A 115,343-nucleotide genomic window follows, 5' to 3' on the forward strand; every position below is an offset into this window, starting at 1 on the left:
CTTGGAAGCAGAAGAAACCGTAAATTCAGATGAAATCGTCCACTGCATTTCAGCAAACTTTTTATCCTCGATCTGATCAGCCAAGATTTTTGAGATATTAGCAGAAAGTTCGCTTGGCGTTCCGATCTCTAACTCATCCTCATTCTGCAGCGCTTTTCCGTTAAAACCACCGATTCCTGCCCGTATGTAAGTCGACTTGCTGTTCATCACCTCTGGCACTTCAAATCCGCCAGCAACCGCTAGATAAGCTCTGCAGCCGGTTTTACAGCCGCCGAACCTCAGCCTGCTGCCTGCTTTCACCCATACAGAACGCCACAATTTAACGGACTTTCCGTCAATAGTAGGAGACAGGTTGCCGCCGCATATAGAGATCAATGTATCTTCAGAAAACTCCATGTCCGGTCCTAAAAGCGTAAGCTCTAACGTGGCTTCCTTTTCATCGTTGCCAACCAAAAGATTTGCTACCCGGTGCGCTACAGGGTCCATAACGCCACTGGTGATGACACCAAATTTCTGATAGCCGTAACGGCCCAGATCTTGAACACTCGTTAGGAGGCCGGGCTTAGCAATCGTAATCATTTCTCGTCCTCCTTCATTTTTAAAAACTCTTCCTGTGAGATCGGTACAAATTTAATCTGATCTCCTGCTTGTAAAAGGCTTGGTGTGTCACCATCAGGCAGAAAAAGCTTTCGTGGTGTTCTGCCGATCAGCTGCCAGCCGCCTGGTGTTTCAATCGGATACACGCCCGTCTGTTTTCCTGCAATGCCAACAGACCCTGCAGGTATCTTTAAGCGTGGATTCTTTCGGCGTGGAGCTGCTATTTTTTCACTCATCCCGCCGATATAGGGAAACCCTGGAGCAAACCCGATCATATACACGATGTACTCACCATTCGAGTGGATATCGATCACTTCTTCAGGGATAATTCCGTTATGTTCAGCAACTTCCTCTAGATCTGGTCCAAACTCTCCGCCATAGCAAACTGGAATCTCCACAATACGTGGTTCTCCATCTTGGTCAACGCTTAATCCTTCTAAAAGCCTTGTCAATTCTTCGCATACTGTTTCGTATGGAAGAGTTGTAGTCTCGATTTTCAAAGGGTCGTAGAATACAGCGACTGTCGTGAAACCCGGTACAGTCTCAATAATCCAGTCAAGTGAACACTCTTCAAAGAAGGAGGAGACTTTTTTGACTTTTTGCTGGATCTCACGGCTGATATCGTCGCCGAGTTCAATGATTATACTGTTGTCGCCTAAAGGCTCAAGTGTAAATTTCATTGTCTGTCTAATCTCCTTTTTTTATGTAAAATTAATCAGAATATTTGTACATTTATAAAGTTCTAGTATAAAGGAAAACACCTTAAAATCAAATCTAATCAAATCTACATACATAGATTCCCGATAGTAATCATTTCTAGTCTCCAAAATTAGCGCAGGGTGGCTAAACTTTAAACAAACGTTTAAAATAGTTGAGAGAATACACATCTAGGGAGTTGTTGAAAAGTGTATAAAGAGCCGATTTTTTTAAAACCTGTGTTTAAAGACCGAATCTGGGGTGGAACAAAGCTTCGTGAAGAGTTCGGCTACGATATCCCGACTGAAACAACCGGTGAGTGCTGGGGAATCTCCGCTCATTCTCATGGGCCGAGCGAAGTCATAAATGGTCCTTTAAAAGGGAAGACGCTTGATCAAGTGTGGGACAAGCATCGCGAATTGTTCGCTGATCAAGAGGGTGAAGACTTTCCGCTTTTAGTAAAAATTTTAGATGCCAAGACAGACCTGTCAGTGCAAGTGCATCCTGATGATTCATATGCACGTGAAGTAGAAGGAGAAGCTTTCGGGAAAACGGAATGCTGGTACGTGATCAACTGTGAGCCAGGGGCAGAACTTGTTTATGGCCATCATGCAAATTCCAAGCTTCAGTTTGAACAGATGGTTGCCGAAAACCGCTGGGATGAACTTCTTCGTAAAGTATCGATCAAGCCAGGAGATTTCGTTTATGTGCCAAACGGAACGATACATGCGATTGGTGCGGGCACGATGATCCTTGAGACGCAGCAAAGCTCTGATGTTACGTATCGTGTGTATGATTACGATCGCCGTGATGATGCTGGGAACCCAAGGGAGCTTCATATCGAAAAGTCTATTGAAGTTGCCATGATTCCACATGTAGATGCTGACTTCGAGCCTGTCTTGTCAGGGAATGAGGATCTAAGAATGAAAAAGCTGGTGAGAGAGAATTATTTTACCGTTTACCACTGGAATCTAGCAGGATCTGTATCCAAAATAGAGAACCCTGCTTATCTATTAGTGAGTGTGCTGGATGGTGAAGGAGAGTTGAAGGTGGAAGGGGAAACGTCGTCTTCGTTTAAAAAAGGCGACCATTTTATCTTACCTTCTACGATTAAAAACTTTGCTATGAACGGTAATGCACGATTTATAGTGTCACATCCGACTATATAATGTATAAAAACACCTGATCATGAATCTGATCGGTGTTTTTTTGTTCCACTATAATTTCGTGTTAATTCTTCACAATTTCTAAAAATTTCATATGAGAACCTATGGTAATTTATACATAAGGGGTGTTGTTATGAAAAATAAACCAATTTATGTAGAAATACCTATTAAGTCCAGTGTAGATGATGTTTGGGAAAAATCCCAAAACCCTAAACTTCATGAGCAATGGGATCTTCGTTTTACATCTATTACATATTTGCCAAAAAAATCGGAGGACGAACCTCAATCTTTCTCATATGAAACAAAGATCGGACTTGGGCTAAAGGTAGCTGGCTGGGGAAAAAGCATTGGTACGCATAATAAAGAGGATGGCTCTAAAACCTCTTCTCTTCACTTCGGCACTCCTCAAAAGATCTCACCGATATCAGAAGGAAAGGGATATTGGCGATACATACCGACAGAAAAAGGAACAACTTTTCTTACGCAATATGATTACGATGTTCGTTATGGCATTCTTGGAAGAATAGTAGATTTCTTTTTCCGCCCGTTGATGGGATGGGCAACTGCCCTTAGTTTTGATGTTCTGAAACGCTGGATTGAAGAAGGGGAGCTGCCAAGAACGCAGTTCATCCGCTTTTTTAGCCATGCACTGATTACCTTTCTCTTCTTCTTTATTTGGTTTTATCAAGGGCTTGTACCCAAGCTCATTGCGAAACACCCTGAAGAGGTTGCTATGTTATCCTCTCTCAGTTCCTTACAGGGAGATACGGCTGTAAAGGCTGTGGGAATTGTGGGGATACTTGAGGTCCTATTCGGACTCGTTTGGCTTCTATATCGCAGCAAAAGACATCTCCATGCTTTGCAAATTATTGTTTTTCCGGGCTTAACGCTAAGTGCTCTACTTGCTGATCCTACGATCTCAGCACATCCCTTTAATCCTGTGACCTTTAATATCAGTCTTTGGATACTATCCGTTCTAGGGTTTGTTTTAGCTAAGGATGTGCCAACAGCCACAAGCTGCAAACGTTCAAGAAAAGAGTGATTCATAGTGACAATCTACCAAACTCTCTTAGGTGATGATTTCCGAAGACTTCATCCTAAACTGCAAAAAAGGTATAGACTTCCGAAAGGTGAACCATTCTATGCGGCAGGCACGATGTTAAACATTCAGACAGGTGCAAGGTGGCTGAAGCCGTTCATGAAACTTGCTGCACGCTGGCAGTTTCTTTTCCCTGAAAGTGGAAGGAATGTCCCGTTTACCATTAAAAATACGTGTCGGTCTTTGCCTTCAGGAGAAGAGGAAGTTTATTGGGAACGCACTTTTTATTTTGAGAAAGTGACCAGGCATTTTAATGCGTTCATGTCGATTGATGTTAAGAATAGAGTAGTAAAGGACTATTTAGGAGAACCTAGTTTGTTCTATTCTGATTTGCATTTTGCAGTTACCCCTGAAGGGCGTCTTGTTATTCGGTCAGGCTCTCAACGTCTAGTGATAGGTAAGCTTGAGATTCCAATTCCAAACGTTTTAAGGGGAATAGTTGAGGTAGAGGAAGGATATGATGAAGCCCGAGAAGTATTTACAATTCGTGTTCATATCCGAAATCGGATTGTGGGGAGGCTGATGACCTATGAAGGCGAATTTAAAGAACAGTCTGCTTAATCCAATAACTGCAGCAGGAATCTTTCTCTTTATTATAACCAGCATATTTACAACAAAAGAACCTTTTTATTTAATGCTGACTGCCGCCCAGCTGATTTTTGTACCGCTAATGCTTCAGCTCATCATTCAAATAAATAGGAAGCATGTCGTTTTTACTTGGTTTGCAATGACTTCAGTCTTTTTATTACATATTTTATCCTCGACCGCCGCCATGCAGATCGGATTGGCACTTATATATTTGATTTTCACATTTTTTATAGCATTCTATGGAGCTTTGCGATTTTTCAAACGCGGCTTCACGAACTGGCCAGAAATTTCAATAGATGTTGGAATGGTGTATCTATTTATAGGAGGACTTTGGTTCTTTGCTTTTATCGCTGGAATTGACACAGGATTCAGTCCGCTTATTACTTGGTTGACGGCGATCCACTTTCATTATTCGGCTTTTTTACTTCCAATTTCACTTGGTTTTTTCGGACGTCTGCATCAATCTAAAATGTATAATATTAGTATTCCTATCATTCTATCAGGACCGATGCTTGTGGCCATAGGCATTACATTTTGGCCGTTGTTAGAAGTCATATCCGTGCTCTTGTACATCTTTGCCATCTATACGTTGATCGTATTATCTTTTCAAACTCGTTTTGCATCAAGGGCACAAGCAGTATGTGTTCGTCTCTCCTACAGTGCGCTTGGTGTTTCAATCCTTTTTTCACTGCTTTATGCAGCCAACCGTGCGTTTGGAAAATGGGGTGTAAGTATAGATTTTATGCTCACTTTTCATGGTTTTCTTAACTGTGTTCTTTTTGGATTCGCAGGGGTAATGGGCTGGGTACTGGCTCCACCAGAATCAAAGCACGCTGCATGGAGTTTTCCTGTGAGCCGTATTCGAGGGAAACTAAAAGGGGAGGGAGAACCTGTACCTGGTCTGGTTGTTGATCTCAGTGGTTATGTGGAGATAAAAGGATTATCACCTTCGATTGTTCATTTTTACGAGCATACCAATCAATATCAACTAGTTGCTTCTGTAAAATGGGCGGCGTGGTTTAAACCATTTGCTTTGTGCTATAAATTATTGAGTAACCGAATGCAGCAATTGAACTTGCCCTTTTCACCCAAGTCTGTTGAGATGACCGGAGAAATCCTTGCAGTAGACCCTTTGCTCGATGGAAGGCAAAATCCACGCGTATGGATTCGAAAGACAGGAAAGAATTACGTATTTAAAGCCATTTATTCTCAGCATGAAACAGCAGGAAGAACATATATGAATATTGCACTCCCGCTTCCTTTCTCGACGATGATCGGAATTCTGCAACTGGACGAAAGCGATGGGACTCTTATTCTATCAAGTGAGGGAACAGGAGATCCGGGAGTGTATCTAGCAGCAGGAAAATATCTTTTTAAGCTGCCCTTAACCGAGTATTTTACGATTAAAGCAGCAAGGGATGAATCTTTAACAGCTCTTCACAACATGCGAATCTTTGGAGTGACTTTTTTGCGAATAGATTACAAGATTGATCGGAAATAGAAAGCTTCATCTGCTTCTTAATGTTATGTAAGACAATTTAATTTAGAAAAGGAAGTGAACTGAGTGAGATTAGGTGCGATCGAAGCAGGGGGCACAAAATTTATTTGCGGGATAGGCAACGAACACGGAGAAGTCATTGAAAGAATCTCCATTCAAACAACAACCCCCGATGAGACGATGGGACAAGTTATTGATTTTTTTAAGAATAAAGAGGTTGATGCAATAGGTGTTGGATCGTTCGGCCCTGTTGATCTTGACGTCTCGAGTTCAACTTATGGATTTATTACAAGTACGCCTAAAAAGTATTGGAACCAATTTGATTTATTGGGTGAACTGAAGAAGCATTTTGATGTTCCGATTGGCTTTGATACGGATGTGAACGCAGCGGCTCTAGGTGAATCAGTTTGGGGTGCGGCAAAAGGACTAGACAGCTGCCTGTACATGACTGTTGGTACAGGTATTGGAGTAGGAGCGGTTGCTGAAGGCAAGCTGATTCACGGGATGCTTCATCCAGAGATGGGTCACATCTTAGTGCGCCGGCATGAAAAAGATGCTTATCAAGGAAGCTGTCCATTTCATGGGGATTGTCTAGAAGGTATGGCAGCAGGCCCTGCAATTGAAGCTCGTTGGGGTAGGAAGGGTGTGGATCTTGCGGCCAATTCTGGCGTTTGGGAGCTGGAGGCTTATTATCTCGCACAAGCCCTGGTGAACTACATTCTTGTGCTTTCTCCCCAGAAGATCATTATCGGTGGTGGCGTGATGAAGCAAGAACAGCTTTTCCCGCTTGTTCGGAAACATACGGTTAAGCTGTTGAACGGCTACATTCAGCACGAAAATATATTGAAAAATATCGATCATTATATCGTTCCACCCGGTTTAGGTGACAATGCTGGATTATGCGGTGCGTTGGCGCTGGCAAAAGGGTGCTAATTTCATATAAAAGGTGAGCTGACTCCGGATAAGAGTCAGCTTTTTTTGTTTGTGGGTGGAAACTGAATGTGAGTGGGCGAAAATAAGCGTAGGGTGGGTGAAACTTTGTCGAATGCTGGCAAAAGTATGCCTCAGCTGGACGAATACACCTCAACCCTGGGCGAACGCGTAATAGATATAAGAACACGTACCGTAGTATAATTACCGCAATTCATTCAGGTGATAAATGTTTTGAAGTCCTTGTTTAGAGATTGGAAGATTACTAGTATTCAACAGGTGTTTTGCTACATATCGTGATGGAATCTGAAGAAAATCACAACATTCGCGGTTGGTAATGACGGGGTTGAAGAGGGTGGCGTACTCTTTTAACGCTTCCAGATGTGCATTTTTACAAGCATGTCCACATTGCAGGCAGAACCATGCTTTTGCCAAACCATTGGTAGCACCAAGCACTTTGGACAAGCTACACCTTTTAGTAGGTCGTTTTCAGTCATAGAAAATTGTTTAAACAAATCTGGTGTTTTTGTACTATGCTGTTTCAATAAATGCCTGCTTAACTTTTTGATCTCTTTTTTAGAAATCTTCTCCTCTTTATAAGTGTTTTGATATTTATGGAATCTGGGTAACAAGTTTGAACTGTGTGTCACTAACTTAGAAATATCGTTTATTTCAGAGATTGTATCAATGCGGGTATGAGGATTACTGATGATGACGAGCGATTCTATGGGGATGGAGGGAAGCTGGAGTTGTTTCAACCATTCTTTTAAAAGGAAGGTTTGCCGATAGAGCTGAGATATAGGATCTGAAAAAGTCTCTTCCATGCCTTTGTAAATGCGGATTAACTGGTGAAATTCTTGATCGAATAGTAATCTTCCAGACATGTTTTTCACTTCAATAATGAGAAAAAAGAAAGTTGTTAAGATGAGGATGTCGATTTGAAAGTGGCTAGATCCGTAGGGGATGCGCAGGTCGTGGAAGATAAATGTATCATCTTTAGGGAGTAGGTCTAGATGGAAGTCCATGGATTTCTCACCCTGATACCCTGCTAAACTTCGCGCCATTTCACTCTCCATTTCTTTTCTGAAAAGAAAATCAGGTGAAGAACGCTTCAACATGATTCGTAATTGCTTGATTTTAATAGATTCGGTTGCTTCTTTTACTATCATTGCATCACTCCTTCATATGTTTATCAATATTTTCTACAAATTTTGAGGTTTTCCTGCTTGTTTTAGTAGGAGGATAGGGAATTATGAGGTTTGCTGATTGCGTTTGGGCGTAAATGAATGAAAAGTGGGCGAAAGTAAGCGTAAGGGTGGGCGAAACTTTGTCGAATACGGGCAAAAGTATACCACAGCTGGGCGAAAACACCTCAATCCTGGGCGAACGCGTAACAAATATAAGAACACGTACCGTAAAATCCAAAAAGACCCTCCAACATTAACCACTCCCTAAATTGGAGGTTAACTCCACTTTTTATAATTTTTTTGAAGAATTTATTCATATTCCCAATAAATTATGGTACTATTCAAAATAGATAGAAAATTTATGTTGTATGTGAGAGGAGGAAGGAGTTGATCTCTTATAAAAATATAAACGCTTTAGAAAGTGCTAAGTTAAAACGCAGGATGAAGGTAAAGCTGTATTTTTATGAAGTCCAACAGAGCACTCAGGTAGATGTATTGTTTGTCCAAGATGGTGAAGATTACGAAGAACTGGGCAAAATTCGAGAAAGTATGAAGCACCATGTAAATAATCAAACAATATCTGAAAACTTGCTACTTGTCCTTGTCCATCCTGGTGATTCTTATCAGCGGTGGAACTTCTATCATCCGAATGGAAAAGAACATATTCAGTATAAGGAATTCTTTTCACAAGAACTTTTCACATACGTAGAAAACTGGCTCTCCAATAAAAAGCTTCACATCAGAAAGCTCGGGACCATTGGTGATTCACTAGGTGCAGTGATCAGCACGTACCTTGTTGCTGAAGTTCAAAAGCCATGGACTCACTTGCTGCTACAATCAGCAGCTTACGAAAAGCACATGGAAACATTGCTGGAAATATCAATCTTTCCTTCTAACCTTCAAATCTATCAAGTAGTCGGTAAAAAAGAAGTTGCGTTTAACTCTCCGATCACAGGTAACACACTATACATACTTAATGAGAATCGCACGTTTCATCAGCGGTTTAAACAGCTCGGAATCCGTGTTGCCTACCATGAAGAAGAGGAAGACCATCTTTGGGATTTTTGGAGAAGAGACCTGCCGAGGGCTTTATCATTTTTTTTAAACAATTAAAAAAGGGGTGTATGGAAGTTGAAAAAGGTTTTATCGTGGATCATGATTGCGGCTCTTATGTTGATGGCTGCGTGTAACAGCTCCAGTGAAACGGCTGGAGACGGAAAAGACGAGAAAGTAACAATTGAATTCTGGACCATGCAGTTATCACCAACTTTTGATGATTATATTAACAGTACGATCAAAGATTTCGAAAAAGAAAATCCTAACATTAAAGTGAAATGGGTAGACGTGCCTTGGGCAGATATGGAGAAGAAGATCCTTGCAGCTGTTTCATCCAAAACCGCACCAGATGTAGCAAACTTGAATCCACAGTTTGCTTCTAAGCTGGCTGAACTCGATGCACTCGTAGATATGGATGAGATGGTAGATGAAAAGACACGCAGTGAGTACTTTGAAGGTGTTTGGAAGTCCAACACGTTTGATGGAAAGACGTTCGGTATTCCGTGGTACCTATCATCACAAGTAACGATGTACAACACAAAAATCTTTGAAGAAGCAGGACTTGATCCGAATAAAGCGCCACAAACATTTGATGAGTTAGCTGAAGTGGCTAAGCAAGTGAAGGAGAAGACAGGAAAGTATGCGTTCTTCCCGCCATTGGACGGAAGCCATTTGCTGGAGTCTATGGTAATGATGGGTGTTGACCTAACGAACGAAGACATGACAAAAGCAGCTTTTAACAATGAGAAAGGCCTTGAAGCGTTCAATTTCTATGTAGATCTTTATAAAAATGGCTACATCCCGCGTGAAGTTTTAACAGAAGGTCACGGAAAAGCAATTGACATGTATCAAGCAGGTCAGCTTGCAATCTTAGCATCTGGTCCACAATTCTTGAATCAGGTAAAAGAAAATGCCCCTGACATTTTAAAAGTAACAAAATCATCCGCTCAAATTACGGGCAGCACTGGAAAGTTGAACACAGCTGCTATGAACTTAGTTGTTCCGAAACAAAGCAAGCATCAAGAGGCAGCAGTGGAGTTCTCGTTATTTATTACGAATGCTGAGAATCAAGTTAAGTTCGATAAGATTGTTCCAATTTTACCTTCAATAGAATCTGCATTAGAAGACCCTTACTTTAAGGAGCTTCCTGCAAACCCAACACCGATTGATGAAGCGAGAATGGTTTCTGCCAGTCAATTAAAAGATAGTGAAGTACTTATTCCGCCGATGAAGGGTTATGAAGATTTAAAGAACGCGATGAACGAAGCTGTACAATCTGCGATGCTTGAGAAACAATCTTCGAAAGACGCACTAGCTGAAGCGGAAAAACGCTGGAACGAAACGTTATCCAAATAAACAGATGAATAGAAAGTGAGGGGAACCTTCCCCTTCTTTCTTTTTACAAATCCAAAGATGGTGATAAAGTTGGCGATAAAAAACATATTTAACTCGATACATAAAGGGTTAGTTGTTTCGTGTCAGGCGTTAGAAGGCGAGCCGCTGAATGGCAGTGCCGTTATGGGGAAGATGGCGAGAGCTGCAGAAATGGGGGGTGCAGCTGCCATTCGTGCAAATGGTGTCCAAGATATTCTTTGCATAAAAAGTACAGTCCATTTACCGATAATCGGTCTTATTAAACAAGAGTACGATGGTTCCGATGTATACATCACACCAACAAAAAGAGAAGTAGATCTCCTGCTGGAGGCAGACGCAGATATGATTGCACTTGATGCAACAAGGCGCCAACGGCCCAACAATGAACAGCTGAAAGACCTTATTAACCAAATAAAAAAAGGTGGAGCTTTAGTCATGGCAGACATTTCCACTCTTCAAGAAGGATTGCTCGCTCAAAATCTAGGAGCAGATTGCGTTTCTACCACTCTTTCAGGTTATACTTCCTATTCCAGGCAGCTGAAAGAGCCGGATTTTACACTCATCCGAGAACTGAAAGAAGTTCTTTCCATACCTGTTATAGCAGAGGGAAGGATCTCGACTCCTAAAGAAGCGAAGCAGGCATTAGAAGCTGGGGCTTATTCTGTTGTAGTAGGTTCTGCGATTACTAGACCTCAAGATATTACGAAGCGTTTTGTTCAATTTATTGAGAAGGATGTTGAAAAACATGCAAGTTATACAGAATCAAAAACAAGCTAACAAACCAATTAAAACCTATATTAATAGCTGCTATCCGTCATTAACGAAGTCTGAACAAAAAGTCGCAGACCTTGTCTTAGAAAAGATGGAGAATGTAATGTATTATTCCGTGACAGATCTAGCAGATATGGTAGGTGTAGGAGAGACTACTGTTCTTCGTTTCTGCAGAAAGATTGGATACAAAGCGTATCAGGAATTTAAGCTAGCTATTGCAAAAGATCAATCTAATGCACAAGGAGAACAACAGGAAAATGACGATGAAAACGGAAAACATGAAACCTTTATTTCAGCTATAGCAGCAAACAGTATTTCAGCTATACAAGAAACAGCAAGCATGCTGGATGAAGCAGCTCTCGAAAAAGCGATTGAATGGATTGAAAAAGCAAGGTCTGTTCACTTTTTTGGGGTAGGAACTTCTGGATTAACAGCTTTGGACGCTAAAAACCGCTTTCTGCGGATTGGAAGACGAACGGATGCTGTAATAGATTCACATATTCAAGCGATGACTGCCTCAACTTTAACAAATGAGGATGTTGTCATTGGGCTCACGGTATCGGGAAGCACAAAGGATACGATCGATTCGCTTAAGATTGCTCGTGAAAACGGGGCACATATTATTTCGATTACGTATTATGCACGTTCACCGATCACGAAGATTAGCGATATTGTTCTATTAAGTGGGGGAAAGGAATCTCCTATGGAAGGCGGCTCGCTTGCAGCAAAGATCGGTCAGTTGTTCGTGATCGACCTTCTGTGTACAGGCCTTGCGCTCAGGACGAAAGATTTCTCTTTATCAATGAAAGAACGTACTGCGCGTTCCGTTTTGGATAAAATCTATTAAAATGTGGTGACTGAGAATGTACGTTATGGGGATTGATATTGGAGGAACGTCTATAAAAGGTGCTGTTTATAACGAGCATAAACGTGTTTCTTCAATAAAGAATAGAACCACAGAAGTAGCTCATGGAAAAGAAGGAATCTTAAAGGGACTTTTAGAGGTCATAGAAGAGCTCATGCATGATTTTCCGGAAACAGCTTCCATTGGCATCGGAACCGCCGGGCGCGTGAACACCGATTCCGGAGAGATCGTTTATAGTACACCCAATCTGCCCGGGTGGCAAGGAACGAATGTCCCAAAGGAAATTCAACAAATAGTTCCGCTGCCTGTCATGGTTGACAACGACGCTAATACTGCGCTGATAGGAGAAATATGGGCACAGCAAAAATCCTATCATTCTGCTGTTTTGTTAACGCTTGGAACAGGTGTAGGTGGAGCAGCTTTTCTGAACGGGAAGTTGGTTCGTGGCCACCAGTGGAATGGTGGAGAATTTGGGCATAGTATCTTCATTCCGGATGGCCGCCCCTGTAATTGCGGGATGAATGGATGCTTAGAACAGTATATCTCAGGGAGTGCTTTAACACGTGAAGCTCAAGAGAGTGGGTTCACCATCACACATGGAAGAGAAATTTTTCAAATTGCAGAAACGAACTCAAGTGCATCTAAAATCGTTCAGCAATATGTAAAACATGTAGCCCTTGCTCTCTATAACATCCAAACGACCCTTGACCCTGAAGTCATTATTATTGGCGGCGGTGTTATTGATTCTAAAACTCATTGGTGGCAGCTATTGCTGGAGCGAATAGAGGGATTTCCTATATCCATTTATGTTCAGCCTGCCGTATTAGGAAACGAAGCAGGAATGGCGGGTGCGGCTAAGCTTTGTTTAGAAGAAAAGCACCAGAAAGGAGTGACAACATGAAACGAAAACCACTAACCCCTTATCTGTTTCTCGTACCCGCTTGTATCATTCTTGGAGCATTTATCTTTTATCCTCTGCTCCAAGCGGTTTGGATGAGTTTTACTGACTATAATATGATTTCAGATCCAGCTTTTGTTGGATTTGAAAACTATAAAGAAATCGTGGAGGATGATCTGTTTTGGAAGACATTGGGTCAAACCTTCCTATACTTGATCGTTGTGGTGCCGACACTTGTTATATTACCTATCTTCTTAGCTATTCTAGTTAATCAAAAAATTAAAGGCATCGGCTTTTTCCGGTCAGCTTATTATGTTCCTGTTGTCACATCCATGGTTGTTGTCGGGATCACTTGGAAATGGGTGTATGCAGATCAAGGAATATTAAACTACTTGTTAGAGTCTGTTGGCATCATTGACGGACCTGTTCATTGGCTCACCTCACCAACCAGTTCCATCTTTGCTGTAATGGCTGTCACAGTATGGAAAGGCCTGGGTTATTATATGGTGATCTATTTGGCTGGGCTTCAAGCCATTCCTTCTGACCTGTTTGAGGCGGCAGACATTGACGGAGCAAACAAGTGGAAACAGATCTTTCATATTACGATTCCTATGCTGATGCCGTCTATTATAATCGTGACCATTATGTCCTCTATATCTGCTATGAAAGTATTTGAAGAGATCTATGTAATGACAGGCGGGGGACCACTTAACAGTTCAAAGACCCTTGTGTTTTATATCTATCAAGAAGCATTTGAGAAATTAAGAATGGGATACGCGAGTGCAGTTGGGGTCATTCTCCTCTTGATCACACTTGTTCTGTCCATCATAAATCTGAAAGTTATGAGCAAAAAGGAAACTGCGCTTTAAAGGGGGGAACGACGTGGAACTAACACCTACAACAACCACCGCACCAACGGCTGTACAGAAGACGAAAACGAAACCTCGATCAAATCGAAAACACCGGTCACCCGTTCAACTGTTTTTTATGTACCTGCTGCTCTTCATCGTGATGTGTTTGATGGTCGGTCCGTTTTTATGGTTATTATCAACGGCTTTAAAATCAGGACATGAAAATATATTTGCTTATCCGCCTAGCTTTATCCCGCAAGATATAACGTTGAGCAACTTTGCAAAAGTAATGGAAACTTTTCCGTTCTGGCGGTATTTATTCAACTCTACATTAGTAGCAGTCATTACGGTTCTATTAAACATTATTCTATGCTCATTGGCTGCCTATCCTCTGGCACGGATGAAGTTTCGTGGAAAGAACCTTATCTTTTTACTGATTATCTCTACGATGATGATTCCTTTTCAGCTTGTCATGATCCCGATCTATATTTTGTCTCTTGAACTAGGTTTGCAAAATACGTATGCTGGCGTTATTTTGCCACATGCTACAACAGCTTTTGGAATCTTTCTGATGCGTCAAGCCTTTTTAACCGTACCGTATGAATTAGAAGAATCAGCAAGGATGGATGGGTGTAATTCATTTCAAATATGGTGGAAGATCATCATGCCCCTCGTACGCCCATCCGTTGTCACACTAGCTATCTTTACGTTTGTAATGAGCTGGAGTGATTTCTTATGGCCTTTAATTATTTTGAACGATGAAAGCATGTACACACTGCCATTAGGTGTAAATGCACTAGCAGGTAACTTCTCAGCAAACTGGCGACTGATTGCAGCTGGGTCCGTTTTATCTGTTTTGCCTATTATCATTTTCTTCATCCTCATGCAGCGTCATTTTATTGATGGAGCAATGAAAGGAGCAGTAAAAGGATGACCAATCAGATGCAATATCAAAAAAACATTCCAGTTTCAGGTCATTACGATGTGATTGTGGCAGGCGGTGGCTGGGCTGGAATAACAGCCGCTTGTTCAGCATCTCGTGCAGGTGCATCGGTTCTTTTGATCGAGCGTTCAGGTTTTCTTGGCGGTAATGGAACGGCTGCGCTTGTTGGTCCTTTCATGCCGTTTCATGTAAAAGAGCAACCTCTTGTAAGCGGAATTTTTCAGGAAGTCCGTGATGTTACGGTAGCCCGTGAAGGAGCATCTGGTGGATCCCGTGGGTTTGATGTTGAGATTCTTAAAGACGTACTTAATGAAACGATCATTAAATACGGTGTTACTCCGCTTTACCAGACGTCTGTTATTGATGTTTTGAAGAAAGATGACAGAAACGTTAAGGGTCTTGTGGTGCATAATAAATCTGGATTAAATTTCTACACAGCTGACTATGTGATTGACGCAACAGGCGATGCAGATATCATTCATTACGCAGAAGGGCAGTATGTCGTCGGTAGAAAAGAAGACGGACTAACACAAGCGATGACAAAAATGTTTAAGATTGCAAATGTGAATATTGATGAAGTTCTCACTTTTTGCCGCGCGAACAAAGAGCATTTTATGTTTATAGAAGAAGATATACTCGTGTCGATTGCTGGCTTTAAAGATATTGTTGCGGATTATAAATCGAGAGGGCTTTATCCACTGCCGCAAGATCATGTGTTTTTTGTAACGACAAACCGACGTGACGAAGTATTGGTAAATACAACACGAGTTATTTTAAAGAGCGGCATTAATGGCAATGACATTACCGATGCAGAGATCGAGAGTCTTTCACAAGCGCATGCCATTATGAATCTATTAAAACAAGAAGTGCCTGGTTTCCAAAATGCTTACATATCAACAACCGCTCCACAAATCGGAATCCGGGAAACAAGAAGAATCATTGGAGATTATGTTCTAACCCGTGAAGATGTTATGTATGCAAGAAAATTTTCGGATGCGATTACCCATTGTATGTATCCGATCGACATTCACAACCCGAAAGGAGAAGGATTTGAACTGACCAACATACCTAAAGGTGAGTATTATGACATACCCTATCGATCGCTACTGCCAGCGGATTTAGATAATGTGCTAGTAGCTGGCCGATGCTTATCTGCTACCCATTCCGCTCATTCATCAGCTCGCATTCAAGCCACTTGTGCAGGTATGGGAGAAGCCGCTGGAGCTGCTGCGGCACTTGCAAAAAAGTACGGAGTGAACACACGTGGTATTGATATCGCTGAGCTTCAGCGGCATCTTAAGGAACATGGACAGATCATCAAACCGGACTATGTACAAAGGGCAGAAGTGTTATAAGAATTGCCAATTACCGTTTTGATTTGAATTAGTGAGGGGGGGTTATATGTTAAAAAGAAGGATCGCACTGCTGCCTGTAGATGCCAGACCTGTAACGTCAACGTTGCCTCAACAGCTTGCAAATATCGGGGGGTGGGAAGTAGTGCTTCCACCAAAAGATATTCTCGGGTTTCTAAAAAAGCCTGGGGATTTAGATCAGGTTAGGCAATGGCTCGAGGATCAAGGGGAAGAGGTAGATGGCTTTGTTCTATCTACTGATATGCTCTGTTACGGCGGACTCGTTCCTTCCAGAGTGAATGAAGACCTTCTTCCAACACTTTTAAACAGGCTGAATCTATTAAAGACACTTAAGACAAAGTACCCAGAAAAACTTCTGTTCACATTTAGTGCAACAATGCGCATTTCTAATAATTATGTAAATGAGGAAGAGAAGGAATATTGGTCAACTTATGGCGTAGAACTCTATCAATATTCTTTTCATAGTCACAAGTTTGCCAAAACTTCTGATCCAGAGTCCGGTCTGCTAGTAACAGAGCTTGCTCAAAAAATACCTCCTGCTATTTTACAAGACTATCTTTCAACAAGAGAAAAAAACTTCCTAATCAACCGGTTCTTATTGCAATTTGTTGATGAAGGTGTTGTGGACCGCCTTGTTTTTCCGCAAGACGATACATCTGAATATGGACTAAACATTCAAGAGCAGGAAAGTTTGGTTCAAGAAGTAATAGAAAAGCGGCTCTTTCAAAAAGTATCGATCTATCCAGGGGCTGATGAAGTTGCGTGTTCTCTTCTAACACGTATGATACTTGAACTTGAAAATGTAAAAATGCCTCTCTTCTATCCTTTTTATTCTGGAGAAACAGGCGCACTCATACCAGCCATGTATGAAGACAGGCCGATTGCGGAAAGTGTGAAGGGACAAATATTTGCTTTGGGATGCCATACAGTTGAAACATCAAGTGAAGCAGATATTATTTTAGCGGTAAATGTCCCTGGTAAAAAGCAAGGTGATCTTGCACTGCAATTGTTTATGAATGAAGTAGATACGCCTCATCGCAATGTTGGAGAATGGATCTCGCGTCTTCGTTATTATGTGCAGCAAGGTGCTATGGTTGGGATTGCAGACGTCGCTTATGCTAACGGAAGTGATAGCAGCATGGTTCCACAGATGCTCGATACCGTAGAAGTATTATCTCTCAGTGGCTATGCAGGATGGAATACAGCCGGAAACACAATTGGCACCGTAGTCTCTCAGACCGCTATGCATTATCTTCAAAAAGTTAAAAAGCTAGAAAATCATACGTTGCTAACTAACCAAGTTATACACCGTCTAGTAGAAGACTACGTTTATCAAGCTGTTGTCAGACAGAAAGTACGTGATGAAATCGTAGATGAATCCAGGCTTTCAGCTGATGAACTCCTTGTAAAAGTGAATGAATGTTTCCTGGAAGAGGGTCAACGTTTTTTAGATCGCATACATGTATCAGAATTAACCATTTCAAATGTTCATTTGCCTTGGAATCGAACATTTGAAATCGGATTTGAGCTAATACCGCACAACCAAAAGAGAGTGATTCATAACACGACTCTCAAAAAAGAAACAACTTAACAGTTACGCAACTTTTCGTATGAAAAACGGGCATGTTAAGAATCTGCATGTTTTTCCGTAGCCATAAACATCAGGAGAATTTTACACCAAGAGGGCAGCCCGTTACGGCTGTCCTCTTTAACTTTGAATCTAGGTATATAGGCAGATAGCCATTCGTCCCGCTTTTAAGGAGGTGAAACGCAAGCGGAGCGGTCAATTTTTATTATGATAGGGAGGAAGAATAGAATGAAAAAAGTTAGTTTACTTTTGTTGGCTCTTCTTTTAGTTGTAACCGCTTTTAGTCCTGGTGCTTCTGCTGCAAATGATAAGGCAAGGCATCAAGTACTTAAGGGTCTATTAAAAGAAAACGACAAGAAAGCTCGTATCCTTTGGTATGATCTTGCTGCCAACATGGAGCGTCTTAACTCTCAAGAAGCTGTAGAAGCAATGGTCGAGAAAACGCATAAAGCACATATTGATACGATAATTTTAGATGTTAAAAACTACACAGGATTCGTAGGGTACGACAGCCAATATGCACCACATGTCAGTGAATCGAAAATGCCTAAATATAAAGACTTCCCAGCTGGTTTTGATATGCTGGAGGCAATCATTTCAGAAGCAAAAAAACGCGACATGAAAGTACATGCGGCAGTAAACGTTTTTTCTGAAGGAAACAATGACTATAAAGATGGACCTGCTTTCAATAATCCTGATTGGCAAACGGTATTCTATCAAGCAACACGAACAGCTGAAACCGATACAGGGAGCACGTTTCCGATCTTTGCTATGAACACCACAAGGGGTTCTAACCAACTGATCCTCTATACACCAGATAAATATAAGGTTTCTCCTTCAAACATTTATGGAGCAGAAGTGCAGGTAACTGATGGTGTCGTAACAAAAGTGGTAGATCGCATTTATGGAGCACCTGCTGTATCTGTTCCCGAAAATGGTTATGTATTATCAGGCCATGGTGAAGCGCGTAAATGGATCGTAGACAATGTCAAAGTCGGCCAAAAAATGAATGTAGATGGTCAAAAAACGGAGCTTATTCCAGCTAGTCAATATCCGACATTCTCAACATTCGTAAATGCGATCAACCCAGATGTACAGGAATACGAATTAAGTATCATTAGAGAATTGATCAATAACTATGACATTGATGGAATGGTTCTGGATCGCGCTCGTTATTCCAGCATCTATGCAGATTTTAGTGATCTTAGCCGTCAAAAGTTTGAAGAGTTTATCGGTAAAAAGGTCGAGAACTGGCCAACTGATATTTACACAGTATCGTTCAGCACAGGAACAAAAGAAGTCGTTCCTGGACCACTCTACAAGCAATGGATCGAGTTCCGCGCAGGCAACATTCAATCGTTCTTTAAGCGTGCGGAGAACCTAGTTCATACGCTAAAACCAGACATGCTCTTCTCAACATACGTTGGCGGTTGGTACCCGCTCTATTACAGTGAAGGTGTGAACTGGGCAAGCAGGACGCATCAGCCGGATTATGATTGGGCATCTGAAAATTACGGCAGCACAGGCTACGCGGAAACACTTGACTTCTTGATGACCGGAAACTATTACACAGAAATCACGCCAGAAGAAGCTTTAGCCAAAGGAAATCCTGAATGGTACTCCGTAGAAGGTTCTGCAGATCTTGCGTTTGATGTGGTAAACGAAGCTACGTTTGTTTACGGTAGTCTATATCTCCTTCAATATGCACATGACCGTGAAGAATTCAGACGTGCTCTTCGTTCAACACTTGCTCACAGTCACGGGATCATGCTGTTTGACCTGGTGTACTTAGAGATGTACAACTGGTGGGACATCTTAGAAGAAGAATTTGCTGAAGAATCAACAGCACCGCACGATATTCCAGGATTACTTAAGATGGTAAGGGATGATAAATAGGAATAGATGATAAGGAAGCCCCTTTTTAGCAAGGGGCTTTTATTTTTATGATGAGTAGTAGCAATGGGTTTAGTGTACGTGGGCATAAATGTGTCGAAATGGGGCGTAATTTTATGCATATTGGGCGAAACTTTGTCGAAAGCGGGCATAAATATGATGCAGCTGGGCGAAAATACCTTAAAACTGGGCGAACGCGTAATAGATAAAAGAACACGTACCGTAAATACACCATCAAAATCATAATACCGGGGAAAAATGATGGTTGCGATCGCTCTTCTCATACTTGTGACCCTGCTGGAACTCGCTCCACCCTATCTAACGAAAATCATCGGGATCGTGTTCTAGAACCGCTGACAATTAAAATTATAAGCGCTTACATCAATGAGAAAGATTCTGAAAAAAACTATAAAAGAAAAACCCGGAGTTTTAATCCGAGTTTTACCTATTTTATAAGTTCTTTTAACTTTTGGTCTCGTTCTTTTCTTTCCTTATCATCAGCTAAGTCATATTTTTTTAACAAGTGAAACACTTCATTCAAAAACTCCTGATCTCCGCCTTCAACCAATGAGTCGCCAACCTCAATCACCAGCTCTCGCGACATAAAGGCTGACTGCTCAGATAACTTTTGCTGTACATCTTCTAACGTATGGTCAATCGTACATCTACCCATTAATAATGCGCCTCCATTTTTAACTGCTATTCTCCTGCAGCTTTTTGATAGTGTTTATTTTCACTCGGAGTCTTAAATCTAAACGCCATAACAAGTGCTACTAAAAGCATGATTCCTGTAAGCAAGAAGACCATTTCGACCGGGAAGAAGCCTCCGATCACTCCTCCTGCAAGTGGTCCGAGCATCGCGCCTATTTGAATAGCTGTCTGGTGTAGGCCAAATGCGCGTCCTCTAAAATCATCCGGCGTAAGCTCAACCACTAATCCATTTAGAGCTGGAAAAACCGAACAAAAGAAGATGCCGTAAATGAAGCGAATGCCCGAGAATCCCCAAATACCGTCGAACATCGCCTGAGCAATCATCCCGATTCCACCACCCAACAAGCCGATCATCAACACAGTCCGAAAGCCGATGTTATCAGACAGCCTTCCCCAGTATGCGGCAAAAATGATGCTTGCAATACCGGGCAGTGAAAACACGATTCCTGCAAGCAGTGCCGTATTATCGGAAGAACCGCTTAAGTTTAAAATATGAAGAGGTAGCACCGGTTCAATCGTCATGATCGAGCACCCTGTTACAATCGTTAGCAGCAATACAGCCATAAATGGTTTGTTAGCAGCTGCAACTCGAATGTCTTTTAAAACAGAACCTTTTTCCTTACTTGGAGTGAATTTCTCTTCTTTAACCCAAAAAACGACTAAAAGGGTAGAGAGGAGAGAAAGGAGTCCACCACTCGCAAACGCCCACCGGTTACCCAGGAGTTCAGCCAGTCCGCCGCCAAGCAGTGGTCCCATGATGCTGCCTGAAGCTCCGGCTGTAGACATTAACGCAAGGGCGTAACCCACTTTTTTCTTTGGTGTGTTTGTACCGACAAGTGCTATCGCACCCGGGATGTATCCGGTTAATAGTCCCTGGCCTATCCGAAGCGCCAACAACTGATAAGGATTCGTAACAAAAGCGGTTAACGTGTAGATGATGAAAAGAAAAGCACCAGCCCGTATGATCATGGGCTTTCGTCCGTATCGGTCGGCCATCATGCCCCAGTAGGGAGAAGCAATGGCACCTGCAAAAAACGCTGAACTAAATATGAGTCCTGACCAGATCTCGGTATGGTCATGAACACCGATCTGAAGAAGAAAAAGGGGTAGAAAGGGAACGACCATGGAGTAACTGGCAGAGGTGAAAAAGACGCCCACCCATAGCACCCATAAGTTTCGCTTCCATATCGCCATAATGCTGACACTTCCTTATGCTGTACTTTAGGAAACTAGATTTAGTAAACAAAGTTAAATTTTGAATGTAAAAATCGTATCATAATTCTCATGAGGGTGGAAGAATAGTGTCTTAACCAATGTTCATGTTACGCTAATAAGGATATATAAAATGATGGAGGTGTTAAACATGCGTTTAAAAGGTAAAAAAGTGATCAGTCTCGTGCACCATGACTTTGAGGATCTAGAATTGTGGTATCCAATTCTTCGTTTGCGTGAAGAAGGAGCAATCGTTGAACTTGCAGGTGAAAAGGCAGGGGAAACGTATATCGGAAAATACGGTGTTCCGGCAGATGCCGATTTTGCATTTGGTGATGTGGATGCTAGTCAGTATGATGCGATTTTGGTTCCAGGCGGATGGGCGCCGGACAAGCTGCGCCGTTTTCCTGAGGTGCTTGAAATGGTCCAGCACATGGAACAGGAGAAAAAGCCGATCGGTCAGATCTGCCATGCCGGCTGGGTATTGGTATCAGCTAAAGTGTTAAACGGTAAAAAAGTAACGACTACACCTGGAATCAAGGATGACATGGAGAATGCAGGTGCAGAGTGGATCGATGAACCGGTCGTGGTTGACGGCCATCTCGTTTCAAGTCGCCGTCCACCAGATCTTCCGGACTATATGAGAGAGTTTATCGCGGTTTTGGAAGGAAAATAAGATAATAGGTGAATTGTGCACCCTTGGGAGTTATTAAACTTCCTTTTGGGTGTTTTTTTGTGCAGAAAATCAGTTGTTGATAGACTGGTGGTCGAAAACTACTGATATGTGGATAAAATTAGTTGTATGTGGGCGTGAATTTGCGATTGAGGGTAGAATCACGGCAAACTGGGTGAAAACCCTCATGTTTCTGGCGAATGTGTAACAAATATAAGAACACGTACAATAAAACACTAGACCCGATTCCTTTTAATTTTCCAAAAAATAGTTGACTACATTTAAATTATTTCAATAAAATGGAAAAGTAAACCAAATTAGCGCTCGAAGGTAGTATTTTAAGATACTATGGAGGATTAACCCATGAAGATCACTAGATTAACGACCAATTTCTTGCTATTAGTTGCGGGCATTCTATTGATGGGTTCCATTCCCTTTCTAATGTTTGATATGGAAAGGCAGATTACCATTTTAAAAATGGTAGAAAAGAAAGAGTTAAGTAATACACTCTTCTTATATGACAGCCTTCAGTTTAATGTGGATGCTTATTTTAACCATATTAAAGAATTGATAATTACTCTGCTAACGGATCAGAGGTTTGAATACTACAAAAGTGCTGAGTTCCACCCGATTTTTCCTGAACTGCTGGATTATTACCTGCTTTCTATGAAGTATTTGATCATGTCTTTATTAATAGGAATCATTAGTGCTCTATTTTTAACGTTTATTATTATGCTATTTCAAAACAGAAATAGGGAAAAAGTGAAACAACTATTATTCGTGATTGAATCTTTACCGGATATATTCCTCATTTTTCTATTGCAGTTTACGATTATCTGGATCTATAAAAAAACTGATATCGTATTGTTTCAAGTCGTAAACTCATTCGGAAAACCAGCCTATGTGCTGCCTGTAATCTGCCTTAGTATCCTTCCTGCTGTTTATATAACAAAGTATTTGCTTTTATCCTTTGAAGAAGAAGAGGGTAAACCATACGTGGAGATGGCGAAAGGAAAAGGGCTGACAAGACTTCAAGTGTTAGTTGTACATATTTTCCGCAATGCCATTATCACACTGATGTTTCATTTTAAAACAATCTTTTGGTTTTCGTTATCCAACCTGTTTGTTCTGGAAATTATTTTTAACATTTACGGCATCATGACACACATCAAAACACACGCAAGTATAAACCCTGATGTGGTTACATTAAGTATTCTATTAATCTTTATTCCATACTACTTTTTATTCCAGGCGACATCAGTCATGATTTCACGAAAGGTAAAAGGGGGCATCAATCTATGAGGGGGCTATTCAAAGAAAAGTCCTTCTTGTTCGGGTTCCTGTTTATCGTTTTGCTCGTAACCATAAGCTTTTTGTACACGGGTTTTATTAAAGATCCTAATTATGAACCTAAAGCGGTTCTTTATAACGAGAATCAAGAAATAATTGCAAAAGCACCTTATGCACCATCAAAGGATTTTTTATTAGGCTCAGATAAAGAAGGGAAGAGTGTACTTACCAACTTAATAGAAGGAGCAAAGTATACCGTCGGACTGGCTGTTCTTTTAAGCTTAGTCCGTGTGCTTTTTTCTTTTATATTGGGTTACCTTATCTTCATTCTGCCTAGGAAGATCAGAGAAAAGATCGAAACCCTATTCGATGCTTATCATTATGCACCAACCGCTATATTTGCTTATCTGCTTCTCTCTCCGGCCGTTATCGCGTTTTCTTGGTCGTATGATGAGAAATCAAAATTGATATTGACCATTGGTGTGATCATTGCACTCGCTCTGCCGATCTTATCGATATACATCATGCGTGAGATAGAGAGCATCTTTAAGATGGAATTCATTGAGAGTTCAAGGCTCATGGGTGGGAGCTCACTTCATATTTTTTTAAAACATGTTTCTCCTTTCCTGCTTCCAAAGATCGTAATCATGTTTGTTCAGCAAGTTGGCCAGATCCTTACCTTATTCGCCCACCTCGCACTGCTCGATATCTTTATAGGCGGCGGCAAGCAAATGGTTATGGATATTGATTTAGAAGGAAACTTAGTCATAGAATCCTTTTCCTTATCATCTGAATGGGGTGGACTGATCGGTAAGAGCTGGGGAAGTTTTATGACGTATCCGTGGATGCTGTTTGGTCCGATCCTCGCCTTTACATTAACCATTTTGGCAATAAACTTTATGGCAGCAGGGGTGATCAAGTGGAATCAGAACGAAAATGGAAAAGTTCCACCTAAGAAAGTAACTTCAGAGACACTAAAGATGAACCAACCTATTAGTTTTAATAGAATCAATGCCAAAGAGATGAGCCAATAGTTTGATGTAGCTTCTAACAAAAAAGGTAGAGCTGATCGGATGACAGTTGATAAACTGCAATTTGTTCAGCTTTTTTGCTTTTTCACTCTACTCTCCATCTGAACTATTTTTGTCCTCTTTTTATGAAGGACTATATTCTGTGCAGTAACAGAAAACCAAAACGAAAATATCCTTATTAAAAAGGGGATAGCTATCGTAATGGAAACAACAAATGGTTTTATGGAAAGTGAGGGCACTAGCTTTCCAGGAAAAACATATGTAGAACACCTGCTTCGTCCTGTTTTCAATGATCAAAGGGATTTCCTTTTTAAACATATGTTTAACATTAATCGTGCGCATGTCGTGATGCTGACTGAGCAAAACATCATAAATAAAAAGGAAGCGGGAAAAATCCTTCAAGGGGTAGAAACCGTTTCGAAGATTAACCTAGAAACGCTTCAATATGATCCTCAGTTTGAAGATTTATTTTTCATGATCGAACATAAAATAAGTGAAAAGGTGGGTCCGGATCTAGCAGGTAAGATGCATATCGCGAGAAGCCGGAATGACATGGGGGTTGCTATGTACCGCCTGGCATTGAGAGAACACATCTTAACAGTTATTGAAAGTTCGCTCCTGTTGGCGGATGCGATCTTAGAAAAAATCAATGATCACGCCAAAACTATAATGACCGCATATACCCACACACAGCCAGCACAGCCGACAACTCTTGGCCACTATCTAACAGCCATACACGATGTTTTACTTCGTGACATACAAAGACTGGAGTACGCCTATAAAACCGTAAATCGTTCTCCGATGGGGGCAGCAGCACTATCAACCACAGGCTTTCCCATCAACCGAGGCCGAGTCTCTGAACTGCTTGGGTTCCATGGGTTAGTTGAAAATTCATACGACGCCATCGCAGGTGCAGATTACCTGATCGAATCCGCGACAGTTGTCTTAACGATGATGGTAAACAGCGGGCGGTGGATTCAAGATTTCCTGCAACTCGTGACCAGAGAACACAAAATCATAAAAGTAGCCGATCCTTACATCCAGATCAGCAGCATCATGCCGCAAAAACGAAATCCGGTTTCCATCGAGCATTCCCGTTCACTTGCCAGTTCTTCAGCAGGTGAGGCGCTCACTGCCATTCAGATGATTCACAACACACCTTTCGGGGACATCGTCGATACAGAGGATGACCTTCAGCCTCACCTTTACAGATGTTACGAAAAAGCAAATCGGGTGCTCCGTCTCATGCATGCGGTTATCCGAACGATGGAAGTCAGCAAAGAAACGGCATTGCAACGGGCAAAAACTTCATGTATTACGATAACAGAATTAGCTGACGTTCTGGCAAAAGATAAGGGAGTTCCATTTCGAACGGCTCACCAAATCGCGAGCATCATCGCTAAGATGTGCTCACATGAAAAAGTTGAGCTGAGCGATCTGTCTCTTCAAACGGTGAACCAGGAAATCAACAAAATATACCGTGTATCACTAAGTCAAAAAGAGTGGGATGATATCATCAGTCCAAGTGAATTTGTCCGGCGCCGGAACATTCAAGGGGGGCCGAATCCTAATGAGGTGAGGCGGATGGCAACTCATCGGCAAGTTCAATTAGAAAAACTAAAAAGAAGATTGGATAGTGAACGATATTGTCTCCAACTCGCTCACAACAACCTGATTAACTTAGTACAAAAAATTGTTATCAGCGAAAACAAAAAGAGATAAAATCAAAGAACCTGCCACTCTTTATAGCAGGTTCTTTTTACTTATTTTATTCTATTGACTGTTGCAGAAACCAAACCAACACTTTCTTAGTCTTAATATTTATACTTCAAAAGTAGCTGCTCACAAGGTGTTTATTTTATCATGGAGATATCATACATTTTGTGGAATGCGATTTGTTATAATGAAACAAATGTTTAAGACCGTGAAAGGAGAACTGTTTTGAAGAATTTATACAGAGTTTTATTGCTGGCCATTCTATGTTTGACAGTGTTAACTTCCTGTTCGGAACCGCCAAAACCAAAAGACGCAATCAAGAAGTATATGATCCTCTGGGAAAAACAAGACTTCGAGAGTATGTATGACATGCTGGATTCAAAGTCTCAGAAACAGATAGCAAAGAAAGATTTTATTAAACGGTATAAAGATATTTATGGTGGCATCGAAGCTGCAAATCTTTCGCTGAAATCAGCAGAAAAGGCAAAACAAGAAGAAGATGAGAAGGCAAAATTCGCCTACTCCGTTAAGATGGATACCCTCGCTGGGCCGATCCAATATAAACATGAAGTAAACATGAAGCTTGAGGAAGAGGGAGATTCAGAGGCGTGGAAGATTGAATGGAACCCGTCACACATCTTCCCTCAAATGGAAGAAGGGGACAAGATCTCTGCTTCAACGATCTCACCAAAAAGAGGAGCGATATTAGATCAGAAAGGAGATCCGTTGGCATTTAATGGAACAGCTTATGAGGTATCGATCGTGCCGAAAGAACTGCCGGAAGATCAAAGTAAAACCATTGTTCCGTTAGCTAAAATGTTAGGAATGACACCTGAAGAAATCCAAGCAAAGCTCGATCAGCCTTGGGTAAAACCTGAATATAGTGTGCCTATTAAAAAGATGGAGACGAATAATCCGAAAATCCACGATGCTGTAGCGCTAGAGGGAGTGAAGTCGCCTAAAGTTGAAACACGCATCTATCCGCTGAGAGAGGCTGCCGCCCATCTGACAGGTTATATCGGACCAGTCAATGCGGAAGAACTAGAAAAGCTGAAGGGGAAAGGATATACAGCACAAGACTGGGTCGGAAAAGCTGGACTTGAACAAGTATATGAAGAACAACTGCGTGGCTCGGCTGGCGGTGTCATTAAAATCCTGACAGCTGAAAAAGAAGAGAAAGCGGTATTGGCTGAAAATGAGGTCGTGAACGGTAAAGACGTAAAAACGACGATAAACAACGAGGTTCAGAATTCGATCTATGCGCAATTAAAAGGAGATGTTGGGACTGCATCTGCCATCCATCCAAAGACGGGGGAAGTGCTGGCACTCGTAAATAGCCCTTCATACAATCCGAACGATTACACGCTTGGACTGTCAGATGCGTTGCAAAAAAAGTGGGCGGATGACCCTGAAAATCCAAAGATGAACCGCTTCAAATACACATATGCACCAGGTTCTACCCTAAAGCCTTTAACCGCTGCTATCGGCCTTGAGAACGGAACTCTTAATCCGAGTGACGTTATGAACGTGAAAGGGAAAACGTGGCAACAAGACAAGTCGTGGGGGAATTATACGGTTACCCGTGTAAGTGCCGTTCCAAATGTGGATCTGGAAAAAGCGCTGATCTACTCAGATAATATTTACTTTGCTCAAGCTGCCCTGGAGATCGGGCAAGAAAAGTTCGTCTCTGGTCTTAAGGCATTTGGGTTTGGAGAAGAGCTGCCTGTTTCATTCCCGTTCAGCCAGTCCTCTATTGGAGAAGATGGCATGAGTGAGGTTCAGCTAGCAGACAGCGGATATGGGCAAGGGAAAATCCAGATGAGTGCACTCCACTTAGGGATCGCCTACACACCTTTTTTAAACGATGGAAACCTAATTACGCCAAAACTTGACCAGGATAAGCCGGGTTCTGCCATCTGGAAAGCAAATGTGATTTCAGCAGAAACGGTAAAAATCATTCGCGATGATCTAACGAAAGTGGTATCCAGTCCGAACGGTACAGCTCATGAAGCATATATGGCAAAATTACCACTTGCCGGGAAAACGGGAACAGCAGAACTGAAGGCCAGTAAAGAAGATAAGAACGGAAAAGAACTCGGCTGGTTCGTCGCCTATAATAACGAAGATCCGTCCCTTCTAGTAACGATGATGATTGAGGATGTTAAAGGCAGAGGCGGAAGTCATTATCTAGTTCCAAAAGTGAAGAAAGTGTTTGAAGAGAACCTCCAATAATAGGAGGTTCTTTTGTCATTGGGAGATTGTATGGTGGTTATCAGGTAAATGTAGAAACATATCGGAAAAATGTTGAAACATATCAGGAATTGTAAGGTGGATATCATGAAAAATAAAAATATATAAGGAATTTTTATAATATGTCAGGAAAACACAACATTTCTATTTACTGATCATCGAAAATCAAATAATACTTTCTTCCCTTTTTTGCTCCGGTTGTTGGAAAAGAGTGTGAACCAAGAATATATTGTGCAACATTTCTAGAAGTAATCTGTAAAAAATCTCGGCATTGCTTATTTGTCATAGACTGTCCGAACAAAAGAGTATAGTCTTTAAGTGCTTGAATATGGGCGTCTTTACTGTATAAATTACAACTATCACAGTGCCATTTGCTTTTCTTCCTCACCATCGGAAGTTTACTGCAATTTGGACAGATCACACCCTTTACTATGTCTTTTTCTGATAGATTAAACTGTTTAAATAAATTTGTATCGGTAAAAGTGTGATGCTTAAGCAGTAGTTTCGAAAGTTTCTTTAATTCTTTTGAAGTAAATTTCTGTTCCTGGTGGGTCTTGTTTAATGAATGGAATTTAGAGAGAAAGTTATTACTGTGGATCACAAGATGTGAGAGTGCATGGTTTTCAGGGGTTGCCTGAATACGGGTGAGGGGATTACTTATAACAACTAAAGACTCTATGAGGGAGTCGGAGTATTTCTGAAGTTTTAGCCATTCAGAAAATAAAAACTGTTGTCGATAAATTTGAGAAAGTGGGCTGGGAAATATTTCTTCAATTATATTATTAATCCGGATTAACTGGTTAAATTGGTGATCAAAAATTAATGTACCTGCCATATTTTTTACTTCAAGTAATAGAAAAAAGTTTGGACGAAGGATAAGTACATCTATTTGAAAAAATTGTTTGCCGAATGGAAGACGTAAATCATGAAGGATGAAGGTGTCTTCTGAGGGGAGTAATTCTAAATGATATTGGAGAGATTTTTCAACGCGATATCCAGCCCTGCTTCGCGCCAATTCTTCCTCAATACCTTTACAGTTTGGATGGAGGGGAGATATCCGTTGGAGGATTACCTCTAACTTCTTCATTTTATTTGACTCCATTAATGGTTTTACAATCATTGCATCACACCTTTTATACGTTTATAGCTTATTTTCTCTATCATACTGCACATTCCTGCTTACCCTCAAAAATAATTGATAAGCTCTTCCTGATTTCATGAATAACTTAATAGATATCAAGATTTTAAGTAGGAATATCATGAAAATAGCAATACATATCAGTGAAAAATAACATTTATCATGAAAAACTGAAACGTGCCTGTTAGAATAATGTCTAAAGGTGGTCTCATAATGAAAAAACTTTTACTCTACTGGCTGCCAGTCCTTTTATGGATGGGCATTATCTTTTATGCCAGTTCACAGCCATACGAAAAACAAGATCTGCGTCCTACGCTCTCGACACATCTTGACTTAGAAATCGTTGAGAATCTATTTTCATCCATAACGTTTTATTACGCAGGTGACGAGATTAGCATACAGGCTCTCGGTGCAGCTCACTTTTTGGAATTTTTTATTCGAAAAGGCGCTCACTTCTTAACTTATCTGGTGTTAGGTTTTTTGATTCACCGTGCGTTGAGCTACCATTTTTTAAACAACCGTTTAACGTTTATCATATCGTGGTTACTTACAATCTGTTATGCAATATCTGATGAAATCCATCAAAGCTTTACACCTAACCGTTCACCGCATTTAGAAGATGTCCTCATTGATGCTGCTGGAGGCATAATAGGAATCTCACTAGCATGGCTGATCTACAAAAAGATACGTACAAAAAGAATTTAATGCTACAATAAGGGAAAAAGAATGCAGGTGATAACATGCAAATGCCGATTACGATGCAATCTAACCTGGTGACATCCGGGAAAGAAAAACGCTTGGAAGGCAATCGTTTCGAAATCTCATTAGACGGTTATAAGCTGTTCATTTTGGATCATCCTGTACCGGTGTTGAAAAAAGAAAACAGCTCTCCAGTGGGGAAAGCTGTCATTAAAGAAGTAACATGGAGAGAAGAATCCACACATCTGGTCTATGAACTTATCGATCTTCACAGTGTTAACTAAGAAGGAGCTCAACCACGAGTTCCTTCTTTTTATTTATAGGTAATGGCCTGTGAACCCATCTGTTCCCAAGCAGCTTTAAAGTTCTCGAGGGGCATCTTCCTATTTTGCTCTTTGCTTAATGGATCATTAAAATACACATGTTCCTGGCTAAAACCCGTAATGACTACAGAATGTTCCTTCCATGTGATCTTAACTTGTCCAGAAGGAGTATTCCATGTACGGAATTCACTCTCAGGCAGTTCTCTAAAGTCAGCGTTAATGATAATCCATACCGGTTTTCCGGTTTCCACATTCGAAAGGACTTCATCAAAGCTTCCTCCGCTTATATCTTGAATCCGGCCTGGCAAGTATTTCTCAGCTAGTTCTGCCACAGGACCGTGGTACACACCGTATCCCATCTTATCAAACGTGTAAATATCTCCGACAAAGCCATCGTTCGGATTGCCGTAATAGTAGCTTCCGTTCTCTTTTCTGTAAGGTGTATCTACTTTCTTAATCTTTTCGGCAAGTTCTATCTTACCCACATCTACACCAGCGTATTGAAGAAGCATGGCTAACGATGTAACTTCACAGCCTCGATCCAGTTCAGGCATCTGCTGGAGTAATGGTACATCCTTGATCAATGTAACTCCATTTTCTTTGGTGACACCTGTTGTTGAACTCTTCAAAGCCATGTTTTCTTCCATTGATTGTACTTTATTACTTTCCACTTGCAGCTTGCTATTTTGTTGATAGCCGAAGAAACCACCGATTACGAACGCTAGAAACAAGATAATGATAAACTTCTTCACGGAATGCTCCTTAGAAACTCTTTTTCTTTATATATTACCAAACCCTTTAAAAATTAAGCACGTAATTGTATCGACCTGGACAGTTTCTGACACTAGCCAGCACATTAAAATGCATATTTATTCTATAAGTTAGAAGGATTTTGTCGATATAAAAAAGAAAAGGTTAGCAAATATAGTAAAAGGAGGAAGAAATGGAAAATAAAAAGTTGGTAAAACGCTTTATCATGACTTCAACTTTTGCTGGGGCATTTCTGGCCGCACCCGTAATCGGTGAGGCAGCCCTTGGGGATCAAACGTTAAAACAAGGAATTACCCATCAAGATGTTAAGGAACTGCAATCGATTCTTAAGACTAAAGGATATTTTAACTACCATGAAACGACTACATATTTCGGGCCGGTAACGAAAAAAGCCGTCATGGACTTTCAGCGAGCGAATGGACTTGTGGTAGATGGGATTGTTGGTAAGAACACGTATAGCAAGCTTTTGGAGAAATCAGTACAAGACGAAAGGCCGGCTGCTGTAGAAGAAGTTGTAAAATCAGCTTCATCCACAAAAGTATTAAAACTGAATACGACAGGGAAGGAAGTAAAGAAGCTGCAGGAAGACTTAAAATTCCTCGGATTCTTCACCTTCTATAAAACGACTGACTTTTATGGAACGATCACAACGGAAGCAGTAAGGAAATTTCAAATGAGTCAAAAGCTAAAAGCAACGGGGGTTGCAGACGCGGTTACGCTTCAGCGCATTCAGCAGCAAGTAAATGCAAAAAAGAAGCCAGCACCTGCTAAACCGGTTTCTAAACCAGCACCAAAACCTACTCCGAAACCGACACCTGCTCCAAAACCAACATTACCACCAAAAGAAACAGCATTACTGAAGTTCGGCAGCAAGGGTGCTGAAGTCATTAAGCTGCAGACGCGACTTAAAGATCTTGGTTTCTTTACATATCCTATGATTACGGATTATTATGGCACCGTAACGGAGGAGAGTGTTGAAAAGTTTCAGAAAGCATATGGCCTTCCTGTTACAGGAATCGTGACTAACACGGTATTAACAAAACTGACAGAAGCCGAAAAAGCCCAAAATCAAAAACCGCCTACATCATCAGAGGTGACGATAAATGTCGTAGCCAACGCAGCTGAGTTGATGGGTGTCCCTTATGTATGGGGTGGTACGACAACCAAAGGCTTTGACTGCAGCGGATTTATTCAATACATCTTTGCACAGGAAGGAATTCAGCTCCCTCGGACGGTCGCTCAAATGTGGAACTCTACCACATCTGTCCCGACGCCAGCTGTAGGAGATCTCGTATTCTTTGAAACGTACCAAAAAGGTCCTTCACATCTAGGTGTTTATATTGGCAACAACCAGTTTGTCCACAGCGGTTCTTCAACAGGGGTCACCATAAGCAATCTAACGTATGACTACTGGAAACAGCGATACCTAGGGACAAAACGAGTTATTAAATAGAGACAAACAAGGGCATTTCCTATCGAAAAGGAGGTGCCTTTTTCATGCAATTCTCCTATTCTATTACAAATATTTCAAATGTTTTGTCGGATATGTAATAACAATGTAATAAATTGTCACTATTTTTCGTGGTACCATAGGCATGGGGATATAGGGGCAAGGAATAGGTAGAATTGAACAATACATACATTATTTATCGAACAATAGAATCATAATCTACTAGACTACTTGGCCCAATTGATGAAATTACATCAAAGTAATCAATTGGAGGGTACATACATTGAAAAAGAAAGTGATGTCTTTAATTATAGCAGCAGGAGTTTTAGTTCCATCTGGAGATCTGGTACACGCATCTTTAGGAGATGACATTATCAACACAGGGGATAACTACCTTGGAAAGCCTTATCGTTATGGTTCGGCAGTTGGCAATACGAGTTCATTCGATTGTACTTCGTTTACAACTTATGTGTTTTCAAGACACGGCATTACGCTGCCAAGAACAAGCATTGGACAAGCCTCAGTTGGAACACCTGTATCAAAAGCGAATCTTCAAAAGGGAGATCTTGTTTTTTACGATACGAATTTTGACGGTGTGATTAACCACGCTGGCATTTACGCAGGAAATGGTAAGATGCTTAATGCACAATCAACTGGAGGGGTAAAATTCACGGATGCGTTCTCTCCATACTATTGGGGTGCTCGTTATGTAACAGCGAGACGAGTCATTAAAGAAGCGCCAAAGACGGCCGTAGTTTCTTCATCATCTGCAACGTCAGCAAAAGGCCAAACACATAAAGTGCAAAAAGGTGAAACGCTTTACGGGATTAGCAAAAAATACAAAACAACCGTTGCTAATCTTCAAAAGTTAAATGGTCTTAAATCAACATCATTACGTGTTGGACAAGCACTAAAAGTAAGTGCAACTGCGCCTGTATTAAAGCCAGCACCAAAGAAAGCGGCACCAGCCAAAACGGCAGCTGTAAAAACTTACACAGTAAAACGCGGCGATTCACTTTGGTCGATCAGCAAACGCTACAAAGTATCAGTGGATCATCTTATGAAGGTAAACAAACTTAAGTCTTCATCTATCTATGCAGGACAAAAAATTAAACTATAAATCTATAACGATTGAAACTTTAAGATGTTCAAAATCTTAAAGTTTTTTTAATGGAAAAATTATGTACCCATGAACCATCAAGCCGATATATAATTAATCAACAGAATAGAGATGATGGGGGATTAAGATGAAAAAAATCATGATCTTTGCATTGAGTGTGGTGGCACTTTTGTTCACGGAAGACCCAGCACAAGCCTCAAAGAAAACTAATATACAGACGGAAGAATTTAAAAAGCTGCTCAAAAAAGAAGAGCACATATCTAACGAACTTCTACTTACATTTAAAGAAGTTCCATCCCATGATGAACTTGCAAAGTTAAAAAAAGAATTTCAAATCACGAAAGTAGAGAACCTTGGACTTCCGAAACTGTACAACGTAACGTTTGAAACTGGTACAAGTCTCGTTACAAAGGCAGGTGAGCTTTTGCAGCGGACAAACATTGTAAAAGCAGAACCGAACTTTGAGTTCAAAACCACTTATACATCAAGTGAACCATTTTTCCAAAACCAATGGTATTTAACGGTGCTGAACGCCGAACAGGCTTGGGATCAGACAAGAGGAGAGAACCACGTTGTTGTAGCTGTTTTGGATGGAGGCGTTCAAGTCAGCCACCCCGACTTAAAAGGTAAGATGGTAAAGCCTTATGATGCCGTAACTAAAAAAACAACCTTTCCGGCAGATAATCATGCTACACATGTAGCAGGTGTTATCGCTGCTTCTTTTAACAAGATTGGTATTGCAGGCATCGCACCAAGTGTTAAGATCATGCCGGTCAATGTATTCACAGGTGATACAGCAAATACCGCAGATGTTATACGAGGAATTGTTTATGCTGCCGATTCAGGGGCAGATGTGATCAACTTCAGCATGGGAGGCTATGGAGATAATTATCCTTTAAAAAGCGCAGTGAACTATGCCCGATCTAAAGGTGTGATCATCATTGCAGCATCTGGTAACGATGACACAGATGAAAGAAGTTTCCCAGCTTCATATCCGGGTGTTCTAAGTATTAGTGCTACAGACAAAGAAGACGAGGTCACCTGGTTCACGAATTTTGGAGAGTATATAGATTTTGCAGCACCTGGAGAAGACATCTTCTCAACTGCGGCAAACAGTGGGTATATGTATATGGATGGAACTTCGATGGCAACTCCCGTTGTTTCAGGAACGGCAGCATTGATGCTTTCGAAAAATCCGCTGTTAACCGAAAATGAGCTGAGAGATCTTTTGATCAAGTCATCGGTTGACCTTGGCGATCCTGGCTGGGATATTTATTATGGCTATGGAAGGATTGATATGAATAAAGCAGTTTCCTTAACGCCACGAGCCATTGATAAACTGTCGGTGCCAGCAAACTTCTATATGAAAGGCAACAACACGCTTCCGATCTCGTTCGTTCCTTATAGCAAAGCCCTCGTATCCGCTTATATCGTAGATGCGAAGGGGAATATGGTGAAAAGCTTCGTCTCAAACAAACAAGGGACAGGAACCGCCATGTCGTTTAACTGGAACGGCATGGATTCAAAAGGACATTATGTGTCTTCTGGTGATTATCGACTAGTGGTGAAGACGGCAGCAGGCATAAAATCCTTTGCAAAAGTTTCTTCTATAAAAGTAGCCGACCAAATTCCGTTTACGTTAACACCGGCTTCAACGTCTGTTGCTTTTTCACCGAAACTTAAAGCCTTACCGGTCAAGTTTCAGTTAAGCAAACAAGCAAAGATTACGGCAGGTGTATATAACAGCAAAGGTCAATTGCTCCACACGTTCTTTACGAACCGCGTCTGGGCACCGGGAGACAACTACTTCTACTGGTCAGGAAAAAAAGCAGACAACACACCTTTTGGTGATGGAACGTATGTAATTCGATTTAAAGCCATTGATTTCTATAACAATGTCTTGCAGAAAAACGTGAATGTTAAAATTGATACAAAAGCTCCGGTTGTTTCCGTTCAAGCACCTGCTGTGTACAACGGAACGGGGTTCGCGACTTCAACATTCAGCAATAACGAATACGGAACGGTTACAGCAAAAGTTGTGGATACAACAGGTCAGACGGTGAAACAGCTAACTCACAACAAGCCTTATAATGCCGGGCCACATGCGATCAATTGGGACGGAACGAATCAGCAGAACACTCCTGCCGGAACGGGACAATACCAGGTCGTTCTTGATTTTTCCGACCTAGCTGGTAACCGGGTAACGGCTAAAAGTAACACAATACAACTGGAAAGAACTGAATAACGGAGAGGAAAACGGGACTGTTTACCCAAACAGTCTCTTTTTTATGTCTAATTTTCAATTTTGAAATATAACTGTAATATAAAATGCCTAATTCTGAAACATTCTTTCGATAAAATACAAGAAGAATGTAAAAACGTGTAAAAATATAGGAAATTGAGGGGAATCATACATAATGAAGAAATCTTTTGTTACAAAAGCCTTAGGTACAATTGCATTAGCTGCCGTAGTATTTGTCTCAAATCCTTTATCTGCAGATGCTGCTTTAGGAGATCGTCAATTAAAACAAGGCATGACACATAAAGAAGTTAAAGAATTGCAAGTGGCTCTTAAGAAAACTGGCCACTTTACATATAAGAATGGTTACACAACCTATTATGGTACATATACGAAAAGTGCGGTAACAAACTTTCAGAAGCAATACCGTTTAAAAGCTACAGGTGTAGCAGATAAAAACACGATTAAAATCATAAAACAGAAAGCAGCAGCCAAAACAGCAGCTGTTAAGAAGGTTCCAGCGAAAAAAGCACCTGCGAAAACATTTAACGTAAACGCAGCAAAGAAATTAGTAGGGATTCGTTATACATATGGAGGGACAAGCCCACAAACAGGATTCGACTGCAGCGGTTTTGTATCGTATGTAATGAAGCAACAGGGAGTGAGCCTGCCTCGCAGATCACAAGATATGTACAACGTTGGTCAAAAGGTAACATCTTTAAAGCCGGGAGATCTTGTGTTTTATAACACGAGCGGCAAAGGAGTTTCCCACGTTGCCATCTATATCGGGAACGGGCAGATGATCCACAGTGCATCAAAGAATGTAAAAGTAGACAGCATGAGCTCTTCTTATTGGAAACAACGCTATATTGGCGCAAAACGCGTATTATAAAAAGTTCACCCCGCTGCCATATCGGTGCAGCGGGGTGTTTGTTTTCTATCATAACTTTTATTAAGATAAAGAAATAGCATGTGAATTGTGCTACAATAGTTGAGCATATCCTGAAAAATGTAGCATGTTTGAAATGTATAGTAATAAGGCTACATTATATAATGATTATATATAAGAAGACTCGGAGGATGTTATGATTAGTATCATCATTCCAACACTAGGACAAAGAGAGCACGAACTCTTCCGACTGTTAGATAGTTTAAATAAACAAACCAATACTGACTTTGAGATTATTATGGTTTCTCAAAGTAACCATGAACTTGTAAAAGGGATTTTAGACAAGTTCTCTTTTACATACAAACACTTGAAACTCGATCAAAAAGGCTTATCCATGGCTAGAAATAAAGCATTACCGTATATTAGAGGCGAGTACGTTACGTTCTCTGATGATGATTGCTGGTATCCTGAGGATGGTCTGGAAAAAGTAATGGATGCTTTTCAAGAAAATCAAGATCTCGATGTTATGTGTTTTAAAATACACGATCCAATCCTTAAACAGGATTATAAAAAATATCCTGCCTTACCTAAAAAAGAGATCAGTCGAATTGATTTTTTAAGAAAGTCTTCTATTGAAATTTTTGCGAAAACGGAATGCTTTGCTAATAAGGATATAACATTTGATGAACGTTTCGGCCTTGGAAGCCATTATAAATCTGGTGAAGAAAACATCATCCTGCGCGATCTGAAGACAGCAGGTTTTAAAATAGCTTATGAACCAACTGTAGTGGTCTATCATAAGAAAAGAGAAAGAGAAATTGTAAATAATTTGGATATAACAAAGAAAGGTCCATTGTTTATCCGGATATATGGCAAGCCAGTTGGTATTTTTCTTTTTCATCTTTTTTATATGAAAAAGTGGAGAACGATACAGGATCCCGTTTCATCTTATAAGAAATCAATGAACGAAATAAAAGAATATACCAAGAGTAGTAAATAAGAACCTATTACAAAAGTCCTTCTTTGAATAAAAGAAGGCTTTTTTTTGTCTATTAAACTCAAAAATTTATAACTTTTTTTATATTTTTTGAAAATACTACTAAAACAATAGGAAGTTTTTCCGATAAAGTAATTAGCTCGAGTGAAAAATTTGTCGTAAAACACATCCAAAGTTTTATAAGTAAGGAAATTTTTATCAAAAATTTTCAAAAAAATGCTAGTAATTTATCAAAATTTGTTATATCATATGAAATGTATTCCAAATCTTCCAATTACTACTGTTATTTCCAAATAGTTTCATAACTTTAGTAATATGGTCGTGGGTCTACATAACTTATGGGTTTGAAATTAGATAGTACTTACTTTTCGGTGTTTTTATATAAAAACTACGATGCTACATATCTAGTACTGTTTAATTTTTTAAAAAAATATTTACTATATGGAAGGGGTCATTTTTAACATGGCTAACAAAAGAGTATTCAAGTTTGCGACGGCTTCAGCTGTTGCAGCAAGCGCATTAGTAGCAGCTGTACCAGCAAGTGCTGCTTCAGTTACTTACGAACAAGCATCTGCTCAAGTAGAAAAAGCTCGTGCAGCAGCTAACGGACTTCATGCAGAGTATACAAGAAACGCAGACTACAAAACTGTAGTTGACAGCAAAGAAGCTCGTGATGAGCTTGCTCGTGCAAAAGCGAAAATCGCTGCACTTAAATCTGCTAAAGAAAAAGCATACTTGAACACACGTATCCAAGGTACGATCGATACTGTAGAACGTGCTAACAAGTACAACAACGCAGTACGCGTAGCTGTAACTTATCTTCCAGAAGCTAAAGCTGCTCTAGAAGCTGCTCTAGTAAACGTAGATACTAACGTTGCTGCTGCTGAAACTGCAAAAGAAAAGTATGATGCTTACGTGAAACAAGCTGAAATCAACTTCGGTAAAGTTTACGGAGCTGCAATCCAAGCTAAATTCAAATCTGATTATCTTACAGAAGCAGTTTACAACCTACAAAAAGACGCAGCTGCTAAAATTGCTGATGCTAAATTAGGTCCTGCAGTTAAATCTGTAAGTGCGATTAACGCTACTAAAATCGAAGTTAAGTTCACTTCTGCAGTAGATAAATCTTCAGTTTTAACAGCTGCTGGTGCAATTCAAGGTACTGCAATATTTACACTTGCTGAACTTGATGGTCAAGCTAATGCTTCTGTAACAGGTGCTTCTTTAAGTGCTGATGGTAAAACATTAACTCTAACTACAGATGTTCCTGTGTCTAAGCGTTATGATGTTGTTGTTGACGGTTTAAAAACTACAACTGGAAAAGATGTAGCTAAATATAACCAAGTTGTTAATTTCGTTGCTGATGCTACAGCTCCTACAATTCTTGGAACTGAAAGAATCTCTGCATCACAAGTAAAAGTTAAATTCTCTGAGCCGATGAAAGCTTTCGCTCCAACATTCCAATATGCTGACGGTTCAACTGTAACAGGTGTAACTGGAAGTGTAGCAGCTGGAGCTGACGAAGTAATCTTCTCAATGGATTCTAACGTTACAGTTAATAAAGGTCTAATCGCTACATTTATTGGTGCACAAGACCAAGCTGGTAATCTTTTAACTCCAAACCCAGCAACAGTATCTTTTGTTAAAGGTTCTGCTGATGGAGTTGCTCCAACAGTATCTTCTATCACACAAACTGGAGCAAAAACTTTTGCTGTGAAATTCTCTGAAGAATTATTAGCTAAGCCAGTTGTTGAAATTGGTGGAGTAGCTGTAGTTGCAACTGATGTTGTTCAAGATTCTACAGACAAAACAACATACAATGTTACAGCACCAGCAGTTCTTGATGGAGCTACTACTGTAGCTGTTAAAACATTCTCTGACTTAAGTGGTCAATCTGGAACTGACATGAGCAAGGTAGTTACTTTTGTTAAAGAAACTGCTGCTCCTAAAGTTCTTTCTGGAACTGTAGTTGTAGATGATACTAATAAAAAAGAATACCTTGAAATCACATTGGATAAGGATGTAGTTCTTTCTACTCCAACAGTTGATGCTACAAGTGGTTCTTTTGTAAAAGATTATGTAACTACATCTTTAGCTGATACTGATATTACTGCTAAAACAGTTGCTTATAAATCTGCTACAAACAAAAAAGTTCTTCGTGTTGAATTAGCATCTTTCTTAACTGGTCATGATGTTAAAGGTGCAACTTATAAATTGAATCTTGCTTTTGCTGGTGTAGCTAGTGCATCTGGAGTAGCTGCTGATACTGCACAAGTAACATTCACTCGTGGTGAAGATGGATTACCTGCAAGCACTGCTGTTGCAAGTGTAACTCAAGTATTACCAGGTGTTGATAACAATAAAGTAGAAGTTACATTTGACATGGCTGTTGATGGTGCATCTGCTATTAATCCAGCAAACTACAAAATTGATGGAGCTATCGTTGAATCAGTAACACTTAAACCTGCTTCTGGAACACCAACTACACAAGTTGCTGTCTTAAACTTGAAAGCTGGTTCAAATGGATTCACTGGGACTCGTAACATCAATATCTCAGGAGTAAAAGCATTAGGTTCATCAAAAGTAATGAACCCATTCTTTACTAACTCAGTAATTCTTAAGGAAAACATTGCTCCAACTGTTACTTCTGCTAAGTTAACTGCAACAAATGAGTTAACATTAACTTTCTCAGAAGCTGTAACTGATACTACTGGAGTAGATTTTGAAGTGTTAATCGGTGGATTATCACAAGGTACAGTTGAAACTGTTGATGCTGGAGTAGGTGCTGTTGGTAAAACTTCAGTAAAAGTTACAATTGCTACAATTGACGCTACTGAATTATCTAAAGGTATTTCACTAAAAGGCTTGTCAACACTTGATATTGCTGATGCTGCTGGAAACGCTCTTTCATTACCAGCTAACATTTCAGTATCTCAATAATTGGTCATTCCTTTCAGAAAAGCTCTGCGGAGAATATATTTTGCAGATCGTTTCTTTCAAGTAAACAATTGGGAAGAAGGAATATGTGCTATTTTAAGGATTACTCATGTATCTTAATTTAGCACCCCTTTCCATAGGAGAAGAACCACATGATGATTTCAATATCGTCTGGTGGTTCTTTTTTTGTTGTAGTTTAATAGATTATTAGAAAAATAGAAAATATTGGGTATTTTTGTTCATAAAATTAGGTGTTATATTTTAATTGGAATTATATTGAATATAAGGGTGGTATAGTATGAAAAAGCCTTTTAAATTATTCTCACTGATAGCATTTGGTGTATCCTCGTTAATCTATCCTATTAATTCATCTGATGCTGCTACAAAACCTAAGCCAATGACTGTTCATTTTATTAACGTTGATCAAGGTGACGCAACCTACATAAAAACTCCTAATGGAGATGATATCCTGATTGACGCTGGTAATAAGGGTAAGGGCGATGAGGTGGTGGCATACCTCAAAAAGCAAAAAGTAGATGATATTGAATTGATGATATCGTCTCATCCAGATGCTGATCACGTAGGTGGATTAGATGAGGTGCTTGCTGCTTTTAAGGTAGAAGCGGTTTACGCACCAAAGGTTAGCCACACAACCCAAGCTTACAAAGACTTCTTATCAGCTGTTAAAAGAGAGAAATTAACGATAAAAACGGCTAAAGCTGATGTCCAAGTAGCACTAAAGGATAAATCAATTAAAGCAAAGTTCATCGCACCAGTTAAAGAGTATGCGAAAACCGATTTAAACAACTGGAGCGCAGTGCTTCATATCAACTACAACAAGAATAACTTCTTATTTACCGGTGATGCTGAAGCTCAATCAGAAAAAGATATGATCGCTAAAAAATTCATATCTAAAGTAGATGTTCTAAAAGTGGGGCATCATGGTTCAAAAGATTCTTCAACACAAGCATTTCTCAATCTTGCTAAGCCAACGTATTCGATCATTAGTGTGGGAGCAAAGAATTCCTACAAACATCCTACAACAGAAACACTAAGTAGACTTACAAAGATAAAATCAAAGATTTACCGTACAGATCAAAAAGGGACTATCAAAGTAGTAAGTGATGGCCAGAAAATCACGATTACAACTGAAAAGAAGTAATTACCATGATTAAGGGAATCATTGATCGTTTTGAGGATGACTATGTAGTTGTTGAAATTGAAGGCACTACAAAAGACTTTTTAAAGGTTAACTTCCCAAAGGAAGCAAAGCCTGGTGATGTTGTCTATTTTGAAGGAGCCAAGATCAGGATAGATAAGCATGAAACGAAAAAGCTTGAAGATGAGATCCAAAAACTTATGGATGAAGTATGGGAGGATTAATATTTATCTTAATATTTGTTCCAAGAATCTTATTCCAAGCAACGGGTTTTAATATGATTAATTGACGAGCTGCCATTCCTGGCAGCTTTTATTTTTTATTCAACAAACGGGCCAGATTGTGGAGTAACACTCAATAAGAAAATTGGATATTTATTTTAAACTTTACATAGAAGATTGAGAAGTTTGTATTTAAACTAACGGTGCCGGTTATTTGAAGATAATGCCTCTTTACGGTGTTATAATTTTAATAAGAAATTATCAAATAAAAGGGGAATATGAAAGACAATGAACACAACTTGTAAATTAGGAAATATAGAAATCCTTCTACCAGATGCATCAACCTCATATTTCTTTATTGATGAAGATTTAGCAGAATTATTTAATTTGGAAACAAATAATGAGGCAATAAAAATTCTACGCAAAAAAGCTAGAGAAAAGATTGAACCTAATTCATACAAGCGTATTGGCTATGATTACGATTCGAGTGCAGTTATTATACGTACTTCAAATGCTGAATTGATATTGGAGATAGCGATAATCATAAACGAACTTTCTAATGTAAACGTATCTGAAGACGAAATAAGTATTGTTAAAAATCAATTATTCTCACATAAAAGACCCAAGAAACAAAAATGGAAAGTGGGAGATATTTTCCAAATACCTTTAGAGAATGGTACATACGCTTTTGGACAGGTAGTGTGGAAAAGTTCTACTCACCCTGTTTGCGGTTTATTTGATATCAATAAAACCGAGGTTTCAACTTTAGAAAAAATTATAAATAATCCCTTTATTTCAATATTAGCATTAACCCCAAATTTATTAGATAATCACCGTTGGAAGGTACTAGGTAATATGAATGTAAGGATTCAAATGGAGGACGTTCCTGGAGAATTTAACGGTACCTATTGTATTGGTGCCAAGAGCTTCACAAGTGGTATCCTTGAAGATTTAGCAAACGCCTTTTACGGAGTTACACCGTGGAACGCATTTGCTGACGAGGATTTTTTTGACGAAATTTTGTTACCAACTGTGAAACGTCCTTCGACTGCTAAGGTTTTATCATCATCCGAAAGAAATCTTTATCGCAAACAGAAAAAATGGGATTGAAAATGTTTACTCTAAGTAGATTGTGAAGAAATGTACTTAAACAAACGGGTGCATTTCTTCGGAACTATTTTAGGTATGTTACTTAAAACCATTGTAAAGTTAAATTAAATGGTTAGGAGAAAATTTTATGATTTGGAAATTAAATGATACTTCTATCGATTTAGCCTATACTTTTGATAATTTGAAAAAATTATTAAATGATATCTTAAATCAGGAAAATACCTTTTCACATTACGAGTTTTCTAAATGGTGTGATAATCTGACAATGGTTTTTGATGAAGACGATAGTACTGATGATGAAAATGATAAGGATTTAGATCAGTGGCTTAAAGATTTAGAAGAGTGGAATGAGAATGATTTAGCAGTCAAAATTGCAGGTGACATAGAACGGGAATGGGACTTAAACTTATTTGAAAACTACTCGGAGCAGCAATTGAAAACACTGGATATATCGCAAGTTGTTTTTCCAGAGAAATGGATACAAGATTGGGTTAAGGAAATAAACAGTTTGTAGCGCGGTGAGATCTCTTGTTCAACAAACGGGTGCTTTTCTTGAAGAAGGAGAAGTGCTCTTTTTATTGAACCTTATTAAACAAACGGGCAGGATTGTGGAATAAGAAAAAGTGTTACTTAGGTACAAACCTTTAGGTTCTTCAAGAAGGAGAGGTGCTCTTTTTTATTGAAGTAATATGTAGTTTGTACATTGAAAATATAGAGGCTGATGTAAATGGTAAAATATAAATATACTGCAGAAAATTGTTTTGAAAGTATCATCCCGCAGTCAGCTTATATAGAAAATACTAAAGTTGAAAATAACATTTTATCCTTAACATTCGAGAGTTTGGAAATTGGAAAGGAACATCCACTAAATCCATTTGATACTGAATGTGAAACGAAAGAAGTTGTATTAGTATTTTATGACTTCGAGGTTTTAGAATCTGGTTATTATGATTGTTCCCATGTCCAAAAGCAATTTAAAGACTTTGATAAAGATTGTACTTATAATCTGATTCCCTTATTAGAGTTATTAAATGATTTTACGATTGTTACCGAAGATATAAAAGAAAAGAATGATACTTTTTTTGAACAGACATTCGAGGGTTTTCCATGGAGTCATGGAGAAGACACTTGGGGCTATTTCAAGCTTCGTTATAAACGTATGGAAATGTTGTGGAATTCTTTTCATAATGAGTAGATTAAAACAAAGTTTCTTCAACATCGGGTGCATTTCTTCAGGAAGGAGAAATGCTCTTTTTTGTTGAACTTATGAGCAGGATTTTGGAATAAGGAATTAGTGCTTACTAAATAGAACTTATCCGTTAAATAAATGTGAAATAACGGAATGGTGGTATTAGAATTGTAAAGGGGAGTGCACAAATGAAAAATATTTATGATCATTTGCATTCAGAGGAAATTTTAAACCGTATTGACAAATTAAGCGCAAATTCAAAACCCCAATGGGGTAAAATGGATGTTGCCCAAATGTTAGCGCATTGCTCATCTTTTCAAGCCATTGCAATGGGACATTCTTTTCCAGCGAGAGGCTGGTTAGGGATATTAATAGGAAACTTTGTGAAACCAATTTTTTATAACGACAAGCCATTACCCAAAAATATGTCCACTATTCCTACCATTTTGATTGTAGATAATAAAGAATTTGAAACAGAAAAGGAAAAACTGAAACAAAAAATTGTAACTTTCCAAAATGATGGTCCAGAGAAATGTACGACTAATCCACATCCTTTTTTCGGTAAACTTACTTCAGAGCAATGGGGAAAAGGACTTTACAAGCACCTTGATCATCATTTAAAACAGTTTGGAGTTTAGAATTTAAAAACGGAAGTTAACCTTTTGGTGTCTTTTTGTTTTCAACTAACAGGTGCATTTCTTCAAGAAGGAATGCGCTCTTTTTTATTGAATTAATGACAGGATTAAATGAAGCGAATCGAGTAGCCATTAATCCTGGGAGGAGAAACAATGTACCCACGAGCTAATACTTTAGGGATAATACTCAAGAATGATTATATTCTTCTGGAAGAACAAAAAGGAAAACATTCAAAAGGTTATGGTCTTTTTTACCGTCCAATTGGCGGTACAATCGAATACGGAGAAAGATCAAATGAAACATTATTGAGAGAATATATGGAGGAATTAGGTGTAGAAATTATAATTAAACGTTATCTTACATGTATTGAAAATATTTATAAGATCGATGAAAAGGTAGGACACGAAATAACACAACTATATTTAGCAGATTTTAAGGATGAAAAATTATACCAAAGAGAGATTTTTACCGTTAGAGAAGCACAGAGGATCACTTATGCAAAGTGGATTCAAAAAAAAGATGTTATTAAAGGAAAAAAGGTACTATACCCAGATGGATTAAGCGAACTTTTAAAAAAGGAACTGTAATTCCTTCTTCAACAAACGGGTGCATTACTTAAAAAAGTAAATTGTCTATTTTCAAATTAAAAAGCTAATAGTTAATCGAAAGGGTTTGGTGTCTAACCAATGTTATTCAAAAGTTACATGCATAAAAAATTCCCCAACTTAGAACTTAGGCAGCCTTTGTACTACAGTTGGAAGAATGCCATTAGGTTTAAGTTAGGAATTCAAGAGTTACGAGATTATGAAGCCGATAGTCTATATCTTACAGAAGTTTATAAACGCGCAATAACCCTTTTTGATTCTGTACACCAAAGTAATGATGAGATTTTCGTGGTAGCTAATATAAGTGATTATGGATATGGTATTACATCTAGGCATAAATTAAATGTATTTCTTAAGTATATCAAGCAAAAAGATGTTCTAAATAAATTAAATCACACAATAATTCCTTATGTTTATCCCGAAGATGATGATGAGGGAGATTGTAAAACACATAGATTTATACTTAAATGTAAAGTCTCTGATATAAAATACCTTTCAATGATAAAAGCGATATGTAATCAAGATATGGGAGTTAAGCCAAGTATTCATCATGAAATATTCTTTATAAACATAAAAAAAGAAACGATTTTCTTGATTTATGATGATAGAGGTTGTGACATTTTAGCTAGTTCACGAGAATCACTATACCACATTTACAAAGAATACAATGACTGGATCTTAGATTATGATCGAAAGGAAATTGATAGCATTTTCAGTTGATACACTTTTCAACAAACGGGTGCATTTCTTCAAGAGGAGAAGTGCTCTTTTTATTGAATTTAAAGGCATAAATGGTATTGCTAACCTGATTTAAAAGCAGTGCTTTGGGGGGATAAAGTATTAATAATTGGATTGAACTTAAAAAATTAGAAGAAAAAGTAATGTGGAAAAAGGTTTATAAAGAATTTAAATTCAAACCTAGCATTACTAAATTTCCATCATTTAAAGTACCAAGCCCATTCATTACATACGATATTTCAGTTTATAGTAATTGGTCAGGAGATATTAAAGAATTTGATGATATTTATAACAACCTTGAAGAGAAATCACTGCTTGTATTTAAAGAATTAACGAATAATGATGAATATTTTTATGCTTTAGATTGGCAACACCCTTCTTACTGGGTAAATCCCTTTTTAGAGTTTCCAAGAGACGAAGAATTTGATGAATGGACTATCCCTATTTTTCCTGATGGGGATTATTACTTCTTTATACAAAAGGAATTCAACTGGGGATTGTTAGGTCATCCCTGGGAACAGACCATAACTATCTTTGGTGAGGAACTTATCCAGTCGTTTAAAAAACATAATCCTAGAATGTTTAATACTATTTTACGAATAGGTTAGTCTTAACATCTGAGTTAGCTAGTCACGGGTAGCATTCCTATAATGTGTTATTCCACAAACGGGTGCATTTCTTCAAGAAGGAGAAGTGCTCTTTTTATGGAATTTAAGTGGAGATAGTAGACGATTTATCTTAAGAGAGGAATAGAAACTATGGATTACATAAAATATTTGAGATCAATGGTAGGTAACGAGAAAGTACTTATGGTAGTTGCAGGTGCATTTGTTTTTGATAAAGAAAATCGGGTGCTTATACAAAACCGTTCTGATAATGGGCAATGGGGCTTTCCTGGAGGGTTTATGGAATTAGGGGAAAGTATTCAGGATACAGCCAGGAGAGAAGTATTCGAAGAGACAGGACTCCTATTAGATAAGCTTGAGTTATTTGGAATATATTCTGGACCAGAGTATGATAAAACATTTTCAAATGGAGACCAAGTGTCATTGGTTCATATCTCCTTCATTTGTAGGCAATATAAAGGGGAGTTAGTCGAGAGTAACGAAGAATCCATTCTAAATAAGTTTTTTGGCCTTGACGAGTTACCTGAAAATATTTTTACAGAACACAAAATGCTTGTTGATGATTTATTATCTAAAAAACAAGTGCCGATTATTAGATGATAATTTAAGTTCTTCAACAATCGGGTGCATTTCTTAATTTAAGGAAGATAATATTTTTGCTACATATTTGAGGTGTGTTATGAAAAAGTATGAAAAAATGTTAATTGCAATTAATGAAGCTGATTTTAATTGTTATTCAAACAAAGGAGATTTGCTTTATATTGCAAATAACAAAGATACAAAAAAAGGTCTTTTCAGATTACCTAATTATATACATTTTTTTGTATCAATAAATGAGCAGCGAATGCCTTCTGAGATCGGAGTAGTAAAGAATATAAATGGTCAAATCACAGCAAAAGAACTAGCCGAACTCGACTTTAAAAGCAGAAAAAAAGACTTAAAGCTACTAACTGATGAAATTATAAAAGAATATGAATGGTTTTTAGAAAAAGTTAATGCCCAACCTGAACATACTCCAATAGCAGTCACCTGGTTAGAAAAGTTATTTCCTAAAAAAGAGAAAGAACTAAAGGTACGGTACATAAAAAGTTTTTTACGGGACTTTCAAAAGAAGAAAAAAAGGAATTGTTTGAAACCTAAAACAAATTATTCAACAAACGGGTGCATTTCTTCAATAAGGAGAAGTGCAATTTTTCTTTAATTAAAGGTTCACTTTGGATAATTTAAGATATTTTCCTCTAAATAGAATGATTAATTAATTTTATTAGGTTTCTAATATTTTTACTGATATATGCAAAGTTAACAGTACACTAATAAAGTAATAAGGATTACTTCAGTAAAATAAGTAGACGTACTAAAAGTGGGACATCATGGCTCAAAAGATTCTTCTACTCAAGCGTTTCTGAACCTTGCTAAACCAACCTATTCCATCATTAGCGTGGGAGCAAAGAATTCCTATAAACACCCTACAACAGAGACATTAAATAGGCTTACAAAGATCAAGTCTAAGATTTATCGTACAGATCAAAAGGGGACTATTAAGGTAGTAAGTGACGGCCAGAAAATCACGATAACAACTGAAAAGAAGTGATTACCATGATTAAAGGAATCATTGACCGTTTTGAAGGTGAATATGTAGTGGTCGAGATAGATGGGAAAACAAAAGACTTTTTAAAGGTTTACTTCCCAAAGGAAGCGAAGCCAGGTGATGTTGTCTATATCAAGGGAACAAACATAAGAATTGAAAAGCACGAGACAAAGAAGCTCGAAGATGAGATCCAGAAACTTATGGATGAAGTTTGGGAGGATTAGAAAGGGCTGCAGGGAATGAAAAAAATAAATATGGTCTATTGGGCTTTAATTATTATTGCTGTTATTTTAATGATTATCCTTTTTCTTCCAAGAGGCTTATTCCAAAACAACGGGTTTTAATAAAGTTAAATTCCTCTAGCTGCCATTCCCAGGCAGCTTTTTCTTATTCCACAAACGGGCCAGATTGTTGAATAAAGAAGTTGATGGGATATGATCTAACGGTGCAGATTAGTTCAATAAGAAAAAATTGGATTGTAAAGTTTTTCATAAAAGATTATGTTAAATGTTAGTAGCATTATGGAAAATTTTAAGGGAGTATTACTAATGAAAAAAATATTACTTCGGTGGATTATAGTTCTGTCCGCATTATATTGCATATGTGATATATTATTTGATTTTGATGAAACTCGAATTATAAGAGGTATTACCAGTCTGATTAGGGCAATCTTTTTTTTGTGTCTGTTTATTTACTTGGATGATAAGGAGATAAACACTAAAAGGGTGGTAAGATTTTTATTTTCAGCTTTGATTTTTCTAATATTAGGTAGTTTAATCTTTAATATTCTACCTCATAAATATATTTTATGGTTTTTAGTTATTTGCCCTACACTTTATTTTGTAATTTTTGAAATTATTTTTAAATCCCCCAAAAATTCTACTCAAATGTGATTTTAATGATTAAAAATTTTCAAAAGAAAAATTAATAAATAACAAGTAATGGTTTATATACTTATGTTACTAACGGGTGCTATCGTTGCACAAGACGATCTGTCATTCCACAGGTTAGTTGAACAAGGAACTTATTTCTTGAAAGTATAAAATATAAAAAAAAATCAACAAGAGTGGGTACGATATAAAAATGGAAAAGCTTAAAGAAACTTTATTCGCTACGGGAACTTATACTTTTCTTTTTTTGTTCTTTTATAGCTTTATTAATAGTAATTGGACTAATAAACAGTTAGTTAGTTTGCAAGATTATATTGGTGTTTTTGGATTGATTTTAGTCATTGGGTTTATTGAAAGGTCTCAATCCGTTTTATCTAAAAGATATTATTATTTGATTAGAGTTTTGGCGTTAGTGATAAGCATACTGTTGCAGGTGTTTCTAATATAAAAAAAGGATCCACTTTTTAAACAATCGGGTGCGTTGAACTAAGAAGGATTAACGCCTTTTTTATGGAACTTATTGAACAAACGTAGCAGGATTGTTGAAGAAGGAGATAATTAATAACTATCTAATTTTTAATCTATCTTTTATGAAAAGAAGTGATTTTTATATGAAATATCAACAAAGAGACTTTTCAGAGGATTTATTGGAGAAGATCAGAAATACCGAAGATGCTTTAAAAGACCATATTGATCGTTTGTTATTGAAGTATAAACCTGTTTTTGCTAAGAAGAATTTAGATTTTCATGCAGGGTTTTATGTGGAGTAAGAGGAGGAATTATGCATACAATTACTGCAAACCATATTTTGGATGTTAAAGAAAAACTTAAAGATTATGATGATTTCACTTTTAGCATTGACTTCAATGGGAATCCAATATTACTGATTGAAAAGAAAATAGATAATTACTATAGACATGAGGTATTGCATTATTTAAGAGGTGGCCCTATATATTTTCAAGTACCAGAAGTGAGTGATTGGTATAGTTTTGCTCAGCCTATAGATGATAATTGGTTATTAGTTAATGCTAGAAATGATTTTTATACAAATAATGCAACTATCTATGATCGAAGTGGTAACGTTATAAGATCATTTGCATTAGGAGATGCCGTTCAAGATATTCAAACAACCAGTAATTCTAAAATATGGGTAAGTTATTTCGATCAAAGTGATGGAGGGGAGTTAAATTGCTTTGACCGTAATGGAAGTTTAAATTTTGATTTTGTAGACTTCGTAATTGATAACAATAGAGAATTACCGTTTATCACTGATTGTTATGCCATGAATGTAACTTCACATTATACTTCCGTTTATTATTATTATGAATTTCCATTAGTAAGGTTAAAGGAAAATGGGGAGTATGAAATCTATCACGATATACCTATAAAGGGGAGTCATGCCTTTGCTATAAATGATAGCGAAGTTCTTTTTGCTAATGATTATGATAGAAAACCAGAAGTATATTTATTTTCTTTGTTAGATAGAAAACTAAAGAAATATACTATTCAAGATAAAATGGGAAATATCATCAATTATGAATACGCAATCGGTAGAGGGAATAAATTATTTTTAGTTAAAAATACAAATATGTATGTAGTAGATATAACTGAATTTAGTTGTAAATAAAAGTATGAGTGTGTGATTTTTAATAGAAAAATAACAAGCAGAATTCCTGTTATTTATTATTCCACAATCGGGTGCGTTAGTGGAAGATCCAACTGCTATTAAAGCCAGTTTTTTTACTGAGCTTAAGGGCAGTTAGTTGAAAAAGGCATTGCTTTAAATAGGTAGAATTAAATACACAAATTATATTAGGGAGAGTGTGATTTATATGATTAACACTTCAGTGAAACTGAGAGATGTCACAGAGGAAGACATCCCTATCTTCTTCGAGCAACAACTCGATTCTACCGCAAACTATATTGCTGCCTTCACGGCTAAGGACCCATCGGATAAGGATACATTTATGGACCACTGGACAAAAATTATAGCCGACGAGACTATTACCATTAAGACTATCATTTTCAATGGGCAAGTCTCGGGTCACATCTCGAACTTTGAACAGTTCGGTGAACCTGAAGTCAGTTATTGGATTGGAAAAGAATATTGGGGTCAGGGGATTGCAACTAAGGCGTTATCTGAGTTTCTGAATTATATTAAGATACGCCCGCTTTTTGCTCGTGCCGCCAAAGACAACATTGCCTCCATTCGGGTTTTGGAAAAATGCGGGTTTAGAATTATCTCTGAAGATAAGGGTTTTTCCAACGCTCGAGGCAAGGATGTTGAAGAATTTATTCTGAAGCTTGAACAATTTGATGTTAATCAATAACGGAGAACCATTTAAGCTTAAAAAAACCAGCTTTTTTATAAGCCGTTCCGTTTTGAGGTGCAAAACTGAAATTAGTATAAGAAATAAAACACTAAAATAGCACTTCAATCAGTCAATAAATAACTAAAAGCTTAGTTATAATTAGCCACGCTTTTAACATTAAAATTAGATAAAACTTTTCTTTTAAAATTTTCCAACAACTTATCAATGTTTGCTATAAATTTTAATGTGAGTTTTTAAAATTAGCACCCTTAAAAAACTTATAAGGAACTTTAAGACAGAATAGACTTTTGTTACAAAAGTACGAGGATGTGGATGTGTATGGTCTGCTAAAAGTGGACCATCCAAGACCAAATAATAGGGAGGAATACATATGAACAAGAAAATATCGTTAATACGCTCTAGTAATCTTGCACAGGTGGATTATGCTTATGCTAGTCGAGTACCTGCTGGGATGGAGTTGCTATTTTTAGCAGGGGCGTGCCCTCTTAATAAAGAGGGAATCGTACCAGATATAAATGATTATGTAGCCCAGGCGAAACTTTGCGTTGAGAATTTGAAGGAGGCTTTAAAGGAAAGCGAAGCTACATTGGAAGATGTCGTCTATACGAGAGTCCTAGTTGCATCCAACCAGCAAGCTGATTTGGTAGCCGCCTGGGAAGCGATTCGTCCTGAGTTTGGCGACCACGATGTCCCAAGCACTTTATCCGGAGTTACGGTGTTAGGTTATAGAAACCAATTAGTGGAGCTGGAGGCCGTAGCAGCCGTCAATCCAATAAAGGAGTAATATTTAACAATAAAAAGAATACGAACATATACACATTAAAATTTATATAAGACCTGAATGAAATCAGGTCTTATTTTATATGTTAATTTTTATCTCAAATAGATTATATCTTTTAAAGTGGAAATCTTTGCGATTTCGCTTGAAAATTATATTGCTAATTGTACTGTTTGCACCTTAAAACGGAACGGCTTAGCTTTTTTAGGTTGTTTTTTTCTTTCGGCTTATTCAACAAACGGGTGCATTTCTTCAAGAAGGATTTTGTTATAATAAGTTACAACAACTATACGTTGCTTGCAGTACAAAAAGTGTAACGTTCCTTCAGGTTCTGTTGCACTTATTGTTGTTTAGGGGAGAGATAGCATGAGTAAAAATCGAATACTTCGGAAGTTTTTAGCAACGATATTTTCCAGTCTATTGTTTTCTGGTTTTATGGCGATAGGTTCATCGACTATGGGAAACCCTGGTCTCAACTATCTTTTCTTTTCTGCTATCTTTTTTGTATATGCAGGAGCTATCATCTTCGTCTACGGAAACATTGTTTCACATCTCTTAGAATGGGTGTTCGACCGTTTTTTCCGACCATCTAAAATGGCTTCAGTCTGCTATATCCTTCTTCACGGAGTCTTCGGTTCACTAATCGGTCTACTTGATTCAGATTTCTCTATTGCAATAATGGGATTCATCGCTGCCCTTCTTTATGGGTTGATCGACTTTTGGATCAACGTTCGTCAAACCCAAGGGCGAACGTTGAAACCGATAACTTTGCTCTTAGTTATGTTTCTTATCCCTTCAATAGCCTTGGGGTTTTTTAGCGATACAATCGATCCCTTTACAAAAGAAGAAGCTCTGGACTTTGTCGTGACCTTACCTGAATATGCCAGCTTCCCGAATAAGGAAGGAAGATTCGAGTTAACGATCCATGGGTTCCATGTTGTGCGGGAAACGATCGTTAAAAAAAAGGATGACGGGACGTATCACATTACATTAAAAGAAACAGGGACGAGAGGCGAGGAAAAAACCAACTGGGAGGTCACTTACCGTGTGGAGCGTGGAGCAAGTTGGTTAGAGAAGGGTGACCCGAGTATACGCCCTCATTATTCGAAAGAAGGAGCAGGGTTTTATCAAGTCCCTTGAGATTGTTAACCAGACTAGAAAAGTGTACTACACTTAAAAAAACACGAAGCTTTAAAATTTTCTCTGTGGACGCCTAAATTTAAATCGTATGCGTTTCTTGATTTGGAGAATTTGACCTACTTCATCAAACAGCAATGAACCGATATGTTTTCCTCTTTCTTCTACGAACAACGACAAAAGATACGCAAAACGTTTATTGCACTCCAATCAACCTGCCAATGGAGGCAAATACAAAAATTCACCCAGGGGCAACAATTTATTAGAAAAGAGCCTTAATAAAAAACGTTTATTCGATCTTCAACAATCAGGTGCATTTCTTGAAGAAGGAGAAGTGCTCTTTTTTATTGAACTTATTGAACGAATGTAGCAGGATTGTTGAATAGCTATTGTGTTATTTGTTTATATTTTTCAAGACGTTAAAGGTGGAGATAATACTTGTCACAAGATTACAAACTAATGGAAATACAGGCAAATGTATTATTTAAGTACGATAGTTTAGGAAGAATGACAGAACTAAATGAGCCACAGAGTATTGATGCACCTTTATTTTTCCTTGGTCGTACCAGAGAAGGAAACGTCGTTCGCTTTCACAAAAACTTCCCAAATTCAAATGTGAATAAAGTGATTGAAGTAATTAATAACAACGAGGATAATGTTGACCTTAAAAAATTAATTGAAGTTATAAATGAGATAAATTTAATAAGTAGGATTTGGATGGGTCCAGCATACGTCTTTCCAGAAAGTTTTAATATGAAATCAAACGCAGTTAAAATAACAAATAATAATAAGGAATTACTAAGAAAAGATTTCCCAAATTTATTTAAGGAATTTGAATGGAGACAACCCTGTTTTGCTATTATTGAAGACGGTTGTGCTGTTTCTGTATGTTGTAGTGCGAGAAAAAGTGCAAAAGCAGCGGAGGCAAGTGTGGAAACTTTGGAAGGCTATAAAGGGAAAGGATATGGGACAGAAAGTGTTATAGCTTGGGCGAATGAAATCAAGAAAGAAAAGTTAAAACCCCTTTATAGTACAGCCTGGGATAATTTCTCATCACAATCAATAGCCGAAAAATTGGGGCTTCATAAATATGGTTTGGATTTCCATTTGAGTTAAGTTCTTGGGGTATTATATTGTTCGACAAACGCGTGCGATTGCGTAGGATAGTGTCATCACCTTGTTAAGAAAAAGGATTAGAAATTGATTTAATATGAGGAGATTAGTTATGAGAGCAGCAATTAAAGCTGAATTAAATAAAATAAATGGTTTGAAATTACAGTATACAGGTAGATCATCAGACCTCTTTTGGCTAGGGTTTGGAGAAATCTTTCAAATTATTAGAAGAGGCAGAACCGAAGAAACAGCAGAATACACATTACATATACAATGTTCGTGGAGGATTACCTTATGCAACAAAATTGTTGTAGCTTCTCGTGATATTTATGCTCCCAACTCTGAATGGGATGACCTCAAAAATGATTTCGATTGGGATATTCAAGGTAACAATAAATTTGATGAACGTATTAAATCTTTTTTGAAGGACACTGGACGATTAATGGTAGAACGAATTGAAGCAGATGATGTCGGGGGAATAGAAGTCTTTTTATCAAATGGTTATAAATTAGAAACATTTCCAGATAGTTCAGGAGACGATGATGATAGTGAGCACTGGAGGTTCTTTAACAGAAAAGAAAATAGCCCACATTTTGTAGTTTCTGGAGAGGGAATTGAAAGAGTTTAATCTTCCACAATCGGGTGCATTTCTTCAAGAAGGGGAATTGCACTTTTTTATTGAATAATGCTTTATTAGCGTTGTATAAATTACATGAAAGATAAGTAGATAGGTGACTAAATGTATAAGTATCGAATTACAAGAGGAACCAGAAAAGTTTAATAGGACAGTACAAATGTTTTTAGAACAAAAGGTTGTCTCTTTATTATAAGCATTAGTTATTCCACAATAGGGTTCAAGAAGGAGAAATGCACCTTTTTATTGAACTATAAGTTACAATTTTCTTATGTTAAGTGATGAAACTTCTATACAAAACAAAGCGTATTAATACAAAAGACTTAGGGTAGTAAGTGCAATATAATAAATGATTTAATAATGTTTGCTATCTTTATAATCTTTCCTTTATTAGGGGGGGTATCATTTTTATAATTGGTCTAAACCTTCCAGTTAAAAAAATTTAAAAATTGATGAAAACTGATCTATTATTGGATGCTATTACTAGAACAATAATTGATTTACGTTTAGATCCAACAGGTTTAATATCAATATGTTTATTTATTGGTTCGTCGCTTTCTTTGGCGGGGTTATTTTTTTTACTTTAGTTATTACTATCTAAGATATGAAATACAGGGATATAATATTGAGAATTATTCCACAATCGGGTGCATTTCTTCAAGAAGGAGATGTGCTCTTTTTATTGAAATAAAACAGTTTAGTTGAAGAAATAAATTGATAGGTAAAGGCGGAGGAATAGTTGGAGAAAATAAAAAAATGTCACAGGGCCTTTGGTGTATATGGTGTTTGTATACAAGATGGAAAGCTTTTAGTAATAAATAAAAACGGTGGACCTTATAAAAATCGTTTATGATCTTCCAGGGGGAAGTTTAGAAGAAGCAGAAAGTTTGTCAGTAGCCATGAAGAGGGAGTTCCTTGAAGAAACAGGATTCAAAATTGAAATTATAAAAAACATTGGAATAATAGATTTTATGCTTCCTTGGGATTGGAAAGAGTTTACTGATGTTCATCACATATGTGTATATTATTCAGTTAAGATTATAGGTGGTGAATTAATTGAACCTGTTCAATTTGAAGGGCAGGATTCCCTTGGAGCATTATGGGTATCAGAGCAAGATGTGTCTGAAGATAATGCTTCTCCACTAGTTCTTAAAGCATTTAAATGGATAAAAAACCAACACCTCGGGATAGATGTTGAATTGTATGAAACTTAGGAGGTAAAAAAGTAATAAAACCTTACTCCACAAACGGGTGCATTTCTTCAAGAAGGAGAAGTGCTCTTTTTTATTGAACTTATTGAACAAACGTAGCAGGATTATTTAATAAAGATCTCAAAAGTTAACTAAAGAAAGTAGCGAAGTTATGAATATAAAAAAACAACTATTAGAGTTACTTAAAAAGACAGTTGTAGAACTAGTAAAAAGTGACTTTGAAAGTATTAAAGCGAAATTAGGAAATGACATACAACTAGAGGACATTAAAGAGGAATTAAGCTACTGGGATTCTTTAACGATTCCTCCTGAATATGCCTATGAAAAAGTAGAATTTTATGAGTATGAAGATGGTTCTGGTTTGGGTTTGGAGTTTGATCTTTGGATTGATAATGAAGTAAGCGACTTAACATTATCTTGTGAAGCAATTCTAGATAAAAACAATAACGTGTTATCTTTTAAAATTGAAAATTTACATACTTTATAAAGTTCACTTATTCCACAAACGGGTGCATTTCTTCAAGAAGAAGATCTGCACCTTTACTTCAGCAAACGATACAGTTTAGTTGAAAAAGAAAAACAGTCAGCAGAAAATAATTATCTGACTACAAAAATAGTTTACAGGAGAACTCTGCGAATAATAAATCTTACCATCTTAATTAGGACGTAAAATGATGTTTGGAAGAAGATAGGGGATATAATCGTGTTAGTATTTTTACTACATATTCTGATAAGTTTCATGGTGTTAGGAATAACATTGGTTCTAGGTCGAATAGTTGAATTTAAAAGAAGTTCTCTTAATAATATGGTTGCGATAACTGGATTATCAGGGATTTTTTTAGTAGGTACAGGTATTTACATTGGAATAGGAGAGTCTTTACATGCATATTTCTATATAACCTTTATATTACAGTTAATTATTATTTGTCTTTTCTTTTTTAACTATCGTCATTTTAAAAAGGTGGGCAATTCAAAATTCATAAACATCTCTTCCATGATCCTAGTTATTATTAGTTATCTAACTTATGTTTACTATATTCTAGGGAGCTTTTTGTATAACTAATGGGTGCATTTCTTCAAGAAGGAGATCTGCATCTTTTTATTGAACAATAGTTGCAGGTTTGTTGAACAAAATATTAATCATTAAGGGAGCAATTATGGTTAAACCGGAAGTTAAATTAATTAAAATAAATGATATTAAAGAAATAAAAGATGAAACATATAGAGAGTACTTATATTCCATAGAAGAGAAGTATTATTTATTTTCTGTACATATTGGAGAAAACGTTGTGGCAGTATGTAATATTAAAAAAGAAGATGAAAAAAGTTATGAAATAGTTGATTACATTGGTTCTGAAAGTTGTATTAAACTGATTGAAGAAAAATTAATGAATTTCAATCCACAATAATCAGTTATTCCACAAACGGGTGCATTTCTTCAAGAAGGAGAAATGCTTTTTTAATAAATTGATTACTAAGCTACTATATTAAACTTTATAAGTGTAAAATTATCTTTGTATCAAATCATAAGGAGCACGAAATTGAAGGAACTTTTAGCTCGAAAATTAATGGTTTCCATCTTAACAACACTTACTTTTACAGTTGGACTATTCTTCATACCTATTATTAGAGGTATGGAATTCTTTTTTTTATGGTTAGTACCAATCGTTATTATTTTTGCTGGTGTCATCATCCTTGTATTTGGAAGTTTAACATCCATTATATTGGAGATGTTACTGAAAAAAATGGTGAAAAAAAGAAAATTTTATTTAGTGTTCTATATTTTATGTCATGGTTTATTTGGTTTTATAGGTGGATTGTTTCTTGCTTTAGCTGACCAAAATAATTGGTCGTTAGTACCGGGTGGAATATGTGGTTTTATGTATGCGATAATTGAAAGCTATATTTTTACGAAATTAACTTACAAGAGTAAAGAAAATAAAGTTTTATAAAGGTAGTCATCACTATCCTAAAATGAGTTATTCAACAAACGGGTGCTTTAATGAAATAAGCAACCCTATAAAACAGCAGAATCAGAAAGAAGCGTACCCTTCACAAGGGTACGCTTTTGGTAAATAGCAATATCTTTTAGAAAACTATTTGTAAATACAAAAAATCTCTACTTATACGCTGCTGTTCTATTAGAAGATAAACTGTTCAGATGGTATTTGCAGGATTTATGTTTAAATTCTTAATTAAGTTTTTGGTATAATATGGGTAGTTAATTTTCATTAAAGTATTTTTAATTTACTATGTTTTATCGATTGACTGAGAAAGGGGTGGTATTTTTGATTAAACCAAATTGGAACATTTTTAAAGCAAAGTTTAGCGAGAACCCACAGAATAACTTTGAATGGTTATGTTATCTTTTATTTTGCGAAGAGTTTGGAAAAGAGTTTGGTATTTTTAGGTATAAGAATCAATCTGGGATTGAGACCAATCCAGTTTATGTAGATAAAGAAGTTATTGGATGGCAAGCGAAGTTTTATGAAACTACTTTGTCGGATCACAAAAGCGATTTAATTAATACCTTAATAAAAACTAAAAGAGATTATTCAGATTTAACAAAAATAATTTTTTATACAAATCAAGAATGGGGACAAAGTCATAAGTCTGAACAAAACGATCCCCAAGCAAAAGTTGATATTGAAAGTAAAGCAAAAGAGTTGGATCTACAAATTGAATGGCGCACAGCAAGTTACTTTGAGTCACCTTTTGTTACCATAAAAAATGAGTTGATTCTTCAACATTTTTTTAGTTTTGAAAAGAGTATTGTTCAACTCTTATCTGAAAAACAAACCCATGCCTCGTCTATTTTAGAGGATATTCAAACATCCATAAACTTTCATGGGGAGAAAATAGAAATAAATAGAAACGATCTTCTTAATAAGATATTAAATAAAATTGAAAAAGAACAAGTATTGATGGTAACGGGTGATGGTGGAGTTGGAAAAACGGCGGTAATCAAAAAGCTATATGAGAATCAAAAAACAAGTACTCCTATTTACATTTTTAAGGCGAGTGAATTTGAAATTACTAGTGTAAATAATTTGTTTGGTGATTACAGTTTGCAAGATTTTATTGAAGTTCATAAAAAAGATAAGAAAAAGTTAGTAGTAATTGATTCAGCTGAAAAGTTATTAGATTTAGAAAACACAGACCCATTCAAAGAATTTCTTTCTGTTTTAATTAAAAATGAATGGAAAATTATCTATACAGCTAGAAGTAATTACTTGTCCGATTTAGACATGCAGTTTATTGATCTATATCAAGTTAAACCTGTTAAGTTCTATATTGAAACTTTGAGCGAGAAAGAACTAATTGCCTGCTCTCAAGCTTATAACTTCGATTTACCAACCGACACAAAGTTGTTGGAGTTACTCAAAAACCCATTTTATTTAAACGAATATTTAAAGTTTTATAGTAATGACGAAGTAATTGATTATCAAAGTTTCAAAGATAAATTATGGAATAAAATAATAAAAAAATCCAAGCCGAATAGAGAGCAATGTTTTATGAAGATTGCTTTTCAAAGAGTAAGTGAAGGTCAATTTTTTATTTCTCCTAATTGTAATGAATTGACCATTAATTCCTTGGTTGAGGACGGTATCCTGCGATATGAAACAGCAGGATACTTTATTACTCATGATATATATGAAGAGCGGGCTTTGGAAAAAATAATAGAATCTGAATTTATTAAACAAGAAAATTACTATGATTTCTTCGTGAAAATAGGAGAATCTCTGCCTATTCGGCGAAGTTTTAGGAAATGGGTGTCTGATAAGCTCTTGATTGAAGATGATTTAATCGAAAGTTTTATTGAAGAAGTCATTGAAGATGAAAACATTCGTTATTTTTGGAAAGATGAAGTTTTGGTATCAGTGTTACTGTCATCATACTCGGATCACTTTATTAATTTATTTGAGGAAAAGTTACTTGAGAATAACCAAAAACTATTAAAAAGAGTAACATTTCTTTTAAGGATAGCGTGTAAAGAAGTTGATGAAGACTTTTTAAAAACAGTGGGATTGGAAGAATATCGCCTGTCGTATATGAAGTATATATTTACAAAGCCAAAAGGAAAAGGCTGGGAAAGTATAATTAAACTAATTTACAAATATAAAGATGATTTTGATGTAGAAAAACTAAATTTTATATTACCGATAATAAATGAATGGAATAATAAATTTAAAAGCGGTAAAACAACAAAGTTATCAGCATTAATTGCCTTGAAATATTACCAAGTAATTGCTGAAGAAGACATTTACCTTTCAAAAGGAGAAGAAATTGAAGAGAACCTTATCAAAACAATTTTACATGGAGCTTCTGAAATAAAGGAGGAACTTTCTCGGGTTTTTGATGAAGTACTGAAAAATAAGTGGAGGGGTTATAGAGATCCTTATTATGACTTAATAAATGCTATTTTAACTAAAGTCGGCGAAAATAAGGAGGTTCTTATATCACTTCCAAAGTATGTATTAAGTCTAGCAGATTTGTACTGGTTTAATCCTAAGGAAAATAGACACCCATTTCATTATAGTGTTGGAGTCGAAGATGATTTCTGTATAGAAAATAATCATAGGGATTATTATCCTTCCAGTGCCTTTCAAACACCTATTTATTGGTTGCTCCAACATTCACTTAAAGAAACCATTGATTTCTTGCTGAGATTTATAAATAGAACAGTTGAATGCTATGTAAAGTCAGATTTAGATAAATCAGAAATAAAAGTAGTAGAAGTTGTTACAGATACCAAAGTGGTAAAACAATATATAAGTAATAGACTTTGGAACACTTATAGAGGCACCCATGTTTTACCTAATGTTTTTGAATCGATTCATATGGCATTAGAAAAGTTTCTTCTTGAAACAGCAAAGAATACCGACTCTAAAATCCTGGAAAGTAATCTTCTATACTTAATCAAGAATTCAAACTCAACTTCTGTTACAGCAATAGTGGTAAGTGTTGTTTTAGCCTACCCTGAGAAAACTTTTAATGTATCTAAGGTTCTATTCCAAACAAAAGAATTTTTTCTTTATGACGCTAGCAGAATGACAGAAGATTACTCTGCAAAAAATCTTTTTTCAATTGGAGCTGGAATGCTACCTAAAAATAAAATTCACGAAGAAGAAAGAATTAATTCTTGTAAGGATAGCCATAGAAAAAAATCACTTGAGCATCTAGCTCTAATTTATCAATTTTTTAAGGGTGAGGGTGTAACTGATGAGGAAGTAGAAGAAAGACAAAAGGTAATATGGGCAATTTTTGATAAGTATTATAAGGAAATTACAGACGATTCCAGGGAAGACGATAAAACTTGGAGACTTTTTCTTGCTAGAATGGACAGCAGAAAAATGAAACCTACTGTGGAAGAAGTGGATGAAGGATTGCAGATAAAATTCAATCCAGAGATTGATACTAGCTTAAAAGAGTATAGTGAAGCTGCTCTCCAAGAAGGTTCTGAAGCAGTAAAATACACTTCCTTAAAAATGTGGGCTGACCATAAAGTTAAGAATGATGAAAAGTACAAAGAATATACACAATATGAAGAGAATCCAAAACAGGCATTGAAAGAAGTTAAGGAGATTCTTGAAAACTTAAAAAAGAATGATTATAGATTTCACCTTTTTAATAAGACGATTCCTGCTGATGTTTGTAGTGTTTTAGTAAGGGATTATTTTGAGGAACTTTCGAAACCTGAAAAGGATTTTTGTAAAGAAGTAATTTTAGAATTTGCAACTTCCTCTTTCAGACCGAATTATTCGTATCAGATATGGGATGGTGTTGAATCAACAATTTCTGTATTGCCACTTATATTAGAGAAGTTTCCTGACGAAAAAGAAAATATAAAAGTCATTCTGTTATTAACTTTGTTCGATTCTCATCCAATAGGAAATTATGCAAAGTTTTCAGATTACTCATTGAATACCATATTTAATAATTTATGGAGTATTAGTTTTTCTGATGCACAATCTCTACTCCTTGGATATCTATACTTAAAACCGAAATATGAAGCGATGCGAGAGAGTATGAGACTAGAAAATTACAAAAAAAATAAATATAAACTATATGAGAATGAGTTAATCGAAACATTTGTAAGTGAATATGAAAAAGACATAGAAAAGGTTATAGCAAATGCGATTTGTTTAGATGACATAAAAAATATAAAAAACCTGAATTTAAGCATCTTAAGAACAGCATTTCAATTAATTCCCTTAAAGATTTTAGATGAGTCACATAAAATAATTACTCAATTCATCATATCTTCTTTTGCAGAGAAATTGTTATCAGATACAGAGGAAAAAGTTGATTACCAAGTGAGACATGATTTTTTGAGGAAGCTTTCTAGGGTTGTTTTATCTTCTCCAAATGAAGATGTTCCTATGTATTTACACCCGTTTATTGAGGGATTTAATAACACTGAATCTATGGCAGAATTATTTAAAGAATTCATCATAGCCGAAGATATGCTGAAAACTTATGATAACTTTTGGTTGGTATGGGACTTGTTTTATGACAAAGTCTCCGAGTTGTGTAATGGTGAAAGTTACGGTTATTACAATCAAATAATCATCAAAAGTTATCTCTTTGCTCAGACACCATGGAATGAAAATGTTACTGAATGGCATGCGTTTAAAGATAATACTAAAAGGTTTTTAAGTAAAGTTGCAAAAAGTATAGGGAGATCTCCATCTGTTTTTTATGCAATTTCAAAATTATTAAATGGAATTGGGCATAAATATCTTAATAATGGAATCTCTTGGATTTCTAGAATCTTAAGTGAACATCCGAATATATGGACAGAGCAATTAGAGGGTAATACAATTTACCAATTAGAAAACCTGTTAAAAATCTATATATATAAGAATCGGGAAAGAGTAAAAAGAGAAACAAAATTAAAACAAGAAGTTCTTGTCATATTGGACTTTTTAGTAGAAAAAGGTTCAGTTGCAGGTTATATGCTAAGAGAAAACGTTTTATAATATCATTTGTGATTTTTACAATATTCTTTTGAAAGATCAACATTAATTTGTGGTGTAAAAATAACTTCAGCTGCCAATATAGGCAGCTTTTTCTTATTCCACAATCGGACCAGATAGTGAAATAAGTTATATGTATTATAATTGGAATATAGGGAGGATTTAAGAAGGTAAATACAATAAAGATTGCAAAAAAACGATAGAATAAGAACTTTTGTTCATTTATTCGGAAAGTAGTGAAAATAGCTGATGAATATTTCTGAAATAATATCGCAAATGAAGCCTGCAGATTATATAGCACTTGGAGTTGGACTTGGGACTATACTTTCAACCTTTTTTGGAGTTTGGCTAGGTGCTTATTTATCAGGGCGTTATGCTGCAAAACAAGCACATAAAGTAAATCATCTATCATCTCAAATCCTAGGTATAAGGTCTTCTGCGAAACCTTTATCACGTAAAATGGAGGAGAGTAGAAATCTTTTTAACGCCGTTGGAGAAGTAGTGGATCTTTTTAAAGATAAAAGTGAGGAAGAAATTGAACAAATTGACAAATTTACCCTGGAAGCTTTAAATAGAAAGATAGATTATTGCACCGAGTTAGTTTGTAATTTTTATGAAACAGAACTTCCGACTCACGCACAGAGACTTCTTGTAAGATTACAGGTTGAATCGAAAAATATTCCAAACTTATATAATTTAATTGCATTTGAAAAGGATATTTCAATTAGGGGACATGCATGGGATGCCTTGAATACTTGCACTCAAAATATATCAAGTATATTAAAAAAAATGGATAACGAACTTGAAAAAGTAGAAAAGCAACTGGAAGATAAAGAGAAAATTTTGAATCAGATACTCTAAAATCCTATAAACCTGGAGGTCTTTCAACAAACGGGTGCATTTCTTCAAGAAGGAGAAGTGCTCTTTTTAATTGAACTTATTGAACAAAAGCAGCAGTTAAATGGAGTAAAACATTAGGAGGAACAATGGAGATGGAAAGAAAAAATCTTTAATATTGCCATTAATGATATAAAATGTTGTTTTCATAGGATGTTCAAAATATTTAAGATGACCAATTAGTTAAAATTAAATTTACTTCTAAAACATCACCCATAGTAGTTTATTGAAGATCATATAAATAATCTGAAAGAATAATTGAAAAATTACTAAAGGATTCCTATTCCTCATTCCTACATAACTGTCAGTGTTACAATTATTTACAAAAGTAAACTTGTTTTTTGAAGTGATTAATACATTAGAGTAAACAACTTTTGATTCTATTTTTAAAAAAAACTACTAAAAAACAATGTAAAAATTACCAGAACATTGTATAATATTGGTATAAGTTAAGGGGGATAAATATGAAAGAACATTTTACAGAGGGTTCCTTTTGGGAAAAGTTAAAAAAGGGAGCTAAAAAAGCTGGCGGTGAGGTAGTATATGCATGTTTATTACTTTACTTTGTATTACAAAAGCCAGATGTACCACTTTGGGCCAAAGGTATTATTATTAGTGCATTAGGTTACTTCATATTACCATTAGATGCAATACCAGATATTACGCCAGGTGTTGGATATACTGATGATTTAGGTGCTGTAATTGTAGCGTTAGGTCAGGTAGCCATTTATATTGATGAAGATGTTAGAAAAAAAGCTTTAGATAAAACAAGAGATTGGTTTGGTGAAGATTTCGATTCTTCATTAGTGGATAATAAAATTTGAATTAATAAAAAACCACACACAAAAATTGTGTGTGGTTTAATTAATTAAACTAATAACCCTAGTTTACCTAATCTTATTAAAAGTACTTTCTGACTAACATTAAACATTCTTGCTACTAATGAGTTGGGAAAGAGAAGCATTAATACACGTTCTTAAGCTAATTGTTAAGGATTATCAGACTTTGATGATTTAAATTAGAAGAATTGGAAATTACATTGAATACAGATGGAGCTGCATTAGAAATTCTTAAAGAGATTACAGAATTTGAACACTTAAGTAGAACCTTGGAGAATACAAGGAACATAGAATGAATGAAGAATAGGTAATTGATCTTTTGCTCTACCATATAGAGGAAAAATATAAAGTTACTAAATAAGTACAGATAATGTATTTTATCTGTCTTTTTTTATTTCTCCATAAGTGAAACATCCTGGTAAATATTAAAAAACGACAGATAACATTGGGGATTATCAGTGCTTTTACAGACAGTGATCAAAGTGGGACTGCTTGAAAGTTATTAGTAACTATTTCCCTAAATGAGTATTACAATTAAGTATTCATTGTGAAAAGGAGCAGATCAAATGTTAAAGCAGAAAAAGAACCTAAAGAATTTTTGGCTAACTGTTGGAGCAGTTCTTATTGCTCCTGTCGTTTTAAATATGACTATTTTTCAGTTTGGAACTCCATTTACTTATGGAGATGGTGATGAGTGGCTTTCCTTCTGGGGGAACTACACTGGCGGTCTCGTAAGTGCTTATGTAGCCTACTTTATTGCTAATTCACAAATAAAGAAACAGCTTGAAATTGATATGCTTAAACAAAGACAAACCAACTTACTTAATCAGCTCCCTGCCTTGATTCGCTTAAAGAATGAACTTGGAAGGAAGCGTGGTCAGTTATTTCGGGCTAACGGGGAAATGCAACAGTACATATCAGAGAATGGTAGGTTAAGGTCTGAAAGAAACCCCCAGGGAATTCCAAGTGGAGCTGCATATCAGAAAACCATTCAAGTTGAGCCAATGAGAGAAGATATTTGGATTTACATTGAAAAGATAGATGATGTTGACTTACAGGTTGAATTAATGAATGCTTTACAATTTTACAAAGACTTCTCAGAAGCAGTAAGTAAGGAATTTAAAAATTTTCCAGCTCAAGGACCAACTCAGAGAGACCGAGAAGAGTGGGAAAAACTATATAATAAAAAAAACTCTGTTTGGTATCAGTTTTACCATGAAAATGTTCCAAATAAATTTGGTATCCTCTATAAGCGTATTGATGACGAGCTTGAGAAGGTTAAAGCTCTCAAGGAAAAAGGTAACTAATTTTTATATAAAAAGGTGGGGTATAAATGACGTTACATGACCAACAGAAAATTACTTTGGTAAGTGCAATGATGTTAGGCTTTTTCTTTTTAGGCAAATTATACTTCAAAAACTTATCTCGGTTTAGACAATAACTTACGGAGGAGAGTATGAATATACCAAACACATTTTTAGAATATGTTGAAGCCACGCCTAATAAAGAGGATTTTCCAGATTGGAAGATTCAAGAGGTAGAGGGATCATTTATTGCACATAAGGATCTATATTATTTTGATGAATCTATCTTTGTTAAAGTTGCCATTAAATGTTGCCATAATACTACTACAAGAGAGTCGTAAACAGTCTACAGAATGGGTAAAATATCAGCTAATTGAATTGATAATATAAAAGAATAAGGACTTCGTAAATAAATATATAATATTAAATTTATAGGATGTGAAAAAAATGTTTATCAAACAAATTCAAGTAGAGAAATTTAAAAAACTGAGGGACTTTAAATTGGTGTTTCCAGAATCAAAAATTATGGGTTTAGAAAAGGATAAAGAGATGAAACTCTCTGTAATTATTGGTGAAAATGGAACTGCTAAAACAACTATTTTTGAACTAATAATTAATGGTTTCCTGCCAATTGATAGGAACATTGAGATGGAAAATTTTGAAGTGACTTATTTACTAAAAGGCAATGAATATAATAAAAAGGAAAATAACGGTATTAATTTAGAGTATCCAGAAAATATAGTTATTTCGTCTTATACTCCTATTGATAAATTAGATAATTCAAAAGAACTTGGTTTTTCTAATAGTGTTTTTTTACAAAAAACGAATATAAATGCACAAAGTATTAAAAAACTAGCAACACGTTTATTAATGAAATATGCATCTAATAAATTTGAAGAAGTCTACTCTATATTGAAATATATTGGATATGAGAAAAGAGAAATGCATTTTGAATTTTCAGATTACCAACTAAAAAATCATTATGCATTAGATAAAGTACTGAAAAAACTACATATAATGAATGATGAAGAGTACAATTTTGAAAATGTGAATTTGGATTTAAATGTAAAAGATAAAATACATAATTATGTTAGAACAATAGATGAATTTGCAAGTCGAATGAGAGTACGTAGAAGAACTATATCGTTTGAAAAGAGATTAAATAAAACTTTAACTGATATTTCAAGTAACATAAGAGGAATTCAGAATATAAGTTTTAAAGGGGAACATTATGCAATAAATGCATTGTTTATTTTAGAAAAGTTTTCAATATTAATAAATGCTACAAAAAATATTGAATCAAATTATAAAAATGGTAAGAGAAAATTATTATCTATTGTAGATATAAATCATTACCCCGGTGGCAATAACCAATTATTGAAGGATTTGAAGTTTTTAAATCTCTTTTCAATAAATATATTATCTGATGTATGGTTTGAAAATAATTATAATGATGAACTGTTTCCGCTTTCGATGTTAAGTTCTGGTGAGTTAAGTATGTTCATAAGATTTTTTGATCTCCACGAATATGTAAAAGATAATTCTATTGTTTTAATCGATGAGCCTGAAACACATTTGCATCCTAAGTGGATAAGGGGTTATATAAAGACACTTATTGATTTATTAGGAGATAGAAAGTGTCATGTAATAATTGCTACACATTCACCATTAATAATTTCAGATGTTACAAAAAATTGTATTATAGGTTTGAAAAAAGAGGATTATTATATTAAGCAAGTTAAAATTGATGATAAAACATTAGGTTTAAATTATGAAGAGGTTCTTTCTGAAATATTTAATCTTGAAGATCAAAAAGGTAAAATGATTGATGAATATGTAGACTTAATTGAGAAGCTTTTGGAATATGAAGATTTTGAAAAGGCGCTAAAAATTTACTCGCAAATTGGCAATAGTGAGGTTAAGTATCAATTATTTTTAAAGTTAAAAGCATATAAAGAATCTAAAGGTGACGGAAATGTATAAAGTAGAGTGGTCAGTTAAAATAGAAAAATTAATTAGACCATATCATGAATTTGTTGTTGAGATACTAGAGTTTGTCAACCAAGAACCGATATTCCAGGTTAAGAAAGAGTCTGATATAGATATTTTAGTTGGAAAAATAAAAGAATTGAAAAAAGATGAAAATTGCATTTATAACTTTTTAGATGTAGCTACTGGAACAAATCTAAAGAAATATATTTGTGATTTAAAATATGAAGGTATAGATTTGTTAGATAAATACACTGCATTTATTGATAACTATAAAAAATTTCTTTCTCAAGAGTGGGAAGATAATACTCAATACTCAGATGAACTAACTAAGGCTTTTGAATATTTTTATACTAATTTAATTCATGGGAAAATTTTTAACAACACAATGGGTGAAAATAATGCAATAAGAGAGTTTAGGGAAGAACTTACTCTTGAAAGCACTTGTCCATATTGTGATTACCATGAAATGGAATTTAATTCTGCATCAGTTGATCATTTTATTCCTAAATCTAAGTACCCGTTACTGGCTATTTTTCCAAAAAACTTAGTTGTAGCATGTACTGCATGTAATGATAGAATAAAAAAAGAAAAATTGTACATACCTATTATGCATCCATATTTTGATAATTTAGATGACTATTTTTATTTTACTTATAAAAATGAAGTAATTAAAATAGAATTTTATGACCATATTTCGTGTAAGGATAAAGAAAAGGTTAAAAATTTTTTCAAACTCTTTAATTTGGAAGAAAGATATAATAAGTATTGTAAAAAGAAATTAATTAGATTAAAAGAAGATATTCAGCGTAATGTAATTAAACAGATTAAAGGTTATAAAAATGTGTCTTTCAATGAAATTCAATGTAAAATCAGAGAAGAAATCTCTGATGAATTCGTAAATATTTCTAAATATAAAAAGAATGATGTTTTAACGAAGTTAAGGTTAGACTATCTTAAACAAATAAAAGAAGAAGACTTGTCAGATCTTAGTATTTATATAGCTAATGAAAATGGAAATAGTAGTCTAACAATTAAAGATCCTTTTTGGGTATAGTTTAATTCAGGTCAAATATAAAGGTTATTTGTTCAATAACGGGTGTTTCTTCAAGAAGAGATAATGCAATATCCCTTTTTCCTATAAGATTGTTGAACAAATCTGGTTTACCGTTTTACCTTCATGCCCATACTAGAATCAAGTTTAATTGATTCAGGTTCAGCTACAGTTTTAGAGAAAGTAGGTATGTCTAAAGAAGGAAGAATACGTGAAAACCTATTAATCAAAGATGGCTGGAGAGATTCTTTACTTTACAGTATCTTGGAGCAAGAATGGGATAAAGTGAATAAGTAATCAGCTTTAACATCTTCAGCAAACGGGTGCATTTCTCAAAGAAGGAGAAGTGCACTTTTTTATTGAAGTCTAAGGGAAAGTTATTTGAGGAGATAAAAATCGTGAAAAGATATTTTATTAATAATCGAAACAAGAATATACATATTACGGAGTGGGGAGATAAGAAAAACCCTGTTATCTTTTGTTTACATGGTTTAGGTGGTTCTAGCCTTACTTTTATAGAAGTAGCCGACCAACTAAAAGGTGAGTATAGATTGATCTCGGTTGATGCACCAGGTCATGGTAAAACGGATCAACTAGAGTCAACTAAAGATTACGAGATGCCAAATTTAACAGATTGGTTGAATGAAATTCTGGATATTCTTGAGGTTGAGCAATTTTATTTTCTATCTCATTCCTGGGGGAGTTTTGTATCTTTGTTTTATTTAATGAAATACCCCCAAAGGGTCAAAGGTACAATACTTATTGATGGAGGTTATCAAACAAAAAGGCTGATGGATCAAACTATGGAAGAAGAAGTAGCCTATTATGAGAAAGACTTTGAAGAGTATGTATTCGATAATTGGAATGACTATTTCAATACTGAAAAAGCAGCGTATACAAGATGGTCTCCAATGATTGAAATAGCAGTAAAAGATCTAGCCGTTGAAAAGGAAGGAAAAATATATTGGCATGCAAGAGGTACTACAGCAGCAAATATTATTAGAGCCATGCATAAGCACGAAACAGTCGATATTTATGAAAAACTACCATCTTCAATCCTGCTGTTAAGAGCAACGTTACCGAACAGCTGGAATGAGTATAGGAATAAGACTGCTAAAATTTTCGGAGAAAAAACAAAGGGAACAGTTAAATTAATCCCAGACTCAACCCACATGTTGCATTGGGATTACCCAGAAATAGTTGTAGAAGAAATAAGAAAAAATTGGTCTGTGTCTCAATCGTCCTAGCTAATGTTATTCAACAAACGGGTGCATTTCTATAAGAAGGAATTACGTCAAATTAGTAAATATGTAAATTCAATTTTACACTATGCTATAAAACAAAAAAGCATCAAATGGGATGCTTTTGTAATGGTTATTCATCTTCATCTGGTTCATGAAAAATTGTAATAATTTTGTTTTTAGCATTAACTTTGTGTTTAAGACCATACATGTTTGGTTCTAAATATATGCTAAAATCATCCGTGAAAACTTGTAGAATAGCGTCACCATCCCAATCTAATAATACGTATTGGTTAGGATTAGAACCATCAATTTTTGAATAAATTGAGATGTTTTCATGAGCAATAATAGTCCATCCATGAGATATTTTAAATTCTTTTGTATTCAATAGCAGTTCTCCTCGTAAACTTTTTTATTTTATTTTGGAGTAAAAATTAAAAGAAATCAATGAACATTTATTATGTATTACGAAGATTAATCACAATATAAATTAACTTTATATTCCACAATCGGGTGCGATTCTTGAATAAAGAGAGCATCCTTTTCGATTTCTCTCAATGATTCGGAGAACCCCTTTAAAAAATGGAGTGTGTTCTGTAATTATTTTATCCTCCTTTTACCTGATCGGTAAAAGGAAAAAAATCCTCTTTATTCCTGATAAAGAGGAAACCACTCAGCTACAAAGATTAAATAAAACCACAGAACTGCCCCACCTAATAAACTGCAGCTAACCAAGAAATCATATAACTTTTTCGGTAGCTTACTAAAAAACAAATGAAGAATCAGACCTATGAATATAAATTCTGCAAACATAAAATAAAAAGGAGCTGCTGAAATAGAAAGCTCGATTCCCGCGAATAGTTCATTTCCCATGTTATTCACCTCATACCGTTTATCGGAATAAGACATTCCATATTAAATGAAAAATTGTAACTAAGGTACAAATGAATCCCACAGTCTGAAAGAATTATAATATGTAACGAATGTTCAAAAACTTATAATATGTTAGTTAAGAGTTTAGCGAGGTGAGTAGGATGAAGAAGGAAACGGAATATGAATCGTGTACTATCAGTTGAAGAATACCTTAGAGTTTATAATAGAGCATCGAAAGACGGTTATAGAAGAACTAAGAATAATAATAAAGACATTCAGAAGATAGAGTTATTAGAATCCCTTTAATGGAACGTTATTCAATAAACGGGTGCATTTCTTCAAAAAGGAGAGCTGCACCTTTTAATTTAATACAGGGCAGGTTAATGGATTAAATTCTAAAGATTCTTTATTATTAAAACTAGGAAAAAATTGGGGGGCTTAGAAATGATAATTAAAAATTAATAGGGATATGGATTAATAGTATTAATGATGTTCAAGCATATTCCTATTTCTTAAACCAAAAGAAAATTTTTAATATGGATAAATCGGAGGAATAGCTATGAACAAAAAACTACAAGAGATAGTAAAAGATATTTCAAATAAGGATAATTTTTCAGGTTCAGTTTTTGTGGAAGATAAGGATAATAGTTTATTATTCAATGAAAACTTTGGCTATGCTAATCGCTCAGAACAGATAGAAAATATTTCATCGACTCGTTATGGTATTGCATCCGGCTGTAAGCTCTTCACTGCCATAGCAATATGCCAACTGGTGGAAAAAGGTAAAGTTTCTTTTGATTCTAAATTGAGTGATTGCATTAAACATCATTTTAAGCACTCTGATGAGAGGGTAACAATCCATCATCTGCTGACTCATACCTCGGGAATATCAGATTACTTCGATGAGGAAGTTATGGAGGACTATGAGGAGTTATGGGTAAATCATCCAATGTATCATATTAGAAAATTAAGTGATTTCTTACCGTTGTTTCAAAATCAACCTATGAAATCCCAAGTAGGTGAGAGGTTTCACTACAACAATGCTGGTTATATTCTGTTAGGGTTAATTGTTGAACAGTTAACTGGAATGGCTTTCTCTGATTATGTTCAAGAACATATTTTTGATAAAGCGAATATGACAGAATCCGGATATTTTTCATTTGATGCACTCCCTTCTAATACTGCATTAGGCTATATAGACAACCCAGATGGTACATGGAAAACAAATATCTATTCTTTGCCTGTAAAAGGTGGTTCTGACGGTGGGGCATTTGTGACAGTAAAAGATATGACTAAGTTATGGGATTCACTTTTAAATAATCGACTTATAAAAGAAACCTACACAAATGAACTTTTATCGCCTCATACACAGGTCAATGTAAGTGGATTCTATGGGTATGGTATATGGATTAAGAAAAACGAAGATAGGAGTGTCTTAAAATATCATATAATGGGCTATGATCCTGGAGTTAGCTTTCACTCAGCTTATTATCCTGATCTATCCATCAAAGTTGTTGTTTGTTCTAATATGTCCACTGGAGCATTTGATATAATGAGTGGAATAGAAGAAGAATTGACAAAAACAAGACTTTATAAATAAAAAGCTAGAAGAACCTTGCTTTCTACCGCAAGGTTCTTTTTTCTATTGAGCAAAATTGAAATTGTAAGAGAATAAGTATAGATTCGTCAACTAACAGGCATTTCATTAAGAAGGAGAAATGCCTTTTATATTGAAGTAAAAGGCAGTATTCCTAGATTGAAGTTAATCCACAAACGGGTGCATTTCTGTAATAAGAATGTACCCTTCATTATATTGAGCAAGATAGTAGAAATAAAGAAAAGAATAAAGAACTAACATTTATAAAATTTGCAACCTTTTTTATATTCATTGAATTAAATTAAGCATTTAGCCCCCTCTTTATGAAGGGGGCTTTTTTTGCATAAAGCTAGTTATCTGTAAGTATTTATTGTGGATACGTTTTTTTGCAGTTTAGTTTACAACGTGAAGCATCTAATGACAAAAGGTCCATTTGTCATTTTTTAATTAAAGTTTTCGGTAAAATCTTCCTATTCTTCTTTTGTTTTCGACAAATTATAATCTTCTTAGTTTGAAATATTAGGAAGAAAGAGGAAGAATGATGAAAAAAACGGTATTTTTTGTATTTTTATCAGCTTTATTGTGTTTTACGAGTTTACTAGACAACACAACACAGAAGCAGGTGGTAAAAGCCAGCTCAACCTTAACTTGGACAAGCACTTCAGCTGATTTAGAGGATACCTATATCAGCAGTCAATATCCTACGACTAATTACGCTAACAGTCAGTACTTAGTTGTTGGGAAACACCAAACCTTTTCAACCACTCGATCTTATATGAAATTTAATCTGCCAAGTCTTCCTCAGGGAGCAGTTGTTCAATCCGCTAAGATCAGTCTTTATCAGTACTACAATACCTCTAATTCCACAACAGTAGATGTAAGGCCAGTGACAAGCACTTGGATTGCAACAGATGTGAACTGGAACACAAAACCTGTTGTTGGTGGAAGTATTTCAAATCAAACCGTTAGCCAACCCGGCTGGTATGACTTCTATATCACAAACCTGGCATCGAGTTGGTACACAGGAACAGCAAATAACGGAATCTCTATTCAATTCCGTGATGAGACTCATGCGAACAAGATCTTCTATTCTAACAACCATTCGACTTATACAACACAAAAACCTAAACTAACGATTTCTTATACAATCCCTGAAGCACCACAAACGGAATATCGAGCGTTTTGGGTTGATATGTTTCACGATGGAGCAAAGACACCTCAGCAAGTAGATCAGTTAATCAAAGATGTAGAGGCAAGTAACGCGAACACCATCTTTTTACAAGTGAGAAGAAGGGGAGATGCATTCTATCTTAATTCACTTGAACCAAAAACCGAAGATCCTTACCTAGCGAGCGGATATGACCCGTTAGCTGATCTAATCCAAAAAGCTCATGCCGCTAACATACAAGTTCATGCTTGGTTTGCGATGATGCCGATCTGGAACAAGACGACACCTCCCAAGGATCCTAACCACATTTTTAATGCTCATGGTATGACACAGCCCAGTGAGAACAACTGGCTCAGTAAAACATACACGGGTAGTTATCAATACGGTTCTGAGTATGTGATTGATCCTGGACACCCCGATGCTGTTGATTTCATAAGAGATGTCATCATGCATGTAGTAAAAAACTATGACATCGACGGTGTTCAGATGGACCTTGTTCGCTATATGGGCGAAGAGTGGGGATACAACGATATCAGCGTACAAAGATATAATGCTGTTTACAACAAAACGGGCCTTCCCAGTCCGACAGACTCCATATGGAAACAATGGAGACGCGATCAGGTCACGAACATGGTCAGAAAGATCTATACGTCTGTTCAGAGCATGAAACCAAATGTGACGGTTTCAGCTGCTACGATCGCTTGGGGTGATGGACCGAAGACACTTGATGATTGGAACCAATCTTCTACGATGAACAGTGCACTTCAAGATTGGCGCAGCTGGTTAGCAGAAGGAAGTATCGATCTAGCTGTACCGATGAACTACTTTAGAGAGTATGATCTCAATCAAAAACTTTATTACGAAAACTGGGTGGAATGGCAGAAGAACAATCAAGGTAAAAGGATGACATTATCCGGTGTGGGGAACTATCTGAATTCTATCTCGGAGAGTCTGACACAAATTAAGAAGGCACAGAGTCCTTCATCTTTAGGAAAAACACTTAGAGGTGTCAGCCTCTACAGTTACGCGGTAACCAATAAAGATAACGTGGGAAACAGTGAGTTCTATTCAGCACTTAGCAACACCTCAGTGTATAGTTTGGATGCTGTGTTTCCTTCAAAGGTAAACACACCTGAACTTCCTTGGAAAGTGACACCTACAAAAGGTCATCTCTCCGGAAAAACAAACGGTGCCGATCACGAGCTCATTACGATTACAGGGCCTGAAACGAAAGAACTCTATACCGATGGAAGTGGAGATTTCTTTGGAATCGACCTCACACCAGGGACTTATGTAGTCCAGTTAAACGGGGTTTCTTACAACGTGACCATACAAGCAGGAAAAGTTAGCAGTATCACATTAAACTAGAGTGGGAGAATTGACTATGAATTTAGGTATTACCAAAATAAAGTCTTATCGAATGACCGTATGGATGATTGTACTCACACTGATCATCACCATGTTTCCACCTTTAGAAAAAGCAGTTGTTTATGCAGAGAAAAACGAAGAAAGTGCTAAAAACGTAGAAAAGCTAAAAGAGCTCTCGGGACTTCGTACTGAAAAATCCAAAACATACTTAGATAGTGAGACTAGAGAGTATGTGTTAGAAGAATATACAGAACCAATTCATTATAAGAAAGGAAAGAAATGGGAGAATATCAACAACAACATTGTTGAAGTAGATGCCGGGAGTGATGATGACCTTTCTTATGGAAACCAAGCAAACAAATATCAAGTAAAATTTGCTAAGAAGAATAAGGATAACCGAACGATCCGAATTCATTATAAGGATAAGCAGATCGATTATGGCCTTGTTGGTGCTGAGAGTGTAAAGGGTGAATTCAAAAGCAACAAAGCAACTTACAAGGGCGTATTTGATCAAACGGATCTAGTATTCTATGCGGATAACACATCTGTAAAAGAAGACCTTGTCCTACACGAAAAGCCAAAACAAGAACGTTATACGTATGAATTTAAACTAAAAGAGGTCCATGCAAAACAAGAAAAAAGCGGTAATATTACGTTTGTAGATAAAGAAGGAAAGAACTTCTTTACATTAACTAAACCTTTTATGTATGACTCCAAAGAAGACGTGTCTCATGATGTAGGAATGACACTACGTGAAGAGAATGGTAAAACCTATGTAGATATCACACCTAATCAAGAATGGTTAAATGATGCTTCTCGCAGTTATCCTGTTTTTATTGATCCGAGCGTTATTATACAAGAGGGAACAACAGAAGACGCGTTTATCTCTTCTACATATCCAACAAGTAATTATGCTCAAGATCCTTCACTGATTACTGGTAATCAGGTTTATTACGGAACGACACGTTCGCTCTTAAAATTTAATCTAAAGAATCTGCTCAGTGGTGCAAATATCACTTCTGCTAACTTTAAGATAAACTCTCACTCTAACGTGAACGGCTTTGATCATTCTGCGGGTGTGGGTCTATATCCTATCAATAAAGCTTGGGACTCTGAGACGGTAACATGGAACAACCAGCCGACAATTGACGCACAAACTTCTAGCTTAAATGTTACGACTGATAATGAATATACGTTCTTTATCACAAATTTAATAAAAGAGTGGTACGGCGGAACGAAACCGAACTATGGGTTCATGCTGAAGAATACGACAGAAACTGTGAATCGTAAAATGTTCCGATCAAGTAACTACGCGACGGATCCACTAAAGAAGCCTAAACTTACAGTCGTCTATACGATCGAACCGATCGGTGTAGAGAGTTTCTGGACAACAGCAGAGTCCAACGTTAACTCTTATAATGGAAACTTTTTAAACCAAGAGACAGATATAACCCTTGATGGACGAGGAATGGCTCTATTAGTGAACCGCACATATAACAGCAGGTCTGATGTTACGGGCTTATTCGGTTACGGATGGAGTTCAAACCTTGATCAACATCTAAAGTTCGCAACAGACGAACTTGTGCAGTACCAAGATGAAGATGGAACCGTTCATTACTTCTCTAAGAACAGTTCAGGTGGTTATGACTCTCCTGGTGGTGTATTTTTAGAGCTAAAGAAAAACACGGATGGTACTTTTATACTCACAGACACAGACCAATCGTATGTAACGTTTAACGCAAGCGGAAAAATGATCGGGGAAACGGATGCGAATAATAATAAAACAGTTTACGCGTACACAGGAAGTCAGCTTACTTCTATAACAGATGCTGGCGGAAGAAAACTAACAATCACCTATAATGCAAGCGGCAAAATCAGTCAAATTACAGATCCGGCAAGTAGAACTTATCATTACGTGTATGATACAAGTTCAAATCTAACAAGTGTAACGAAGAAAGATAGCGGAGGAACCTCTTTATTTTCTGTAACATATGGATATGACACGCAGCATCAGATGACGTCTTTTGTGGATGAACGCGGAAAGCGTATGAATCTTACTTATAATACAGATCAAAGGCTCTCAAAGTTTGAACAGCCAGTAACAGTAAACGGGACCGTTCAAAGTGATTTCTTTACGATGGTCTATGATGCGGTAACGAGTGTAACCACATTAACAGACGCTAGGGGAATCAAAACAGAGTATACTCATAACGCATACGGAAATGTTATCAAGTCTGTAGAAGATGCAGGCGGGCTTAACTATACAAGAACATACAACTATGATGACCGAAACAACATCATCCAAGAAAAGGATGAGAACGCGAACAAAAGCGGAAGTACAGCTGCTTATAATTATGTGTACGATGAAGAAGGAAACGTTACAAGCTTTACTAATACGCTGAACGAACAAGAGAAAGTTTCTTATGATGAGAACAATAATCCTATTCAGTACACAGATGCCAAAGGAAACATAACAACAGAAGAATATGATAGTAACAGCAATAACATCGCATCGACTGATGCACAGACAAAAACGTCTGCAGCTAAATTTGATGCGAAAGGGAACACGATCGAAGATACGAGCTCTATCAGTATCGGAGATAACCTTTTATTAAACGGAAACTTTGAAGAAGATGCGAACAGTGATAACTGGCCAGACAACTGGAAGAAGATAGGGACGGGTACATTTACTTATGCAACAGGCGGAGCAGCTGTTCAAAGTGCAAAGCTTGGCAATAAACAGCTCAAGATCTCAAACCCATCCACTGCTGTAGCTGTTGAAAGTGAACGCATTTCTTATGATCCGAAAAAGAAATATGTGGTCAGTGGCTATATTAAAACAGTCAACGCTAATTCTAACGCGAAGCTCGTAATTACCGGTGGAGACCCTACAGGTCAGATGACAAAAACCATCAGCAGTGGAATGCTTAAAGGAACGACAGCTGTTGAACGCGTACACTTCGTGATCAACCCTGGAGATATGCCTAGCGATACGACAGGTATGACGTTAAAGGCTTATGTGAACGGTGGGGCTGGTGACTTCTATTTTGACGGTCTACAGATCGAAGAAGAGTATTTTGGTGCGTTTAACCTGATTGCTAACAGCAACTTTGAAAAAGATACGGATAATAACAACGTTCCAGATAATTGGTACCTTCCTGGCACCCTTACAACATCAGACGGACTAGATGCTACTACAACCTATGTAGGCAGTCAGTCTATCAAACTAACAGGGCAACGTGGTGTTGATAAGTTCGCTCGCCAAGAAGTAGAAGTAAACGGTTTAGCAGGTCAAGAAATCACAGTTTCTGGCTTTTCTAAAGTAACTTCACCGACTGCGACCGCGGGTCCATACCAAATGAATGTAGCGATCAACTACACAGATGGTACGACTCAGTGGGTGAACGGAGACTTTGATAAGAGTAAGAGTCACGATTGGCAGCTTGTCTCTCTGCGGTTTAAAGCAGGAAAAGATTTTAAATCCCTAACGGTTTATTATCAGTACAAAGACCAGACCGGTACAGCATGGTTTGATGCAGCGAAAGCACAGATCGGCTCTATACGTACTACTTACGCATACGATGCAAACGGAAACTACATCCTAAACGAAACCGATCCAAACGGGAATACGGTTTGGAAATCATATGATGCAATCGGTAACGTGACGGGTGAAACGATCGAGAGTGAAACAAGTCGTTTTGAGTATGATGCGAACGATGAACTTACCAAAGTGATCGATGAGAACAATCGCATAACCGTTTATGAGTATGACAAATCAGGTAACCATACAGGAACTGTTTATGCGAACGGACAACGAACGTCATCTACATTTGATGAAAGAAATAACAAGACATCTTTAACCGATCAGCTGGGCAGAACCATCCAATATTCCTATGATATTGCTGGAAATGAAGTGAAAATCGCTTCCCCTAATGGTAAGACAGTAGAGAGTGGTTATAATAACGTAGATCGTAAAGTCTCTACTTCGCATAACGGAGTAAAACGATATGAGTTCACTTATGATGCGAATGGAAACATCTTGAGTGAGAAAGATCTATTAACGGGTCTAACCACTCAGTTCGTTTATGATGCTGACGATAAGATTAAAGAAAAGACCGATTCTACGGGCAAGAAGAACAGTTATACGTATGACAAGAGTGGTAATCTATTAACAGCCATTTATTCAGCAGGCACTAATTCTTATACAGTTAGCCGTACTCTGGATAAAAATAATCAGATTACTAGTATCCTAAGCGGTAATACCGCAGCTTTATTCACGTTTAATGAGAACGATCAAATTGCAGGTCTTAAACATAAGAACGGTAACTTTACTTCATTTGAATATGACGGTGCTAAACAGCTTACGAAACTCCTAACAACAAACGCTTCAGGTACCTCTTTAGAATCGTTTGAGTATACGTATGATGCAAAGGGGAACCGACTTACAGAGAAAACAAAGTCTGGAACAGCTCATTTTGCTTACGATAAGAGCGGTCAACTCGTAAAAGAAATTCACACTAACGGTGATATTTTAGAATATACGTATGATGAAGTAGGGAACCGACTTACTAAGAAAACTACAAAGGGATCAACGGTTACGACGGAAACTTATACGTATGATATTGCAAATCAGCTTAGCTCGATCAATGGAGTAGCTACCGCTCATGATCAGAACGGAAACTTAACGAGTGATGGAGAAAAGAATTACGTTTATGATGCAGAAGACAGAATCATAGAAGTGAAAAATGCATCTACTTCTATTGCTAAATATCAGTATAACTCGGATGGACTTCGGGTAAGTAAAACGGTTGGTTCTTCGACCATCTTCTACACCTATGACGAAAACGATAATGTAGTGTTTGAAACGGATCAGTCTGGAGCTATCCTAGCATCTTATGTATATGACGGTGGGAACCACCCAATTTCTATGACAAAAAGCGGTAAGACATATGCTTTCCATGGTAATGCTCGTGGGGATATTACAACTGTAACCGATGAACTTGGAACTGTTGTTGCAGAATTTGGGTATGATTCATTCGGTAACATCATAAAAGAGACGGGAACCTTTGCTTCTGAAGTACCGTTCCGATACGCAGGATACCGATACGATCAGGAGACGAACCTATATTATCTTCAACAGCGTTACTATAACCCAGAAACAGGGCGCTTCTTTAACCTAGATCCTGAGTTAGGTGACAAAACGAACCCGGTTTCACAAAATGGATATGTCTACGCAGATAATAATCCAGTAATGTTTGTGGATCCGGATGGACGCCTTGCTTGGTTTATTCCGGTAGTTATCGGGGGCTATCGTGTTTATAAGGTCTACAAGACCTACAAAAAAATCAACAAGTATAATAGAATGATGAGTAAGGCGAACAAAAAGTATAAACGCCACTCCAACAGTAAACGAAACCCACAGAACCACCATGGTTATGAAATCTACGATAAATATACAGGTGAAGTTAAGAAAGTAGGTATCAGTGGTGGAAGAGTCCGTCGTGACGGTAAATCTTCACGTGCGGAAAAACAGGTACGAAAGTTCAACAAGAAGTATGGTAACCGGTACAAATCAAGGATTGTACGAGTTAACTTAAGAGGTCGTTACAACGCCGAAAGATGGGAAAGCCGGCACGTGAAATATATTCAATTGAAACAAGGTAAGAAATTGGATCGGCGTTTCCATAAGAGGCCATAAGGAGCTTAATCTATGCCTATCATTAAAGATATTCAGCTTTACGTTCCAAAGAACAGGGATCTGAACTGGACCTTCTTTCACGAGACTAGATGTATAACCTTTTTATATAGTCGTCTTTTACCCAAACTACAGGCAAAAGAAGATAAGGGTATACAGATTTATTGTGTAGAACATCTAGGACAGGTAAAGCAGATTGATACGTTTGCACACATCATCTTTGATTATTTTCCTGTCTTTGTGGAGACTGATGTTGAAGCTATCTTAGCTTTGAAATCCCATAAGGAGAAGAAGGAGCACACCCTTGAGATCGTCCATGAGGGTATGAAAAAAGCTGCTCAAGAATTTAACTGGGATTTATCTGTTTTAGAAGAAATCTATAATACTATAAAACAATCAGGTTATGAGAACATCTATCCTCTACTTAAGAAGAGCAGTCCGAATAAGAAATACGTTTGTAACATCGTGTGTCATCATGAGGTAAGTAGCATTGATGTATACATGGAGATTAAGAAAAGAAACGGGGAAATCATCAATAAAGAGAAAATTTTCTCTGTTGAGAATACAGACGAACAGGACCTATTCAGTGATTATGTGAGTCTAGAATGGAAACTTAACCATAAGGTAGAATTTGCTGATAAGGATTACAAACAGGTCTATCGTTTAATGTTCCTTGAAAAGGACAAGCCCGAAAATTTAGTATGGAAGATTGAGAAGAACTGACTATTTCAAAAGGGATTTCCAAAAGCGGTTCTTTGGATCGAAGCAGAAAAAGGTTGTAAAAATAGCCATCTAATTCGCCTTGAATTAGATGGTTTCTTTTTATTGGAATATCAACCTATCTATATATAACATGGACCTTCAATATTATGGGAATTTTCATTATTTATCCGATAAAGTATTTGAGGTGTATTCTTTATCATATAGGGGAGATTCAATGAAACAAACGGTTGTCATTAAATGGTCCGGTCCATATACATTAGAAAATCTACATAAAAAGGTATGGAAACAAAGAAACACTTCTATATATAGGTAAAACTCAAAGAAGTATCTTACAGAGAATAAAAGAAAACGAAAAGGACTGGCTATTTAATGTTAGAGGTCAGATCTTGATTAGAGTGGGTACTCTTGTGTATTTCACTGAAAATCGTTTCTCTTCTAAACGATTAAGGGACGTGGAAGCTTTACTAATTACATGGAATTATCCACCAGAAAACACATCATGTGTAGTTTATTATAGAGGGAGATTTAATCTTAAAATCATTAACATTGGAAGAAGGGGCTTAATTGATAGGCATGTAAATGCTGAAGATTTAATATGGGCATAAAATCTAATAAAGGCTACCAAATATGTTTTTTCAGAAGAACTCACTATTTTTGAGTTCTTTTTAATTTCCTTATTCCACAAACGGGCCATATTCTTGAGAAGAGAAGGAATTATTAGAAAGTGATTCAAAGCTCTAAGGTTTTCCATGGGAGTGGAAAAAATATTAAAAAAATGGGGTGAAGTTATATAATTAAAACGACAAAATATTTAATACTTAAGGAGTATTGCAAATGAGCATATCCGAAAGAACTATAACTAATTTAGTAACACTTGAAGAACGAGATATTCCAGGATTAATTGCGCTTTCAGCATCAATTGGATGGGATTATGATAAAGAAGAAATTCATACAGTAATGTCATCTGGAAAAGTTTACGGGCATAAGAATGAAGAGGGTAAAATTGTATCTAGTGCAGCAATTATTCCGTATGGATTAAGTGTAGCATCTATTGGTATGGTCATTGTTCATCAAGATTACAGAGGTATAGGACTTGGAAGAAAAGTAACACAAAAGTGTTTAGACTCTGTTTCTTGCGCTAAAATGGTTATGCTAATTGCAACAGATGAAGGAAAACCAATGTATGAGAGTATGGGGTTTAGAACTGCAGATAGTGTTCATAAATATCTTTGTGATAACTATCTTTCTATGAGATCAACCGATGCATTGAATATTGAAATCATTCCGATGCGTAAGGAAGATTTATCTCAAGTTACAAAGTTAGATAAGGATGCATTTGGAGAAGAAAGAAGAACCTTTTTGATCAACCGGATTAGCCAAGCAAAAGAGTCTCTAGTTGTCAAAAGTCTAGATGGAACTATCATAGGTTTTGGTTTGTCTATTTTAGGACCTATGAATCTTATACTTGGCCCCATTGTAGCACCTGATCATCATACAGCGTCTTTATTAATTGATAAATTAGCTAACAATCATCAAGGTAAATTAAGAATCGATATTCCTTCAGGGAATGAAGATTTTATGTTCCATTTAGAAAAATGTGGATTTGGAAAAGTAAGTCGACCGCCTATAATGATTAAAAATTCAAAGCAATTACCACCACGTAATAAAACATTATATGGAATAGCTGCACAGATTTTTGGATGATTTTGTTCTTCAGTAAAACCAAAGACAATAAAAGCTCATGTGTTATTCAAGAAAAGGGTGCATTTCTTCAAGAAGGAGAAGTGCTCTTTTTTATGGAATTAAATAAGATAATTCAGCCGTAGCAAAAAAAATAAATAAGGACATAAACTAGAAGACGTAAAAACTATTTCATATCTTCAATTTGTTATTGATAGCTTCACAAATTAAGTAGAAATTATAAAAAAGAGAAGTTTTGAGCCGGAGGGGAAAATGCCACATAAAAAAGTAGTTTGGCTAGAGTTGTTTAATGATTTAATATTTGTAGCGGCTATTGCAAAGGTCACGCATATTTTACTGCATGTAGAAAAAGGAATTATTCCCTCTGGTTATTTGATTAAATTTATTTTAATCTTTGTGCCAATTTGGTGGGCTTGGGTTGGGCAGACATTGTATATTAACCGATATGGTGACGATAGTCTTTTACAACGGGTATTCCTGATCATACAGATGATCTTTATTATCTTGATGACTGCCAGTTTATCCGTTGATTTTGATCCTTATTATTTACCTTTTCTTGCTGGATATTTAGGCATTCGTTTTGTAACGGCATTTCAATATTTAATATCTGTTCGAAGAGAAAAAGGGGATAGGAAAAGGGTAGCCCAATTTTTAGGAAAAGGGTTCTTAGTAGGAGCGCTTATATCATTATGCTCTATTATTTTTGATGAATGGGTGAGATACCTGGTGTTGTATTTGGGGATAGCAATCGATACAATCATTCCACTTATGGGACATAAATATCTGAAGAGAGTACCCATAAATACTCCCCATCTTCTAGAAAGGTTCGGTTTATTAACTCTAATTTTATTTGGTGAGTTCATTGTAAGTATTATAGCGATCGTAAATGTGAAGGAGAGTATCCTTCCAGGTATAACGGCGTTACTGGCCTCATTTATTTTGGTTATCGCTCTATGGTGGCAGTATTTCGACAACTTGGAGAAAAAAATTAATAAAGAAAGCAGAACTTCGGGTCAAATCATTATTTATGGCCATCTAATCATTTACATGTCATTAAGCATACTCGCATCTACCATCCAACTGTCTCATATTTATGAAGTCGATACCATCTTTTTAGTAAACCTTTCTTTTGCTGCAAGCCTTATTTATTTTGGAGGAACAAGTATAGTTTTTCATAAGTACCGTTTTAAAGAAGATCGTTTAGGGTTTCCGCATTTAACCCTATTTTTGGGGATAATCTTTTTATTTTGGTCAACCAGTTTACTTATACCAATAAGTGGTCTCATCATATTAGTTGAAATGGCATTATTCTTTATTGTTTTTGCGTTTATAACCGTTAAATAGTATTTACCAATTGTTTTGTTTATTCCAAGACCCGCTTTTCCAAAACAATGATTATAAGTGGTTAGGTACAACAAGCAAGTTATTCCACAATCGGGTGCATTTCTTTAAGAAGGAGAAGTGCTCTTTCTAAGGCATGATTATTATGGAAATTAACCCCTTATTAAGGAGCTTGTTTTTATGAACTCTATTAGAGTGATATTTTCATCTAAGTGGTTTGGCTATCCTTTAATTTTTGGTCTTCTTTTGGGGCTTACTATAAATACTCGATAATTAAGATCGTAATATTTACTGTTTTAGTGGCATTCTTATTTTCTATATTGCCTACAACTATAAATACAATAGCTAATGAATATGTGAATCCTAAAGACTTTACAGTTGATTGGCTATCAAATAATGGTGACCCATTTGAACTATTTGAAATAATTAGTGGAATGCCATACTATCCAATCGGAATTGATGATAACGGAGAATATTGTTAATAGTCTCAAACGGGTGCATTTCTTGAATAGAATAGACATAAAAAGAGCAGTCAACAGGATCTCTGACTGCCTATTTACATAGGGGTTTCAAATATAACATACGATTTTCAAGCAAGAAAGAGCAGTCGGACTTATAATCCGACTGTTTTTGTTTATACAATTAGTTATTTGTGAACATGACAAAAAGCATAAGTGGTCTCCTAAAGGCTATTTAGTGGAGAAATAATCTCCGCAAAATCATTTTTTGGGGTATTAACCAAAGTTGAGACTGGATAACTCTCCATTTCCTCCGCAGGATACATATTAAAGGAGTCTTCATGAAGAGAAACAATGGTAAGGATTTGGGTTCCATGCGCAATATTATATCGGGGAGAAAGTTCACCTAAGAATTCAATGGCAAATGAATCTTGTAGCTGGTTTAAGTCTTCAGTTAAGCTGTACCTTCCGCACATAAAGAATCACCTCAAAATAATAATTTCCCTAAAAAGATTTCATTAATCATTTCTTTATTAAACAAAAAAGCCAGAACATTAAGCTCCGGCGTCTTTTCTTAACTACACTTTAAATTGTTCATTGAGTTGCTTTAACTCATCTGATAATTCCATTAGTTCTTTTGCTTGGCCATTAATTTCATCAGTAGCGGCACTCATTTGTTGAGTTGAGGCGGATACTTCCTCAATGCCCGCTGAGTTTTCTTCAGAAACAGCAGCTATTTCTTCAATATCGTTCTTTATGCTATCTTGTCTATTTAAGACATTTTCAAGTTGAACAGCCATTTGATCTATAAGAATATTCATTGACTGTATAGTATCTGAAATATCGCTGAACGTTGCTCCAGTTTCATTCAATGTAGATCTACCATCTGTTGTAATGGTTAAACTATTGTTTAACATAACGACCATTTCTTTAGAACTACCGTTTACCTTGTTTACAATACCATTAATCTCTCTAACAGAAGTGGATACTTGTTCAGCAAGCTTTCTTACCTCATCGGCAACTACCGCGAAACCTCTTCCGTGTTCTCCAGCACGAGCTGCTTCTATTGCAGCATTTAAAGCTAGAAGATTTGTTTGGTCTGCAATTTCACTAATAAACGTGACAAGATCTGTTACTTTATTTGTATTCCTTTCTAACTCATTCATTCGAGTTACGGCTTGTTCAACTGTTTCATAGATTTTTTCCATACCCTGCTTAGAGGAATCCATTAATTTCGAACCAATTTCCGTTTTATCAGAGATCTGAAGAGAAGAGTCTTTTACTTGTTGGCCATGCTCATTGGTTGCCTGAATTAAATCAGAGAACTCATTCATTTTGTCTAACATGGCAGCTGTACTCGTTGCTTGTGTTTCCGCACCAGATGCCATTTCTTCCATAGTCGTTGCAACTTGATTAGACCCCTCATTAACCTCTGAAGAAGTTTGATTTAAACGATTACTTTGTTCATTAACCTGGATAGAGAGGGATTGAATTTTACCTACCATTGTTTCAAGTGTACCTGTCATGCTTTGCATCACTTGTCCCAGTTGACTGATTTCATCTTTAGATTTCAAGTTCAATTCAGAAACAGCGGTCTTTGCTGATTTGATATCACCTTCAGAGATCAGTGTTGCTACTTCACTTAAGCTGGTTAAAGGGCCCAGCTTCTTCTTTAAGAAGATATTTAGTAAGACTAAAACTACTCCTAAAGAAACTATAGATATTATTAAGAAAATAGGTAATGAGTTTTTGAGTACATGATTGGAAATCGAATTTACATCAGAGGCATCAATATCAATACCGATTATGCCTATAACTTTTCCATTCTTATCTTTTAATGGAGCAAAAGCGCTTAAGTAATCCCCGTATTCAGGGTCATGTACGATCTGAGTGCTGCTTGTTCCTCCTTTTAAAGCGGGTGCTACATCTTCAAAAGTAGTTGATGTTGTATTTGAGCCAATTTCACTTGCTACTTCTGAGTCTTCTGGTTGCCCATCTACCATTATTTTTACTTTGTTATCTTCATCAACAAGCAATGTATACAGGTAAAGTGCCCCGACTTTCTCTCTAAAATCATTAAGATGATCCCGGATTTTCCAATAATCATCATTGGAATCCGGATTAGATAAGAAAGCTTTATAATCCTCAGGATCAATACTTTCTGCAACCCTGCTTGCGTGTAATATGCTGGTCCCCTGAATAGTTTCTTCAGCAGAAGAAATTGTATTGAAATATAAAAATCCACTATTCATGCTAAATATAATTCCCATTACAATTAATAGGAATATAGATAGGGATTTTCTTAAAGATTTAACTCGTTTTATCAACGTTACTTCCCCCTTAAACAATAAAATACAACGTTTATATCGGAGGGCTTTATAAAACATTTACTGGTTTATATTTACAAAAATTGCTTATGGGATAAAAATATTTCGTTAAAGTTTTGCCATAAAAAAGCCCAGGTAATTAACCCGGGTAAAAAGGTAAGTTTGGTAGAGGTAATATTAATTATTACTTCAATACATAGCGTTTAATCAAAAAAAGCAAAAATGGACAAATTATATCTGCTTCATTTCACTAATTATTTTCCATTGGTTTCCTAAAGAACACTCATATTTGTTTGTTACATGTCTTTAGGTAATGGTTTTATTGACCATTATGAAGAAACAAATAATAAAAGAAGAAACTCCTTATTTAGAAGGTACAACCAACACTTTAATCATTGAAATTACTATTTTAAACAATGTGTTCGTTCAACAATCAGGTACATTTCTTCACGAAGGATGAATGCACCTTATTATTGAAATAGAGAAAAGTATAATTACTATTTAGGAGAGAAATGTTTTGACTTTTGAGCTTCAGCCAACCAAAGAAATAATTATAAATAAGTTACAGAATGTACTAACCAATAAGATGACTAGAGAAGAGTTCGATTTGTGGGCATACAAATGGGTAGAAAATTTTGATTGTAGAGATCGTTTATCCCCCGAGGAAGATAAATTACATAGTTATTTAATAGAATTAATGGCTATTGATTTAGAGATTGAAAAGGGCATTTATTTTCATAAAGACATTGAGATTAAGGATTGGATACAAAAAATTAATAATGGAGAACTATTATAATTTCTTTGATTCCAAATCGGGTGCATTTTTTCAAGAAGGAGAAGTGAATTTTTTTGATTAAAAGCACACCTTAAGAGGTTTTTTTAAGTTCTAATTTACAACTATTAAACTAGGTATATATCTTTCTCCTATGGGAAAACCTAAGAAAAAAGTGTTCCTGGGAGGATGTATCATGGAAGCGTTATTAGCTAGATTTTCTACCTATCAATTGAATCATCCTGATTTTGAATTGTTTTTGGAAAAACAAATTAAGGCGAGGTTAGGGTTAACGGCTAAGGTGAAATTAGAGAAGTTGATAATGGTAAGCGACAGATGTTATGTAACACTACCTAAACATCAAAATTCATCTAAAACAGTTAGAGAACTTAAGAAACTTTTCGGAAACTCAAATGATGATGAGTTCACTGAGAACATGGTAGAGTATTTCTTCGGACAAGGTTCTTTCCAAAGCATTTACATTATCAATGAAGCGGAATATAACGTACTAATTCATGTTCCTTTAAATTGATAAAATAAGTAAAAAATGAGCACTTTATAGGATCTTTTTTCATCTAAATAGGGGGTTATCTCAATAAATGCGATATCCCTTTTCCTATTAGATTGTTGACCAAATCTGGTATACCGTTTTACCTTCATGCCCAAACTAGAATCAAGTTTAATTGTTTCATAACTGAGGAGAAGAGAAGGTGGGGTTCACCACTGACGCTGAAAACTTATGGCTTTCAGTTAAATGAGGTTCTTATGGCTCTCTTAATTAATAAAAAATCGGATTCACGTGTAGGTAGAATTTGTAGGGGATTGACTTATTCAACAATCGGGTGCGTTTTATCAAAGGTTAGAGCTGCCAAAACAGGCAGCTTTTCTAATTTAAAAATGTTATAAGCAAACAATGTTTAACCTTGACTACATGATATTACTTCCACACCCGCCTTAACTTAAATACCTCTTGGATATAACCCCAGGTTGAGATAGGTGACATGAGCATCTGATAAAAGCAGACAAACACAAAAAACCCTAATTTATTCTTCCTGATTCGAAGTCCTAAACGTTTAAATACATGTTTTTGATATTGGTAAAGAAAACCGTAACTAATCAGAGTGAGCGGCAGCACTAAAAGTGTAGTGAGCCCTACGATCCAATAGTAACCAAAAAAGGAGAGGATAAGCCCAGGGAGCCAACAGAGTGTGTAAACAATGTCAAGGTAAGGCATGATAAGGTTTATCCCGGTCAGATATTTTAGATAAGCTTCCGGCTGTTGCCAAGGTTTCGTCTGTTTTAATGCTTCAATCATTCCTCTCGCCCATCTCGACCGCTGCTTAGCAAAATGGGGAAGCGTATCAGGTACATCGGTGAACGCAACAGCCAGAGGTTCAAAGTATACCTTCCATCCGTTCTTAAGAAGGTTCCATGTTAGCACGATATCTTCCCCTATGGCATCGGGCCATCCGCCGTGCTGTCTAATCCTCTCCGTGTCATAAATGCTGAAAGCACCTTGTGCAACGAGTGTGCCTTGATATAGTCCCTGCAGTCTTTTTATTGAAGCAATCCCTAAAAAATAATCCCATTCCTGCATGCGAGCGAGGAGGTTACCCCTGCTGTTACGAACGAGGATAGAACCAGCAACAGCACAGATATCCAGTGGGGCGCTCTTTATCCTTGCGACTAAGAAACGAACAGCTGAGCGATGAAGAATCGTATCGGCATCGAGTGTGATTACGTATTGAGTCGTGACAGATTCTAGAGCACTGTTTAACGCATTAAACTTACCAGGACGCGTTTCTCTTAGAACTGTTACATCCAAATTAAAAGCTGTTCCAGCTAATTCTGCCACTTTATATGTATCATCTGAAGATGCATTGTCGATCACAAAGACCTTTAGCTTACCTTTATAATCCTGTTTACTGATATAACTTAACGTTCTCGATATGACTTCTCCTTCATTTCGTGCAGCAATCAAGATACTTACTGTATCAGAAGGATTTTCGTTTTTAAAAGGAGGCTGTTTATCAAAGATTAAGGAAATCACCAGGAATGCATTAAGGTAGCCTGGTATATAAGAGATTCCCGCTATAATAAATAAAGCAATTGGATAACTTACAACATTGGAGAGATCGTTAAGCCAGGGGAGTGAAACATAAATCGAAAAAATCATCCAAATGAAAGATGCAGAATGACTAAGCCAAAATTTTAGAAAGACAGGTATGTAGATAGATCTATTTAAAGGTCTTCTTACTTCTTTTCTAGGAGGAAGTGGATGATGGAAATGTAATTTCATAAAAGTATCCTCATTTTAACTAGTACTTTCTTCTTTATATCGGCATTAGTAAGAATTACTACACACGATTTAGATAATGTACTTTTTAAGATTTTTGAAGGAAATACTTTCAGTTTGACAACAAAAGATGAACTGGAGAACAGAAATAAATACTCAGGAAAAAAGTAGATTAAAGATAATCATGAGAAAAGACGATTAGTTATTGCAGAAAATATGAACCAATGAACAACGCTACCAAAAGATGGTGTTTTTCTTTCATCTACTTAACAAGTATGATAAAAGATAAGTAGGTGGTGAAAGTATGTTTAAATGGATTCTTGGGTTCTTAGTGGTTCTAATTGCACTGGGATTTGTCGGATATAACTATGTCATAGACTATGCTTCGGATAAAGTGATGGATCAAGTTTCGAAAACTTTAGTGGGTCATGAAGAGGAAGTAAACCAGCTCTTGAATGATCCTGAGGTTAGAAAGTACGTAGAGGACGGAGAACAGGCACCCGCAAACTTACCGTTCACGACAAAAGAAGAAGCAATAAAGGTTGTTTCTGCAAAGTATTCTGTTAATGAAATGGTTGAATTACGGGATAAAGTACGCGAAGGATTGACAAGTGAAGAGAAAGCGGAGATCTATCAAGGTCTTCAGTCCAAATTGTCAGAAGAAGAACTGCAGGCTTTAAAAGTTGTTGCTCTTAAAGAAATGCAAAAAAATAACCAGTAAAAGTCCTTGTTTAGGGGCTTTTTTCTTTTTTACAACTGTTGAAGGAAATAATAGAAGAAAAAGCCTCTTGGAGAATAAACTCTGGAGGCTTTTCTTCATTTATTCTGCTTTCTTAAAAATTAAAGCTGTGTTATGCCCTCCGAACCCTAAAGCATTACTGAGTGCGGCTCTTACCGAGGTCTTTCTGGCTACATTTGGAACGAAGTCTAGATCACACTCAGGGTCTGGCGTGTTCAAATTAATTGTAGGAGGAATGATACCCGTATTGATGGTAAGCAAAGTAAAGATAGCCTCGATTGCACCGGCAGCGCCCATCATATGTCCTGTCATGGATTTGGTTGAACTGATTGGGACTTGATAAGCCCTTTCTTTTAAGAAAGACTTGATGGCTTGAGTTTCAAATTTATCATTATAGGTTGTGCTTGTTCCATGAGCATTGATATAGCTGATATCGTCTTTCGAAAGGCCGGAATCATGGAGTGCTCCTTCCATAGCTCGCACAGCCCCTTCGCCGCCAGGAGCAGGTGAGGTGATATGGTAAGCATCAGAAACAGATGCATATCCTGCTATCTCCCCATAAATAGTAGCATTTCTACTAAGAGCAGATTCTAATGATTCTAGCACTAGTGCACCAGCTCCTTCCCCCATAACAAGACCATCTCGGTTCTGATCGAAAGGACGACAGCCTGACTTTGGATCCGGATTGGTAGAAATCGCTCCCATCGCACAAAATGCGCCAATACCAAGTGGAGTAAGAGAAGCTTCTGAGCCACCAGCGATCATGACATCAGCTTCGCCCCTCTGGATGACTCGAAAGGCATCACCTATAGCATTAGATCCAGAAGCGCAGGATAGAACCGTACAAGAATTTACACCTTTAGCTCCTAAGGCAATGGACACCTGACTGGATGCCATATTGGAAATAACAGTTGTAGTCGAAAAAGGGTAGAGATTCTGATAACCCCCTGCTTGAAGGTCTTTATACGTTTCTTCAAAACTCCCAATTCCTCCGATAGCCGTTCCAAACGATACACCTATTCGTTCTTGAGGGTAGGTCTCGCCTGGTAAAATTCCTGAATCCCTAAGAGCCATAATTGAAGATGCTACTGCGTATTGTGTGAAACGATCCATACGGTGCCGTTCATTTACATACATATAGTCTGATAGATTGAAATTCTTTACTTCAGCAGCAGTTTTCGCTGAAAAATCTGTACAGTCAAACCTAGTCAATTTACCAATGCCTGATATCCCTTTTTTAGCAGCTTCCCATGTCTCGTTTACTGAATTCCCAAGCGGAGTAATAGCTCCCATCCCTGTAACAACGACTCTTTTCATCTTAACTCCCCTTTTGTATTTATATGGAAGTTTTATATTTCGACAAAATCATCCAAATACCTTTAATTAATTTACATTAAAGTTAAAATATGGATAATAGGTTTTTGATTTAAGAAAGTGGAGTTTAGAACTCTCTAAATTTATGATTTGAATATTCCAATACTGTGAAACTATGGTAAAATAATACATGCTGTTATCTTACTAAATGAAACGGGGAGTATTTTGTGGGGATAGGAATTAATAAAAAGTATTTGAGAGTAACGTTAGCTGCTTCGTTTATTTTTGCATCACTTACTACAACGGTTGTAAATGGAGAAGATCTTTCAAAGCCGATCAAGTTTGCAGTAGAAGGTGACTCTCCCGCACTGCATCCAACTGGTGACAGAATTATTATCACTGATCAGGTAAATGTAGAAGGAAAAAGCTATCCGAATGAGATTTTTGATGTTCATACTGGTGAACGGTTAACAACGTTCACCTCTGATAATAACACTGGAAGCTATCAATTTAGTCCTGAAGGAACCTACATGGTATCAGCAGGAGATTACACGATTGTACGTGATGGAAACACTGGGGAATACCTTTATGACATTCCGTATTCTTGGGGTAGTATCGCTTTTCAGGCAAGCAATGATGAAATAGCAGCATTTGCAAGCAGTTCAGGGAGAAGTTATTCACAGGAAGACCATATTGCCATTTATAATATGAAAACCAAACAAGTGCTTTTTGAAAAGACCTATGATGAGGTAGCCAATACAGAAATCGCTCTTCACCCATACCAACCAATTCTTGCTGCTAGTCACGGAAAAGATGTAGAGATCATCAATTATGAAACACAAGAAACGATTGCAACAATAATAAATCCTTTTCAATTAGAGGAAAGTCAAAGTTTTCATGCGATATGGGGGATAACATACAGCCCTGATGGGGAAAGTCTATTCTTAATCAGCAGTGCAAAATCTCAAATGATCGTTTTGGACGGACAAAATGGATATGGCAAGAAAACATTGACTTCTTCACAATTTGTGAATAAGCCTATAGATGGCGCGGATATCTATCGTTGGGTTGATATTGATTTAACTCCGGATGGAAACAGTATTTATACTACAAACTATGACGGAATCAAATTTTATGATATAGAAAGCGGAGAATTGACATATTATATTAAGTCACACACCTCCATGGATCTAATAAGTTTCTCCAATCATCCTGAGTACCTTGCGATTGAAAGAGGTAAAGGTAATTACTATACCACGTTTACACAGATCATGGAATTACCTTTTCAGTCACCATCAGGAAACTGTATAGCATTCGAAGATCCATTCATCACGCTAAACACTGGTCAAAGTACGTATTATGGAATGGATTATTACTTTGATGGTACGAAAACATTGCTTGATCCGAGACAAGTAACGCTAGTATCAAGTGATCCGGAGATCGTTGCAGTGGATGAAAACAGAAAAATCATTGGACAAAAAGAAGGAAGTACTAAGGTTACAGCTTACTACCGCGGTTTTTCAGAAACGATGAACGTGCATGTAAGAGATGAGAAAGAATCGAACATTCATATCAACCCTCTTTATGACTCCAGCTTTTACGTAACAGGTACGGCTGTGCCTGAGGCTACTATATTCACGTGGTTTGATGGAATGGAATATCGTTCAACGGTAAACCAAGACGGGACTTTTTCTTTTTATTTAAATAAGCCATTAACAGCAAATACAAAGATCAGAGTAATGGAGCAATATCAGGATGCAGACGGAGACCAAATGGACGAGCAGTGGATTAATGTACTGCGGGATACTGTAGCTCCTGGAATACCAGTTGTTAGTCAAGTCAATGACCAATATGATACAGTAAGCGGAAAAGCAGAACCATTATCAACTATTCGTATTCAATTAAATTCAACTACAACCAAGTCTGTAAAAGTGGACGGGGAAGGAAAGTACAAGCTTGTTATTCCAGGTATCAAGGCTGGGCAGAACCTAGACGTAAAGTCTCAAGACCGTTCAGGAAACTTGAGCAAGCCAAAGAAAATGTCGGTTGTAGACCGCACACCGCCATCCATGCCAAAAGTGAACAGCATCTATAAGACTTCCACGAAAGTTACAGGAACGGCAGAGAATAATGCTTCTGTATTTGTGGTTGCTGGCGGAAAAACGTATAAAGGCACTGCTTTAAGTGGTTCTTACAGCATTACGATTCCGGCACAAAAACAATACGCGAAAGTAAGTGTTTACGCGACAGATGCTGCAGGCAACAAAAGTAGTACAGCTGTAGTTTCGGTGAAATAGCTTGATGAGAATATACAATAGAAAAAAAGAAAGGACATTCAGGCAACTTCAGCTTGAATGTCTTTTTTAATAATGAATCCATTTATTTTTATATGCTTTAATAACAGCAGATGTTCGGTCGGGAACATCCAATTTATTAAGGATAGAGCTTACATGGTTCTTTACAGTGCTCTCTGTTAAAAATAAGTGTTTGGCTACATTTTCGTTACTTGATCCTTCAGCTATTAGCTGGAGAACTTCCCATTCGCGTTTTGTAAGTGAAAAATGCGGCGGTTTAACATAATTGGAACTTTCACTAATATATTCTTCAAGTAAAAGGGAAGATAGAGCAGGGTGTAAATATGGTTTATTGTTCTGAAAGAGTTTTAAGGCTTCTATTATTTCGGATAAATGAAAGGAACTTGAAAAGTATCCTGTGAATTTTTGTTGAAGAAGATATTTTATGTCAGTTTCATCGTTTGACTCCATAAGCACAATGATTTTTACACCTTTACCTTTTAACTGTTTTAATACTTTCAATGTTTTGGGTTCAGGCGTTTCAATATGTATGAAGAGCAGATCTCCTATATTCATGGAAATAGTATCCAATTCCAGCATATTGTTGAGACGGTATATATGAATGGAATGAAACACTTCTCTGATAGCTACATACAATTCCTCTTGTATGATGGGAATTCTATGGATTAAAAAAATACTCAAAGAAAATCCTCCTAAAGTGAAAGATGGCTTTTCTAATATAAGGTATTTTTAGTAATTTTGTAATAAAAAAACATCTATTTCCTGAATTTACCGCATTGTATATGATACGTTGCTGTGGAATGATCAGCAATTTCTGGAAACCTACACCTCTAACTGGGAAAACTATATTGACAGTGTATCTTTTATCGATTTCTTAATGCAGAAATATGGAAAAGAAAAGACGTTAAAACTGGTTGCTGAAAATGATAACGAATCCATCTTTAAACGATTTGCCAAGGATCTCTAAACCTTAATAAGTGAATGGAAACAAGCTGATTAAATTAATACAAGAAGAGGGGCAATAAACGGCCTCTCTTTTTTATTTGCCTAAGATTAAATCACTGTAAGTATGTAAATTTTTACCGATATAACTAAGGAAAAAGCACTAGTATTCATTACATGAATAAGTAAGAATGGTTTATTACAACGTTGAGGTGAAAATCCCTGTGAGAAAAGCTTTGTTACCAGCATCACTGGTTATGACAGTTCTATTTTTCGGTATATTGTTAGCTTACCTTTTATATGAGTTCATGCCGCCAAAACAAGCCCAGCCTGTAGAAAAAATAAAAACAGAGGTGGTTACAAAAGAGGTTCCGGTTTCTGCTCCTTTACAAAAAGGGAACTTAAAAGACATCATTAAAACTACCCAAAATAAAGTGGTACAAATTGAAACACCTGAAGGTACGGGATCAGGTTTTCTTTATAACGATCAAGGTGACGTGGTTACAAACGCACATGTTGTAGGGTATGAGACCAAAGTAACTATTAAAACAAGTGATAAGAAGAATTATGAAGGTAAGGTGATTGGTCGCAGTGAACACACTGATATTGCTCTCGTTCGTGTTGAGAGTCTAGCGAAAATCAAACCATTAAAAATAAAACGCGATACCGCTGAACTAGGAGACGACGTGGTTGCACTTGGCAGTCCCCTCGGTCTTCAAAATACGGTGACAGTAGGAATTATAAGCGGGTTGGATCGCTCGTTTTCATTGGGTCCTTTTGTCTATGAAAATATGTACCAGATTACCGCTCCCATATCACCAGGTAACAGTGGTGGACCAATCGTCAGTGGCATTGATGGAGCAGTACTTGGCATTAACTCAGTTAAACATACAACAGAGCATATCGGGTTTAGCATTCCGATTTATACGGTACTTCCAACGCTTGAAAAGTGGTCTAAAAATCCAATGGTCTTTGAGGAGTACCAGGAATATTATGATTTCGAAGTACCGGAATACGAGGGAGATATTACAAAGGACTATGATGAGGAATACGATAGCGACACTTCTTATGGTACAGAAGAAGATTATGATGTAGAAGAAGAGGAGGAGTCCTATTCCGATGAATATCCGTATGTAGAAGAGTATCCTTATGAGGAGGATTATCTATATGAAGAAGATTATCAGGATGATCAGAATCTAATAGAAGATGAAGCCGTAGCTGTTGTTGATTAGTATTACAACTACATTAACTATGGTGATTATTGGAGTGCGTATGAGCTTATCGGGGGGAACTGGAAAGCATCTTCTCCATCAGTCGAGGAGTTTGCGGCTGGATATTCTAACACGCTTTCAACTTCTATCTTAGAATCCTCAGTCAGCTTGAATGAGGATAGTACCTATCAAGTCGATATCACGCTTGAAGCTTATGAATCAGTAAGTACGGGGGAACAAACATCGACCTATTACATGTCATATGTGGTGGGATATGAAGATGGTGTTGTAAAGCTTCTTGGAGGAGAAATGCAATAACCTCAGAGCCAAAAAAAAATAGTAATGACCAGTATTTTACATCTAGTATTTACCCATGAATTTGATTTAAGATGCGAATATATATGATTGTGACGAAGCCTTGGAGATGTGGGCTTCTTTTCTTTGTAAAATAAATATAGACGCTTTACTAATAATCAGCTATAACAAGAAATAGAGCTACTTTTTATTTTAGTTTGGACTTCAGGAGGACCACCATGTTATTTAGTTCAACTGTCTTTTTATTCTTATTTTTACCTATCGTACTTTTAGCTTATTATATTTGTCCAAAAAAACTGCGAAACACCTTATTACTAATCGTAAGTTTATTTTTCTATGCATGGGGAGAACCAGCTTTTGTTCCGATCATGTTGTTCTCTATTCTTATGAACTATACGTTCGGTCTGATCGTTGATAAGGTTAGAGAACGGAGAACAGCCATTCGATTGACCATGACATTGATGGTTCTATCGAACGTATCTCTTCTTTGTTACTACAAGTATGCCATATTCTTTGTTGAAAACATTAATGGTCTATTTAACTCGTCTTTTGCTGTTCCTGAAATTTTACTTCCATTAGGTATCTCGTTCTACACGTTCCACTCCATGAGTTATGTTATTGATGTATATCGTAAACATGGGGATGTGCAAAAGAATCCGATCAACATGGCACTTTATATTGCCTTTTTTCCACAGCTTGTTGCGGGTCCACTAGTGAGGTATCAGACGGTTGCTGCTCAGTTGAAACACAGAGTTGAGACGTTTGACAAGTTTACGGAAGGTGTTAAGCGTTTTATCATTGGTTTGGCTAAAAAAATGCTTTTAGCCAACAACGTTGGTTTGATTGCCGACGAAATTTTCAAAACACCTACGAACGAGTTGTCTGTCGGTATGGCTTGGATCGGAATTATTGCGTATTCCCTACAAATTTACTTTGATTTTTCTGGTTACTCTGATATGGCCATCGGTCTAGCGAAGATGTTTGGAATCGACTTCTTAGAGAACTTTAATTATCCGTATGTTTCAAGAACGATCTCAGAGTTTTGGCGCAGATGGCACATTTCACTTGGTACATGGTTCCGTGATTATGTGTATATCCCACTTGGCGGAAGCAAAAAAGGTAAACTGATCACGTATCGAAATCTGTTTGCCGTGTGGTTCATAACCGGCTTTTGGCACGGAGCCAGCTGGACGTTTGTCGCTTGGGGGCTATATTTCGGTATCATTATTGCGATTGAAAAAGCCTTCTTAGAAAAATTAATATTCAAATTATGGCGGCCACTGCAGCATATGTATGCTCTTGTATTGATCATTAGTGGTTGGGTACTGTTTAGAGCGGAGACTTTTTCTTATGCATTTGGTTATTTAAAAGTCATGTTTGGGTTCGGCAATGTTCCGCTCTTTGATGAAAGAGCTGCCTTCTACCTAACGAATTATTCTGTCTTATTATGTCTTGCGATTATAAGTGCTACTCCTTTATTTAAGTGGTTGATGGAGAAATTATTCACAACTGGATCTAATAAAGTTTTCGTTATAGGTAATGAAATTGGCGCACCTGTTTATTACGCTGCAGTTCTCTTACTGTCCATTGCGTACATGGTTAATGCCACATTCAATCCATTTATTTATTTCAGGTTTTAAGGTGGGCTATTAAATGAGGAAAACAATCGGGGATAAAATCTTAGCAGTTTCGTTTATAGGTTTGATCGGATTTGTCGGAGTGGGTATGGTTTTCGCTGAAGATACGAAAATTTCGCAGCTTGAAAACCGGGAAATGGCTTCCCTGCCTCTTTTTGAAGAAGGGGAGGACTTAATTTCCGGAGAGTATTTTGGGGAGTTTGAAACGTATTATAATGATCAAGTTTATAAAAGGGAAGAATGGCTTGAACTCTATTCTACGTTTAAGAAAGAATTTATGCAGGAAAAAGTTGTAAACGGCGTATTTTTAGGTGAAGATAGTTATCTTCTGCAAGCTGTAAATAAAATCGAGGATCTTAAGGATGAACACCAACAGATAAACAAGTTTATTGAGTATGGAGATTCAAAAGGCCTTGACGTTTATTATACGATGGCGCCAACCAAAGTAATGGCAAATCAAGATAAGCTGCCAGCGTTTGCTGAAGACTACTCACAAGAGAATGCAGAGAACTTTTTAAATGGTCTTAGTCCTAAGACAAACACAATAGACCTACGTGAGAACATTATCGAGAAGAACCAAGATGAGCAATTGTACTTTTATACGGATCACCACTGGAAACAAAAAGCGGCTTTCTATGGCTACCAACAAGTGATCAATGAGTTAGGTAAGAAACATCCAGAGGTTGGAGAACCGAAAGACTTCTCAGATTTTGAGGTGAAAACATTCAAAAAACCTGGATTCTATGGTTCTGCTGCTCGATTATCGAATAAAGCGTATGCGGAGAAAGCCGATCAAATCGAAATCATGGAACCAAAAGATGGTTACGATGGATATGATGTTTGCATTAAAGGGCAATGCGGCAAACCGTTCTACGATATAAGCAAACAAGAAGACACAGAAATGTATGCGGACCGCTATAATGTCTATATGGGCGGCAACGCATCCAATATTGTGATCAAGAATGAAAAAGCTGAGAATGATCTTAAGGTATTGATTTTGAAGGATTCTTATGCCAACCCGATGATTCCGCTCTTGAGTTCACACTTTAAGGAAGTGCATGTGATCGACCTACGCTTAAATGGCGGAAACATGTATGATTATGTAGATAAACAAGATCTGGATATGGTGGTATTCGTCCATAACGTATCATCAGCCATTCAAACACCAAATCTGTATACGTTTGAGGGTAGAAATAAATAAGAAATTAAAGCTTGCAGGATAGCCTGCAGGCTTTTTATTTTGTTGAATTACGAATTTATCAGGAATATTTGGCCTGATTAATAAAAATAAATATAATGATTGCAGAAGAAGTTGATATCACTGATAACCAAGGTGAACCAGCGTATTATTATCCCAACTATACCAATTTAACTAATGATTGTTTTATAAAAGTCCCATACTCTGAGGAGGTTCATAAAATTAATGCGTATCAAGAACAAATAAAGAATTTTGTTGCATCTGAAGTGATTTCTATATAAGTATATCCTTATAGATTAAATATTCAGATTTTTATTTCTTCTTCTACCTAAGTTTGTCATAATGAAAGGATAGACAAAGATAAAGGCTGAGACTTTTATTTAGAAAGGTAGAGGTATGAAAAAGGATATATATAGAGGATCTTTATTTTTATTTGTTAATGTTTTTCTTGCACTAGTTACTGTACTGGTATTGCTTACTTTGATCAATGGCCTGAATGTAGACAGAGCCATTGACTGGGGCCAGCTGCATACAAAAAAGTTTGCCCTTTTAACTGGTTTTGCTTTCTTGTTATCGTGCATCTTATATAGGTCTCAAATGTTCTGTACGTTTAGGGAGCAGGCGGCAGCCACAATGACTAACAACCGGTACCTTCGTATTGTATTTGTTTTGCTTTTTATTATCGGGTCTTCATTTGCTCTCCATGGTATCCTTCAGTTCTTTCAAAACGGATTGAACATCGATGAATTTATTGATTGGATTCAAGGGAAAACAAAGATTTATCTGTTGGGTTCTGTATTTATTTTGTTTCTTTATTTTTTCTTTTTATCTCTTACAGGCAGACTTTATTTAAGTCTGATTCTAAGCATGGGTGTAACTGTAGTAGTCGGTCTTACTCACGCAAATAAGATGACTTTTCTCGGTGAACCGCTTTATCCATCTGACTTTAAGCAGGTTACACATATCGCCGAAGTCATTCCAATGGTTGTTGGTGCATTTTCGTTCTGGAAGCTGCTTATCCTGGCATTTCTAGTCGTCCTTGTAATAGGGTACTTTTTTATTATCTATACACAATTAAACGAGATTAAGACCGCTTGGTGGACAAGAGGCATATTCATAGCCCTCTCAATCTTCCTCTTTTATTCCTTCTTTAACTATCCGAAGACATATGTAAAAGCATTAGCCGAGGATTCAGATGTTAAAATTATTCGATGGAACCAGCCGTCCAATTATCGGGATAATGGATTTGTGTTCGGTTTCCTGTCTAATCTACATGTTGATGCGTTTGATAAACCAGCGGGTTACAGCAAAAAGAAGATAGAAGAGATTGCGAACAGAATTAAAAAAAAGGCAGAGAGCAAACAGCCTGCAAGGCAAAATACGGTCGAGAATCCGAATATCGTGTTCATCATGAGTGAAGCATTTTGGGATCCGACTAAACTCGAAAATGTAACGTTCAGCAAAGACCCGCTGCCAATAACACGGGACTTGATGAAGAAGTATTCTTCAGGAAGTGTACTCTCTCCTACGTTTGGAGGAGGAACATCTAATGTAGAGTTTGAGGCGCTGACAGGGCTCTCTATGCGATTTTTAAAAGCAGGATCCCTACCTTATCAGCAGCTTATCGACCAAAAAGAGTTCATACCTACAATCGTCAGTGAACTAGAATCACGGGAATATCAATCGTTAGCTCTTCATCCATACAACAAAGTGTTTTATAAACGAAACAGAGTATATGACACATTCGGATTCAATGAGTTCTTGCATATGAACTCCATGAAAAATAAGGAGATGTCAGGACCGTATATTTCAGATGAAGCCGTTACCCATGAAATTATGGATAACTTGAGAAGTAAAGATGATCCTGTCTTTGTTCATGCAGTGACGATGCAGAACCATTTTCCGTATGCGGCAGACCGCTATAATAAAACCTCTATAAAAGTCTCAGGGTTAAGCTCAGTATCAAATGCGGAATTGGAGACGTATGTGGAAGGCATTTCTCAATCTGACCACGCCATTGGCCTCCTTGTTAAGGAGCTTGAACGGTTAAAGGAACCCACACTATTTGTTTTATGGGGAGACCATCTACCGATCTTAGGTCAGAACAAAGCAATCTATGAAGAGGCAAAATATACAGAACCTTACAACCCAAAAGTTGAACTGCAAAAGTTCTCTGAAACACCATTATTGATCTACGCCAACTATGAAGTGCCAAAAGAAGATCTGAAGGTCATGAGTCCGGCATTTATCGGGCCGACACTGTTTGATCTTGCAGGAATGGAACAACCGCCATTTTATACGTTTCTTGAAGAAGTGAAAAGTGAGTTGCCTGGTATTAAGCCGGGCTTGCTGATCAATCAAGAGCAAAAGTCACAATTTGCACTCTCTAAAAAACAGCAGCAGCTGCTAAAAGATTATCAGATGCTTCAGTATGATTTGCTTGTTGGAAAACAGTATAGTAGCGAAATCCTGTTTAAATAGAGGAGAAACATCTGAAAGGAAACGTGATCAAAGAAGGGATGCTTCCATTTGGAAGCACCCTTTTTGGATATATCAGGAATGATACAATTTTAACAGGAAAAAAATGATTTTATCAGGAAAAATCACATACATATCATGAAACATAAAAATATATCAGGAAAAACAAGATTTTATCAGGAAAAGTGCTAAACGACATAGGTCACAGTAGAAATAACAACAGATTAAACAAAAAGAGGGAGCAAAAGCGCTCCCTCTTTTATTGTGCGGTATATTCTTTTACCCAGCCGTTGCCTTGTGGTGTTTCGATGTAATACCAAATATCTTTCCACTGTTTTGTAGCTTTTGCTGTACCAGGCTGGATCACGGTCGGTGTCTTTCTTACTTCTAATGGATATGTGTAGAGATTTTTTACCGTTGTAAGATTGATCTGTTTATTGATCGCAATTGGCTTATAGTTCACGATCACGTTTTTCGCTTGGATCCATTTTACGCCATATGGTGTCTGGATCGCATACCAATTCTTGTAGGACTTCACTGCTTTGTATTCTCCAGCAGGCACTGTACGGGTTGTGATCTTATTGGTTAACGGCAGATCATACAGGGTGAGCGGTTCAGTTAACAACATCGGCATAGGGGTTGAATAATTGGTGACAGAGCCTATTACATAATTGCCTTTTGTTACCCATTTCTTTCCGTGAACCGTGTTCAATCTGAAGAAGTTCCCTTTTTCCGCGATAACGGTCGCCGGTTGTGCATTGAAACGTAAAGTCGTCTTGTATTGAGTTCCTGGGCGATCATATAGATACGTATTATCAAACTTTGTGATCAGATAGTTCGTGTTAGTCAGCTTGCCTTCCCAAAGCTTTTTCCCTTCATTCGCAATATAGAGTCCAGCTTTTCTGTTCCTTCTCCATTCTTCTGGGATAACAGACAGTGGAGGGTTTGTTTCGTTAACAGCATAACTTAACTCAGGTGTGAATGCTGGCCGCTTAAATGCACTAATGAACCAGTCTTTATAACCACCGCCACCACCCGGAGCTGGTGCAACTAAAGAATATCCTGTCATAGAAGAGAAGACTTTAGCCATATTGTAGTCACGTGTATAATTTTCTGGTGTATTATTATAATGCCAATATAATATTCTACCCGCTGAATGATACGAGATCGTCACTTCCGGATCTACATAGTATGTAAAGTTGTAAAGCAATTGATTTTCAATCGTTTGAAGCGGCTTCGTTCCTTTATAATTCTTATACGAAGGCGATGTTGGACCTTCAATATTGCTCCAGCCGGCAGGGTATTGTCTGTTAGGGTCGATCCCTTGTGCATTGGCTTTCCATCGCTTAAAGTTCGTGCTGTCGTTGTTCATTTTGATCAAGCTTGAGCGCACTGTAGAAGGAAAAGCATTCGGTCCGTACTGCTGAAGTGTAACGCCATCAGGATTCACCATTGGAACGAACCAGATAGATACATCGTTTAATAGATTAAAAACATTATAGCCTTCAAAGGTTGTTTTGTTCTTATAAGCATTCGCATACTGATCGAGCATCTCCATCGTTATGTTCGTCGTGATCCATTCACGGCCATGATGGGATCCGTTATAGAAGACAGTAGCATCTCCTTTACCGAGTTTAACAGCCCAGATGTGGCGTCCGTATGGGCTTTTGCCTAACGATTTGTATGTAATAAGTCCAGGGTATTTTGTTGCCAGTTCCTTAATATCAGCCGTCATACCGGTGTATGTGGCAGTTGCTGTTAAATTCACATAGTCTGCCGCTTCCGCTTTTTGGTCCGTTACTGGCAGAACGAGTGATGCAGCTAACAAAAACCCAATAATTTTTTTCTTCATTTGACCCTCCAAAAATCTGTGTTTATTCGCAATAATTAGTATACTATTAAACTAATTGGTAAAGGAGAAAATTTTATGCAAAAGAAAAAAATAGTTCTATTTATCCTGTCGTTCTTTGCTTCAACTCTATTAAACCCGTTTCAAACGAAAGCAGCTGTAACCATCCCATATGAAAAACAATTATTATCCCATGCCCTTACAAAAAAGGGATCTACACAAGTAATTATTGTAAAAGCGGACAGTGCAAGTTCTTATAAGGCGGTACTGGCTGCATACCAGCATACAAGCACAGGCTGGAAAAGGGTATACACCTATCCGGCGGTTCTGGGAAAGAACGGGATCTCTAGTCAGAAGGTAGAAGGCGACGGAAAATCGCCGGCGGGCATGTACTTCATGGGTCAGGCGTTTGGTTCTGTTGCTAAACCTGCGGGAGTAAAATTATCGTACAAAAAGACAACAGCATATGATTACTGGATTGATGATGTGACATCAGCTGATTATAACCGCTGGAGGGTGTACGAAGGAAATCCTTATTCGAAGTGGAAATCGTTTGAGCGACTCAATCATCCCCTATATAAATACGCTACCGTTATTCGATATAATGAAAAACCGATCATCGGAAAAGGCAGCGCCATTTTCCTTCATATGTGGAAGAGCTCAACGAGTCCAACATTAGGCTGTACTGCCGTTCATGAAGGCAATGCCTTAAGACTGATGCAATGGATGGACCCTGCAAAACGCCCTCTCTTCATACAAGGAACAGAGGCGGATCTAAAGAGAATGTCAGAGCTTTAACCGGCAAGAGACCCAGGTGGATGAAACGTTCACACGGGTCTTTTTTTGTCGAAAAATATAAACACATCCTATGCCATTTGAAACTGCTAATCTAATAAATATCTGCTATAATAAATTTAACTTATTTTACCATAATAAGTAAATTGTTGGATGGGGGAAAGAGATGCTAAGCTGGAAAAAGCAGTTATCAATGGTTGGCTTATGTGTAAGTTTAGTAGGAACAGGTTTTTCGTCTATTAACGTACAAGCTAAAGGGAAAGAGATAAACCTTTCGAACTCGTACATATCTAAATTCCTGGAAGAAAAACGTCAAGAAAAGAGAGATCAAAAACCGTCTATCAGTGAGGACACGTTAATTGTGAAATACAACAGGACGATTTCAGCCAGTGAGCATAGCCGTGCTGGAGCAACACCGATCAAAACGATCTCCAAGCTGAACTATACGGTTGTTAAGATCAAGAAAAAAGGAACAATGGAAAAGGTCTTGAAGGCTTATCAAAAAATGGGGAAGGTAGAGCTTGCCAGTCCGAGCGCCTTGTACACGACACAGAGCACGAACGACCCTAAAGTGAAAGAGCAATACCATCTATCACTTCTGCAGATCGAAAAAACACAAAAGCTTGTCAGCGACAAAGCCATTAAAGTAGCGGTCATCGACCAGGGAGCAGATCGCAATCACCCTGATCTTACAGGCCAGCTCTTGCCTGGATACAACACTGTGAACCCGATCAATCAGCCTACACCAGATTTTCATGGTACTCATGTATCGGGAATCATTGCAGGGAAAAAGAATAACGGAATCGGCGGCTTTGGAGTTAATGCAAACGCTGACATCCTTAACATTGATGTGTTCGACCGTGGTTGGGGTGCTTATGACTTTGCCATTGCGGATGCTATCCTTTATGCTGCAGATCACGGTGCGAAGGTCATTAACATGAGTATTGGCGGCTCTATGCCATCACCGTTAATTGAAGATGCCGTTAAAAAAGCGATCGAGAAGAAGGTAACTATCGTCGCTTCAGCTGGAAACAGCGGAGATGACGGGTTGAATTATCCGGCTGCTTTTGAAGGGGTTATCTCAGTAGGTTCTACCAACAAAGAGAACAAGCTATCCAGCTATTCTACTTACGGACCATCTGTAGATATTGTAGCACCTGGTGAGAATGTATATGCACCGATCTATGAGCCGGAACGCAAATCCAGCTTTGATTACTTGAGTGGAACGTCTATGTCATCACCGGTTGTTGCTGGTGTAGCTTCACTTTTATTAACAAAACATCCGAATTTAACACCTGCACAAGTTGAGTATGTTCTCGAGCATACAGCAAAAGATCTTGGAGCTAAAGGGTTTGATACAAAATACGCAAATGGGCTTGTTGATCCAGTGGCGGTGTTGAATTATGACATTAAAAAGATTCCTGCTTCTGTTAAGAATCCGACAACGGAAAAAGAGATCTTAAACGCAGCTAAGCCTGTAACAGTAACAGGCAGCTATACGCACAAAGGAAAAATAACAAAAGCAAACGAAGAGCAATGGATCAAAATACCTGTAACGAAAGGGGAATACATCCAAACGTCTCTTGAAGGTGCTGCACAATACGATTACAAGTATAAACTTCACCTGTATTCGAAGGACGGCAAGCTAATTGAAGATGTAAACCAAGTACGTGAAGGAAGACCAGAAGGAAAACTATTAAAAGTTCCTTTCTCTGGTACTTTGGCGATCGGTATTAAAGATGCGAACGGAAGTTTTGACGATTCTGGAAAAGGTGCGTCACACTACTCGTTAAACATCCAAAGAAGCAATGAACTTGCAGAAGACGGCAATGACCTAGAGAATCCGATTGTCGTAGATTCCTTCCCTTATTCTTCGAAAGAAACGCCGTTAACGTTTACAGGAGATGAAGGGGACGAAGATTATTTTAAAATTACAGTAGAAGAAAAGCAGATGGTTCGTGTGAAAACGACGGCTGTGCCAGGAATTGACGCAAGTCTGAACGTCTATCTCGGAGAGCAGCTGTTCCCGCCGGCTGAAGGAGAGGAAGGCGAAGAAGACGGAGAAGGTGAAGAGGGAGCAGAAAAAGGAACAATGGCTGTTGCTCCACAACATGAAGAAGAGCCGATCGAACCGATGTACTACTCCAATTCTCGTGGCTATGGTGAAGGTGAGACACTCGTTTTTGAAGCAGAGCCTGGAATGGAATATGTGGTCTCCACTTCAAATAAGATGAACTATTTTGATTTTATGTTCGACTTTTTCATGAACGAACAGATGATGCTAAACGGTACAGACTCGTTTGACTCTTCCAATCTGCCTTATGCAGTAACGATGGAGAGCAAGGTAATGCCTGAAGATGAGGATGGTTTACCGTTCCTAGAAGAAGAGACACCTGAAGAAGAATATGAAGAAGGCAAAATGGATTCAGAAGAGTATGTGGCAGCTAAACAAGAAACAAGAGATGAGATGCATGCTGTAGAAGATGAAGAAGATGAATATGAACAAATGATCAGAATGATCCAAGAAAATGCACGAAGCTATGAGATCGGTAATCAAGCATCCGGCTACCTGCAAATGATGGATGACGAAGACTGGTTTGCGGTAACGCCTGAGCAAACAGGAATCTATGATTTCACATTCAATAAAAGCGGCAATATTCCAATGATGGAAATGTACGAAATGGTTGAATTTACAGATGAGGAAGGTAATACCTATACCGATTTATTCCAGGTTGGCGGAAACTACACTTGGGATTGGGATGGTGTAACAATGAACCCATCCATGCTGATTGGTTTAAGGGAAGGCCACTCTTACTTTGTGAAAGTGAATAACGACTATTTCAGCGAGAACAGCATCTCTTTTGACCAATACACGTTTACTTCAAAGCTAAAGGTCAAGAATCCTGAAGACAAGTATGAGAACAACGATAAGATGGAAAAAGTAAAAAACTTACCGGCAAAGCGTTTCTCTGGTAACTTTGCAATGCCGAACGATCAAGATGTTTTCTACTTGAGCCCCGGAAAGAAAGACACATTATTTGGTGTAAATATTGATCGTTATCCTGTAACAAACGAGTTGAAGAAGAAAATACCAGCTGAATTACTAGGCAACTTCTATAGTGCGGCGATCATTTTTGAAGACAAGAACAACAATCGTAAATTGGATGAAGCAGAGTTTGATACGGTTCGTTATGTAGAAAAAGGCTTGGATACAGGCCATACGAGTGGATCGTTCTTAGCGAAAAAAGGAAAAGGCTACATCATTGCTTTTGTTGGGTTTACAGAAACACAAAACCCAAGCCTGTTGCCTTATTCTGCCCAAGTCGCTCCTGTCAATGTTAAGGATGAGGATGCAGGATCCGTTATCCGAAACTATAAGCCTACTAAGCCGTTGTCACTTAAAAAAGTGAACGCTAAGAAATGGACGGCAACGGGTTCATTGAATGCAGGGGTACCTAATGGAGATACCGATTGGTATGCAATGAAGCTGGATAAAGACAGTAAAGCTAAACTAACCTTTGACTTCAAGAATGATGTCGATGGCGTGATTTCGATCTATAAAGACGGCAAGCTCGTGAAACGTGCAGACTATTACCGTTTAGGTGACGATGAAGTACTGATCACGAACCTGAAGAAGGGCACATACTACATTGAGGTAAAAGATACGAACCGTAATGCTAGCCTTAGCCCGTACACACTAAGTGTAGAGTTTTAATAAAAGAAACCAGCAGGATCTTGTTGATTCCGGCTGGTTTTTTGCTGTTTTTCAGGGCTATTTGCATAAAAAAAGAACTGACTCAGCTTGAGTCAGTTTCACTGCACTTTTACATGGGCTTTTTTGAAAAGTTCTTCAGTCATTGTAAATGGTTGTTCTTTTACAACAACCTCTCCATTCTCCTTAACCACTTCTAAAGTTACTCTAAACTTTGTGCCCACTGGAAGAATTTCGTCATCTTCATAGTTGATCCAATCTAGATCCCAATATCCCCAAACGATGTTCATATGATAAGCGGAACTCCAGTCACGATACCACCAATTGAATTTACTGATCAGATGACCGGCATGATGACTGTTAAAATAACCATATACTTCGTCACCATAAACGTTCTTCAAAGATTGATAGGAGGGATATTGTTCAGCATCTGCAATCCAAAGTGTCATAGATTCTCCCTCAAGGTTCGTATAAATTTTCATAGGGAAACCTAAAGAATAGCTACCCATTGATATATAAAAAGCTTCGTTATCACCTGATTCTCTATCCTGGATTAAATTCTGAAGAAGTGAATGATGGGCAAGAAGTATATTTTTTTGCTTTGAGTTTCTAACTTTATTTATACAAGTTAGTGCATTCCCCAATTGCCGTTTTGCCTCTGTCGGATTCTTATAAGTATCCTTTTCAGCTAGTTCTAAATCTTTTCTAGCGTTTAGCAAGTAGTATACATCATCCCGAGTTTTCTTAATTGGGACAAGATATCTCGTTTTAAACTCATCCTGTATCAGCTTGCCGTATACCTTATCATAATTTTGCTGCAATAAGCTCAGCTTGTAGTTAAAATAGTTATAATCTCTTATACCATACCACTTACTATCATTCAGATAAGTATCTAAATAATCTTTCTGAAAATTTTTTAGAATAGGGTAAGTTTTCACAGCATTATTATAGGCATTACCATTTTTCACAACCTTCTGATACCCCGCCACTCGAGTAAGCAGCTGAGTTTTTCTCTCGGAGCTAGGGAGGGAATCAACCATACTTTTAGCTTTTCCGACTTCATACCGGGCATTGTGGTAAGGGGTTCCGATTTGTGTTACGTAATCCAAGTTTTTTGTGTATTTCTCATGGAGTATAGTACTGGCTTTTTCTGCGATGTTCACTTGTTTTTCTGTTTCCGAAAGGGTTGCAGCATCTGCCGTGTGCGGCATTATATACAGCAAGCCTCCAACTAGTAACGAACTGATCAACTTTTTCAAGGTTACTAATCTCCTTTATCGACGGTTTATGGAACAGAATTATTTTACCATAATTATGAAATTTAAGGTAAATAAATGTCAATATAATTCGAGGTTAATAGTAATAGGCCATGTAAAAAAGTTCAAAAGATAAAGGAAGTACTGAAAAATTTAGTTTTAATTGTACAAGAAGTCTTGATGCAACTTTAAAGTCCTGCTGTCTGTTAAGAGGACATTATTTTATTTTTTCATTGAACATAATGGTAATTTTTATAATACTTAAAATATCCCATTCCACAATAGGGGGTAACTTTTGAAATGGTCTAATTTATTAAGTTCATTGATTATAGGAATTTCTATAGTATCAGCAGCTTTTATCCTAAAAGGTCCGATCACAGCATCCTTAAATAAAATAAAAGCTGACGAAGAACCAATTATCCAGTTACATACCGTACCTCATACGGAGTTAATGAGTATCAAACAGCTTTCTGACTATCTTCAAATTAGTGAAAAATCCATTGAGAGTATTATGGGTCAAGATGATTTTAATAAGAGTAAGATGAGTGATTATGACACGTATCAGTTTATTCCTTATCTTATATTAGATGATCAATACAAATTTCTAAAATCTGAAATTGACAAGTGGTTAAAGTATAAAAACGAGATGAATTTCTAAATAAATGATAAACCTATGCATGATTCAAAAAAGTATAATTCATCTGACCTCGATCACCCAGAAAGTAAGATACGTTGCAGGATTATTAAAAGACCTTTTCCATGAGTCAAGAATTTTGAAGGATCTTATTTATAGACAGGTATTAAAAATAGGAGCGTTTAGCATGCCACTAACTTTTGCTCATCCAGCAGCCATCTTGCCATTTTCGCGAAAAAGTCAGTTCATTAATTTTTCTGCTATGGTTTTGGGGAGTATGGCTCCTGACTTTGAATATTTTTTAAGGGGGAAGCCTCTGGGAGAGTTTGGACATACTCTGTCCGGATTTATGCTCTTAAACCTTCCCTTGGTTGCTGTGATTTACTTTATCTATCATATCTTTATCCATCAAGTCTTAACACATCATTTACCCCTTTATCTACAAGATGGTTACTATCCAAAAAGAGAGAATCCTAATAACTTTTTAAGAGTCCTCGTTTTCTGTTATTCAGCTTTAATAGGGATGGTCACTCATGTAGTATGGGATTCTTTTACTCATGTAGATGGCTATATGGTTATGAATTACTCTATCTTCACTAACACTTATCATGTGTATGAATTTAAGGTGCCACTATATAAACTTTTACAGCATGGCAGTACTGTAGCAGGGTTAATGATGATCTTTATTTATATGTATGTTCGAGCATTGTCCACAAAGAATAATCTATCTAAAGTATCGCTAAAGCAAAAAACTACTTTTTGGTTTACAATTCTGTCTTTAACCATAACTTTTATGTTTCTCTGGAACATTGTTGATTACGTATCAATCTTTAAGTACGGAATATTAGTTGTTAGAATAATAGATTCTTTTTTTATAAGTCTATTTATCGTTTCTATCGTTTTTAAAAACAATGTGCAAAACAGCAAAAATTTAATCAAGCAAAGCTTCTAGCATAAACAGAGGTCTTTTCTTTTTATTAGGAAAGAAATCTTGTTATGAACTACACGATGAGTACCTAATACAGCGAGACTTACGCGTAGACAGCACCAAGTGTTCCAAGAACAGCCGTCACGAAACAAATCAGAAATAGGAGAATTCTTTTAATAAATGTTGGTGAGACCTCATATGAAAATTTGAACAATATTTCTACAAGGTTTGAAGCAAGAGGGAAACTAATCTTTTCAATTTCTTCTTTCTTTCCTGTAATGGACTGCCACATTCCAATATATCCAGCTAGAGCTATTATGAGTAAGATTAAATTTATCCACATGTTTTATGTCTCCTGTATTTTTAGTTGTAAAAATATGATCAGAACGGGAGTACCGAATAATGAAAAGTAGCAGAAGAACCTATGTTTTACTCCTAATTGTACTCTTTTTATTGACTGCATGCAGATTTATCTTTAACGAGTTATCATCTTATCTAGATCTAGCTTTTATAATCGCTGTCTTAATTCTAGTACCTGTGTCAAAACGAATGAAAAGCTAAATGGAGCAACAAGTAAACCCAGCGGAAGTCCGCTGGGTTTTATATCTCGTTTTTAATTATAACTAATCGCTTGTTTCCCCATTTGCTCCCATGCTGCTACAAAATCAGTTAACCTCAGTTTTCTGTTCTTCTGATTTGAGAGTGGGTCATTGAAGTAAATGTAACCTCCGCTATAGCCAGTTACGAGGACAGAATGCTCACGGTATGTAACCTTGATTGGTCCTTGTGGCGTGTAGAAGTAAGTGAACTGGGATTCTGGAAGCTTTGTAAACCATGAGTTTGCGATTACCCATACTGGTTTTCTTTTATCCAGCTGTTTCTTAACTTCTGTAAAAGATAGTCCGGACAAATTTACGATTCTATCTCCAAGGTATTGTCTAGCTAAACTTTCGACTGGCTTATGATAAACGCCGTATCCAGGTTTGCTATATGTATACATGTTACCAACAAAGCCTACGTTGGGGTTGCCGAAATACACTTTTCCGTCTACTTTACGATAGGGAGTAGGATCTTCTTTTACTTCATATGCAAGCGTCATCTTGCTTACCTTTTTACCTGCATAGTTAAGCATCATCGCAAGACTTGTTACTTCGCATCCTCTTGGAAGTTCGGGCATTTGAGAAATTAGAGGTGCGTTAATAGGAGAGAATGTGGGAGCTGTTGAAGTAATCAGCCAGCTTGCGATCCATCCTTTTTGTCCATTAGGTAAAGTTACGTGATACCATACTTCTTTTTTGCTATTATACGCATATTCAAAAGCTTGAAGTTTTGTGCCGTAATTCACCTGTGCTACTATTGCATAGTTTGTTCCGGTGCCAGAACGAATGTTTACGACATCTCCTTTTACATAGTACGTTTTATTAATAGGGGCAGCTGCTGATGCGTCAGACGGATGTGTAAAAGCAACAGCAGTCAAAACCAGACAAAACAAGATTAGACTTTTTAAAACTAACTTCATTATTTTCCTCCCAAAAGATATTACGATATTTTTCTCTTTTATATCGTATAATTAGACATTTTTTTCTTCAATAGGGAATGGTATTTATATTTTGAGATAATATCCAAAACATAGAAAAAGGACAGGAAAATATTCCTGTCCTATAGTGCTACATTTGTATAGTTTTTGTTTCTTTCGCCGGTTTTGTTGCGCCACCTTCTGCTTTTGTTTTGTCCAGTACAACATTAATTGTACGAAGCAGAATCACTAGATCCATCCAGAATGAATAGTTTCTAATATAATATAAATCAAAACGCAGCTTGTTTTCTACGTCAGTTGTATATTTACCCATGATTTGAGCGTAACCTGTAATTCCAGGCTTAACGGTATTGCGGTATTGGTAAGACTTGTTGCTTTTCGTAAATTGCTGAATGAAAAATTCACGTTCAGGACGCGGTCCGATAATGGACATATGCCCAGCTAAAACGTTGATTAGCTGTGGAAGTTCGTCAATACGTGTTGCACGGAGGAACTTACCAGCCTTCGTTATACGGTTATCGTTCTGTTCAGCAAGCGTAGACCCTGTTAAAGCTTCAGCATTCATAACCATGGAACGGAACTTGTAGATCATGAACGGACGATTATGTCTTCCCGCTCTTTCTTGTTTGTAGAAGATCGTACCTTTTGGTTCCTCGATCTTAATTGCAATAGCTGCGATTAAGAATAGAGGAGAGAGAACAATCAGCATAATGAGTGACAATACAATGTCAAACACTCGTTTAACTAAAAGCTGATCGATTGAAAGTCCGAAAGGTTTAACGCCAACAATCATCGTATCATCAAGTGATGTGATAACTGATTTTGAAACAAGCAAATCATAAAGTGATGGTACAACATAGACAAGCTTTTCATTTTTCATGGAATAAAAGATAAGTTTGGATTTTGTATCCTCTGGACAATCTGGACCAATCATTAAGCAATCGGCTGAAACAAGAGCTTCAGCTACTTCATCAAATGATGAATCTGGGCTGATTGTTTTTACTGACATGCTGCTTAAAGAAGGGTACAGATATTTTAACTCATCTGTTGCTTCTCTTGTTACGAATAGTACT

The 115,343-nt window shown here is 37.0% G+C and carries 101 protein-coding genes and 2 pseudogenes (2 of these 103 only partly in view); 85 read left to right on the forward strand and 18 right to left on the reverse strand.

Annotated elements, in window-relative coordinates; all coding sequences use genetic code 11:
* Nucleotides 1-579, reverse strand: the 5' portion of a protein-coding gene (locus IEV52_RS02465) for a 5-oxoprolinase subunit C family protein (RefSeq protein ID WP_188400942.1). 426 nt of this gene lie to the left of the window's left edge; the window shows 579 of its 1,005 coding nt (coding positions 1-579); the start codon lies at nt 577-579; the stop codon falls past the left edge of the window.
* Nucleotides 576-1,277 carry a 5-oxoprolinase subunit PxpB gene (gene pxpB, locus IEV52_RS02470; RefSeq protein ID WP_188400943.1) on the reverse strand — a complete coding sequence of 234 codons (702 nt, stop codon included), beginning with the start codon at nt 1,275-1,277 and terminating at the stop codon, nt 576-578. Before pxpB ends, IEV52_RS02465 begins: the two co-directional genes overlap by 4 nt.
* Before the next feature lie 225 nt (nt 1,278-1,502).
* Here pxpB and manA point away from each other — a divergent pair, with 225 nt between their 5' ends.
* The 5 genes from manA (at nt 1,503) to IEV52_RS02495 (ending at nt 6,577) form a co-directional block, all read left to right on the forward strand.
* Nucleotides 1,503-2,462 (forward strand): mannose-6-phosphate isomerase, class I, encoded by a 960-nt coding sequence (gene manA, locus IEV52_RS02475; protein WP_188400944.1) that lies wholly within the window; start codon nt 1,503-1,505, stop codon nt 2,460-2,462.
* A 130-nt stretch (nt 2,463-2,592) separates the two neighbouring features.
* A complete protein-coding gene (locus tag IEV52_RS02480) occupies nt 2,593-3,501 on the forward strand; it encodes a DoxX-like family protein (RefSeq protein ID WP_188400945.1) in 909 nt (302 codons plus the stop codon).
* A 6-nt stretch (nt 3,502-3,507) separates the two neighbouring features.
* Nucleotides 3,508-4,119 (forward strand): DUF4166 domain-containing protein, encoded by a 612-nt coding sequence (locus tag IEV52_RS02485; RefSeq protein WP_188400946.1) that lies wholly within the window; start codon nt 3,508-3,510, stop codon nt 4,117-4,119.
* The gene (locus tag IEV52_RS02490) at nt 4,088-5,647 is read left to right on the forward strand and encodes a YndJ family protein (RefSeq protein WP_188400947.1); all 1,560 of its coding nucleotides are present in this window, start codon (nt 4,088-4,090) and stop codon (nt 5,645-5,647) included. Before IEV52_RS02485 ends, IEV52_RS02490 begins: the two co-directional genes overlap by 32 nt.
* Before the next feature lie 63 nt (nt 5,648-5,710).
* Nucleotides 5,711-6,577 (forward strand): ROK family protein, encoded by an 867-nt coding sequence (locus IEV52_RS02495; protein WP_188400948.1) that lies wholly within the window; start codon nt 5,711-5,713, stop codon nt 6,575-6,577.
* Nucleotides 6,578-6,942: 365 nt separating this feature from the next.
* On the opposite strand, the gene IEV52_RS02500 is transcribed toward IEV52_RS02495, so the two are convergent.
* Nucleotides 6,943-7,743, reverse strand: coding sequence for a nuclease-related domain-containing protein (locus IEV52_RS02500; RefSeq protein ID WP_188400949.1), 801 nt, complete (start codon nt 7,741-7,743; stop codon nt 6,943-6,945).
* A 405-nt stretch (nt 7,744-8,148) separates the two neighbouring features.
* On the opposite strand from IEV52_RS02500, the gene IEV52_RS02505 reads away from it, so the two are divergent.
* The 10 genes from IEV52_RS02505 (at nt 8,149) to IEV52_RS02550 (ending at nt 19,376) form a co-directional block, all read left to right on the forward strand.
* Nucleotides 8,149-8,874, forward strand: a complete 726-nt coding sequence (locus tag IEV52_RS02505; RefSeq protein WP_188400950.1) for an alpha/beta hydrolase — start codon at nt 8,149-8,151, stop codon at nt 8,872-8,874.
* A gap of 18 nt (nt 8,875-8,892) precedes the next feature.
* On the forward strand, nt 8,893-10,173 hold the full coding sequence (locus tag IEV52_RS02510; RefSeq protein WP_229754164.1) for an ABC transporter substrate-binding protein: 1,281 nt from the start codon (nt 8,893-8,895) through the stop codon (nt 10,171-10,173).
* Between the two features lie 57 nt (nt 10,174-10,230).
* Nucleotides 10,231-10,968, forward strand: coding sequence for an N-acetylmannosamine-6-phosphate 2-epimerase (locus tag IEV52_RS02515; RefSeq protein ID WP_188400951.1), 738 nt, complete (start codon nt 10,231-10,233; stop codon nt 10,966-10,968).
* Nucleotides 10,937-11,809 carry a MurR/RpiR family transcriptional regulator gene (locus IEV52_RS02520; RefSeq protein WP_188400952.1) on the forward strand — a complete coding sequence of 291 codons (873 nt, stop codon included), beginning with the start codon at nt 10,937-10,939 and terminating at the stop codon, nt 11,807-11,809. Before IEV52_RS02515 ends, IEV52_RS02520 begins: the two co-directional genes overlap by 32 nt.
* Before the next feature lie 25 nt (nt 11,810-11,834).
* A complete protein-coding gene (locus IEV52_RS02525) occupies nt 11,835-12,728 on the forward strand; it encodes an ROK family protein (protein ID WP_188400953.1) in 894 nt (297 codons plus the stop codon).
* Nucleotides 12,725-13,594 (forward strand): carbohydrate ABC transporter permease, encoded by an 870-nt coding sequence (locus IEV52_RS02530; protein WP_188400954.1) that lies wholly within the window; start codon nt 12,725-12,727, stop codon nt 13,592-13,594. The genes IEV52_RS02525 and IEV52_RS02530 overlap by 4 nt, the downstream gene beginning before the upstream one ends.
* A 13-nt stretch (nt 13,595-13,607) precedes the next feature.
* On the forward strand, nt 13,608-14,510 hold the full coding sequence (locus tag IEV52_RS02535) for a carbohydrate ABC transporter permease (protein ID WP_229754165.1): 903 nt from the start codon (nt 13,608-13,610) through the stop codon (nt 14,508-14,510).
* A complete protein-coding gene (locus IEV52_RS02540; RefSeq protein WP_188400955.1) occupies nt 14,507-15,874 on the forward strand; it encodes an FAD-dependent oxidoreductase in 1,368 nt (455 codons plus the stop codon). Before IEV52_RS02535 ends, IEV52_RS02540 begins: the two co-directional genes overlap by 4 nt.
* 46 nt (nt 15,875-15,920) lie before the next feature.
* On the forward strand, nt 15,921-17,483 hold the full coding sequence (locus IEV52_RS02545; protein WP_188400956.1) for a DUF4127 family protein: 1,563 nt from the start codon (nt 15,921-15,923) through the stop codon (nt 17,481-17,483).
* A gap of 225 nt (nt 17,484-17,708) precedes the next feature.
* Complete coding sequence (locus IEV52_RS02550; protein WP_188400957.1) at nt 17,709-19,376, forward strand: alpha amylase family protein; 1,668 nt, start codon at nt 17,709-17,711, stop codon at nt 19,374-19,376.
* A gap of 442 nt (nt 19,377-19,818) precedes the next feature.
* On the opposite strand, the gene IEV52_RS02555 is transcribed toward IEV52_RS02550, so the two are convergent.
* Complete coding sequence (locus tag IEV52_RS02555; RefSeq protein WP_188400958.1) at nt 19,819-20,046, reverse strand: group-specific protein; 228 nt, start codon at nt 20,044-20,046, stop codon at nt 19,819-19,821.
* Between the two features lie 26 nt (nt 20,047-20,072).
* Complete coding sequence (locus IEV52_RS02560; protein WP_188400959.1) at nt 20,073-21,278, reverse strand: MFS transporter; 1,206 nt, start codon at nt 21,276-21,278, stop codon at nt 20,073-20,075.
* Nucleotides 21,279-21,447: 169 nt separating this feature from the next.
* Between IEV52_RS02560 and IEV52_RS02565 the strand changes: the two genes are divergently transcribed.
* The 5 genes from IEV52_RS02565 to IEV52_RS02585 all read left to right on the forward strand — a co-directional run bounded on the left by IEV52_RS02565 (nt 21,448) and on the right by IEV52_RS02585 (nt 28,238).
* Nucleotides 21,448-21,972, forward strand: coding sequence for a type 1 glutamine amidotransferase domain-containing protein (locus IEV52_RS02565; protein ID WP_188400960.1), 525 nt, complete (start codon nt 21,448-21,450; stop codon nt 21,970-21,972).
* 360 nt (nt 21,973-22,332) lie between these two features.
* Nucleotides 22,333-23,271: an ABC transporter permease subunit gene (locus IEV52_RS02570; RefSeq protein WP_188400961.1), complete on the forward strand. Its 939-nt coding sequence runs from the start codon at nt 22,333-22,335 to the stop codon at nt 23,269-23,271.
* Nucleotides 23,268-24,293 (forward strand): ABC transporter permease subunit, encoded by a 1,026-nt coding sequence (locus IEV52_RS02575; RefSeq protein WP_188400962.1) that lies wholly within the window; start codon nt 23,268-23,270, stop codon nt 24,291-24,293. The genes IEV52_RS02570 and IEV52_RS02575 overlap by 4 nt, the downstream gene beginning before the upstream one ends.
* A 198-nt stretch (nt 24,294-24,491) precedes the next feature.
* On the forward strand, nt 24,492-26,012 hold the full coding sequence (gene argH, locus IEV52_RS02580; RefSeq protein ID WP_188400963.1) for an argininosuccinate lyase: 1,521 nt from the start codon (nt 24,492-24,494) through the stop codon (nt 26,010-26,012).
* A 219-nt stretch (nt 26,013-26,231) separates the two neighbouring features.
* The gene (locus tag IEV52_RS02585; RefSeq protein ID WP_188400964.1) at nt 26,232-28,238 is read left to right on the forward strand and encodes a penicillin-binding transpeptidase domain-containing protein; all 2,007 of its coding nucleotides are present in this window, start codon (nt 26,232-26,234) and stop codon (nt 28,236-28,238) included.
* Between the two features lie 166 nt (nt 28,239-28,404).
* Here the strand turns inward: IEV52_RS02585 and IEV52_RS02590 are convergent, their stop codons facing one another.
* Entirely contained in the window at nt 28,405-29,376 is a 972-nt protein-coding gene (locus IEV52_RS02590; protein WP_188400965.1) for a nuclease-related domain-containing protein, read from the reverse strand.
* 231 nt (nt 29,377-29,607) lie between these two features.
* Here IEV52_RS02590 and IEV52_RS02595 point away from each other — a divergent pair, with 231 nt between their 5' ends.
* Nucleotides 29,608-30,099 (forward strand): VanZ family protein, encoded by a 492-nt coding sequence (locus IEV52_RS02595; RefSeq protein WP_188400966.1) that lies wholly within the window; start codon nt 29,608-29,610, stop codon nt 30,097-30,099.
* 41 nt (nt 30,100-30,140) lie between these two features.
* A complete protein-coding gene (locus tag IEV52_RS02600; RefSeq protein WP_188400967.1) occupies nt 30,141-30,377 on the forward strand; it encodes a DUF2584 family protein in 237 nt (78 codons plus the stop codon).
* Between the two features lie 29 nt (nt 30,378-30,406).
* On the opposite strand, the gene IEV52_RS02605 is transcribed toward IEV52_RS02600, so the two are convergent.
* Nucleotides 30,407-31,168, reverse strand: a complete 762-nt coding sequence (locus IEV52_RS02605; RefSeq protein WP_188400968.1) for a C39 family peptidase — start codon at nt 31,166-31,168, stop codon at nt 30,407-30,409.
* A gap of 191 nt (nt 31,169-31,359) precedes the next feature.
* On the opposite strand from IEV52_RS02605, the gene IEV52_RS02610 reads away from it, so the two are divergent.
* The 40 genes and pseudogenes from IEV52_RS02610 to IEV52_RS02800 all read left to right on the forward strand — a co-directional run bounded on the left by IEV52_RS02610 (nt 31,360) and on the right by IEV52_RS02800 (nt 71,097).
* On the forward strand, nt 31,360-32,640 hold the full coding sequence (locus IEV52_RS02610; protein WP_188400969.1) for a C40 family peptidase: 1,281 nt from the start codon (nt 31,360-31,362) through the stop codon (nt 32,638-32,640).
* A gap of 280 nt (nt 32,641-32,920) precedes the next feature.
* Complete coding sequence (locus tag IEV52_RS02615) at nt 32,921-33,757, forward strand: C40 family peptidase (RefSeq protein WP_188400970.1); 837 nt, start codon at nt 32,921-32,923, stop codon at nt 33,755-33,757.
* 127 nt (nt 33,758-33,884) lie between these two features.
* Nucleotides 33,885-36,002 carry a S8 family serine peptidase gene (locus IEV52_RS02620; RefSeq protein WP_188400971.1) on the forward strand — a complete coding sequence of 706 codons (2,118 nt, stop codon included), beginning with the start codon at nt 33,885-33,887 and terminating at the stop codon, nt 36,000-36,002.
* Between the two features lie 172 nt (nt 36,003-36,174).
* A complete protein-coding gene (locus tag IEV52_RS02625) occupies nt 36,175-36,888 on the forward strand; it encodes a C40 family peptidase (RefSeq protein WP_188400972.1) in 714 nt (237 codons plus the stop codon).
* A 193-nt stretch (nt 36,889-37,081) separates the two neighbouring features.
* On the forward strand, nt 37,082-37,885 hold the full coding sequence (locus tag IEV52_RS02630) for a glycosyltransferase family 2 protein (RefSeq protein ID WP_188400973.1): 804 nt from the start codon (nt 37,082-37,084) through the stop codon (nt 37,883-37,885).
* 459 nt (nt 37,886-38,344) lie between these two features.
* Nucleotides 38,345-40,822, forward strand: coding sequence for a hypothetical protein (locus IEV52_RS02635; protein ID WP_188400974.1), 2,478 nt, complete (start codon nt 38,345-38,347; stop codon nt 40,820-40,822).
* A gap of 295 nt (nt 40,823-41,117) precedes the next feature.
* The gene (locus IEV52_RS02640; RefSeq protein ID WP_188400975.1) at nt 41,118-41,981 is read left to right on the forward strand and encodes a ComEC/Rec2 family competence protein; all 864 of its coding nucleotides are present in this window, start codon (nt 41,118-41,120) and stop codon (nt 41,979-41,981) included.
* A 5-nt stretch (nt 41,982-41,986) separates the two neighbouring features.
* On the forward strand, nt 41,987-42,202 hold the full coding sequence (locus IEV52_RS02645; protein ID WP_188400976.1) for a DUF3006 domain-containing protein: 216 nt from the start codon (nt 41,987-41,989) through the stop codon (nt 42,200-42,202).
* A gap of 285 nt (nt 42,203-42,487) precedes the next feature.
* Nucleotides 42,488-43,309, forward strand: coding sequence for an Imm26 family immunity protein (locus tag IEV52_RS02650; protein WP_188400977.1), 822 nt, complete (start codon nt 42,488-42,490; stop codon nt 43,307-43,309).
* Nucleotides 43,310-43,436: 127 nt separating this feature from the next.
* The gene (locus IEV52_RS02655; protein WP_188400978.1) at nt 43,437-43,823 is read left to right on the forward strand and encodes a hypothetical protein; all 387 of its coding nucleotides are present in this window, start codon (nt 43,437-43,439) and stop codon (nt 43,821-43,823) included.
* A 213-nt stretch (nt 43,824-44,036) separates the two neighbouring features.
* Nucleotides 44,037-44,504: a hypothetical protein gene (locus tag IEV52_RS02660; protein ID WP_188400979.1), complete on the forward strand. Its 468-nt coding sequence runs from the start codon at nt 44,037-44,039 to the stop codon at nt 44,502-44,504.
* 182 nt (nt 44,505-44,686) lie between these two features.
* Nucleotides 44,687-45,136 carry a DUF1569 domain-containing protein gene (locus tag IEV52_RS02665; protein WP_188400980.1) on the forward strand — a complete coding sequence of 150 codons (450 nt, stop codon included), beginning with the start codon at nt 44,687-44,689 and terminating at the stop codon, nt 45,134-45,136.
* Nucleotides 45,137-45,286: 150 nt separating this feature from the next.
* The gene (locus IEV52_RS02670) at nt 45,287-45,721 is read left to right on the forward strand and encodes an NUDIX hydrolase (RefSeq protein ID WP_188400981.1); all 435 of its coding nucleotides are present in this window, start codon (nt 45,287-45,289) and stop codon (nt 45,719-45,721) included.
* A 99-nt stretch (nt 45,722-45,820) separates the two neighbouring features.
* A complete protein-coding gene (locus tag IEV52_RS02675; RefSeq protein ID WP_240460859.1) occupies nt 45,821-46,459 on the forward strand; it encodes a DUF3885 domain-containing protein in 639 nt (212 codons plus the stop codon).
* A gap of 119 nt (nt 46,460-46,578) precedes the next feature.
* Nucleotides 46,579-47,085 (forward strand): DUF2716 domain-containing protein, encoded by a 507-nt coding sequence (locus tag IEV52_RS02680; RefSeq protein WP_188402220.1) that lies wholly within the window; start codon nt 46,579-46,581, stop codon nt 47,083-47,085.
* Between the two features lie 150 nt (nt 47,086-47,235).
* Nucleotides 47,236-47,703, forward strand: coding sequence for an NUDIX hydrolase (locus IEV52_RS02685; RefSeq protein WP_188400983.1), 468 nt, complete (start codon nt 47,236-47,238; stop codon nt 47,701-47,703).
* Nucleotides 47,704-47,782: 79 nt separating this feature from the next.
* Nucleotides 47,783-48,304, forward strand: coding sequence for a hypothetical protein (locus tag IEV52_RS02690; RefSeq protein WP_188400984.1), 522 nt, complete (start codon nt 47,783-47,785; stop codon nt 48,302-48,304).
* A 159-nt stretch (nt 48,305-48,463) separates the two neighbouring features.
* Nucleotides 48,464-48,694 (forward strand): ComEC/Rec2 family competence protein, encoded by a 231-nt coding sequence (locus tag IEV52_RS02695; RefSeq protein WP_188400985.1) that lies wholly within the window; start codon nt 48,464-48,466, stop codon nt 48,692-48,694.
* A 5-nt stretch (nt 48,695-48,699) separates the two neighbouring features.
* Nucleotides 48,700-48,915 carry a DUF3006 domain-containing protein gene (locus IEV52_RS02700; protein ID WP_188400986.1) on the forward strand — a complete coding sequence of 72 codons (216 nt, stop codon included), beginning with the start codon at nt 48,700-48,702 and terminating at the stop codon, nt 48,913-48,915.
* Nucleotides 48,916-49,774: 859 nt separating this feature from the next.
* Complete coding sequence (locus tag IEV52_RS22250) at nt 49,775-50,029, forward strand: hypothetical protein (protein WP_229754167.1); 255 nt, start codon at nt 49,775-49,777, stop codon at nt 50,027-50,029.
* A gap of 142 nt (nt 50,030-50,171) precedes the next feature.
* On the forward strand, nt 50,172-50,351 hold the full coding sequence (locus IEV52_RS02705) for a hypothetical protein (RefSeq protein WP_188400987.1): 180 nt from the start codon (nt 50,172-50,174) through the stop codon (nt 50,349-50,351).
* An 11-nt stretch (nt 50,352-50,362) separates the two neighbouring features.
* Nucleotides 50,363-51,208, forward strand: a complete 846-nt coding sequence (locus IEV52_RS02710; protein WP_188400988.1) for a hypothetical protein — start codon at nt 50,363-50,365, stop codon at nt 51,206-51,208.
* Nucleotides 51,209-51,413: 205 nt separating this feature from the next.
* Complete coding sequence (locus IEV52_RS02715; RefSeq protein WP_188400989.1) at nt 51,414-51,911, forward strand: GNAT family N-acetyltransferase; 498 nt, start codon at nt 51,414-51,416, stop codon at nt 51,909-51,911.
* Between the two features lie 373 nt (nt 51,912-52,284).
* Nucleotides 52,285-52,698: a RidA family protein gene (locus IEV52_RS02720; RefSeq protein ID WP_188400990.1), complete on the forward strand. Its 414-nt coding sequence runs from the start codon at nt 52,285-52,287 to the stop codon at nt 52,696-52,698.
* 360 nt (nt 52,699-53,058) lie between these two features.
* Nucleotides 53,059-53,832 carry a hypothetical protein gene (locus IEV52_RS02725; RefSeq protein ID WP_188400991.1) on the forward strand — a complete coding sequence of 258 codons (774 nt, stop codon included), beginning with the start codon at nt 53,059-53,061 and terminating at the stop codon, nt 53,830-53,832.
* A gap of 435 nt (nt 53,833-54,267) precedes the next feature.
* Nucleotides 54,268-54,945, forward strand: a complete 678-nt coding sequence (locus IEV52_RS02730; protein ID WP_188400992.1) for a GNAT family N-acetyltransferase — start codon at nt 54,268-54,270, stop codon at nt 54,943-54,945.
* Between the two features lie 109 nt (nt 54,946-55,054).
* On the forward strand, nt 55,055-55,570 hold the full coding sequence (locus IEV52_RS02735; protein ID WP_188400993.1) for a hypothetical protein: 516 nt from the start codon (nt 55,055-55,057) through the stop codon (nt 55,568-55,570).
* A 745-nt stretch (nt 55,571-56,315) separates the two neighbouring features.
* Nucleotides 56,316-56,790, forward strand: a pseudogene (locus IEV52_RS02740) (NUDIX hydrolase).
* Between the two features lie 148 nt (nt 56,791-56,938).
* On the forward strand, nt 56,939-57,274 hold the full coding sequence (locus IEV52_RS02745) for a DUF7668 domain-containing protein (protein WP_188400994.1): 336 nt from the start codon (nt 56,939-56,941) through the stop codon (nt 57,272-57,274).
* Nucleotides 57,275-57,944: 670 nt separating this feature from the next.
* A complete protein-coding gene (locus IEV52_RS02750) occupies nt 57,945-58,196 on the forward strand; it encodes a hypothetical protein (protein ID WP_188400995.1) in 252 nt (83 codons plus the stop codon).
* Between the two features lie 132 nt (nt 58,197-58,328).
* Nucleotides 58,329-58,739: a hypothetical protein gene (locus tag IEV52_RS02755; protein WP_188400996.1), complete on the forward strand. Its 411-nt coding sequence runs from the start codon at nt 58,329-58,331 to the stop codon at nt 58,737-58,739.
* A gap of 327 nt (nt 58,740-59,066) precedes the next feature.
* Nucleotides 59,067-63,770: an AVAST type 4 anti-phage nuclease Avs4 gene (avs4, locus tag IEV52_RS02760; protein WP_229754234.1), complete on the forward strand. Its 4,704-nt coding sequence runs from the start codon at nt 59,067-59,069 to the stop codon at nt 63,768-63,770.
* 246 nt (nt 63,771-64,016) lie between these two features.
* Nucleotides 64,017-64,628, forward strand: coding sequence for a hypothetical protein (locus tag IEV52_RS02765; RefSeq protein WP_188400998.1), 612 nt, complete (start codon nt 64,017-64,019; stop codon nt 64,626-64,628).
* A gap of 500 nt (nt 64,629-65,128) precedes the next feature.
* Nucleotides 65,129-65,488 (forward strand): YkvA family protein, encoded by a 360-nt coding sequence (locus IEV52_RS02770; protein WP_188400999.1) that lies wholly within the window; start codon nt 65,129-65,131, stop codon nt 65,486-65,488.
* Nucleotides 65,489-66,069: 581 nt separating this feature from the next.
* Nucleotides 66,070-66,810 carry a hypothetical protein gene (locus IEV52_RS02775; RefSeq protein WP_188401000.1) on the forward strand — a complete coding sequence of 247 codons (741 nt, stop codon included), beginning with the start codon at nt 66,070-66,072 and terminating at the stop codon, nt 66,808-66,810.
* A 149-nt stretch (nt 66,811-66,959) separates the two neighbouring features.
* Entirely contained in the window at nt 66,960-67,148 is a 189-nt protein-coding gene (locus tag IEV52_RS02780) for a hypothetical protein (protein ID WP_188401001.1), read from the forward strand.
* A 106-nt stretch (nt 67,149-67,254) separates the two neighbouring features.
* Entirely contained in the window at nt 67,255-68,790 is a 1,536-nt protein-coding gene (locus IEV52_RS02785) for an ATP-binding protein (RefSeq protein ID WP_188401002.1), read from the forward strand.
* Nucleotides 68,783-69,853 carry an HNH endonuclease gene (locus IEV52_RS02790; protein WP_188401003.1) on the forward strand — a complete coding sequence of 357 codons (1,071 nt, stop codon included), beginning with the start codon at nt 68,783-68,785 and terminating at the stop codon, nt 69,851-69,853. The genes IEV52_RS02785 and IEV52_RS02790 overlap by 8 nt, the downstream gene beginning before the upstream one ends.
* Nucleotides 69,854-70,009: 156 nt before the next feature.
* Nucleotides 70,010-70,147: pseudogene (locus IEV52_RS02795) on the forward strand (GNAT family N-acetyltransferase); the annotation flags it as partial.
* A gap of 101 nt (nt 70,148-70,248) precedes the next feature.
* Complete coding sequence (locus IEV52_RS02800) at nt 70,249-71,097, forward strand: alpha/beta fold hydrolase (RefSeq protein WP_188401004.1); 849 nt, start codon at nt 70,249-70,251, stop codon at nt 71,095-71,097.
* A 127-nt stretch (nt 71,098-71,224) separates the two neighbouring features.
* Here the strand turns inward: IEV52_RS02800 and IEV52_RS02805 are convergent, their stop codons facing one another.
* Both IEV52_RS02805 and IEV52_RS02810 read right to left on the reverse strand, forming a co-directional pair.
* The gene (locus IEV52_RS02805; RefSeq protein WP_188401005.1) at nt 71,225-71,479 is read right to left on the reverse strand and encodes a hypothetical protein; all 255 of its coding nucleotides are present in this window, start codon (nt 71,477-71,479) and stop codon (nt 71,225-71,227) included.
* Nucleotides 71,480-71,739: 260 nt separating this feature from the next.
* Entirely contained in the window at nt 71,740-71,964 is a 225-nt protein-coding gene (locus tag IEV52_RS02810) for a hypothetical protein (RefSeq protein ID WP_188401006.1), read from the reverse strand.
* 559 nt (nt 71,965-72,523) lie between these two features.
* Between IEV52_RS02810 and IEV52_RS02815 the strand changes: the two genes are divergently transcribed.
* From IEV52_RS02815 to IEV52_RS02840, 6 genes are all read left to right on the forward strand, one after another.
* The gene (locus IEV52_RS02815) at nt 72,524-73,564 is read left to right on the forward strand and encodes a serine hydrolase domain-containing protein (protein ID WP_188401007.1); all 1,041 of its coding nucleotides are present in this window, start codon (nt 72,524-72,526) and stop codon (nt 73,562-73,564) included.
* A 538-nt stretch (nt 73,565-74,102) separates the two neighbouring features.
* Nucleotides 74,103-76,097, forward strand: coding sequence for a family 10 glycosylhydrolase (locus tag IEV52_RS02820; RefSeq protein ID WP_188401008.1), 1,995 nt, complete (start codon nt 74,103-74,105; stop codon nt 76,095-76,097).
* A gap of 16 nt (nt 76,098-76,113) precedes the next feature.
* Nucleotides 76,114-81,795: a DNRLRE domain-containing protein gene (locus IEV52_RS02825; RefSeq protein ID WP_188401009.1), complete on the forward strand. Its 5,682-nt coding sequence runs from the start codon at nt 76,114-76,116 to the stop codon at nt 81,793-81,795.
* 12 nt (nt 81,796-81,807) lie between these two features.
* Nucleotides 81,808-82,515, forward strand: coding sequence for a hypothetical protein (locus IEV52_RS02830; protein WP_188401010.1), 708 nt, complete (start codon nt 81,808-81,810; stop codon nt 82,513-82,515).
* Between the two features lie 834 nt (nt 82,516-83,349).
* Complete coding sequence (locus IEV52_RS02835; RefSeq protein WP_188401011.1) at nt 83,350-84,219, forward strand: GNAT family N-acetyltransferase; 870 nt, start codon at nt 83,350-83,352, stop codon at nt 84,217-84,219.
* 249 nt (nt 84,220-84,468) lie between these two features.
* Nucleotides 84,469-85,560 carry a low temperature requirement protein A gene (locus IEV52_RS02840; protein WP_188401012.1) on the forward strand — a complete coding sequence of 364 codons (1,092 nt, stop codon included), beginning with the start codon at nt 84,469-84,471 and terminating at the stop codon, nt 85,558-85,560.
* Nucleotides 85,561-86,593: 1,033 nt separating this feature from the next.
* On the opposite strand, the gene IEV52_RS02845 is transcribed toward IEV52_RS02840, so the two are convergent.
* A complete protein-coding gene (locus tag IEV52_RS02845) occupies nt 86,594-88,342 on the reverse strand; it encodes a methyl-accepting chemotaxis protein (RefSeq protein WP_188401013.1) in 1,749 nt (582 codons plus the stop codon).
* Nucleotides 88,343-88,673: 331 nt separating this feature from the next.
* On the opposite strand from IEV52_RS02845, the gene IEV52_RS22495 reads away from it, so the two are divergent.
* From IEV52_RS22495 to IEV52_RS02855, 3 genes are all read left to right on the forward strand, one after another.
* Nucleotides 88,674-88,802 carry a hypothetical protein gene (locus IEV52_RS22495; protein WP_268234745.1) on the forward strand — a complete coding sequence of 43 codons (129 nt, stop codon included), beginning with the start codon at nt 88,674-88,676 and terminating at the stop codon, nt 88,800-88,802.
* Nucleotides 88,803-88,859: 57 nt separating this feature from the next.
* Nucleotides 88,860-89,138 (forward strand): hypothetical protein, encoded by a 279-nt coding sequence (locus IEV52_RS02850; RefSeq protein ID WP_188401014.1) that lies wholly within the window; start codon nt 88,860-88,862, stop codon nt 89,136-89,138.
* A 172-nt stretch (nt 89,139-89,310) separates the two neighbouring features.
* Nucleotides 89,311-89,646 carry a hypothetical protein gene (locus IEV52_RS02855; protein WP_188401015.1) on the forward strand — a complete coding sequence of 112 codons (336 nt, stop codon included), beginning with the start codon at nt 89,311-89,313 and terminating at the stop codon, nt 89,644-89,646.
* A gap of 405 nt (nt 89,647-90,051) precedes the next feature.
* Here IEV52_RS02855 and IEV52_RS02860 read toward each other — a convergent pair whose 3' ends face one another.
* Nucleotides 90,052-91,413: a glycosyltransferase family 2 protein gene (locus IEV52_RS02860; RefSeq protein ID WP_188401016.1), complete on the reverse strand. Its 1,362-nt coding sequence runs from the start codon at nt 91,411-91,413 to the stop codon at nt 90,052-90,054.
* 301 nt (nt 91,414-91,714) lie between these two features.
* Between IEV52_RS02860 and IEV52_RS02865 the strand changes: the two genes are divergently transcribed.
* On the forward strand, nt 91,715-92,131 hold the full coding sequence (locus IEV52_RS02865) for a hypothetical protein (RefSeq protein WP_188401017.1): 417 nt from the start codon (nt 91,715-91,717) through the stop codon (nt 92,129-92,131).
* A 99-nt stretch (nt 92,132-92,230) separates the two neighbouring features.
* Here IEV52_RS02865 and fabF read toward each other — a convergent pair whose 3' ends face one another.
* Nucleotides 92,231-93,466 (reverse strand): beta-ketoacyl-ACP synthase II, encoded by a 1,236-nt coding sequence (gene fabF / locus IEV52_RS02870; protein WP_188401018.1) that lies wholly within the window; start codon nt 93,464-93,466, stop codon nt 92,231-92,233.
* A gap of 224 nt (nt 93,467-93,690) precedes the next feature.
* On the opposite strand from fabF, the gene IEV52_RS02875 reads away from it, so the two are divergent.
* Nucleotides 93,691-95,760: an Ig-like domain-containing protein gene (locus IEV52_RS02875; protein WP_188401019.1), complete on the forward strand. Its 2,070-nt coding sequence runs from the start codon at nt 93,691-93,693 to the stop codon at nt 95,758-95,760.
* 66 nt (nt 95,761-95,826) lie between these two features.
* Here IEV52_RS02875 and IEV52_RS02880 read toward each other — a convergent pair whose 3' ends face one another.
* Nucleotides 95,827-96,459: a response regulator transcription factor gene (locus tag IEV52_RS02880; RefSeq protein ID WP_188401020.1), complete on the reverse strand. Its 633-nt coding sequence runs from the start codon at nt 96,457-96,459 to the stop codon at nt 95,827-95,829.
* 109 nt (nt 96,460-96,568) lie between these two features.
* Here IEV52_RS02880 and IEV52_RS02885 point away from each other — a divergent pair, with 109 nt between their 5' ends.
* The 7 genes from IEV52_RS02885 (at nt 96,569) to IEV52_RS02915 (ending at nt 103,562) form a co-directional block, all read left to right on the forward strand.
* Entirely contained in the window at nt 96,569-96,745 is a 177-nt protein-coding gene (locus IEV52_RS02885) for a hypothetical protein (RefSeq protein WP_188401021.1), read from the forward strand.
* A 199-nt stretch (nt 96,746-96,944) separates the two neighbouring features.
* Complete coding sequence (locus IEV52_RS02890) at nt 96,945-97,952, forward strand: S1C family serine protease (RefSeq protein WP_205724048.1); 1,008 nt, start codon at nt 96,945-96,947, stop codon at nt 97,950-97,952.
* Between the two features lie 147 nt (nt 97,953-98,099).
* Entirely contained in the window at nt 98,100-98,249 is a 150-nt protein-coding gene (locus IEV52_RS02895) for a hypothetical protein (protein ID WP_188401022.1), read from the forward strand.
* A gap of 215 nt (nt 98,250-98,464) precedes the next feature.
* A complete protein-coding gene (locus IEV52_RS02900; RefSeq protein WP_188401023.1) occupies nt 98,465-99,886 on the forward strand; it encodes an MBOAT family O-acyltransferase in 1,422 nt (473 codons plus the stop codon).
* Nucleotides 99,887-99,899: 13 nt separating this feature from the next.
* Nucleotides 99,900-101,084, forward strand: coding sequence for a DHHW family protein (locus IEV52_RS02905; RefSeq protein WP_188401024.1), 1,185 nt, complete (start codon nt 99,900-99,902; stop codon nt 101,082-101,084).
* A gap of 95 nt (nt 101,085-101,179) precedes the next feature.
* Entirely contained in the window at nt 101,180-101,362 is a 183-nt protein-coding gene (locus IEV52_RS02910) for a hypothetical protein (RefSeq protein WP_188401025.1), read from the forward strand.
* A gap of 115 nt (nt 101,363-101,477) precedes the next feature.
* A complete protein-coding gene (locus tag IEV52_RS02915) occupies nt 101,478-103,562 on the forward strand; it encodes an LTA synthase family protein (RefSeq protein ID WP_188401026.1) in 2,085 nt (694 codons plus the stop codon).
* Nucleotides 103,563-103,818: 256 nt separating this feature from the next.
* On the opposite strand, the gene IEV52_RS02920 is transcribed toward IEV52_RS02915, so the two are convergent.
* Entirely contained in the window at nt 103,819-105,411 is a 1,593-nt protein-coding gene (locus tag IEV52_RS02920; RefSeq protein WP_188401027.1) for a M14 family zinc carboxypeptidase, read from the reverse strand.
* Between the two features lie 75 nt (nt 105,412-105,486).
* Between IEV52_RS02920 and IEV52_RS02925 the strand changes: the two genes are divergently transcribed.
* Nucleotides 105,487-106,206, forward strand: a complete 720-nt coding sequence (locus IEV52_RS02925; protein WP_188401028.1) for a L,D-transpeptidase family protein — start codon at nt 105,487-105,489, stop codon at nt 106,204-106,206.
* A gap of 163 nt (nt 106,207-106,369) precedes the next feature.
* A complete protein-coding gene (locus tag IEV52_RS02930) occupies nt 106,370-109,918 on the forward strand; it encodes a S8 family peptidase (RefSeq protein ID WP_188401029.1) in 3,549 nt (1,182 codons plus the stop codon).
* A 98-nt stretch (nt 109,919-110,016) separates the two neighbouring features.
* On the opposite strand, the gene IEV52_RS02935 is transcribed toward IEV52_RS02930, so the two are convergent.
* Complete coding sequence (locus tag IEV52_RS02935) at nt 110,017-111,174, reverse strand: hypothetical protein (RefSeq protein WP_188401030.1); 1,158 nt, start codon at nt 111,172-111,174, stop codon at nt 110,017-110,019.
* A 292-nt stretch (nt 111,175-111,466) separates the two neighbouring features.
* On the opposite strand from IEV52_RS02935, the gene IEV52_RS02940 reads away from it, so the two are divergent.
* Both IEV52_RS02940 and IEV52_RS02945 read left to right on the forward strand, forming a co-directional pair.
* On the forward strand, nt 111,467-111,829 hold the full coding sequence (locus IEV52_RS02940; protein WP_188401031.1) for a Clp protease ClpB: 363 nt from the start codon (nt 111,467-111,469) through the stop codon (nt 111,827-111,829).
* Nucleotides 111,830-111,848: 19 nt separating this feature from the next.
* Nucleotides 111,849-112,757: a DUF4184 family protein gene (locus tag IEV52_RS02945; protein ID WP_229754168.1), complete on the forward strand. Its 909-nt coding sequence runs from the start codon at nt 111,849-111,851 to the stop codon at nt 112,755-112,757.
* Nucleotides 112,758-112,836: 79 nt separating this feature from the next.
* On the opposite strand, the gene IEV52_RS02950 is transcribed toward IEV52_RS02945, so the two are convergent.
* Entirely contained in the window at nt 112,837-113,076 is a 240-nt protein-coding gene (locus IEV52_RS02950) for a hypothetical protein (protein ID WP_188401032.1), read from the reverse strand.
* 59 nt (nt 113,077-113,135) lie between these two features.
* Between IEV52_RS02950 and IEV52_RS02955 the strand changes: the two genes are divergently transcribed.
* Nucleotides 113,136-113,294 carry a hypothetical protein gene (locus IEV52_RS02955; protein WP_188401033.1) on the forward strand — a complete coding sequence of 53 codons (159 nt, stop codon included), beginning with the start codon at nt 113,136-113,138 and terminating at the stop codon, nt 113,292-113,294.
* A gap of 52 nt (nt 113,295-113,346) precedes the next feature.
* Here the strand turns inward: IEV52_RS02955 and IEV52_RS02960 are convergent, their stop codons facing one another.
* Nucleotides 113,347-114,252 (reverse strand): C39 family peptidase, encoded by a 906-nt coding sequence (locus tag IEV52_RS02960; RefSeq protein ID WP_188401034.1) that lies wholly within the window; start codon nt 114,250-114,252, stop codon nt 113,347-113,349.
* 148 nt (nt 114,253-114,400) lie between these two features.
* A protein-coding gene (locus tag IEV52_RS02965) for a sugar transferase (protein WP_188401035.1) crosses the window boundary here: on the reverse strand, nt 114,401-115,343 show its 3' portion. It continues 407 nt past the right edge of the window; only the last 943 of its 1,350 coding nucleotides appear in the window; the start codon falls outside the window, past its right edge; it ends in the stop codon at nt 114,401-114,403.

This window comes from Fictibacillus barbaricus, assembly GCF_014635025.1.
Lineage (GTDB): Bacteria > Bacillota > Bacilli > Bacillales > Fictibacillaceae > Fictibacillus > Fictibacillus barbaricus.

Bases quoted from the DNA above. Each gene is read 5' to 3' on its own strand.
- IEV52_RS02600 (WP_188400967.1), top strand. From the start codon at position 30,141: ATGCCGATTACGATGCAATCTAACCTGGTGACATCCGGGAAAGAAAAA.
- IEV52_RS02575 (WP_188400962.1), top strand. From the start codon at position 23,268: ATGAGGGGGCTATTCAAAGAAAAGTCCTTCTTGTTCGGGTTCCTGTTT.
- IEV52_RS02490 (WP_188400947.1), top strand. From the start codon at position 4,088: ATGAAGGCGAATTTAAAGAACAGTCTGCTTAATCCAATAACTGCAGCA.
- IEV52_RS02945 (WP_229754168.1), top strand. From the start codon at position 111,849: ATGATTCAAAAAAGTATAATTCATCTGACCTCGATCACCCAGAAAGTA.
- IEV52_RS02840 (WP_188401012.1), top strand. From the start codon at position 84,469: ATGCCACATAAAAAAGTAGTTTGGCTAGAGTTGTTTAATGATTTAATA.
- IEV52_RS02735 (WP_188400993.1), top strand. From the start codon at position 55,055: ATGAGAGCAGCAATTAAAGCTGAATTAAATAAAATAAATGGTTTGAAA.
- IEV52_RS02770 (WP_188400999.1), top strand. From the start codon at position 65,129: ATGAAAGAACATTTTACAGAGGGTTCCTTTTGGGAAAAGTTAAAAAAG.
- IEV52_RS02540 (WP_188400955.1), top strand. From the start codon at position 14,507: ATGACCAATCAGATGCAATATCAAAAAAACATTCCAGTTTCAGGTCAT.
- IEV52_RS02815 (WP_188401007.1), top strand. From the start codon at position 72,524: ATGAACAAAAAACTACAAGAGATAGTAAAAGATATTTCAAATAAGGAT.
- IEV52_RS02660 (WP_188400979.1), top strand. From the start codon at position 44,037: ATGGTAAAATATAAATATACTGCAGAAAATTGTTTTGAAAGTATCATC.
- IEV52_RS02565 (WP_188400960.1), top strand. From the start codon at position 21,448: ATGCGTTTAAAAGGTAAAAAAGTGATCAGTCTCGTGCACCATGACTTT.
- IEV52_RS22495 (WP_268234745.1), top strand. From the start codon at position 88,674: ATGAAGAAACAAATAATAAAAGAAGAAACTCCTTATTTAGAAGGTACA.
- IEV52_RS02635 (WP_188400974.1), top strand. From the start codon at position 38,345: ATGGCTAACAAAAGAGTATTCAAGTTTGCGACGGCTTCAGCTGTTGCA.
- IEV52_RS02555 (WP_188400958.1), bottom strand. From the start codon at position 20,046: ATGGGTAGATGTACGATTGACCATACGTTAGAAGATGTACAGCAAAAG.
- IEV52_RS02750 (WP_188400995.1), top strand. From the start codon at position 57,945: ATGGTTAAACCGGAAGTTAAATTAATTAAAATAAATGATATTAAAGAA.
- IEV52_RS22250 (WP_229754167.1), top strand. From the start codon at position 49,775: ATGGAAAAGCTTAAAGAAACTTTATTCGCTACGGGAACTTATACTTTT.
- IEV52_RS02830 (WP_188401010.1), top strand. From the start codon at position 81,808: ATGCCTATCATTAAAGATATTCAGCTTTACGTTCCAAAGAACAGGGAT.
- IEV52_RS02630 (WP_188400973.1), top strand. From the start codon at position 37,082: ATGATTAGTATCATCATTCCAACACTAGGACAAAGAGAGCACGAACTC.
- IEV52_RS02610 (WP_188400969.1), top strand. From the start codon at position 31,360: ATGGAAAATAAAAAGTTGGTAAAACGCTTTATCATGACTTCAACTTTT.
- IEV52_RS02860 (WP_188401016.1), bottom strand. From the start codon at position 91,413: ATGAAATTACATTTCCATCATCCACTTCCTCCTAGAAAAGAAGTAAGA.
- IEV52_RS02910 (WP_188401025.1), top strand. From the start codon at position 101,180: ATGATTGCAGAAGAAGTTGATATCACTGATAACCAAGGTGAACCAGCG.
- IEV52_RS02550 (WP_188400957.1), top strand. From the start codon at position 17,709: ATGAAAAAAGTTAGTTTACTTTTGTTGGCTCTTCTTTTAGTTGTAACC.
- IEV52_RS02835 (WP_188401011.1), top strand. From the start codon at position 83,350: ATGAGCATATCCGAAAGAACTATAACTAATTTAGTAACACTTGAAGAA.
- IEV52_RS02640 (WP_188400975.1), top strand. From the start codon at position 41,118: ATGAAAAAGCCTTTTAAATTATTCTCACTGATAGCATTTGGTGTATCC.
- IEV52_RS02515 (WP_188400951.1), top strand. From the start codon at position 10,231: ATGGTGATAAAGTTGGCGATAAAAAACATATTTAACTCGATACATAAA.
- IEV52_RS02915 (WP_188401026.1), top strand. From the start codon at position 101,478: ATGAAAAAGGATATATATAGAGGATCTTTATTTTTATTTGTTAATGTT.
- IEV52_RS02925 (WP_188401028.1), top strand. From the start codon at position 105,487: ATGCAAAAGAAAAAAATAGTTCTATTTATCCTGTCGTTCTTTGCTTCA.
- IEV52_RS02675 (WP_240460859.1), top strand. From the start codon at position 45,821: ATGTTATTCAAAAGTTACATGCATAAAAAATTCCCCAACTTAGAACTT.
- fabF (WP_188401018.1), bottom strand. From the start codon at position 93,466: ATGAAAAGAGTCGTTGTTACAGGGATGGGAGCTATTACTCCGCTTGGG.
- IEV52_RS02500 (WP_188400949.1), bottom strand. From the start codon at position 7,743: ATGATAGTAAAAGAAGCAACCGAATCTATTAAAATCAAGCAATTACGA.
- IEV52_RS02710 (WP_188400988.1), top strand. From the start codon at position 50,363: ATGCATACAATTACTGCAAACCATATTTTGGATGTTAAAGAAAAACTT.
- pxpB (WP_188400943.1), bottom strand. From the start codon at position 1,277: ATGAAATTTACACTTGAGCCTTTAGGCGACAACAGTATAATCATTGAA.
- IEV52_RS02645 (WP_188400976.1), top strand. From the start codon at position 41,987: ATGATTAAGGGAATCATTGATCGTTTTGAGGATGACTATGTAGTTGTT.
- IEV52_RS02520 (WP_188400952.1), top strand. From the start codon at position 10,937: ATGCAAGTTATACAGAATCAAAAACAAGCTAACAAACCAATTAAAACC.
- IEV52_RS02905 (WP_188401024.1), top strand. From the start codon at position 99,900: ATGAGGAAAACAATCGGGGATAAAATCTTAGCAGTTTCGTTTATAGGT.
- IEV52_RS02950 (WP_188401032.1), bottom strand. From the start codon at position 113,076: ATGTGGATAAATTTAATCTTACTCATAATAGCTCTAGCTGGATATATT.
- IEV52_RS02825 (WP_188401009.1), top strand. From the start codon at position 76,114: ATGAATTTAGGTATTACCAAAATAAAGTCTTATCGAATGACCGTATGG.
- IEV52_RS02625 (WP_188400972.1), top strand. From the start codon at position 36,175: ATGAAGAAATCTTTTGTTACAAAAGCCTTAGGTACAATTGCATTAGCT.
- IEV52_RS02920 (WP_188401027.1), bottom strand. From the start codon at position 105,411: ATGAAGAAAAAAATTATTGGGTTTTTGTTAGCTGCATCACTCGTTCTG.
- IEV52_RS02665 (WP_188400980.1), top strand. From the start codon at position 44,687: ATGAAAAATATTTATGATCATTTGCATTCAGAGGAAATTTTAAACCGT.
- IEV52_RS02705 (WP_188400987.1), top strand. From the start codon at position 50,172: ATGAAAAGAAGTGATTTTTATATGAAATATCAACAAAGAGACTTTTCA.
- IEV52_RS02480 (WP_188400945.1), top strand. From the start codon at position 2,593: ATGAAAAATAAACCAATTTATGTAGAAATACCTATTAAGTCCAGTGTA.
- IEV52_RS02775 (WP_188401000.1), top strand. From the start codon at position 66,070: ATGTTAAAGCAGAAAAAGAACCTAAAGAATTTTTGGCTAACTGTTGGA.
- IEV52_RS02855 (WP_188401015.1), top strand. From the start codon at position 89,311: ATGGAAGCGTTATTAGCTAGATTTTCTACCTATCAATTGAATCATCCT.
- IEV52_RS02820 (WP_188401008.1), top strand. From the start codon at position 74,103: ATGAAAAAAACGGTATTTTTTGTATTTTTATCAGCTTTATTGTGTTTT.
- IEV52_RS02865 (WP_188401017.1), top strand. From the start codon at position 91,715: ATGTTTAAATGGATTCTTGGGTTCTTAGTGGTTCTAATTGCACTGGGA.
- argH (WP_188400963.1), top strand. From the start codon at position 24,492: ATGGAAACAACAAATGGTTTTATGGAAAGTGAGGGCACTAGCTTTCCA.
- IEV52_RS02745 (WP_188400994.1), top strand. From the start codon at position 56,939: ATGAATATAAAAAAACAACTATTAGAGTTACTTAAAAAGACAGTTGTA.
- IEV52_RS02715 (WP_188400989.1), top strand. From the start codon at position 51,414: ATGATTAACACTTCAGTGAAACTGAGAGATGTCACAGAGGAAGACATC.
- IEV52_RS02620 (WP_188400971.1), top strand. From the start codon at position 33,885: ATGAAAAAAATCATGATCTTTGCATTGAGTGTGGTGGCACTTTTGTTC.
- IEV52_RS02700 (WP_188400986.1), top strand. From the start codon at position 48,700: ATGATTAAAGGAATCATTGACCGTTTTGAAGGTGAATATGTAGTGGTC.
- IEV52_RS02900 (WP_188401023.1), top strand. From the start codon at position 98,465: ATGTTATTTAGTTCAACTGTCTTTTTATTCTTATTTTTACCTATCGTA.
- IEV52_RS02810 (WP_188401006.1), bottom strand. From the start codon at position 71,964: ATGGGAAATGAACTATTCGCGGGAATCGAGCTTTCTATTTCAGCAGCT.
- IEV52_RS02525 (WP_188400953.1), top strand. From the start codon at position 11,835: ATGGGGATTGATATTGGAGGAACGTCTATAAAAGGTGCTGTTTATAAC.
- IEV52_RS02545 (WP_188400956.1), top strand. From the start codon at position 15,921: ATGTTAAAAAGAAGGATCGCACTGCTGCCTGTAGATGCCAGACCTGTA.
- IEV52_RS02670 (WP_188400981.1), top strand. From the start codon at position 45,287: ATGTACCCACGAGCTAATACTTTAGGGATAATACTCAAGAATGATTAT.
- IEV52_RS02960 (WP_188401034.1), bottom strand. From the start codon at position 114,252: ATGAAGTTAGTTTTAAAAAGTCTAATCTTGTTTTGTCTGGTTTTGACT.
- IEV52_RS02655 (WP_188400978.1), top strand. From the start codon at position 43,437: ATGATTTGGAAATTAAATGATACTTCTATCGATTTAGCCTATACTTTT.
- IEV52_RS02955 (WP_188401033.1), top strand. From the start codon at position 113,136: ATGAAAAGTAGCAGAAGAACCTATGTTTTACTCCTAATTGTACTCTTT.
- IEV52_RS02790 (WP_188401003.1), top strand. From the start codon at position 68,783: ATGTATAAAGTAGAGTGGTCAGTTAAAATAGAAAAATTAATTAGACCA.
- IEV52_RS02930 (WP_188401029.1), top strand. From the start codon at position 106,370: ATGCTAAGCTGGAAAAAGCAGTTATCAATGGTTGGCTTATGTGTAAGT.
- IEV52_RS02720 (WP_188400990.1), top strand. From the start codon at position 52,285: ATGAACAAGAAAATATCGTTAATACGCTCTAGTAATCTTGCACAGGTG.
- IEV52_RS02590 (WP_188400965.1), bottom strand. From the start codon at position 29,376: ATGATTGTAAAACCATTAATGGAGTCAAATAAAATGAAGAAGTTAGAG.
- IEV52_RS02560 (WP_188400959.1), bottom strand. From the start codon at position 21,278: ATGGCGATATGGAAGCGAAACTTATGGGTGCTATGGGTGGGCGTCTTT.
- IEV52_RS02530 (WP_188400954.1), top strand. From the start codon at position 12,725: ATGAAACGAAAACCACTAACCCCTTATCTGTTTCTCGTACCCGCTTGT.
- IEV52_RS02690 (WP_188400984.1), top strand. From the start codon at position 47,783: ATGAAAAAGTATGAAAAAATGTTAATTGCAATTAATGAAGCTGATTTT.
- IEV52_RS02785 (WP_188401002.1), top strand. From the start codon at position 67,255: ATGTTTATCAAACAAATTCAAGTAGAGAAATTTAAAAAACTGAGGGAC.
- IEV52_RS02725 (WP_188400991.1), top strand. From the start codon at position 53,059: ATGAGTAAAAATCGAATACTTCGGAAGTTTTTAGCAACGATATTTTCC.
- IEV52_RS02780 (WP_188401001.1), top strand. From the start codon at position 66,960: ATGAATATACCAAACACATTTTTAGAATATGTTGAAGCCACGCCTAAT.
- IEV52_RS02595 (WP_188400966.1), top strand. From the start codon at position 29,608: ATGAAAAAACTTTTACTCTACTGGCTGCCAGTCCTTTTATGGATGGGC.
- IEV52_RS02650 (WP_188400977.1), top strand. From the start codon at position 42,488: ATGAACACAACTTGTAAATTAGGAAATATAGAAATCCTTCTACCAGAT.
- IEV52_RS02685 (WP_188400983.1), top strand. From the start codon at position 47,236: ATGGATTACATAAAATATTTGAGATCAATGGTAGGTAACGAGAAAGTA.
- IEV52_RS02570 (WP_188400961.1), top strand. From the start codon at position 22,333: ATGAAGATCACTAGATTAACGACCAATTTCTTGCTATTAGTTGCGGGC.
- IEV52_RS02765 (WP_188400998.1), top strand. From the start codon at position 64,017: ATGAATATTTCTGAAATAATATCGCAAATGAAGCCTGCAGATTATATA.